At 65.7% G+C, this 113285-nt stretch carries 104 protein-coding genes and 1 tRNA gene (2 of these 105 only partly in view); 73 read left to right on the top strand and 32 right to left on the bottom strand.

Going from position 1 to position 113285, the window contains the following annotated elements:
- Positions 1-1108, top strand: the 3' portion of a protein-coding gene (locus ACFOOQ_RS07505) for a hemolysin family protein (RefSeq protein ID WP_379723856.1). 254 nt of this gene lie to the left of the window's left edge; only the last 1108 of its 1362 coding nucleotides appear in the window; its start codon lies beyond the left edge, outside the window; it ends in the stop codon at positions 1106-1108.
- A gap of 16 nt (positions 1109-1124) precedes the next feature.
- Here ACFOOQ_RS07505 and ACFOOQ_RS07500 read toward each other — a convergent pair whose 3' ends face one another.
- The 5 genes from ACFOOQ_RS07500 to fabI form a co-directional block, all read right to left on the bottom strand.
- Positions 1125-2627 (bottom strand): SulP family inorganic anion transporter, encoded by a 1503-nt coding sequence (locus ACFOOQ_RS07500; RefSeq protein WP_379723853.1) that lies wholly within the window; start codon positions 2625-2627, stop codon positions 1125-1127.
- A 572-nt stretch (positions 2628-3199) separates the two neighbouring features.
- Positions 3200-4420 (bottom strand): EAL domain-containing response regulator, encoded by a 1221-nt coding sequence (locus ACFOOQ_RS07495; RefSeq protein ID WP_379723850.1) that lies wholly within the window; start codon positions 4418-4420, stop codon positions 3200-3202.
- 188 nt (positions 4421-4608) lie between these two features.
- Complete coding sequence (locus ACFOOQ_RS07490) at positions 4609-5187, bottom strand: peroxidase-related enzyme (protein ID WP_379723847.1); 579 nt, start codon at positions 5185-5187, stop codon at positions 4609-4611.
- Positions 5188-5477: 290 nt separating this feature from the next.
- The gene (aroC, locus tag ACFOOQ_RS07485; RefSeq protein WP_379723844.1) at positions 5478-6590 is read right to left on the bottom strand and encodes a chorismate synthase; all 1113 of its coding nucleotides are present in this window, start codon (positions 6588-6590) and stop codon (positions 5478-5480) included.
- Positions 6591-6612: 22 nt separating this feature from the next.
- A complete protein-coding gene (gene fabI, locus ACFOOQ_RS07480) occupies positions 6613-7458 on the bottom strand; it encodes an enoyl-ACP reductase FabI (RefSeq protein ID WP_379723841.1) in 846 nt (281 codons plus the stop codon).
- 365 nt (positions 7459-7823) lie between these two features.
- Here fabI and ACFOOQ_RS07475 point away from each other — a divergent pair, with 365 nt between their 5' ends.
- Complete coding sequence (locus ACFOOQ_RS07475) at positions 7824-9341, top strand: sensor histidine kinase (protein ID WP_379723838.1); 1518 nt, start codon at positions 7824-7826, stop codon at positions 9339-9341.
- 12 nt (positions 9342-9353) lie between these two features.
- On the opposite strand, the gene ACFOOQ_RS07470 is transcribed toward ACFOOQ_RS07475, so the two are convergent.
- On the bottom strand, positions 9354-9644 hold the full coding sequence (locus ACFOOQ_RS07470) for an SCP2 sterol-binding domain-containing protein (protein ID WP_379723835.1): 291 nt from the start codon (positions 9642-9644) through the stop codon (positions 9354-9356).
- Positions 9645-9931: 287 nt separating this feature from the next.
- Here ACFOOQ_RS07470 and ACFOOQ_RS07465 point away from each other — a divergent pair, with 287 nt between their 5' ends.
- The 4 genes from ACFOOQ_RS07465 to ACFOOQ_RS07450 all read left to right on the top strand — a co-directional run bounded on the left by ACFOOQ_RS07465 (position 9932) and on the right by ACFOOQ_RS07450 (position 12639).
- Positions 9932-10480 carry a GNAT family N-acetyltransferase gene (locus ACFOOQ_RS07465; RefSeq protein WP_379723832.1) on the top strand — a complete coding sequence of 183 codons (549 nt, stop codon included), beginning with the start codon at positions 9932-9934 and terminating at the stop codon, positions 10478-10480.
- Between the two features lie 12 nt (positions 10481-10492).
- Positions 10493-10957: a DUF4149 domain-containing protein gene (locus ACFOOQ_RS07460; protein ID WP_379723829.1), complete on the top strand. Its 465-nt coding sequence runs from the start codon at positions 10493-10495 to the stop codon at positions 10955-10957.
- A gap of 106 nt (positions 10958-11063) precedes the next feature.
- Complete coding sequence (locus ACFOOQ_RS07455; RefSeq protein WP_379723826.1) at positions 11064-11393, top strand: DHCW motif cupin fold protein; 330 nt, start codon at positions 11064-11066, stop codon at positions 11391-11393.
- A gap of 10 nt (positions 11394-11403) precedes the next feature.
- Positions 11404-12639 (top strand): MFS transporter, encoded by a 1236-nt coding sequence (locus ACFOOQ_RS07450; protein WP_379723823.1) that lies wholly within the window; start codon positions 11404-11406, stop codon positions 12637-12639.
- Positions 12640-12774: 135 nt separating this feature from the next.
- On the opposite strand, the gene ACFOOQ_RS07445 is transcribed toward ACFOOQ_RS07450, so the two are convergent.
- From ACFOOQ_RS07445 to ACFOOQ_RS07435, 3 genes are all read right to left on the bottom strand, one after another.
- Complete coding sequence (locus ACFOOQ_RS07445; RefSeq protein ID WP_379723820.1) at positions 12775-13353, bottom strand: PAS domain-containing protein; 579 nt, start codon at positions 13351-13353, stop codon at positions 12775-12777.
- Between the two features lie 100 nt (positions 13354-13453).
- Positions 13454-15160: a Na/Pi cotransporter family protein gene (locus ACFOOQ_RS07440; RefSeq protein WP_379723817.1), complete on the bottom strand. Its 1707-nt coding sequence runs from the start codon at positions 15158-15160 to the stop codon at positions 13454-13456.
- Positions 15161-15712: 552 nt separating this feature from the next.
- Positions 15713-16597 carry a LysR family transcriptional regulator gene (locus ACFOOQ_RS07435; RefSeq protein WP_379723815.1) on the bottom strand — a complete coding sequence of 295 codons (885 nt, stop codon included), beginning with the start codon at positions 16595-16597 and terminating at the stop codon, positions 15713-15715.
- Between ACFOOQ_RS07435 and ACFOOQ_RS07430 the strand changes: the two genes are divergently transcribed.
- The 16 genes from ACFOOQ_RS07430 (at position 16491) to ACFOOQ_RS07360 (ending at position 37281) form a co-directional block, all read left to right on the top strand.
- On the top strand, positions 16491-17948 hold the full coding sequence (locus ACFOOQ_RS07430; RefSeq protein WP_379723812.1) for an NAD(P)/FAD-dependent oxidoreductase: 1458 nt from the start codon (positions 16491-16493) through the stop codon (positions 17946-17948). The genes ACFOOQ_RS07435 and ACFOOQ_RS07430 overlap by 107 nt on opposite strands.
- A gap of 11 nt (positions 17949-17959) precedes the next feature.
- Complete coding sequence (locus ACFOOQ_RS07425; RefSeq protein ID WP_379723809.1) at positions 17960-19927, top strand: hydantoinase/oxoprolinase family protein; 1968 nt, start codon at positions 17960-17962, stop codon at positions 19925-19927.
- The gene (locus tag ACFOOQ_RS07420; protein WP_379723806.1) at positions 19924-21564 is read left to right on the top strand and encodes a hydantoinase B/oxoprolinase family protein; all 1641 of its coding nucleotides are present in this window, start codon (positions 19924-19926) and stop codon (positions 21562-21564) included. The genes ACFOOQ_RS07425 and ACFOOQ_RS07420 overlap by 4 nt, the downstream gene beginning before the upstream one ends.
- Position 21565: 1 nt before the next feature.
- Positions 21566-22567: a Bug family tripartite tricarboxylate transporter substrate binding protein gene (locus ACFOOQ_RS07415; RefSeq protein WP_379723803.1), complete on the top strand. Its 1002-nt coding sequence runs from the start codon at positions 21566-21568 to the stop codon at positions 22565-22567.
- Positions 22564-22950: a RidA family protein gene (locus tag ACFOOQ_RS07410; protein ID WP_379723800.1), complete on the top strand. Its 387-nt coding sequence runs from the start codon at positions 22564-22566 to the stop codon at positions 22948-22950. Before ACFOOQ_RS07415 ends, ACFOOQ_RS07410 begins: the two co-directional genes overlap by 4 nt.
- A 32-nt stretch (positions 22951-22982) precedes the next feature.
- Positions 22983-23447 (top strand): tripartite tricarboxylate transporter TctB family protein, encoded by a 465-nt coding sequence (locus tag ACFOOQ_RS07405; RefSeq protein ID WP_379723797.1) that lies wholly within the window; start codon positions 22983-22985, stop codon positions 23445-23447.
- Positions 23447-24961, top strand: coding sequence for a tripartite tricarboxylate transporter permease (locus ACFOOQ_RS07400; protein ID WP_379723794.1), 1515 nt, complete (start codon positions 23447-23449; stop codon positions 24959-24961). Before ACFOOQ_RS07405 ends, ACFOOQ_RS07400 begins: the two co-directional genes overlap by 1 nt.
- A 17-nt stretch (positions 24962-24978) precedes the next feature.
- Positions 24979-25080 (top strand): hypothetical protein, encoded by a 102-nt coding sequence (locus ACFOOQ_RS23290; RefSeq protein WP_449265798.1) that lies wholly within the window; start codon positions 24979-24981, stop codon positions 25078-25080.
- A gap of 734 nt (positions 25081-25814) precedes the next feature.
- A complete protein-coding gene (locus ACFOOQ_RS07395; RefSeq protein WP_379723791.1) occupies positions 25815-26306 on the top strand; it encodes a chemotaxis protein CheW in 492 nt (163 codons plus the stop codon).
- Positions 26303-27763 (top strand): CheR family methyltransferase, encoded by a 1461-nt coding sequence (locus ACFOOQ_RS07390; protein WP_379723788.1) that lies wholly within the window; start codon positions 26303-26305, stop codon positions 27761-27763. The genes ACFOOQ_RS07395 and ACFOOQ_RS07390 overlap by 4 nt, the downstream gene beginning before the upstream one ends.
- Positions 27764-27766: 3 nt before the next feature.
- Positions 27767-28357 carry a chemotaxis protein CheW gene (locus tag ACFOOQ_RS07385; protein ID WP_379723785.1) on the top strand — a complete coding sequence of 197 codons (591 nt, stop codon included), beginning with the start codon at positions 27767-27769 and terminating at the stop codon, positions 28355-28357.
- The gene (locus ACFOOQ_RS07380) at positions 28354-30030 is read left to right on the top strand and encodes a methyl-accepting chemotaxis protein (RefSeq protein ID WP_379723782.1); all 1677 of its coding nucleotides are present in this window, start codon (positions 28354-28356) and stop codon (positions 30028-30030) included. The genes ACFOOQ_RS07385 and ACFOOQ_RS07380 overlap by 4 nt, the downstream gene beginning before the upstream one ends.
- Positions 30027-32207 (top strand): hybrid sensor histidine kinase/response regulator, encoded by a 2181-nt coding sequence (locus tag ACFOOQ_RS07375; RefSeq protein WP_379723779.1) that lies wholly within the window; start codon positions 30027-30029, stop codon positions 32205-32207. The genes ACFOOQ_RS07380 and ACFOOQ_RS07375 overlap by 4 nt, the downstream gene beginning before the upstream one ends.
- Entirely contained in the window at positions 32204-33310 is a 1107-nt protein-coding gene (locus ACFOOQ_RS07370; protein WP_379723776.1) for a chemotaxis protein CheB, read from the top strand. Before ACFOOQ_RS07375 ends, ACFOOQ_RS07370 begins: the two co-directional genes overlap by 4 nt.
- Complete coding sequence (locus ACFOOQ_RS07365; RefSeq protein WP_379723773.1) at positions 33300-35009, top strand: response regulator; 1710 nt, start codon at positions 33300-33302, stop codon at positions 35007-35009. Before ACFOOQ_RS07370 ends, ACFOOQ_RS07365 begins: the two co-directional genes overlap by 11 nt.
- Entirely contained in the window at positions 34990-37281 is a 2292-nt protein-coding gene (locus ACFOOQ_RS07360) for a response regulator (protein ID WP_379723770.1), read from the top strand. Before ACFOOQ_RS07365 ends, ACFOOQ_RS07360 begins: the two co-directional genes overlap by 20 nt.
- A gap of 20 nt (positions 37282-37301) precedes the next feature.
- Here ACFOOQ_RS07360 and ACFOOQ_RS07355 read toward each other — a convergent pair whose 3' ends face one another.
- The gene (locus ACFOOQ_RS07355; RefSeq protein WP_379723767.1) at positions 37302-38921 is read right to left on the bottom strand and encodes a hypothetical protein; all 1620 of its coding nucleotides are present in this window, start codon (positions 38919-38921) and stop codon (positions 37302-37304) included.
- A 33-nt stretch (positions 38922-38954) separates the two neighbouring features.
- On the opposite strand from ACFOOQ_RS07355, the gene ACFOOQ_RS07350 reads away from it, so the two are divergent.
- Positions 38955-40541, top strand: a complete 1587-nt coding sequence (locus ACFOOQ_RS07350) for a PAS domain-containing sensor histidine kinase (protein ID WP_379723764.1) — start codon at positions 38955-38957, stop codon at positions 40539-40541.
- Positions 40542-41067: 526 nt separating this feature from the next.
- On the opposite strand, the gene ACFOOQ_RS07345 is transcribed toward ACFOOQ_RS07350, so the two are convergent.
- From ACFOOQ_RS07345 to ACFOOQ_RS07335, 3 genes are read right to left on the bottom strand one after another with little or no spacing between them, the layout of a single operon-like run.
- On the bottom strand, positions 41068-41631 hold the full coding sequence (locus ACFOOQ_RS07345) for a DUF2478 domain-containing protein (protein WP_379723761.1): 564 nt from the start codon (positions 41629-41631) through the stop codon (positions 41068-41070).
- Between the two features lie 3 nt (positions 41632-41634).
- Positions 41635-42165, bottom strand: coding sequence for a hemerythrin domain-containing protein (locus tag ACFOOQ_RS07340; RefSeq protein WP_379723758.1), 531 nt, complete (start codon positions 42163-42165; stop codon positions 41635-41637).
- 30 nt (positions 42166-42195) lie between these two features.
- Positions 42196-43413 carry an NnrS family protein gene (locus tag ACFOOQ_RS07335; protein WP_379723755.1) on the bottom strand — a complete coding sequence of 406 codons (1218 nt, stop codon included), beginning with the start codon at positions 43411-43413 and terminating at the stop codon, positions 42196-42198.
- Between ACFOOQ_RS07335 and ACFOOQ_RS07330 the strand changes: the two genes are divergently transcribed.
- From ACFOOQ_RS07330 to ACFOOQ_RS07320, 3 genes are read left to right on the top strand one after another with little or no spacing between them, the layout of a single operon-like run.
- A complete protein-coding gene (locus ACFOOQ_RS07330; RefSeq protein WP_379723752.1) occupies positions 43412-44305 on the top strand; it encodes a cyclic nucleotide-binding domain-containing protein in 894 nt (297 codons plus the stop codon). The genes ACFOOQ_RS07335 and ACFOOQ_RS07330 overlap by 2 nt on opposite strands.
- On the top strand, positions 44302-44835 hold the full coding sequence (mog, locus tag ACFOOQ_RS07325; protein ID WP_379723749.1) for a molybdopterin adenylyltransferase: 534 nt from the start codon (positions 44302-44304) through the stop codon (positions 44833-44835). The genes ACFOOQ_RS07330 and mog overlap by 4 nt, the downstream gene beginning before the upstream one ends.
- Positions 44836-44888: 53 nt before the next feature.
- Positions 44889-45215 (top strand): DUF6455 family protein, encoded by a 327-nt coding sequence (locus tag ACFOOQ_RS07320; RefSeq protein WP_379723746.1) that lies wholly within the window; start codon positions 44889-44891, stop codon positions 45213-45215.
- Between the two features lie 7 nt (positions 45216-45222).
- Here ACFOOQ_RS07320 and ACFOOQ_RS07315 read toward each other — a convergent pair whose 3' ends face one another.
- The gene (locus tag ACFOOQ_RS07315) at positions 45223-45921 is read right to left on the bottom strand and encodes a cyclic nucleotide-binding domain-containing protein (protein WP_379723743.1); all 699 of its coding nucleotides are present in this window, start codon (positions 45919-45921) and stop codon (positions 45223-45225) included.
- A gap of 265 nt (positions 45922-46186) precedes the next feature.
- Here ACFOOQ_RS07315 and ACFOOQ_RS07310 point away from each other — a divergent pair, with 265 nt between their 5' ends.
- Genes ACFOOQ_RS07310 through ACFOOQ_RS07285 form a run of 6 tightly spaced genes read left to right on the top strand, consistent with a single transcriptional unit; the run spans position 46187 to position 56427 of the window.
- Positions 46187-48928 (top strand): nitrate/nitrite transporter, encoded by a 2742-nt coding sequence (locus ACFOOQ_RS07310; protein ID WP_379723740.1) that lies wholly within the window; start codon positions 46187-46189, stop codon positions 48926-48928.
- Between the two features lie 10 nt (positions 48929-48938).
- Complete coding sequence (locus tag ACFOOQ_RS07305) at positions 48939-52679, top strand: nitrate reductase subunit alpha (protein ID WP_379723737.1); 3741 nt, start codon at positions 48939-48941, stop codon at positions 52677-52679.
- Positions 52676-54202 (top strand): nitrate reductase subunit beta, encoded by a 1527-nt coding sequence (gene narH, locus ACFOOQ_RS07300; RefSeq protein WP_379723734.1) that lies wholly within the window; start codon positions 52676-52678, stop codon positions 54200-54202. Before ACFOOQ_RS07305 ends, narH begins: the two co-directional genes overlap by 4 nt.
- Complete coding sequence (gene narJ, locus ACFOOQ_RS07295; protein WP_379723731.1) at positions 54202-54918, top strand: nitrate reductase molybdenum cofactor assembly chaperone; 717 nt, start codon at positions 54202-54204, stop codon at positions 54916-54918. The genes narH and narJ overlap by 1 nt, the downstream gene beginning before the upstream one ends.
- Positions 54911-55627: a respiratory nitrate reductase subunit gamma gene (narI, locus tag ACFOOQ_RS07290; RefSeq protein ID WP_379723728.1), complete on the top strand. Its 717-nt coding sequence runs from the start codon at positions 54911-54913 to the stop codon at positions 55625-55627. Before narJ ends, narI begins: the two co-directional genes overlap by 8 nt.
- 5 nt (positions 55628-55632) lie before the next feature.
- A complete protein-coding gene (locus ACFOOQ_RS07285) occupies positions 55633-56427 on the top strand; it encodes a peptidylprolyl isomerase (RefSeq protein ID WP_379723726.1) in 795 nt (264 codons plus the stop codon).
- A 19-nt stretch (positions 56428-56446) separates the two neighbouring features.
- Here ACFOOQ_RS07285 and ACFOOQ_RS07280 read toward each other — a convergent pair whose 3' ends face one another.
- The 7 genes from ACFOOQ_RS07280 to ACFOOQ_RS07250 all read right to left on the bottom strand — a co-directional run bounded on the left by ACFOOQ_RS07280 (position 56447) and on the right by ACFOOQ_RS07250 (position 62811).
- A complete protein-coding gene (locus ACFOOQ_RS07280; protein WP_379723723.1) occupies positions 56447-57643 on the bottom strand; it encodes a BaiN/RdsA family NAD(P)/FAD-dependent oxidoreductase in 1197 nt (398 codons plus the stop codon).
- A gap of 69 nt (positions 57644-57712) precedes the next feature.
- Positions 57713-58141, bottom strand: coding sequence for a response regulator transcription factor (locus ACFOOQ_RS07275; protein ID WP_379723721.1), 429 nt, complete (start codon positions 58139-58141; stop codon positions 57713-57715).
- The gene (locus ACFOOQ_RS07270) at positions 58138-58557 is read right to left on the bottom strand and encodes a response regulator (RefSeq protein ID WP_379723718.1); all 420 of its coding nucleotides are present in this window, start codon (positions 58555-58557) and stop codon (positions 58138-58140) included. Before ACFOOQ_RS07270 ends, ACFOOQ_RS07275 begins: the two co-directional genes overlap by 4 nt.
- A 167-nt stretch (positions 58558-58724) precedes the next feature.
- The gene (locus tag ACFOOQ_RS07265; RefSeq protein WP_379723715.1) at positions 58725-60041 is read right to left on the bottom strand and encodes an amidase; all 1317 of its coding nucleotides are present in this window, start codon (positions 60039-60041) and stop codon (positions 58725-58727) included.
- A gap of 94 nt (positions 60042-60135) precedes the next feature.
- Positions 60136-61110 carry an ABC transporter substrate-binding protein gene (locus ACFOOQ_RS07260; RefSeq protein ID WP_379723712.1) on the bottom strand — a complete coding sequence of 325 codons (975 nt, stop codon included), beginning with the start codon at positions 61108-61110 and terminating at the stop codon, positions 60136-60138.
- Between the two features lie 34 nt (positions 61111-61144).
- The gene (locus ACFOOQ_RS07255; protein WP_379723709.1) at positions 61145-62008 is read right to left on the bottom strand and encodes an ABC transporter permease; all 864 of its coding nucleotides are present in this window, start codon (positions 62006-62008) and stop codon (positions 61145-61147) included.
- Positions 62008-62811, bottom strand: coding sequence for an ABC transporter ATP-binding protein (locus ACFOOQ_RS07250; RefSeq protein WP_379723706.1), 804 nt, complete (start codon positions 62809-62811; stop codon positions 62008-62010). Before ACFOOQ_RS07250 ends, ACFOOQ_RS07255 begins: the two co-directional genes overlap by 1 nt.
- Positions 62812-63154: 343 nt before the next feature.
- On the opposite strand from ACFOOQ_RS07250, the gene ACFOOQ_RS07245 reads away from it, so the two are divergent.
- From ACFOOQ_RS07245 to atzD, 8 genes are all read left to right on the top strand, one after another.
- A complete protein-coding gene (locus ACFOOQ_RS07245) occupies positions 63155-63904 on the top strand; it encodes a GntR family transcriptional regulator (RefSeq protein ID WP_379723703.1) in 750 nt (249 codons plus the stop codon).
- A 113-nt stretch (positions 63905-64017) separates the two neighbouring features.
- Entirely contained in the window at positions 64018-64899 is an 882-nt protein-coding gene (locus ACFOOQ_RS07240; RefSeq protein ID WP_379723700.1) for an SDR family oxidoreductase, read from the top strand.
- A gap of 9 nt (positions 64900-64908) precedes the next feature.
- Entirely contained in the window at positions 64909-66717 is a 1809-nt protein-coding gene (locus tag ACFOOQ_RS07235) for a glycoside hydrolase family 15 protein (protein ID WP_379723697.1), read from the top strand.
- Between the two features lie 121 nt (positions 66718-66838).
- The gene (locus ACFOOQ_RS07230) at positions 66839-67339 is read left to right on the top strand and encodes a DUF305 domain-containing protein (RefSeq protein ID WP_379723694.1); all 501 of its coding nucleotides are present in this window, start codon (positions 66839-66841) and stop codon (positions 67337-67339) included.
- Between the two features lie 16 nt (positions 67340-67355).
- On the top strand, positions 67356-68810 hold the full coding sequence (locus tag ACFOOQ_RS07225) for a YncE family protein (RefSeq protein WP_379723691.1): 1455 nt from the start codon (positions 67356-67358) through the stop codon (positions 68808-68810).
- A gap of 102 nt (positions 68811-68912) precedes the next feature.
- On the top strand, positions 68913-69443 hold the full coding sequence (locus ACFOOQ_RS07220) for a sigma-70 family RNA polymerase sigma factor (RefSeq protein ID WP_379723688.1): 531 nt from the start codon (positions 68913-68915) through the stop codon (positions 69441-69443).
- Complete coding sequence (locus ACFOOQ_RS07215; RefSeq protein ID WP_379723685.1) at positions 69440-70243, top strand: anti-sigma factor family protein; 804 nt, start codon at positions 69440-69442, stop codon at positions 70241-70243. Before ACFOOQ_RS07220 ends, ACFOOQ_RS07215 begins: the two co-directional genes overlap by 4 nt.
- A gap of 72 nt (positions 70244-70315) precedes the next feature.
- The gene (atzD, locus tag ACFOOQ_RS07210) at positions 70316-71410 is read left to right on the top strand and encodes a cyanuric acid amidohydrolase (protein ID WP_379723682.1); all 1095 of its coding nucleotides are present in this window, start codon (positions 70316-70318) and stop codon (positions 71408-71410) included.
- Here atzD and ACFOOQ_RS07205 read toward each other — a convergent pair.
- Together ACFOOQ_RS07205 and ACFOOQ_RS07200 are read right to left on the bottom strand one after the other, a co-directional pair.
- A complete protein-coding gene (locus ACFOOQ_RS07205; protein WP_379723679.1) occupies positions 71394-72554 on the bottom strand; it encodes an acyl-CoA dehydrogenase family protein in 1161 nt (386 codons plus the stop codon). The genes atzD and ACFOOQ_RS07205 overlap by 17 nt on opposite strands.
- 95 nt (positions 72555-72649) lie before the next feature.
- Positions 72650-73381, bottom strand: a complete 732-nt coding sequence (locus ACFOOQ_RS07200; RefSeq protein WP_379723676.1) for a GntR family transcriptional regulator — start codon at positions 73379-73381, stop codon at positions 72650-72652.
- A gap of 75 nt (positions 73382-73456) precedes the next feature.
- Between ACFOOQ_RS07200 and ACFOOQ_RS07195 the strand changes: the two genes are divergently transcribed.
- From ACFOOQ_RS07195 to pyrC, 4 genes are all read left to right on the top strand, one after another.
- Entirely contained in the window at positions 73457-75178 is a 1722-nt protein-coding gene (locus tag ACFOOQ_RS07195; protein WP_379723673.1) for an IlvD/Edd family dehydratase, read from the top strand.
- Positions 75179-75245: 67 nt separating this feature from the next.
- Positions 75246-76538: an MFS transporter gene (locus tag ACFOOQ_RS07190; protein ID WP_379723670.1), complete on the top strand. Its 1293-nt coding sequence runs from the start codon at positions 75246-75248 to the stop codon at positions 76536-76538.
- A gap of 76 nt (positions 76539-76614) precedes the next feature.
- Positions 76615-77421 carry an amidohydrolase family protein gene (locus tag ACFOOQ_RS07185; RefSeq protein ID WP_379723667.1) on the top strand — a complete coding sequence of 269 codons (807 nt, stop codon included), beginning with the start codon at positions 76615-76617 and terminating at the stop codon, positions 77419-77421.
- 75 nt (positions 77422-77496) lie between these two features.
- On the top strand, positions 77497-78546 hold the full coding sequence (gene pyrC, locus ACFOOQ_RS07180; protein ID WP_379723664.1) for a dihydroorotase: 1050 nt from the start codon (positions 77497-77499) through the stop codon (positions 78544-78546).
- 6 nt (positions 78547-78552) lie between these two features.
- Here pyrC and ACFOOQ_RS07175 read toward each other — a convergent pair whose 3' ends face one another.
- Positions 78553-79014, bottom strand: a complete 462-nt coding sequence (locus ACFOOQ_RS07175; protein WP_379723661.1) for an Lrp/AsnC family transcriptional regulator — start codon at positions 79012-79014, stop codon at positions 78553-78555.
- A gap of 137 nt (positions 79015-79151) precedes the next feature.
- On the opposite strand from ACFOOQ_RS07175, the gene ACFOOQ_RS07170 reads away from it, so the two are divergent.
- Positions 79152-81509: a transketolase gene (locus ACFOOQ_RS07170; RefSeq protein WP_379723658.1), complete on the top strand. Its 2358-nt coding sequence runs from the start codon at positions 79152-79154 to the stop codon at positions 81507-81509.
- A gap of 20 nt (positions 81510-81529) precedes the next feature.
- Here the strand turns inward: ACFOOQ_RS07170 and ACFOOQ_RS07165 are convergent, their stop codons facing one another.
- Complete coding sequence (locus ACFOOQ_RS07165; protein WP_379723655.1) at positions 81530-81934, bottom strand: PilZ domain-containing protein; 405 nt, start codon at positions 81932-81934, stop codon at positions 81530-81532.
- A 204-nt stretch (positions 81935-82138) separates the two neighbouring features.
- On the opposite strand from ACFOOQ_RS07165, the gene ACFOOQ_RS07160 reads away from it, so the two are divergent.
- The 3 genes from ACFOOQ_RS07160 to ACFOOQ_RS07150 all read left to right on the top strand — a co-directional run bounded on the left by ACFOOQ_RS07160 (position 82139) and on the right by ACFOOQ_RS07150 (position 86243).
- A complete protein-coding gene (locus tag ACFOOQ_RS07160; RefSeq protein ID WP_379723652.1) occupies positions 82139-83389 on the top strand; it encodes a pentapeptide repeat-containing protein in 1251 nt (416 codons plus the stop codon).
- A gap of 153 nt (positions 83390-83542) precedes the next feature.
- Positions 83543-84763: a pentapeptide repeat-containing protein gene (locus tag ACFOOQ_RS07155; protein WP_379723648.1), complete on the top strand. Its 1221-nt coding sequence runs from the start codon at positions 83543-83545 to the stop codon at positions 84761-84763.
- Between the two features lie 259 nt (positions 84764-85022).
- The gene (locus ACFOOQ_RS07150) at positions 85023-86243 is read left to right on the top strand and encodes a pentapeptide repeat-containing protein (protein ID WP_379723645.1); all 1221 of its coding nucleotides are present in this window, start codon (positions 85023-85025) and stop codon (positions 86241-86243) included.
- A gap of 117 nt (positions 86244-86360) precedes the next feature.
- On the opposite strand, the gene ACFOOQ_RS07145 is transcribed toward ACFOOQ_RS07150, so the two are convergent.
- Positions 86361-87845: a catalase gene (locus ACFOOQ_RS07145; RefSeq protein ID WP_379723642.1), complete on the bottom strand. Its 1485-nt coding sequence runs from the start codon at positions 87843-87845 to the stop codon at positions 86361-86363.
- Positions 87846-88073: 228 nt separating this feature from the next.
- On the opposite strand from ACFOOQ_RS07145, the gene ACFOOQ_RS07140 reads away from it, so the two are divergent.
- The gene (locus ACFOOQ_RS07140; protein ID WP_379723639.1) at positions 88074-88619 is read left to right on the top strand and encodes a PAS domain-containing protein; all 546 of its coding nucleotides are present in this window, start codon (positions 88074-88076) and stop codon (positions 88617-88619) included.
- A 37-nt stretch (positions 88620-88656) separates the two neighbouring features.
- Here the strand turns inward: ACFOOQ_RS07140 and ACFOOQ_RS07135 are convergent, their stop codons facing one another.
- Positions 88657-88920, bottom strand: a complete 264-nt coding sequence (locus tag ACFOOQ_RS07135) for a hypothetical protein (RefSeq protein ID WP_379723636.1) — start codon at positions 88918-88920, stop codon at positions 88657-88659.
- Between the two features lie 259 nt (positions 88921-89179).
- On the opposite strand from ACFOOQ_RS07135, the gene ACFOOQ_RS07130 reads away from it, so the two are divergent.
- Positions 89180-89533, top strand: a complete 354-nt coding sequence (locus tag ACFOOQ_RS07130) for a hypothetical protein (RefSeq protein ID WP_379723633.1) — start codon at positions 89180-89182, stop codon at positions 89531-89533.
- Between the two features lie 9 nt (positions 89534-89542).
- Here ACFOOQ_RS07130 and ACFOOQ_RS07125 read toward each other — a convergent pair whose 3' ends face one another.
- Both ACFOOQ_RS07125 and ACFOOQ_RS07120 read right to left on the bottom strand, forming a co-directional pair.
- Entirely contained in the window at positions 89543-90097 is a 555-nt protein-coding gene (locus ACFOOQ_RS07125) for a PAS domain-containing protein (protein ID WP_379723630.1), read from the bottom strand.
- A gap of 128 nt (positions 90098-90225) precedes the next feature.
- Positions 90226-90300 (bottom strand) — tRNA-Thr (locus ACFOOQ_RS07120).
- A 276-nt stretch (positions 90301-90576) separates the two neighbouring features.
- Here ACFOOQ_RS07120 and ACFOOQ_RS07115 point away from each other — a divergent pair.
- From ACFOOQ_RS07115 to ACFOOQ_RS07020, 20 genes are all read left to right on the top strand, one after another.
- Positions 90577-91290, top strand: coding sequence for a hypothetical protein (locus ACFOOQ_RS07115; RefSeq protein WP_379723627.1), 714 nt, complete (start codon positions 90577-90579; stop codon positions 91288-91290).
- Complete coding sequence (locus ACFOOQ_RS07110; protein ID WP_379723624.1) at positions 91283-91504, top strand: hypothetical protein; 222 nt, start codon at positions 91283-91285, stop codon at positions 91502-91504. Before ACFOOQ_RS07115 ends, ACFOOQ_RS07110 begins: the two co-directional genes overlap by 8 nt.
- A gap of 58 nt (positions 91505-91562) precedes the next feature.
- Positions 91563-92117: a dCTP deaminase gene (dcd, locus tag ACFOOQ_RS07105; RefSeq protein WP_379723621.1), complete on the top strand. Its 555-nt coding sequence runs from the start codon at positions 91563-91565 to the stop codon at positions 92115-92117.
- A gap of 174 nt (positions 92118-92291) precedes the next feature.
- Positions 92292-93572, top strand: coding sequence for a UDP-N-acetylglucosamine 1-carboxyvinyltransferase (gene murA / locus ACFOOQ_RS07100; RefSeq protein WP_379723618.1), 1281 nt, complete (start codon positions 92292-92294; stop codon positions 93570-93572).
- A gap of 2 nt (positions 93573-93574) precedes the next feature.
- Complete coding sequence (locus tag ACFOOQ_RS07095; RefSeq protein WP_379723615.1) at positions 93575-94078, top strand: DUF2948 family protein; 504 nt, start codon at positions 93575-93577, stop codon at positions 94076-94078.
- 12 nt (positions 94079-94090) lie between these two features.
- On the top strand, positions 94091-94762 hold the full coding sequence (gene hisG, locus ACFOOQ_RS07090; RefSeq protein WP_379723612.1) for an ATP phosphoribosyltransferase: 672 nt from the start codon (positions 94091-94093) through the stop codon (positions 94760-94762).
- Entirely contained in the window at positions 94752-96053 is a 1302-nt protein-coding gene (gene hisD / locus ACFOOQ_RS07085; RefSeq protein WP_379723609.1) for a histidinol dehydrogenase, read from the top strand. The genes hisG and hisD overlap by 11 nt, the downstream gene beginning before the upstream one ends.
- Entirely contained in the window at positions 96050-96541 is a 492-nt protein-coding gene (locus ACFOOQ_RS07080) for a UPF0262 family protein (RefSeq protein WP_379723606.1), read from the top strand. The genes hisD and ACFOOQ_RS07080 overlap by 4 nt, the downstream gene beginning before the upstream one ends.
- Before the next feature lie 6 nt (positions 96542-96547).
- The gene (locus ACFOOQ_RS07075; protein ID WP_379723603.1) at positions 96548-96997 is read left to right on the top strand and encodes an arsenate reductase ArsC; all 450 of its coding nucleotides are present in this window, start codon (positions 96548-96550) and stop codon (positions 96995-96997) included.
- A 79-nt stretch (positions 96998-97076) separates the two neighbouring features.
- Positions 97077-97472, top strand: coding sequence for a hypothetical protein (locus ACFOOQ_RS07070; protein WP_379723600.1), 396 nt, complete (start codon positions 97077-97079; stop codon positions 97470-97472).
- 102 nt (positions 97473-97574) lie between these two features.
- On the top strand, positions 97575-98333 hold the full coding sequence (locus ACFOOQ_RS07065) for an SIMPL domain-containing protein (RefSeq protein WP_379723598.1): 759 nt from the start codon (positions 97575-97577) through the stop codon (positions 98331-98333).
- Positions 98334-98588: 255 nt separating this feature from the next.
- Positions 98589-99821 carry a sensor histidine kinase gene (locus tag ACFOOQ_RS07060; protein ID WP_379723594.1) on the top strand — a complete coding sequence of 411 codons (1233 nt, stop codon included), beginning with the start codon at positions 98589-98591 and terminating at the stop codon, positions 99819-99821.
- Between the two features lie 116 nt (positions 99822-99937).
- Entirely contained in the window at positions 99938-100369 is a 432-nt protein-coding gene (locus ACFOOQ_RS07055) for a hypothetical protein (protein ID WP_379723591.1), read from the top strand.
- Positions 100362-101315, top strand: a complete 954-nt coding sequence (gene dapA / locus ACFOOQ_RS07050; RefSeq protein WP_379723588.1) for a 4-hydroxy-tetrahydrodipicolinate synthase — start codon at positions 100362-100364, stop codon at positions 101313-101315. The genes ACFOOQ_RS07055 and dapA overlap by 8 nt, the downstream gene beginning before the upstream one ends.
- A 179-nt stretch (positions 101316-101494) precedes the next feature.
- Entirely contained in the window at positions 101495-102091 is a 597-nt protein-coding gene (locus tag ACFOOQ_RS07045; protein WP_379723585.1) for a hypothetical protein, read from the top strand.
- A gap of 173 nt (positions 102092-102264) precedes the next feature.
- Complete coding sequence (gene infA, locus ACFOOQ_RS07040) at positions 102265-102483, top strand: translation initiation factor IF-1 (RefSeq protein ID WP_341705752.1); 219 nt, start codon at positions 102265-102267, stop codon at positions 102481-102483.
- 55 nt (positions 102484-102538) lie between these two features.
- Positions 102539-103129, top strand: a complete 591-nt coding sequence (locus tag ACFOOQ_RS07035) for a Maf family protein (RefSeq protein ID WP_379723581.1) — start codon at positions 102539-102541, stop codon at positions 103127-103129.
- 4 nt (positions 103130-103133) lie between these two features.
- A complete protein-coding gene (locus tag ACFOOQ_RS07030) occupies positions 103134-104699 on the top strand; it encodes a ribonuclease E/G (RefSeq protein ID WP_379723578.1) in 1566 nt (521 codons plus the stop codon).
- Positions 104700-104712: 13 nt separating this feature from the next.
- Complete coding sequence (yacG, locus tag ACFOOQ_RS07025; protein WP_379723575.1) at positions 104713-104913, top strand: DNA gyrase inhibitor YacG; 201 nt, start codon at positions 104713-104715, stop codon at positions 104911-104913.
- Between the two features lie 165 nt (positions 104914-105078).
- Entirely contained in the window at positions 105079-105921 is an 843-nt protein-coding gene (locus ACFOOQ_RS07020) for an MlaA family lipoprotein (protein WP_379723572.1), read from the top strand.
- A 109-nt stretch (positions 105922-106030) separates the two neighbouring features.
- On the opposite strand, the gene ACFOOQ_RS07015 is transcribed toward ACFOOQ_RS07020, so the two are convergent.
- The 3 genes from ACFOOQ_RS07015 to ACFOOQ_RS07005 all read right to left on the bottom strand — a co-directional run bounded on the left by ACFOOQ_RS07015 (position 106031) and on the right by ACFOOQ_RS07005 (position 109668).
- Complete coding sequence (locus ACFOOQ_RS07015; protein ID WP_379723569.1) at positions 106031-108124, bottom strand: sensor histidine kinase; 2094 nt, start codon at positions 108122-108124, stop codon at positions 106031-106033.
- Positions 108125-108197: 73 nt separating this feature from the next.
- Complete coding sequence (locus ACFOOQ_RS07010) at positions 108198-108716, bottom strand: GNAT family N-acetyltransferase (protein ID WP_379723566.1); 519 nt, start codon at positions 108714-108716, stop codon at positions 108198-108200.
- A gap of 4 nt (positions 108717-108720) precedes the next feature.
- Complete coding sequence (locus ACFOOQ_RS07005; protein ID WP_379723563.1) at positions 108721-109668, bottom strand: hydrogen peroxide-inducible genes activator; 948 nt, start codon at positions 109666-109668, stop codon at positions 108721-108723.
- 186 nt (positions 109669-109854) lie between these two features.
- Here ACFOOQ_RS07005 and ACFOOQ_RS07000 point away from each other — a divergent pair, with 186 nt between their 5' ends.
- The 3 genes from ACFOOQ_RS07000 to ACFOOQ_RS06990 all read left to right on the top strand — a co-directional run.
- Positions 109855-110394 (top strand): peroxiredoxin, encoded by a 540-nt coding sequence (locus ACFOOQ_RS07000; RefSeq protein ID WP_379723560.1) that lies wholly within the window; start codon positions 109855-109857, stop codon positions 110392-110394.
- An 81-nt stretch (positions 110395-110475) separates the two neighbouring features.
- Entirely contained in the window at positions 110476-111036 is a 561-nt protein-coding gene (locus ACFOOQ_RS06995) for a carboxymuconolactone decarboxylase family protein (protein ID WP_379723557.1), read from the top strand.
- A gap of 329 nt (positions 111037-111365) precedes the next feature.
- A protein-coding gene (locus tag ACFOOQ_RS06990) for a methyl-accepting chemotaxis protein (RefSeq protein ID WP_379723554.1) crosses the window boundary here: on the top strand, positions 111366-113285 show its 5' portion. Its footprint extends 570 nt past the window's final position; 1920 of the gene's 2490 nt are visible here — the first part of the coding sequence; the start codon lies at positions 111366-111368; the stop codon falls past the right edge of the window.

Here is a 113285-nt window from a genome sequence, read left to right as displayed (position 1 = left end):
CGCCTATTCCGGCGCCACGCTGGCCGATCCGCTGGCCGGCTGGCTCGTCGCGCGGTTTCCGCTGCTCGACGGCGTCGCCGGCAACCTCGCCTTCGGCATCGTCGTCGGCAGCGTCACGTATCTGTCCCTGATCGTCGGCGAGCTGGTGCCCAAGCAGCTTGCGCTGAAAGACCCCGAACGCATCGCCGCCTTCGTCGCGCCCGTGCTGCTGCTGCTGGCACAGGTCGCCGCGCCGCTGGTCTGGCTGCTCGACCGCTCGTCGGCCCTGCTGCTGCGCCTGCTCGGCGCCGGCCGCACCCTGCGCGAGGCGGTCAGCGAGGAAGAAATCCGCCACCTCGTCGCCGAGGCCGAGACCGCCGGCATCGTCGAACCCGAGGAGCGCCGCATGATCGCCGCGGTGATGAAGCTCGGCGACCGGCCGGTGCGCGCGGTGATGACGCCGCGCCATGAACTGGCCTGGCTCGATCTCGCCCAGCCCCATGACGTGCAGGTCCAGCGCCTGCGCGACACCGTGCACCTGCGGCTGCCGGCGGCGCAGGGCGGCATCGACGAACCGGTCGGCGTCGTCATTGTGAAAGACGTGCTGAACCTGCTGCTCGACCAGGGCCGCGACGCGCTGGCCGAACAGGGGCTGGGGTCGCTGGTGCAGCCGGTGCCGGCGGTGCATGAAAGCGCCGATGTGCTGGATGCGCTCGAGATGCTGAAGCAGTCGCCGGGCGGCATGATCTTCGTGGTCGACGAATTCGGCAGCCTCGAAGGCATCGTCACCCCGGGCGACATCCTCGAGAGCATCGCCGGCAGCTTCGCGCTGCCCGACGGCAGCGGCGAGCATGGCGCGGTGCGCCGCGCCGACGGCTCCTGGCTGCTCGACGGCCTGATGCCGCGCGGCGATGTCGCCGACCGCATCGGCCTCGCCCTGCCCGAAGAGGGCGAGCATCACACGCTGGCGGGTTTCCTGCTCGACCGCTTCGGCCGGCTGCCCGAGACCGGCGACAGCATCGACTGGAACGGCTGGCGCTTCGAGGTGCTCGACATGGACGGCCGCCGCATCGACAAGATCCTCGCGGTGCCGCCGCCGCCCGAGCTGGAACCGGCCAGCGATATCTGACCGGCGCCTGCCGGGGTCAGTGCCCGGGCTGTTCTTCCAGGGTGCCCGGCTTGTCGTGGCGGCCATGGCGGCCGACGATGGTGGCGCTGGCCGCGTTCAGGCCGATCACCTCGACGTCTGCGCCCTTGTGGCGGAAGCGCAGCACCACGCGGTCGAGCGCGGCCACCGCCGTGACATCCCAGAAATGCGCCTGGCTCACGTCGATGATCACGCGCTGCAGCGGTTCGAACAGGTCGAAGGCGCCGGCAAAGGCATCGGCCGAGGCAAAGAAGATCTGGCCCTGCACGCTGTAGCGCCGTTCCGTGTTGCCCTCCGAAAGGGTCGAGTCGACCTGCACCAGCTTCGCCACCTTGCGGGTGAAGAACACCGCGCTGAGCAGCACGCCGGTCAACACGCCCTTGGCCAGGTCATGGGTGGCGACGACGACGACCACGGTGGCCAGCATGACCAGGCTGGAACTTTTCGGATGGGTCAGCAGGTCACGCAGCGACGACCATTTGAAGGTCTTGACCGAGACGAAGATCATCACGGCGACCAGGGCGGCCATCGGGATCTGCCGCACATAGTCGCCCAGCACGACGATCAGGATCAGCAGGAAGACGCCGGCAGCCAGGCAGCTCAGCCGGCCGCGCGCGCCCGAGGTGACGTTGATCATCGACTGGCCGATCATGGCGCAGCCGGCCATGCCGCCGAACAGGCCGGCGACGATGTTGCCAAGCCCCTGGCCGACGCACTCGCGGTTCTTGTCGCTCTGGGTCTCGGTGTAGTCGTCGACGATGCGCGCGGTCATCAGCGATTCGAGCAGGCCGACGGCGGCGATGGCCGCGGCGGTGGGAAAGATGATGCCGAGGGTGCCGAGGCTGAGCGGCACCTGCGGCAGCAGGAACAGCGGCAGCGCATCGGGCAGCGCGCCCATGTCGCCGACATTGCGCAGGTCGAGGCCCCATATCATGGTCGCCGCGGTCAGCAGGATGATGCAGACCAGCGGCGCCGGCACCAGTGTGGTCAGTCGCGGCAGGCCGAAGATGATGACGAGGCCAATGGCGGTTGCCGCCCAGGTCAGCCAGCCATGGCCGATCAGCTCGGGCAGCTGGGCGAGAAAGATCAGGATGGCGAGCGCATTGACGAAGCCGGTCATCACCGAGCTGGAGACGAAGCGCATCAGCGTGCCCAGTCGCAGCAGCCCGGCGCCGATCTGCAACAGGCCGGCGAGGATCGTCGTCGCCAGCAGATACTGCAGGCCGTGGTCGCGCACCAGGGTGACCATCAGCACCGCCGTCGATGCCGTGGCGGCCGAGATCATCGCCGGGCGGCCGCCGGCAATCGCGGTGACCACGGCAATGCAGAAGGAGGCATAGAGTCCGACCTTGGGATCGACGCCGGCAATGATCGAAAAGGCAATCGCTTCCGGGATCAGCGCCAGCGCGACGACGAGGCCGGCCAGCAGTTCGCGCGGCACATTCGGGAACCACTCCTGGCGGATGCGGAGAAAGCGGTGGCTGGCGGTCTGGTCGGGCATGGGCGGCAATCCTTGCTGGGCCTTGCTGGGCGGTCGGGCTTTTGCCCGTCTGGCCGTCTCCTCCAGGTGCCGGGGGGACGACAGGAATTCCGGGAACCGCAGGGCCGGCAGTCGCGTTCAGAACCCTGTTATTATCTGTGGGCAGATTATAACAGGCGCCACACCGGGGAGGCCCCGGCCGGCATGCAAGGCAGCCTGCGGGCAAAAAAAGGGGCCGCACGGTGAAGCGCGGCCCAAGTCTAGGGAGGAAACGCCCGAGAAGGGCATGCAACAAACCGGAAGCTTGTTGCGCTGCAATATTTAGCGGGAAGCCGGGTGCAGCGCAAGAGGAAAAACATAATTTTTTGCTTAGTCCTGCAATTTCATAGGCTTGGCAATTTTATGAGTCGCCGGAACCGCTTCCGCGACAGATTGTTCGCCGACATACCATATTGCAGCCGCGAAGTTGGGCAGGGGTGTTGCGCCTGGAACACAGGCAATTGTCACAATGACTTATAATGAGGCACGGGCCGCAAACGGGCAATCGGCCGGGTCCGGACGAATCGCCGGGGCCTATCGCTGGGGCCTCCGCTTCAGGGCTGGCGGCGACTCCAGCCGGCCAGCCAGGCCCCGAGGTCGGCCGGCGGCAGCGGCTCGGCGATGAAATAGCCCTGGGCGACATCGCAGCCCAGCCCGGCGGCGCAATCCCAGGCGGCGCGGGTCTCGATGCCCTCGGCCACCGTGGTCATGCCGAGCTTGCGGGCCAGCCCGATGCTCGACGAGACGATGGCGCGCGCTGCCGGGTCATGGGCGGCGGGGCCGACGAAGCGGCGGTCGATCTTCATTTCCTCGAAGGGAATCCGCTGCAGCTGTTCCAGCGAGGAATAGCCGGTGCCGAAATCGTCGATGGCGAGCCGGAAGCCTTTCAGCCGCAGCCGGGTCAGCACCTCCAGCGCGGCGGCGAGATCATGGATCAGCCGGCTTTCGGTGACTTCCAGCACGATGGCATCGGGCGCGAGGCCCGCTTCCGCCACCGCCATGGCGATGCGCTGCGGCAGGTCGAGGCGCGACAGGTTGGCGGTCGACAGGTTGATCGCCATCTGCAGGTCGTGATGGTCCTGGCGCCATTGCGTGGCGATGCGCAGCGCCGCCGCCAGCGTGGCATCGAACAGCGGCTCGGCCGCCGCGCCATTTTCGGCCAGCGGCACGAACTGGCCGGCGCCGAGCAGGCCGCGCTCGGGATGGCGCCAGCGTGCCAGCGCCTCGGCGCCGACCGGCCGGCCGGTGGCGAGCGACACCTTCGGCTGCACCATCACCTCGATCTGGCCGCGGCGGATGCCGTCCAGCAGTTCCATTTCGCTCGGCGGCGCATCCTGCGGCGCGGGCGCCGGTGCGCCGCTGGCATTCAGCCGGTCGAGCAGTGTGTCGATGACCGCCGCGGTCAGCGGCTTGGGCACCACGCCGAGCAGGTTGAGGTTATGGGCGCGCGCCAGCGCTTCCGCGGTGCGCAGCACGCGGGCCGATTCGGCACTGAACAGGGCGACATGGCCGGTGAAGTTGCGGTCGGCGAGATGGCGCAGCACCTCGATACCGTCCATGCCGGGCATGTTGAGGTCGAGCAGGATCAGGTCGCAGCGGTCGTCACCGCCGGCGGCCGCCAGGGCATCGAGAAACGCCAGTGCCGGCGCGCCGTCGTCGCAGATCTCGACCCGGCCGAAGCCGCGGTCGAGCAGCATGGCGCGGGTCATCTCGCGCACGGTCTTCAGGTCATCGACGACCAGGACCTGCAGTTTGGCGATATCGAAAACGGGCACGCTTAAGGCTCCGCGACGGTATCGGCGCAGTCTCAGCTGCCGTTATCGCCGGGTCAAGCGGGTCGCGGCGCCTCCGTCTTCTCATCTTCGTCATGCCCGGGCTTGACCCGGGCATCCCATTTTTGTGGGGGTAAACAGAATGGGACCCTCGGGTCAGGCCCGAGGGTGACGAAAAAGGAGGAGAGGTGTCAGCGGAAGCTGCCGTGGTATTCCTCGTTCGGCATCATCTCGATGGCGGCGGCCATGCGGTTCGACATGTTGAAAAAGCTCGCCGTCGCCGCGATGTCCCAGATGTCGCGGTCGGTCCAGCCGGCATCGCGCAACGCCTGCCGATCGGCCTCGACGATCTTGTCGGGGTGTTCGGTCAGCTTGCTGGCGAACTCCAGCGCCGCTTTCATCTTCGGGCCGATCTCGGCGCTGCGCCAGTTCATCACCATCAGCTCGCCGAGCTTCGCATCGCCGGACAGCTGGCGCACCGCGGCGCCATGGGCGGTGAGGCAGTAGAAGCAGTGGTTGATGCTGCTGACCGCCACCGCGATCATCTCGCGCTCCAGCTTGCTCAAGCCTGAGGGCGCCAGCATCAGATCGTTGTACATGTCCGAGAAGCCGCGCAGCTTCTTGGCGTCGAAGGCGTAGGACAGCAGCACGTTCGGCACGAAGCCGATCTTCTCGTCGCATTTGGCGAAATAGGCCTGGGTATCCGGGTCGAGATCCTTGCGGGCCGGGATCGGGATGTCGAGCGCGTGGACGCGTTGCGGCTGGCTCATGGCGTTTCCTCCTGTTGGAGGCAAGCTTAAAGCGCCGACCGGCGGGAGGAAATGCTTATCACCAAAGAGTGTCACCCCGGCCAAGCGATGCTGTTGCATCGCGCGCGCCGGGGTCCCGTTTTGCAACGGGGCCGGCAGAAATGGGATCCCGGCTCTTCGCTGTCGCTACGGCCGGGATGACAAGATGACAATCAGAGGCGCGCCATTGCTCGACGCAGATCGAAGCCGCCAGCGCGCGTCAGCGCGGATCAAAGCCTGGGCGCGTCAGCGCGGATCAAAGCCTGGGCGCGTCAGCGCGGATCGAAACCGGACCGAAAGTCCCCGACCTGGCCGCGATGGCGCAGCAGGTGGTCGGCCAGCACGGCGGCCATCATCGCCTCGCCGACGGGAACGGCGCGGATGCCGACGCAGGGGTCGTGGCGGCCCTTGGTCTGGATCTCGGTTTCCGTGCCGAAGCGGTCGAGCGTGGCACGGGGCGACAGGATCGATGACGTCGGCTTCACCGCGAAGCGCACCACGATGTCCTGGCCGGTCGAGATGCCGCCGAGGATGCCGCCGGCATGGTTCGACGAAAACACCGGCTTGCCGTCAGGCCCGAGCCGCATCTCGTCGGCATTCGCCTCGCCGGTCAGCCGCGCGGCGGCAAAGCCCGAGCCGATCTCGACACCCTTCACGGCGTTTATGCTCATCATCGCCGCCGCAAGCTCGGTGTCGAGCTTGCCGTAGACCGGTGCGCCGAGGCCCGCCGGAAAGCCGCTCGCATGCACTTCGACCACGGCGCCGACCGACGAGCCCGCCTTGCGGATGCCGTCGAGATAGTCTTCCCAGTCCATCGCCATTGCCGGATCGGGACACCAGAAGGGATTCTGCTCGGTGCCGGCCCAGTTCCAGCGGCTGTAATCGATGCTCTTCTCGCCGATCTGCACCAGCGCGCCGCGGATCGAAACCTGCGGACCGAGCAAAGTCTTCAGCACCTGGCGCGCCACGGCGCCGGCGGCGACGCGCGACGCGGTTTCGCGTGCCGACGACCGGCCGCCGCCGCGATAGTCACGGATGCCGTATTTGGCCCAGTAGGTGTAATCGGCATGACCGGGGCGGAACTTGTCCCTGATCTCGCCGTAGTCCTTCGAACGCTGGTCGACATTCTCGATCAGCAGCGACACCGGCGTGCCGGTGGTGACGCCCTCGAAGACGCCGGACATGATCTTCACCGCATCGGGTTCGCGGCGCTGGGTGACGAAGCGCGACGAGCCCGGCTTGCGCTGGTCCATCCAGTGCTGGATGTCGGCTTCCGACAGCGGCACCTGCGGCGGCACGCCGTCGACGACGCAGCCGAGCGCCGGCCCGTGGCTTTCGCCCCAGGTGGTGACGCGGAACAGCTTGCCGTAGGCGTTGTCGGACACGGGTTGGTTTCCGGGGTCTGGCTTATTCGGGCTTCTTGCCGCCGAGCGACAGCAGCAGCTCGGCGACATTGGCGGCCTGGTCGGTCGCCACCATGCCGATGGTGTGATAGCCGCTGTCGACGTGATGGGTTTCGCCGGTGACGCCGGAGCCGAGATCGCTCAGCAGATAGAGGCCGGCGCCGCCGACCTGCTCGATGCTGACATTGCGGCGCAGCGGCGCGTTCAGCTCGTTCCATTTCAGGATATAGCGGAAATCGCCGATGCCGCTGGCGGCCAGGGTCTTGATCGGGCCGGCCGAGATGGCGTTGACGCGGATGCCCTGCTTGCCGAGATCGACGGCGAGATAGCGCACGGAGGCCTCAAGGGCGGCTTTCGCCACGCCCATCACGTTGTAATGCGGCATGACGCGCTCGGCGCCGTAATAGGTCAGGGTCAGTGCCGAACCGCCATCGCTCATCAGCTTCTCGGCGCGCTGCATCACCGCGGTGAAGCTGTAGCAGCTGACGTTCATGGTCAGCGCGAAGTTGTCCGGGCTGGTATCGAGATAGCGGCCCTTCAGCTCGTTCTTGTCGGAAAAGCCGATGGCATGGACAAGGAAGTCGAGCTTGCCCCAGTCCTTGGCCAGCACGTCGAACACCGCATCCATCGAGGCGGCATTGGTGACGTCGCATTCCAGCACGTGTTTCGAGCCGACCGCCTGGGCCAGCGGGCGCACGCGGCGCTCCAGCGCCTCGCCCTGATAGGTGAAGGCCAGCTCCGCCCCCTGGGCATGCACGGCCTGGGCAATGCCCCAGGCCAGCGAGCGGTCGTTGGCGACGCCCATGATCAGGCCACGCTTGCCGGCCATCAACGGTTGCGGATGCGACATGAATCCCTCGGAAAACAGCAATTTCACTCTTTTTGTCGGCGCGACGGCCGGCGCTGCCCGCATCGGTGGGGTCAGGCGCGCCAGGCACGAAACACAGGCCGGCGAGAGTAACCGAAAGCCGCGCGCGGGCCAAGCAGCCTAAGCCATTATGGAGAATAGAAAAACTCCCCCGGGGCGGAACCCGGACGCAATCCGGCGAAGTGCAGCCGCTCAAACGGCAGAAGCGGCCAGCAAGGATGCCCGGCGCTGCCGCAACCAGGGCCGCGGCAGGTTTCCATCCGGCCGCATTATCGAAAGATAACTGGCGGTTGTTTCGTATTCATATTTATTCACCGATAGAAACGTTGAAAAAGGACGTGCCGGCCATGCCGCTGACCAGGACTGACGGTCGCACCGCACTTGCCGCGATTATGGAATATTCGCCGATCGGCATGGTGCTGTTGTCGCTCGATGGCCGCTGCCTGCTGGCCAACCGGGCGGTTTGCGAACTGCTCGGCTATAGCCGGGAAGAGATGCTGGTCCGCAGTTTTCGCGACCTGACCCACCCGGAAGACGTCGGCGTCTCGGCCCGGGCCATTGCCACGCTGGCGTCGCAGCAGGCCACGCACCAGTATGCCGAAAAGCGCTACCTGCATCGCGACGGCCATGAAGTCTGGGGCTATGTCGGCTGGTCGCTGATCCCCGACGATGCGGGGCAGCCCGGCTATATTATCGCCCAGGTCGCCGACATCACCGACCGCAAGCGGCACGAAGCCGAACGCGAGGAAATGACGCAGATGCTGCAGCTGGCGATCGAGGCCAGCGGCATCGGTATCTGGTCCTACGACTTCGACACCGACAAAACCACCTTCGATGCGCGGATGAACGAGCTGTGGGGACGCACGGACGACAGCTCGCCGATCACGCGCGAGACCTGGCTGGCGTGCATCCATCCCGATGACCGGGCCATGATGGCGGCGCGGGCCGATGCGGTGCGCGACGGTAACAGCGATTTCGAACTGGAACACCGGATCGTGCTGCCCGATGGCCGCATTCGCCATCTGTATGTGCAGTCCGTGCTGCAGCGGTATCCGGACTGCCGGCCGCGCCGCCTGATCGGCACCAACTGGGACATGACCGACCAGATCGAGGCTGCGGAAGTCCTGCGCCGCGCCCGCGACGAGGCGGAGAGCGCCAGCAAGGCGAAGAGCCGGTTCCTCGCCAATATGAGCCACGAGCTGCGCACACCGCTGAATGCCATCATCGGCTTCTCCGAAGCGATGAAGTCGGGCATTGTCAACATCACCAATGCCGATCTGGTGCGCTCGTACTCGGCCGACATCCATGCCAGCGGCCGGCATCTGCTCAGCATCATCAACGACCTGCTCGACCTGTCCCGCATCGAGGCCGGGCGCTTTGCCATCGAGACGACGGACATCGATCTGCGCGATGTCATCAACGATGTCGCCAATGTCATGCGCCGGCAGGCGGAAGAGGCCGGCCTCACGCTGGTCTATGACATTGCCGGTGACGTGCCGGCCGCCCGGGCCGACGAGCGCGCCATGCGGCAGATCCTGCTCAACCTGCTGTCCAATGCCGTGAAATTCACGCCGGCCGGCGGCCAGATCACCTGCGGCCTGCACACCGACGGCGGGGGGCGGGTCCGCTGCTGGGTTGCCGATACCGGCATCGGCATCGCGGCAAAGGATATCCCGCGGCTGATGCAGCCTTTCGCCCAGGTGACCAGCGTCTACAGCCGGCAGCACCAGGGCGCCGGGCTCGGGCTGGCCATCGTGCGGGCCCTGGTCAGCATGCAGGGTGGCGAGGTCGCCCTGGCGAGCGAGCCGGGCAAGGGGACGGCCGTGACGGTTACCCTGCCGGAGAGTCGCCGGCTCGCGGCCTAGTCAGCGCGAAGTTCAGCCGAGGATCGACTGCAGCTTCATCGCCACGCCCATGTTCCCCTTCACCTTCAGCTTGCCCATCATGAAGGCGGTGGTGGGGTCGAGGTCGCCGGAGACCAGCGCCTTGAAGTTGTCCATCGACATGGTGATGGTGCAGTCGGCCTCGGCATCCTCGTTGCTGACGGTGCCGGCAGTGCCGTCGACGAAGACGATGCCGTCGTCGCCGAAATCGAATTTCACGGTGGCATCGAGGCTGCCCGGGCTGACGCGCTGGCTCATGGACTGGGTGATCTGTTCGAGCGACATCTGTGGGCCTCCCTGGCTCCGCTGACTGGCTGCCTGCCGCCTCTGGACATAACGTAACGTCAGGCACCATATGGCTTTCGCGGCACGCTATATTGACGCTTACGTAAGCGTCAAGTAGCGTCGGTCCAATACGCAAAAACATCGCACAGCCAGCCGTCTTTGCCTATCGCGCGCTATGGCAGGATGCTGCGGCAGGGAGAAAACATCCGGCGAGCCCGCCACCGGCCAGAATCGGAATGGGCCAGACCGGCAAGCGGCGCCAGGGCATGCAATGAGTGACGTGACCGATGAGTGAAGCGACAGTTCCCGACCAGGCGACGGCGATCCTGCGCGTGATCCGCGACGGCGATGCCGAAGGCTATCGCGCCTGCCTCGACCGCGTGGCGGCCGAGCGGCGCTATCTGGCATTTACCGCGGCGCCGGCATTGTCGGAGGTGAAATTCTACATCAAGGCGATGCTGCAGCGCGGCCTGCCGTTCATCGTCGCCGTCGACGCGCGGGACGCGGTGGTCGGCTGGTGCAACATCCATGTGGCACCGCCCAGCGAGCATCGCGGCGGCTTCGCCCATGTCGGCACCGTCGGCATGGGGCTCGATCTGCCGTATCGCGGCCGCGGCCTCGGCCGCCAGATGCTGCAGACGGTGTTCGACAGCGCCGGCCGCGTCGGCATCGAGCGCGTCGAGCTGCAGGTCTATGCCAGCAATGCCAATGCCGTGAAGCTGTACCGCAAGTTCGGCTTCGTCACCGAAGGCGTGAAAAGCCGCGCCCGCAAGCTCGACGGCCAGTATGACGACATCATCATGATGGCCCGCCTGCGCCCGCCGCAGAAGGATTGACGGCGGCGTGGCATGACCGATGACCTGCTGATCGCCCGCGCCGTGCATGTGCTGTCCATCGTGGTGTGGTTCGGCGGGGTGGCTTTTGTCACCTTCGTGGTGCTGCCGCTGGCACGCCGGCAGCCGACGGCGGAACAGAAGCTCGCCCTGTTCGAGGCGATGGAGGGCCGTTTCGGCACCATCGCGCGCTGGGCGGTGGCGCTGGCCGGCTTGAGCGGCCTGTGGATGCTGCGCAACAACGACCTGTGGTATCGCTTCGCCATGCCGGCCTTCTGGTGGATGTGGGCGATGGCCGGCCTGTGGCTCGTCTTCGCCTTCGTGCTGTTCGTCGCCGAACCCCTGTGGCTGCATGCCGCCTTTCGCCGCCGGGTGCGGACGGCGCCGGAGGCCACCTTCGCCTGGGCCTTCCGGCTGCATCTCCTGCTGCTGCTGGCGGGCGCCGTGACCATCGCCGGCGCGGTTTTCGGCGCGCATTAGCGCCGGCGGCAATTGTTGCGGGACAATTCCGCGCTGGCGCCGGCCGGCCCGGCGGGCGTACAAACGGACATCGCCACCCGGTCATAAAAAAACAGAGCCCTCCGCCATGCAGATGTCAGAGATTCCCTTCGGCACCACCGACTGGTCGCAGGTCGCGCCCACCTATCACAAGGGCGAGACCGGCGAGGCGGTCTGGCGCACCCGCAATTTCGGCCCGATCCGCGTGCGCCAGGTCGAATACACGCCGGGCTATCTGGCCGACCACTGGTGCGTGAAGGGCCATATCCTGCTGGTGCTCGACGGCGAGCTGGTCACCGAGCTTAAGGACGGCCGCGTCTTCACGCTGACCGCCGGCCAGTCCTACCAGGTGGCCGACAATGCCGAGCCGCACCGCTCGCGCACCGCCACCGGCGCCAGGCTCTTCATTGTCGACTGACGCATTGATCGTGGGCACGTCCGGCATCGAATCGCGCTACGCCTGGATCCGGCTGGCCGCCAGCGTGCTGCTCGGCACCATCGGCGGCGTCGGCATGTGGTCGATCGTCGTCGCCATGCCGGCGGTGCAGGCGGAATTCGCCGTCGACCGCGGCGCCGCCTCGCTGCCCTATACCGCGGCGATGATCGGCCTGATGACCGGCACGGTGGTGATCGGCCGGCTGTCCGACCGCTTCGGCCTGATGCGGCCTGCCATGGGCGCGGTGGTGCTGCTGGCCAGCGGCTATGTCGCCACCGCCTTTGCGCCCGGCATCACGTCGTATGCCGTGCTCTACGGCGCCCTGGTCGGCGTCGGCGGTGCGGCGATGTTCGCGCCGCTGATCGCCGATGTCTCGCTGTGGTTTTCCGGCCGGCGCGGTCTTGCCATCGGGCTGGCCGCTGCCGGCAATTATTTCGCCGGCACGCTCTGGCCGCCGGTGCTGGCGCATTTCATCGCGCTTGCCGGCTGGCGCGCCACCCATATCGGCGTCGCCGCCTTCTGCCTGGTCACCATGCTGCCGCTGCTGCTGGTGCTGCATCGCCGCGCGCCGGACCAGCCGGCGCCGCCGCTCGCCGCCGCCGGCCAGCCGGTGTTCGGCAGCCGGCCGCTCGGCCTGTCGCCGCGCCTGGTGCAGGGCCTACTGCTGGTTGCCGGCGTCTGCTGCTGCGTCGCCATGTCGATGCCGCAGGTGCATATCGTCGCCTATTGCGTCGATCTCGGGTTTGGTCCGGCGCGCGGTGCCGAGATGCTGTCGCTGATGCTCGGCTGCGGCATCGTCAGCCGGCTGGCGTCGGGCTGGATCCTTGACCGCATCGGCGGCCTGTCGACCCTGCTGCTCGGCTCGGTACTGCAGGCGATTGCGCTCGCCTGCTACCTGCCGTTCAACGGACTGGCGTCGCTCTATATCGTCTCGGCGCTGTTCGGCCTGATGCAGGGCGGCATCGTGCCGAGCTATGCCTTCATCATCCGCGAGCTGTTTCCCGCCCGCGAGGCCGGTTTCCGCGTCAGCATCACCATTTCCGCCACCATGGCCGGCATGGCGCTCGGCGGCTGGCTGTCGGGTGCCATCTATGATGCGACCGGCAGCTACCAGGCTGCCATCATCAACGGCGTGGCGTGGAACATCTGCAATGCCGCCATCGCCGTCTGGCTGCTGTGGCGCGAACTGCGGCGGCAGCCGCAGGCCGGGACCGCCGCGGCCATCTGATTCCTCTACCGGCTGCGATGGCGCAGCGCCTCGACCAGCAGGGCGAAGGCCGGTGACGATCTGGTGGGCCGGATCGACGCCCGCAAGCAGGCGACGCGCAATACGGACGACAGCCATGCTGCCGTTGCCGACGGATCAGTCGGCCGGCGTGCAGAGGTCCATCTGTCCGCTTTCCGGGTCGATCAGCCATTCGCGATGCCGGACCAGGCCGGTGCCGGCATCGCCGGGACCGCCGCGGATCATCGGAAAGAAATCGCGGCTGTCATAGGGGTAGGTGGGGAAGGTCTGGCCGGCCAGTGCCAGGCTGGCTTCGCCATCGCTGGTCAGCGGCAGGTAGAGGCGGCGGGTCTCGGCGGTGGTTTCCGGATCAAGACGGAACAGGCTTTCGACATAGACCGGCCGCTGCGTCTCGCGCATCAGCCGGTACAGCCGCTCCAGCAGGTCGCGGTAATTCACGCCGGCCAGCTCGTCGAGCCAGCGGCCGGTGAAATCCTCGCCGTACCGGCTGGCGATCGCGGTGCCGACCAGGCGGTAGTGGATGCGCGGCACCGGTCCCACCAGCTCGACCAGCAGCAGATGCGGCAGCACATGGCGCGGCATGTCCAGCGGATCGACATCCTGGCGCGATGGCGGAACCGGTCCGGCGCGGCGACTGTCCCAGTAGCGGTAAAGATCCGCCAGCACCGGATCGTGCTGTATTCTCTCGGGCAGCATCGGCGAAGGTCCCTCTCTCGGCGGAGGGTCATAACACACGGCTCGCTAGAATAACATATAGAAACTGTTCAAATAGCGGTTTTCCGCGACGGCGGCCGGCTCACGCCAGGCCGGTATTGCCCTTGCCCGGCAGCAGCGACCGCGCGGCCCGTTCGTCGGCGCGCAGCCGCGTCGCGGTCAGCTCGCCACACTGCTCGAGGATCGGGTAGGCCACCGCGGTCAGGTGGCTGTTGATGCGCTTGAGGTCGCGGATCACGTCGAGGTGGATCGCGCTGGTCTCGATGGTTTCGGTGCGGCCCTCGCGGATGCGCTGGTAATGGTTCTCGGCGGCCTGCTGCTCGGCCGCGCGCAAGGAGGCCTTCTCCTGCAGCAGCTGGCGCGCCAGCTTGACGTCGCCGGCCATGAACAGGTTGCAGGCCATCTGCAGGTTGGTGGCGACGCGGCGGTGGATGCCGGTCAGCTCGGCCAGGCCCTCGCTGCTGAAGGCGAGCTTGTTCTTGATCTTCTTCTGCGCCAGCTCCATCAGGTTCTTGTCGATGATGTCGCCGATGTGTTCGAGATTGGTGGTGAAGGTCAGCACGTCGACATAGCGGCGGCTCTCGCCCTCGTCGAGTTCATGCTTCGACAGCTCGGTCAGATACAGCTTGATCGCCTCGTGCAGGCGGTCGACGTCGTCGTCGCTGTGTTCGACCGCCTTGGCCAGCTTGGCGTCGTCACGGGTAAACACCGTCATCGTTTCGTCGAGCATGCGGCTGACGATATCGCTCATGCGCAAGGTCTCGCGCGCCGCCGCCGCCAGCGCCACTCCGGGCGTGTCCAGCGCCGCCTTGTCGAGATAGCGCGGCCGCGCGGCGAGATCGGTCACCGGCGGATCGGGCAGCAGGCGGCGGGTCAGCGCGTCGAGCGGACGCACCAGCGGCAGGAATACCGCGGCCAGCGCGATGTTGAAGGCGGTATGGGCATTGACCACGAGCCGTGCGCCGTCGTCGCCGAACACCGACAGCCAGCCGGGCAGCTGGTGCAGGAAAGGCAGTACGGCCAGCGTGCCGATCACCCGTGCGATCAGGTTGGCGAGCTGGGCGCGGCGCGCCGCCGGCGGCTGGCCGGAGGCTGCGACCAGCGGCGAGATCGCGGTGCCGATATTGGCGCCGACCACGAGTGCCACGGCGAGCGCGCCATCGATGGTGCCGGCACGCGCCAGCGAGGCGGCGATCAGCACGGTGGCGAGGCTCGCGTGGCTCAGCCAGGTCAGCAGCGCGAAGATCAGCACGGCGAGCAGGGGCGCGCGCTCCAGCGGCTGCAGCAGGGCGGCGAGTTCCGGCGCATCGCGCATCGGCGCCGAGGCATTGATGATCATCTCGAGCGCCAGCAGCATCAGGCCGAGCCCGATCAGCAGGCGGCCGCCATGGCGCGGCAGGCCGCCCTCGGCAGCGAAGAAGCCGGTCACGCCGAGGATGATGCAGGCCGGCCCGAGCCAGTGCAGGTCGAGCGACAGGTACTGCGCGCTGATCGAGGTGCCGATGCCGGCGCCGAGCAGCACGGCGATGGCGGCAGGACCGAAGATCAGGCCGCGGCCGGCGAACGAGGCGACGATCATGCCGGTCGCCGTGCTCGACTGCAGCAGGGCGGTCACCCCGATGCCGGCGGCGAAGGCGCGGAAACGGTTCTGCATGGCGCGGCCGAGCAGGCGGCGCAGCTGGGCGCCGAAGGCGCGGGTCATGCCGGTGCGCACCATGCGCACGCCCCACAGCAGCAGGGCGACGCCGGCGACGAGATTGAGCAGAAGGTCGGTCGCACCCTGGGTCATTCGGCGGCCCCCCGGCAGCGGTGCGCACGGGATGCGGGGGGCGCGCCTGCGTCGCGGATGTCGGGGTCGTCGTCGCAGAGGAGGAACAGCATGGCCGGAAGCCCCGGGATTCTGAATGTTACAGAATCATTACACCTATATGACAGTGGCCCCAAGTGTTTTATGGGTGATTTTCCGGCGCCTCTCTGAAATGGCCCATTACCTGCACAGACTGCCATAACGCTGCACAGCTTCTGCCGCATTAAATGAACACTTATCGGGAAAAGGGGTTCGGAATTCGGCTGTTAAGCCATGGCTGGTCAGCCAACGGCCCATCTCGCCGAGCGCTCATGGCGGTTCGGGATCAGCGGCCCTGTATCAAGTATGGGAGAGCACTCCGGCCTGGCAGCGCATCAGATGGGGGCCTTGGCCTGCTATCGGCCGTCCCCTTAAGCGTCCCAGATTTCCCGAAATGATGTCCCGAACGCATATCGACGCCCCGGATCGACATCCGGGGTATTGGGCTTTCAGTATTTTGGCGAACAGGCAATCCAACGCGTCCCCCCGTGTTGCCTACGCCCTGCTCTGTTCAGCCAGTTCGCGGAAGGCCTGGGCGGCCGGCGACAGGTCGTAGCCCTTCTTGGTGTAGAGCAGGAAGCTGCGCAGCATCACCGGGTTGGCGATATCGACAAAGACGGTGCCGAACAGCCGGCCGAAGGGCTCCGCATAACCTGGTGCCGCGGTGACGCCCATGCCCTGGCCGACCAGCGCCAGAGCGGTCGGCAGGTAGCGGACCTGGGTGGTGCGCGGCAGATGCACCGACATGCCGGCCCAGACCGTACGTTCGAGATGGCCGCTGAAGGTGTCGGAATAGAGGATCCAGTCGGCATCGGCGACATCGGCCCAGTCGATCTGCGCGCGCTGTGCCAGTGGACTGCTGGCCGGGCAGACGCACTGCATGCGCTCCTGCCACAGCAGGTCCGATTGCACGGTATCCGGTGCCGGCCGCTCCGGGCCGATGCCGATTTCCGCTTCGCCCTGGCGTACGGTTTCGACCACGCGGTCGGCGGTGGTGTCGGTCACCGTCACGGCGATCTGCGGATACAGGGATCGGTATCGCGCCAGCACCGGCGGCAGCCAGGAGCAGGCCAGCATCTGCGGCACGGCCAGCCGCAGGGTACCGCGGCGCAGGGCGCGCAGATCGGCAGCGCCATCCACCACCTCACGCAAATCCCCCAGCATGCGTTCGGCGATCGGCAGCAGCTGGCGCCCGGTTTCGGTGAGCTGTGCCCGGCGTTTCACCCGGTCGAACAGCGCCAGGCCGAATTCGGTTTCCAGCTGGCGCACCAGCATGCTGACCGCCGACTGGGTCAGGAGCATGCGGCGGGCGGCCAGGGTGAAGCTGCCGGTCTGGGCGACGTCGCAGAAGGCCCGCAGCTGCCGGAGGGTGATATTCATAAGATTACCTTATGAAAACAGAAGTAGAATTCATTTGTATGATACGTCTACCGCTCTGACAATGCCAGTCAGGATGGCGTCGACACGAGGCGACGCCGTGGCGGGGGATGGCATGCATATTGCTGTAATCGGTACCGGTATTGTGGGCGCCTGTGCGGCGGCCTGGTTACAGCGGGATGGCCATCAGGTGACATTCATTGATCCCCGCGAGGCGGGCGAGGCCTGCTCCTTCGGCAATGCCGGCTCGCTGTCGCCAAGTGCCTGCCTGCCGGTCGGCATGCCCGGGATGTGGAAGAAGGTGCCGAAGTGGCTGCTCGACCCCGAGGGGCCACTGACCATCCGGCCGGCGCATCTGCCGGCAGTACTGCCCTGGCTGGTGCGATTCCTGCGCGCGTCGACAAGAGAAGAGGTCACCCGTATTGCCACGGCGATGCGCGGACTGCTGCAGCCGGTCTTCGAGGCTTATGAGCCGCTGCTGCAGCGCGCCGGCGCCACCGGTCTCGTGCGGCGCAGCGGCTGTCTCTATGTCTATTCGTCGCGGCAGGCCGCCGACCAGTGGAAATGGGGCATGGACCTGCGCCGCAGTCTCGGCGTCGAGCTACGCGACGTCGACAGCGATGAACTCGCCGAGATGGAGCCGGACCTGAAGGGCCGTTTCCGCTTCGGCCATTATGCGCCCGACAACGGCTCGGCTGCCGATCCATCCGCGCTCGTGAAGGCGCTCTACGCCCAGGCTTTGCGCGATGGCGCCAGCCATCTGCGCCAGAGCGTGACGGGCTTTGACAAAAAGGGCGGCACGGTTTCCGCCCTGCGCCTCGACAATGGCGAGAGCCTGCCGGTGGATGGCGTGGTGATCGCCGCCGGCGCGTGGTCGGCTGCACTGGCCGCCAGGGTCGGCGCGCGCGTGCCGCTGGAATCGCAGCGCGGCTACCATGTCACCGTGGCCAGCTCGAATCTCCAGCTCGGCCGCACCGTGATGGCCACGGAATACAACATGATGGTCAATCCGATGGCGATGGGCCTGCGGCTTGCCGGCACCGTCGAGCTGGCCGGCCTGAAGGAGCCGCCCCGCTATGCCCGTGCCGAGGCGCTGCTGAAGAAGGGGCGGGAACTGTTTCCCCATCTCGATACCAGCAGCACCAGCCTGTGGATGGGCCATCGCCCCTGCCTGCCCGACAGCATGCCGGTGATCGGCCGTGCGCCGCGGGCGGAGAATGCCTGGCTCGGCTTCGGGCACGGCCATGTCGGCATGTGCGGCGGCGCCAGCACGGGCCGCGAGATCGCCAACCTGGTCGCCGGGCGGCCGCCGGAAATCGACCTGACGCCATTCCGGCCAGACCGGTTCAGCTAGGGGAGGGCGGATTGAACGGCACGGCATCCTGGTCGATCGGCATTGATGTGGGCGGCACCTATGTGGATGTCGTCGCCGTCGCCGACGCCGGCCATGCCCAGCGCCGCAAGATTCCCCGCAGCGATGCCGACCCCGCCATCTCGGTGCTGTCCGCCATCGACGAGGCCCTGAAGGCCTCGGGCATTGTGCCATCCTCAGTCGGCCGCATCATCCACGGCTCGACCCTGGTCACCAATCTGCTGCTTGAACAGACAGCGCCATCAGTGGCCGTCATCACCAATCGCGGTTTCGGCGATGTGCTGACGGTCGGCCGCCAGAATCGGGCAGCGCTCTATACCCTGACGCCGGAACCGCAGGTGCCGGCTGCACTGTTTCCGCGCGCCCTGCGCTTCGAGATCGGCGGCCGCCGCGATGCTGCCGGCCGGGAGACCGAGCCGCTTGATGCGGCCGAGCTGGCCGATGTCGCCCGCCGCATTGTCGCCAACGGTGCCGAGGCCGTGGCGGTCTGCCTGCTGCATGCTACCCGTGACCCGGCGCATGAGCTTGCGGTCGGGGCCGCCTTGACGGCGACCGGTCACGATCTTGCGGTTTCGCTGTCGCATCAGGTCGATGTGGCGCCGGGAGAATTCGAACGTTTCCTCGCCACGGCACTCGATGCCTATGCCAAACCGTCGACACGCCGCTACCTCGATGCGCTGGGTGCCGGTCTGCGCGACCGTGGCCTGCCTGAGCCGGCGATTGTCACATCCGATGCGTCGCTGCACCTGCCGGCCGATGCTGCTGCGGCGCCTTTGCGGCTGGCACTCGCCGGCCCGGCTGCGGCGATGAGCGGCTTCCGGCTGCACCGCATGACGGACGACGGAAGTGTGGCCTGCATCTCGGTGGAGACGGGCGGCACCAGCACGGATCTCGGCTTGATCGGACCCGACGGCATCATCTGTGGCCGGCAGGTTGCGATCGGCGGGCTGTCGGTCAGCCTGCGGGCGGCGGATATCCTGTCGGTGCCGGTGGGCGGCGGCAGCATTGTGCAGGTGAACCGTGCCGGCGCCCTGCGGCTGGGGCCGCAATCGATGGGCAGCCTGCCCGGACCGGCTGCCTATGGCCGCGGCGGCAGAGTGCCGACCCTGACGGATGCGCTGATGGTGCTTGGCCGCCTGCCGACGCAATTGGCCGGCGGCTTGTCGCTCGACATGGTCGCGGCGCGCGCGGTGATGGCCGGCGTTGCAGGGGAGCTGGGCTGCGACATCATCGCGGCGGCGCAGGCCGTGGTGGCGACCGCAGCGACGATGATCGCGGAAGGCATCAAGGCCCATGCCTATCATCATGGCGTTGATCCGACCGCTGCCCGGCTGATCGCCGGCGGCGGCGGCGGGGCGCAGCATGCCGCCGAGGTGGCGGATCTTCTGGGCAGCACGCAGGTGACGATCCTGCCCGATGCCGCGGTTGTTTCGGCGCTGGGCTGTCTTGCGGCCGCGCAGATGAATGCAGAAGAGCGCGCGCTCGACATTGCCATCAGCGCGACAGACTGGCCGGCGCTGATGGCCGTAGTGCAGGCGGTGGCCGGCCATGCCGGTGCAACGGCGGCCATCGAATGGTCGGTCGAGGCGGTCTATCAGGGCCAGTCGGCCGCGCTGGAGATTCCGTTCGATCCGCGGCGTGACGATGTCTCGGCGCTGGCCCAGAGGTTCGATCAGGCACATGCCCGTGTGCGCGGCCATGCCTTTGACCGACCCCGCCAGTTGCTGCGCCTGCGCGGCCAATGGGTAATCCAGGCTGCCATGCTGCAGTCGCCGCTGCCGGCCGGGGCTTCCCTGCCGGCCGGAGCGGCCGAACGGCCGGGACCGGATGCCGTCTTCACCGAGACGACCAGCATCTGGATCCCGGCCGGGTGGACCTGCCGTGAGACAAAGGACGGCCTTGAGCTGCAGCGTGAGGCGCGGGGCAGGGCAGCCATCCACCATCTGGAGGGCGCGGCATGACGGTAACGCGCCTGCAAGCCGCGCTGGTGCCACGGGTCGAGCCGCTGCGGCTGTCGCTGCAGGCGGCGTCCGACCGCATGCAGGACAGTCTGATCGGCGGCGCCTATTCGGCCATCGCGCGCGAGGCCGGCGACGGCGCCGCGGCGCTGTTCCTGCCCGATGGCCGGCTGCTGGCGCAGGCGCGCTCGCTGCCGCTGTTACTGGGATCGCTGATCCCGGCCGTCGCTGCGGTGCTGCAGCGGTTTCCGGCCGGCACCATGCAGGAGGGTGACGGTTATCTGCTGAACGATCCGTTCGCCGGCGGCACCCATCTGCCTGATCTGACGTTGATCCGCCCGATCTTTCTGGATGGCGAAATGATCGGTATTGCCGCGGCGAGCCTGCATCACCAGGACGTCGGCGGCATCACGCCGGGCTCGATTCCGCCGCATGCCACCTCGATCTTCCAGGAAGGGTTGCGCATCCCGCCGATGCGGTCGCATCGCAATGGCGTGCTCGATAGGCAGCTCGAGGCCCTGCTGGTGGCCAACAGCCGCACGCCGGACCTGCTGCTGGGCGACCTGTCCTCGCAATGGTCGGCGACATCGCTGGGCAGTCGCGAACTGCAGGCACTGGCCGCGCGCGAGGGCCGCAGTTTCGGCGCGCTCTGCGATGCCCTGATCATGCAGGCGGAAGCCCTGACCCGGCAGGCGCTGCTGGCCTGCCCGGATGGCACCGGCCAGTGGGAAGATGCCCTCGACAGCGATGGCGTCGGCGATGATCCGGTGCCGATCCGGGTGACGGTCGAGAAACGCGGCGACCGGCTGCGCATCGACTTCACCGGCTCCGCATCGCAGACCCGCGGGCCGGTCAATGCGGCGCCTGCCGCGGTGCTGTCGGCGGCATTGTATTTCATGCGTTCGCTGGCACCGGATGCACCGAACAATGCCGGCTGCCTGGCGCCGCTCGACCTGGTGCTGCCGGAGGGCAGCGTGGTCAATCCGCGCTGGCCGGCGGCGGTGAATGCCCGCACCGGTACGGTCAAGCTCGCCTGCAACGCCATCATCGGCGCCTGGAGCAGTATCGCTCCGGCCGCGGCGACGGCGGCCAATGCTGGCGTGGCGGCGGTGATCGCCTTTGCCGGCACCGGCGCCGACGGTCGCAGTTTTGCACTGACCGAAGTGATGGCCAGCGGTGCCGGCGGCCATTCTGGCGGCCCCGGCACATCCGGCATTTCCACCGATGTCAGCAATGCCCGCAACACGCCGGTCGAGATCATCGAGGCGCGTACGCCGATCCGTATCGAAAGCTATGGCCTCGCCGCCGGTTCGGGTGGCGCCGGCCGGCATCGCGGCGGTGACGGTCTGCGGCGAGTCTATTGCCTGACCGGCGGCAGCGGCATGGTGTCCTATCGCGGCGAGCGGCACTGCCATGCCGCCCGTGGCGCCGCCGGTGGCGCCCCGGGCGCGGTTTCGCGGGCCTGGATCGAACGGATGGACGGACGGATCGAAACACTGGGCGCCAAGGCCCAGTTCGAGTGGGCAGCCGGGGATCGACTGCATGTCGAAACCGCCGGTGCCGGTGGATGGGGACAACCGGAAGGCCAACAGGCGGAAGGCCAACAGGCAAACGCATCAAGCGAGAGAGAAGGAGACTGACATGACAGGGGTAATGCGACGCGACATGTTGAAGGGGGCAGCCGTCCTGCTGGGGGCTGCAGCCGTGGCCTTGGTATCATCGGCTGCGCCGGTGCTGGCCGAGGCCTATCCGTCCAAGCCAGTGACCATCGTGGTGCCGTTTCCACCGGGCGGCTCGACCGACCTGCTGGCCCGCCAGATCGCCGAGAAGATTTCCGGTCCGCTGGGCCAGCCGGTGGTGGTGGAGAACCGTGGCGGTGCCGGCGGTACCGTGGGCGCCTTCCACGTGGTGCAGGCGGCGCCGGACGGCTATACCCTGCTGATGGGTGTGACCGGATCGAATGCGATCAGTGCCGCCCTGCGCGACGACCTGCCATATGACCCGGTGAAGAACTTCGCACCGGTCAGCATCGTGGTCAGTTCTCCGCTGGTTCTGGTGGTCAACGCCGACAGCAAGTTCAAGACCGTCAAGGATGTGATCGACTACGCCAAGGCGAAGCCGGGCACCTTCACCCATGGCTCGCCTGGCGTCGGCACCTCGATGCATATGGCCGGTGAGCTGTTCGGCCTGCAGTCGGGCACCAAGCTGGTGCATGTGCCCTACAAGGGCAGCGCTGCGGCGCTGCAGGATCTGCTGGGTGGCCAGATCGACGGCATGTTCGGCGATCTGCTGGTGGTGTCGGAATATATCAAGACCGGCAAGCTGCGGGCGCTGGGCGTCACCTCGAAGAAACGGCATCCGATGCTGCCGGATACGCCGACCATCGCCGAGGCGGCCTTGCCGAATTACGAAGCGATCTCCTGGCAGGGCGTATTCGCCCCGGCCGGCACGCCCGAGCCGATTCTCGATCGGCTCTACAAGGAAATCTCCAAGGCGGTGTCCGCGCCCGACCTAAAGGACTTCTTTGCCCAGCGCGGCTTCATCGTCGAGGGGCGCACGCCGGCAGAATCCAAGGCGTTCATCGCGGCGGAGGTGCCGAAGTGGAAGGACGTGGTCAAAGCGGCCGGGATCAAGACCAAGTGATCGAACATATCGGCGGGCCTGTCCTCAGGGGGGGACAGGCCCAGCCCATCACCCCGGTGATCCGTGTCGATGCCCCGCTGGTCTTCGTGGCGGGGCAGGTGCCGATGGTGGATGGCAGGCCGGCAGCGCCGGATATTGCCGGCCAGACCCGCTGCGTGATCGGCATGATCGAGACCGAACTGAAGAAAGCCGGCTGTGGGCTGGGGGATGTCGTCAAGGTCACGGTCTGGCTGACCGACAAGGACGATTATCCGGCCTTCAATGCCACCTACGCCGAAATCTTCGGCACCCGGCAGCCGCCCACGCGCTCGACCGTGATATCCGGCCTGATCGCGCCGGTGCGGATCGAGATGGAGGTTATCGCCGCCGGCCGGCGTGCGTGAGAATTCTCTACCGTTTCCCCGGAGACACATGGATGAGTGACCAGCCCAGAGAGACAGCATTGGCACGCCGAAGTGAACAGATCGCTGCCGGCGTGGTGATCCTGTTCGGCGTCGTCGTCGGCGCCATTGCCTACGGCTACCCGATGGGATCGCTGGCCCGGCCCGGTCCGGGTTTCGGCCCGTTCCTGGTGGCCTGCCTGATCGTCGGGCTCGGTGCCGCGATCATGGTCGAGGTCCATACCGGCAGTTTCAAACCCTTCAGGATGCCCATGCGGCCATTGCTGGCGACCAGTGCTGGCATCCTGGCTTTCGCCCTGCTGGCGGAGCGGGTGGGTTTCATGCCGGCAACGGTCGCGCTGGTTCTGGTGAGTGGACTTGGCGAGCGCCGCCTGTCGTATTGGCCGTTGGTCGGGCTCGCAGTCTTCATGGCCGTCTTCGGGTCGGCGGTGTTCATCTGGGGACTGGGGGTCCCCCTCAAGTCGATAGGGTTGCAGTGATGATGGAGCTTCTGTCCAATCTGGCCATGGGGCTGCAGACGGCGCTCGGTCTGCAGAACCTTCTGTTCTGTTTCATCGGCGTCACGGTTGGCACCTTCGTCGGGGCCCTGCCGGGCCTTGGTCCGCTGGCGGCGATCTCGCTGGCCCTGCCGATCACCTACTATCTCGATCCGACGGCGGCACTGATCATGCTGGCCGGCATCTTCTACGGCACGCAGTACGGCGGCGCGATCGCGTCGATCCTGCTGAACCTGCCCGGCACGGCAACGGCGGCGGTGACCTGCATCGACGGCTATCCGCTGGCGCGGCAGGGCAAGCCCGGCCTGGCGCTGTTCATCACCGCCATCTCTTCTTTCTTCGGGTCGTCCTTCGCCATCCTGCTGGTGATGGGCTTCGCGCCGCTGATCGCATCCTTCGCGCTGGCCTTCGGCTCGGCGGAGTATTTCTCGGTGATGGTCCTCGGCCTGGTGGCGGCCTCGACTCTGACGGTGGGCTCGCCGCTCAAGGGGCTGGCCATGGTGGCCGTCGGTCTCGCCCTCGGCCTGGCCGGCACCGATGTCGATACCGGCATGTACCGCTTCACCTTCGGGATCCTCGAACTCTCCGACGGCTTCCATCTGGTGGCGGTGGCCATGGGCCTGTTCGGCGTGGCCGAAATTCTCTCCAACGTTGGCCTGCCGGCCGGAGAGAGGCTGACGCACAAGCGCATCTCGCTGCGGTCGATGCTGCCAAGCCGGCAGGAGTGGAAGGTGATCTGGAAGCCGGCGCTCCGTGGCGCCATGGTCGGCTCCTTCGTCGGCGCGCTGCCCGGCACCGGCCCGGGCATCGCCTCCTTCATGGCCTATGCGCTGGAGAAAAAAATCTCCAGGACACCGAAGCGTTTCGGCCACGGTGCCCTGGAAGGCATCGCGGCACCGGAATCTTCCAACAACGCCTCGGCCCAGGCCGCCTTCATCCCGACTCTCAGCCTCGGCATCCCCGGCGACGCCATCATGGCGGTGCTGCTGGGGGCGATGATGATCTATGGCATCACGCCGGGGCCGGCACTGATCACCGAGCATCCGACGATGTTCTGGGGCCTGATCATGAGTTTCTGGGTCGGCAACATCATGCTGCTGATCCTCAACATCCCGCTGATCGGCATCTGGGTGCGGATGCTGACCATCCCCTATCACCTGCTCTATCCGGCGGTGCTGGTGTTCATCTGCATCGGCGTCTACAGCGCGGATAACAGTGTCTTCGACGTCTATATCGTCCTGATCTTCGGGGTGGTGGGTTATTTCATGCGCCAGTTCAACTATCCGGCGGCACCTCTGCTGCTGGGTTTCATCCTCGGCCCGCTGCTGGAGGAGCATTTCCGGCGCGCCCTGTTGCTGGGGCGTGGCAATCCGATCGTCTTCCTCGACCGGCCGATCAGCCTGGTTTTCGTGATCCTGACGCTGCTGTTCCTGGTCGGCTCACTGTTGCCGGTGGTCAAGCGGGTGCTGGCCCGCAGCGAGGCCGGCGCGTCGTAGGGGTCACGGCCACGGCGATGGCGGAGATTACCCCCTACGCCTGGCGCGGGAATATCCGCGCGTTGCAGGGCTGCGTGGAGCGGGCGATCATCGTGACTTGGCAGAATCTCGTCGGATGACCGCGACCTGCCGGCGTATCTGTTCGATTGCGGGCGCGGTGCGGTCGGACCCTTCTCGCTGCCGGAAATTTCGGAACGCAGCCTCTGGCACAGGGTCAAGAGGCATCAGATCAACATTGCCAAGGTCAGAGACGACTGGCGATGCAGCTCATTACCGGTGCAGCCTGAAGGACTTGTTCCCCACCAACAGGGGCTGATTGCTGCGCGATGCGGTAACGATCTGCCTGCATTGCTGACGATTGGATTTTCTCAAAAACCACGCCGCCCGAGGGTGGGCTTATAAATGCGGGCAGACCCAGGTCCGGATTTGTGCAGACTTAAGTGCAATCCAGAAAAATCTGGGCAGAGTTAAGTGGAAACTCGAACCAAAACATGCTCTTGCCACTCTCAATAAACTCAATGACTTACTTTGCAAATCTGTGCATTAACTGAATCAGTTCAGAGCCTCTCTGATGGTCCGTGCCAAGTTGAATGATCATGTGCCATTATAGGTGGACACCTGTGACGCATTAAGTGGAACAGACCGTCCTGCCTCATGAGTCAAAAAATACATTTCATTATTGTAGTTATAAAATACTACTCCTCGGTAAGATGTAACAATGCCACACGGTTTATCCTTGCAGGATATGAATAGGCTGCCCTTTACTATCTGAAAAAGCTGCATCGCTTGGGCAGCGGCCGTCGGCAGCGTCACTTCGCCGGAAACTGGCGGGCGCGGAGGGAACTACTACCGGATGACCGGGAGCCATTGGGTCGTTTTCACAATATCGCCCAAGGGAAAATGCGCTCTGCCCGCGGCAGATGTGCGCAGGCTGATTCATATCCCGCACCTGACACGACCGCCCGGCATCCCATCGCTCGTCGAGGGATTCCTCAATCTGGCAGGCTCCGTCATTCCCGTTCTCCGCATCGACCGATTGTTTGGCGAGCCGGACATCGCCTTCGATCCTTATCTCTGCGTGATCGTACTCAAAAATGCATCGCCTCCGTTGTCTCTCCTGGTTGAGGGCGTGGACACGGTCATTAGGTTGCATGCGGACCATATCTCGCCGGTCGATCCAGGAGAGAGTTTCAATGCCTGCGTTACCGCTTCGGCAACGGTCGATGGCCAGGACATCGCCCTGCTGGATACCCGGCGTCTGCTGACGGTCCGGGAGGAGCGGACGCTGGCTGAATTGCTGACCATCCAGCAGCAGCGCCTGGCAGAAATCGGGGGTGCCGCATGATCGCGGCGTCGACGAGCCGGCATGACGGCATCACCGCGATCCTCGCGCATCCGGATTTCGCCCGGCTCAAGCGTCGGATCATCGATGTGACCGGCCTGCAGTATTATGACGAGCGCGATCAGGTTCTGGCCGACCGGATCGAGCAGCGTTGCAATCAATTGAACCGTCCGGTCGCTGCATATATGGCGGACATGCTCGCCTCTGCTGCCGGTGGCGAATTTTCCGCCCTGGTCGACGATCTGACCATCGGCGAAACATATTTCTTCCGCTACCCCGAACAATTCGAACTCCTGCGTCAGGTCGTGATCCCCGAGCGGCTTGCAGACCAGCAGGGCATGCGTCCCCTCCGGATCTGGAGCGCCGGTTGCGCCTCGGGCGCCGAGCCCTATTCGCTTGCCATTGTGCTGGCTGATCACTTCCAGCCGGCGCTCGCGAATGGACGCGCGTCGATCCTGGCGACCGACATCAACCGACATGCCCTGGCCCAGGCTCACGAAGGCCGGTTCACCGACTGGGAGTTGAGGACATCGGGAGATGATTTCAAGCGCCGCTGCTTCACGCGCGATGGCCGGCACTGGGTGTTGCGGCGGCATTTCAGGCAATCCGTTTCGTTTGAGCATCAGAATCTCGCGACCGATCTTGCCGCCTTTGCCCAGACCAATGCGGGCCATTTCGACATCATCCTCTGCCGCAATGTCATGATCTACTTCTCACCGGCGTTGACGCGACGGTTGACCCGGCTGTTTGCGCAATGCCTCGCCCCCGGCGGTTGGCTTCTGGTCGGGCATGCGGAACCCTATTTCGAGATCGCCAACATCCTCAGCCCCGTCGTGGCGGGCGGAACCATGGCCTATCGCAAGGCAGGCGGCATGCCTGACGATGCCATCGCCTTGCGTCCAGCCGAACCGCAGCGGAGAAGCCCGGCCGATGACTGGGTGAATCCGGCGCTCCACCCCGAACCGGAGCTGGAGATTCCCGTTTCGACTTTTGTCGCGCCAGCGGTTCCGGCACCGTCAATGACCGCACCTGCATCGACGGCGCCGGATGCGGCCCGATCGCTCGACGATGACATGGCGCGGATTCGTCATCTCGCCGATGCCGGGAACTGGTCCGAGGCTGCGACTGCTGCCGAGCAGGGACTGAAGCGGCATCCGCTCGAGCCGGCAGCATATTATATCTATGCCCTGATCGCCGAGCATGGCGGATCGATGGCGGAGGCTGAAGATGCTCTCGGCCGGGCCGTCTACCTGGATCGCAGCCAGGCGGTCGTGCATTACCACCTGGGACGCTGTCAACTGCGCCGGGGTGATCGCCGGGCCGCGCAGAAGTCATTCGACAATGCAATCCGCCTGCTTGCGCCGCGGCCGGTGGACTGGACAGTGCCGTTCGGCGACGGCCTGACCGCCGGTGAGTTGCGCGACCTGTTGCAAATTCACCTCGAACAGATGTCGAGGTGAGGCATGGCGAGCAGAATTGATCAGGGCGTGGGCAGCCAACGTGCGGGCGGCACGCTCGAGGATGGTCTGGTCGCGGGCGCAGAGCTTGACACGCTGCTGCGTCGTCGTGCGTCTGAGCTTGTGGCATCGCAGAATCGGTCGCGGCAACGAAATCTGATCCCGGAACAGTTGTCGGCCCGCATCGGGGAAGAGAGCTACGGGCTTCCGCTGACTTCTGTCACCCGGATCGTTCCCTATACCGGCTGCGCCGCCGCTCCCGGCGGACGCTGGCCGTTGCTGGGCATCATCGGCAGCCAAGGCGATAGCTGGGCGCTCTATGACCTCGGCGGATTGCTCGGGGGCTCGATCGCGGCGGGCGGAGCTGCTTCGGGCTATGCCGTCTTGCTGCGGCACGATCGCCGCCGGATCGCTCTGCGGGTCGACGCGGTTGCGGCGGCCGGCCGGATCGACCGCGCCGAGATACGCACGATCGAAGCATTGTCCGATCGCGGCGAACGGCTGCTGTACGGCGTCGCAACAAAGGCCGGGTTGCAGCTTATCGATATCAACGCTTTGTGGATGCTGGAACCGTTTTCTGCCGGGGGGAAGAAATGACGCTCAACATAGGCCACAGGATTGTCGCCGGGATCGGGATTATTCTCGCACTGATGATCGGCATCGGCTGGTACCAGTTAACGAACATGGAGCAGATGCGGCAGGCCGCATCCGAGATCGTTGAAGAGGATTTCGCCGCCTTGCAGCTGATCCGGAAGGTCGGCAATACCCGTCGAGACATGGAGGCGGCCTTCGAAAGCGCATGGGCGGCGCATTTCGCCAGAAAGGCCGGCTTGACGGCAAGAGACCCTGTCGCCTTTCAGAAGGAATGGGTCCTGCTCGGCGACCGCTACAAAACCGAACTGGCGCAGCTTGCAGCCATTTCCGAGCAGAGCATGAAGAGGGCAGAGTCGGACCGCAGCCGGCAATTGTGGAACCAGCTTCTGAACAACGCCAGAACCAGGGCGCAAATACACGATAACACCGTAACCGCCGCGGGATCGCTTTTCGACCTTTTTTCGAAGACGGACCTGAGCTCGTACTCAGGACTGCATGATGTCCTGCAGAAACTGCGTGACAGTGCCGTCGCGGAGGGAAACAAGGCCGAAGAGCTGACGATTCAATTGGCCGATATCGATCAGCAAAATATCGTCGATCTGCATGCCGCAATCCAGCAGACCTCGATCATTGTCCTGGTCGTTGCCCTGCTGCTTGCCGTCCTCGTGTCGTTTCTCCTGTATCGCTCGATCACCAATCCGCTCCGTGACTTCATGCGATTTGTAGAGCAGGTCGGTGGCGGAGATCTGACCAGGCAGATGGAGCGCCTGAGCGGCGACGAACTTGGAAAGCTGGGCAGGCATCTGAACGACATGGTGGCCGGCCTTAAAGAAGTTGCGACGCAGATTCGCGGTGCCACCGAGAATCTGAATGCATCGGCGGCAGAAATGCAGGCTTCGGTCCAGCAGCAAGCCGCCGGCACAAGCGAGCAGAGCGCCGCAATCCAGCAGATAACCTCCACGTTGAACGAGGTCAGCAGCTCCGGCGCGCAGATATCCGAACGGGCAAGGGGCGTGGCCACTGCGGCCGAAGCAGCGGCTTCGGCCAGCAAATCCGGATTGCAGGCGGTCAATGAGACGACCCGCGCCATGGACGCCATCCGCGAGCAGGCCGAGAAGGTGGCGGGAAATGTCGTCGCCCTGACCGAGAAGACCCAGTCGATTGGTGGCATCATCACGACGGTGAACGATATCGCAGAACGTTCAAGCCTGCTTGCACTCAATGCCGCGATCGAGGCGGCCGCCGCAGGAGAGCACGGCCTGAGCTTTGCCGTCGTCGCGGACGAGATGAAGAATCTGGCAGGCCAGGCGAAAGACGCTACCGTCGAAGTCCGTTCGATTCTGGGCGACATCCAGCGTGGGATCGGCACCGCAGTAATGCAGACAGAAGAGGCGGTGAAGCGCGTCGAATCCGGCAAGGAACAAGCCGCAGCCTCCGAACAGACGATCAACGAACTGGCGCACAGCGTGGAGCAGAGTGTCGTCACGTTCGAGCAGATCGTTGCCGCCATGGGGCAGCAGCAGGTCGGTATCGAGCAGGTCACGCAGTCGGTGCACAACATCCGCGAGGCCAGCGAGCAGATGGCAACCGGCAGCAAGGAGGTCGGCCGGGCCGCGTCGACGCTTGCGGCGCTGAGCAGCCAGCTGCAGAAGGCGGTGGAAAGGTATCGCGTGTGAGCGCCATCCAGGAGCGACTGATAGCGGCGTTCCGGATCGAATACCGGGATCATCTGCAGACCGTCAGAGCCTTGCTGGGCGAGCTGGCGGCCGCAGGCTACGATTCGTCGGGGTTCAACTTCGCCGAAGCGTATCGCCGGGTCCACAGTCTCAAGGGCGCGGCCCGGGCGGTCGGACTGGGCGCCATCGAGGCGTTGTCGCACCGGCTGGAAACACTGATGGCGCAATGCCAGTCGGGCGGCCGTCCGCTCGATCGCGCTACAGTTGCTGTGATCCATGCCGCGTTCGACGATATCGAAGATTCGGTGGCCCGCTGGTCCGGTGGCGCGGAAATCCCGCCCCTGCAGTCGCAGACCGGCGTCGAAGAACTGCTTGCCGGCAGCACTGCGGTTGCCCCCGCGCCGGCTCCCGTTGCGGCGCCGTACGAATCCATGATGTCTCGGGCCCCGGCCGGCGAGGCGGCGCGGGTCGATGCGGGCAGCCTCGACGTCCTTCTGAGAAGGGCCGGAGAACTGGTGGCGACAAGCCGCCAGTACGAACTGGAACAATCGGATCTGCGTGCGCTCGAACGCATTGTTGACCAGCTCGAACACAACCTGATCAAGCCCGATGCATTCAACCGGTCGGCCGTGGATGACGCTGCGGCTGCCAATGCCGTCCGCGCGTTGCTCGACAGGGCCAAGAATCAGGTGAAGGGCATGCGCTACCGGCAATGGAATGCCGGCTGGCGGCGCGACCGGCTGAGTCGCCAGCTATTCCGGGATGTCCGGGCCTTGCGTATCGTGCCGGCCGAAACCGTGCTCGGCGACATGGACAGAACCGCCCGCGATGCCGCGCGCCAGCTGGGCAAGCAGGTCTTCGTTACGATCCGCGGCGGCGATACCCGTGCCGACCGTGATGTTCTGCAGGCGCTGAAAGACCCGATCATGCATCTGCTGCGGAATGCTGTTGCGCATGGCATCGAACTGCCGGAGCAGCGGATGCGCAACGGCAAGGCCTCCGAAGGGCGCGTCACGATCCATATCTCCACGCAACGCAGTCATCTCCTTGTCAGTATCCGGGACGACGGCGCCGGTCTGGATCGTGAAAGAATCCGCCTGGCTGCCGAGCAGCACGGCCTGGTATCCGGAATTGGCGAATTCTCCGGTGAAGCAGCCGATCTGACCAGGGTGCTTGTTCGTCCCGGCTTCAGCACGGCCGAGACGATCTCCGAGATTTCGGGCCGCGGCGTCGGGCTGTCCGTGGTCGACGAGGCAGTCCGGCGCCTGCAGGGCACTTTCCGGCTCGCAACGGTCGCGCCCAGCGGAACCGAGGCGACGATTACGGTGCCGCTGGCGGCCATAGGCAGCCGGGTCCTGGAAGTCCGTTGCCAGGGTGAGGCCTTTGCCATTCCGATCCATGCGGTCCAGCGACTCCATCGCCTGCCGGTCGACGCTGCGCAGATGGCGGATGGTGCTCCAGCCGTGGCGCTGCCGGGATCGAAGGAGCTGGTGCCGCTCGTCAGTCTCGGTTACCTGCTTGGCCTGGACCGAGATCGAGTGTCCGCGACCGCCGGTGGCATGATGGCCGTCATCCTCATGCGATCGGGCGGTGCGGTTGCCGGCATTGTCGTCGACGAGCTTGTTTCGGTCGAAGATGCGGTCATCCACGGTACTGAGGACACGCTGCCCGGACATGAATTGCTGGCCGGCGTAGTCAGCCTGTCGGGCGGGAACATCATATCCGTCATCAACCCGTCAGCCATGCTGAAGGCAGCAGCCGAGGTTCCCCGTCATCTGTCTGCGGCGCCGGTTGCCGCGCCGCAGGAAAGCCATGCGCCACTTATCCTTGTGGTCGACGATTCGATCACCACACGCACCCTGGAGCGCAGCATCCTGGAAGCGATGGGTTACCGGGTGAAGCTCGGAGTCGACGGCCGCAACGCGCTCTCGCTGCTGGTGGAGGAGAGGCCGGATCTGGTCATCAGTGACATCGAGATGCCGCGCATGGATGGTTTCGAGCTGCTCTACGCCATGAAAAACGACGAACGGTTTTCTGGCATCCCCGTGATCCTGGTGACATCGCGTGACAGCGACAACGACCGCCGCAAAGGCCTGACCCTCGGGGCCTCCGCCTATATCGTCAAGCAGAGTTTCGATCAGCGGCAGCTGATCGAAGCCGTCGAGCAGATCCTATGACCATGGGGAGCGGAAAGCGCCCAATTCGTGTCCTTGTCGTCGAGGATTCGGCAGTCGCCCGCCTGTTGCTGGTCGATATCATCTCCCGCGATCCTCGTCTCGAGGTGGCTGCGGCAGTCGAGAGCGCAGAGGAGGCACTGCGGATTCTGGGAAGCGTGCGGCCCGACGTCATATCCCTCGACATCCGGCTGCCCGGCATGAACGGATTCGAGGCGACGCGCCGGGTCATGGCGGAGCGCCCGACACCGATTGTCGTCGTCTCCGCAAGTGTCGAATCGGAAGATCTGAAGATCTCGATGAATGCCCTGCGCGCGGGGGCACTTTCTGTCGTCGAGAAGCCGGTCAGTCCTGTCAGTGCCGGCTATGCGGCCATTGCGGAACGGCTGTGCCGGCAACTGGTCATCATGAGCGACGTCCCAGTCATTCGGCTGTCTGCCGGCCATCGCCAGCCCCGACCCTGGATATCGGTCCAGCACGCAAGTTCCCGGACGGGGAAGGCCCCGTCGTCATTGCCGGCGGGCAGCTATCGATGCCTGGGCATCGTCGCTTCCACGGGAGGACCCAATGCCGTCGCCACCGTGCTTCAGGGACTCGGCGCCGATTACTCCCTTCCTGTCTTCCTCGTGCAGCATATTACATCGTCGTTCCTGACGGGGTTCGTCTCGTGGCTCAAAGACACGGTGTCGATGCCGGTGGTCTTCGCTACCGAAGGTGAACGACCGCAGGCGGGGCACGTCTATGTCTCGCCGCCAGAGCATCATCTCGAACTGGTTGGCGACCGGCTGCATATTTCAAACGAAGCGCCGCTGGATGGTCAACGACCGTCCGGCACACGGCTGCTGCGGTCATTGGCGCTGAACCATGGCCCGCATGCGATGGCCGTGGTGTTGACTGGAATGGGAGACGATGGCGCAGCCGGGCTGAAGGCTGTACGTGACGAAGGCGGTTTCACGGTCGCGGAAGACGAGAGCACGGCCGTGATCTATGGCATGCCCGCGGCTGCGGCCCGCCTGGATGCAGTATGCGAGTTGTTACCGCTACCTGCCATCGGACCGAGGCTGCGGGACATGACGCGCCAGGAGCATTCGACTCATGTCCGATGAGCTCGCCTGGAAGCTGCTCGTTGTCGAGGATTCCGAGACCCAGGCGATCAAGCTGGTCGGCCTGTTGGAGGAAGCGGGGATTGGTGCCGCGCATGCCGCTTCCGCCAAGGATGCGCTGGATGCGTTGCGTGACAATCAATTCGACCTTGTTCTGGTCGATTATCATCTGCCCGACATGCAGGGAGACGATCTTTGCCGGCAAATCCGGCTGAGCCCCGGCACGGCCGACGTCCTGCTCCTGATGCTGACCGGTGACTCGCAGGCCGAAGTCGAGCGTCTGGGTCTCGACAGCGGAGCGGACGACTATATGCCGAAATCGGCAGACGACGATGCCCTGCTGGCCAGGATCAACGCCCTGCTTCGCACTCGAAACCGATCTTCGGCGGCGGCATTCCGGCCGGGAACCGGTCAGGGCCGGCGTCAGCTTGTGTTCGTCGTTGACGACAGCATGACATTCCTGGAGTTCCTTCGCCAGGAACTGATCGCAGACGGTTATGAGGTGGAGACGTTCGGATCCGGCGATCTGGCAATCGAGCGGCTGACCCATGGCGCTTGCGACTGTTTCCTGGTCGACCTGGTGATGCCGGGCATCGACGGCATGGAAATGTGTCGCCGGCTTGACCGTTTCCGCAATACCGGAGCGGCCTGGTTTCCACTGCTGATGATCACGGGACATGATACGAAGGAAGACATGATGCGCGCGCTGGAAGCCGGCGCCGATGATTTCGTCAGCAAGTCGAGCGACATATCGATCCTGAAGGCGCGCATCCGATCGCTGCTGCGGCGCAAGCTGCAGCGGGACGAGCACGAACGGATCAGCGGCCATTTCCGGGCGCAGGAACTGGAAATCGTGCGCGAACGTACCGAGCGGGAAGCGGCGGAACGACGGGCAGCCCTGGCAGATCAGCTTGAAGTGGCGAACCAGGAGCTCAAGAACACCCAGGCCCAACTGATCCAGGCTGCGAAAATGGCCTCATTGGGCGAACTGGTCGCCGGCATCGCGCATGAGATCAACAATCCGGTGGCCTATGTGAAAGGACATGCCGATACGGTTGCCCGCCTACTGGATCAGATTATGGCAGATGCCGACGTACATATGCCACCCCCGGCAATGGCTCGTATCGAGAAAGCACGCAATCGCACAGGCGATATTGCAGACGGCCTCGAGCGGGTGCGCCAGCTTGTCCTGAAATTGCGAACGTTCTCCCGGCTCGATGAGGGCGAGTTCAAGAAATGCGACATGCGGGAGAATATCGAAGCGGTGATCGCAATTCTGCATCACCGCCTGCAGGACGGAATTACGCTGTCGACGGACTTCTGCGACGACAACAGCATCTCGTGCTACCCGGCGCCGCTCAACCAGGTTGTCATGAACCTCGTGTCGAATGCGATGGATGCGGTCGACGGACATGGCGATGTTGCGATCGAGACCCGCAGGGAAGCCGGCAATTTCAAGATTCTGGTGGCCGACAACGGACCGGGCATCGACAAGGCAATAGCCGACCGAATCTACGAGCCCTTCTTTACCACCAAACCGGTCGGTGTGGGAGTGGGGCTGGGTCTCTCGATCAGCTACCGAATCATACAATCGCATCGTGGAAGTATAGAAGTCTGTAACCGCCCGGAGGGCGGTGCGCTGTTTACCGTGAGCATTCCGCTTGATTTGGAGGACCGTCCTCATGAACGCACGCCCCTCTAGACTTCTCGTCGTCGACGACGAGCCGCAAATCCTCAAGGCCCTCAAGGATCTTCTGGAAGACGAGTACGAAGTCCTGGACTGTCAGTCCGGCGAGGAGGCCATTCGGTTGCTTGAAGGCGGTGTGGCGACGTCTGTCATCCTGTCCGACCAGCGGATGCCGGGGATGGCCGGAGAGCAATTCCTGGCCCGGGCGCGACAAGTATCGGATGCGACGCGCGTTCTGATGACCGGCTATGCCGACCTGAAGGCTGTCATCAATGCCGTCAATGACGGACAGATCTTCGGGTACATCTCGAAGCCGTGGGATTCGGACCAACTGCGGCTCATGGTTCATCGGGCCTTCGAGTACTTCCGCCTGACTCATGATCTTTCGCATGAAAAGGCACTCCTGGGGAACCTGATGGAGGCAATCCCGGATCGGATATTCTTCAAGGATAGCCGGTGCCGCTATATCCGGGCAAACATGCCGGCCGCCCGTGATTTCGGACTATCGTCGCCTGGAGAAATTGTCGGAAGGACGATAATGCAGCTGGCGCCGTCGAGCATAGCCACGCGGGTTCAGCAGGAGGACGACGCGGTGCTGGGCTCTGCCAAGCCGCTCCTGGATCGCATCATCGAGCTGCCGCAGCCGGACGGGACCTCGAAGTGGATATCGACAACTAAAGCACCGGTCCTCGACGAACACGGGAAGGTTTCCGGACTGGTCGGGATCACGCGCGATATTACCCAGCGAAAGAGATCGGAGGAAGCGCTGCTCGAAAGCGAGAAGCGTTACAGGTCGCTCTATAACAGGGCGCCAGTCATGATGTGTACGACAACGGCTGCGGGAAAGATCGTGGCAGCCAATGGTCTCTGGCGCCGGTTCGCTGCCAAGGAAAAGGAAGACGACGCAGGAGATCTGGGCAACATTCTCGATTACATGTCTGCCGAGACGCGGGAGCTGTACGAAACGCAGGTCGTCCGACGGCTACAGAAGAAACGACATGTCGCAGATATAGAGGCGCAATTCGTCGACCATGGCGGACGGGATGCTGCGGTGCTGATATCGGTCATAAGGGACGGTGAGGGAGGCGCCGCGAATCTCCTTTGGGCCTGCATAGATGTTACTGAAAAGAGGAGCCTCGAGAAACAACTGTCCCATGCCCAGAAGATGGAAGCGATCGGGCAGTTAACCGGCGGTGTCGCACACGACTTCAACAATATCCTGGGCGTCATCATCGGCAATCTGGAACTGTTGCAGGACAATCCAGGCGAGATAGATACATCTCGGGAATACGCGGGAGCGGCCATGGGTGCGGCCGAAAAGGCCGCCGATCTCATACGAAGGCTGCTGGTATTCTCGCGGCGGCAGCAACTGTCGCCGGTCAGCATCGATCTGGGGAAAGCTGCCGAGAGTCTTTTGCGCATGCTGGAGCGCATCCTGGGAAAAGAGATCGATATCCGCACGAAGATTGGTTCCGACCTGTGGCCAGTACGGGTCGATCAGGCCCAGCTTGAGAGCGCCATCCTGAATCTGTGCATCAATGCGCGGGACGCGATGCCGAACGGCGGACTCCTGCATATCGAGATCGAGAATGTCAGTCTCGATGAAGTTTACGCAGACAGTTATATAGAAATGGCTGCGGGGGATTACGTTTCGGTCGTCGTTTCCGATACCGGTACCGGTATGACGCCGGCCGTGCTGGAGAAGGCGTTCGAGCCGTTCTTCACCACAAAGCTGATCGGCAAAGGCACGGGACTCGGTCTGAGCATGGTCTACGGTTTCATGAAGCAATCCGGCGGTCATGCGACCATATACAGCGAAGTGGGACACGGGACATCGGTAAAGCTGTACTTCCCGCGAGAAACGGGAGGGCAGAAGCTGGACCAGCAAGGTGGCGCGGAAGCCGGGATCGTTCTTGGGCGCGGCGAAACCATTTTGCTGGCGGAGGACGATGACGACGTCAGGGCCACGGCCACCGCTGCGCTCCGCAAACTCGGATACAACGTGCTGATTGCCCGCAACGGTGCCGAGGCGTTGGAGATCCTGGGGCGTACTGCAAAAATCGATTTGTTGTTCACCGACATCATCATGCCTGGGGGCATGACAGGCCTCGATCTGGCCAAGAGGGCGCTGTCTTTGCGGCCGGACATCAAGGTGCTCTATACATCGGGTTATGCCGACGGCGCATTCGGATCCACTCAGACCGAAGTGGGGGATCACAACTGGCTGACGAAGCCGTACACCAGGAGGAGGCTTGCGGCCAAGATCAGGCAGGCATTCGGGGAATAGCGGACTTGGGGGTGCGGATTCTATTGCAACTGAGCGACCGGGCGGAGGACCGGGCCTGAACTGGGGTGACCGTCGATGTCATCGCGGTGGCCTGGCGTGTCGATCAGGCCCGCGATGGCGGGACCTTCTACGAATGTGATTCCTGCGGCGACAGCGGCATTGACGTCGTCTTGATGCTCCACGCGCGTCAGGATCGATTCCCGCCGGTACCAGTCTGCACGTTTCGCAACGGCCGCTACGGTCTTGAAGCGACCTGCCATGTCGCCCTGATCATCCGGAGCGGGCAGCATAAAGGCGTGGCAATTGGTCCCGGCATACAGATCCACCAGGGTCGGGTCCGGCCGGATGCAGATAATGCGGCTTGAGCAGAATGGCTGGACATAGCTCAGCATCTCAGATACCCGGCTCGCGGGAGTACCGTCGGGAATGGTCGTGATCGCCATGGCAATCCGCTTTACGATCCCGGACGGCATTTCCTTAAGCCGGCTCAGATAGACATCCCGAAGAGTCCTGACGGACAGGGTTCGATACGAGACGCGGATGCTGACAATTCCCTTGTGTCCCGCGGACAGCATGCGGTGCAGGCCAAGCAGCCCTGTCGTGAGCGCATATCTGTCGATATAGAAGGAAAGGTCGTCTTTGTCCTCGATGAGAGGATCGTCGACCTGGTCGGCTTCTTTGCCTGTCGGCTGATGCTGAACCGACACATCGAACACGGGAAAGGAACGCCGCTTCACGCTGTATGCGGGATAGAAACCAGCCGTGCATTCCTTGAGGAACGCCGCGTTCGTCTTCTTCTGGAACAGGCCGGCCAGGGATTGATCAAGGTCGGCCAGATCCGGCCCTGCGCCAAGCGCAGTGGCCGGCTCGGCAGTTTGAGAGGTGGTCTCCGGGGCATCCGTGAACAGGGTGATGCTATCGCCTCCCGCCTCTGTCTCCTCGGTGCCACCGGCCCGCACATATGCCATGAGTTCACTCAAGGATCCGACGCGATCAAGGACCAGAGTACGATCCACTTCGGCGATACTGGAGGTCAGCGGCGCTGAAATATCGGCGTCCAGTTCGCCGAGCAGGAGATTCTCGATTTCCCGGGTTATGACCGCAGCCTTGTATTCGGCCTCCCGTCGGCCCAGCCTGGTAAACAGGACGAGATAGTTCTCGGGGTCCACTTTGTAATGGGCATCGGACGTGTCGAGGCGCCGGCGCAACGTGCTCTCCACAACGCGATAGATTCGTTCGACGGCCTTCTCCCATTGATCCCCGAGTGCCGTATGGATTCCGGCAAGGCCAATCACCTGAAGGGTCCCGGCGGGCAGTTTGGCCGGTAGAGAGATATCGGATGTTGTCGATACGGGCGCGGGTTTCGAAGCTGGGCTGCTGCGTCCGGAATTGCGCCGAACGGGCGGCGGAGAGGCGTCCGCGCCGAAGAAAAGGCTGCTCAATTGTTTGAGTACGGATTTTTCCTCAGCCATGCTCCAGCTCTTGAATCTGCAGGCTGGCCCCGCCACCTCGGCTCCCCAAAAATGGTTTTCATCGTAGGCCGTATTCCCGTAATCTGCACCACGATTTTGTTTGAATACACGAATTTCGGGTTTTCCGGCGCCGCAGAAGTGAATTATGGTGGTGCTGGCCTTCGGCATGAATGACACGAAAACCAAGCCCGGGAGGGGGACATGCCGCCTTTTACCGGCTTTCCGAATGCTCGGTTCTCGCGCTGGCGGAAGGCAGGAAGCGACAGGGACAAGATACATTCCCTCAATCAGCGAATTTTCGAGACTTCCCTGGATTTGATTCTGGTGGTCGACAGCCGGGGAAATTATCTCCGCATCAGCCCGAGTTCCGTTTCGATCATTGGCTACCGTCCGGAGGAGATGATCGGCCAAAGCGGAATCCGCTTTATTCTTCCGGACGATCTCGCGATGGCGCGCAGCGAAATGCGCCTGATGCGCGAGGGGCGCCAGCTGCGCAATTTCACATGCCGCTATCGGCACCAGAACGGTCAGGCAGTTACCCTGGCGTGGACTGGGCAGTGGTCAGAGCCGGACCGTCAGTATTTTTTCATCGGCCGAGACATCACGTCCCAGATCGAAGCGGAACAGCAGGCGCACGACATCCAGCAGCTGGAGGCGGTCAACCAGCTGACAGGAGGTCTGGCTCATGACTTCAACAATCTGCTCGCGGTCATCATGGGCAGTCTGGAGCTTCTGGATCCGTATGTCCGGCAGGATTTCGAGGCGGCCGAGCACCTCCTTGACGCACTGAATGCTGCTTCACGGGGCGCCGAGATTACGGTGCAGCTTCTCGCTTTTGCCCGGCGCCAGCCGCCGAACAGCCAGGCAGTCAATATCAACGCCTGTATCGCCGAAGTCCTCGAGTCCCAGAGAGAGAAACATGGCTCGCGTGTGACAATCGACGTGCAGCCCGCCCAGAATCTGTGGCGTGCCATCGCCGATGCCAGCCAGGTGAAAGCGGCTGTGGATGGACTGTGCCAGAACGCTGCGGATGCGGTAACCGATGACGGCATCATTCTGATCGAGACCGCGAACAAATCGCTCGGAAGCGATGATCTGCGCGGCAACCCCGACGCGACGGCTGGTGACTATGTCATGCTGGCCGTTCGGGACAATGGGAAGGGTATGACACCGCAAGAGCTGGAGCGGGTGTTCGAGCCTTTCTTCACGACGCGGCAAGAAGGCCCGTCTGCAGGCCTGGGGCTCAGCATCATCCGCAGCCTCCTCAAGCAGCAGCGCGGCCACATCGAGATCGAGAGCGAGCCGGGGAGGGGAACGGAAGTTCGTCTCTATCTTCCGCGTGCAAAGGCGCATGTCTCGATGCAGGACGAGGAACCGAAACGACAGCCTGCCAATCGGAAGGCCCGATCGAACAATGCCGAATCCCGCATTCTCGTTGTAGAGGACGACGACGATGTTCGCCGGATCGTGATGGCACAACTAGCGACTCTCGGCTATCGCTGCGATTCCTCCAGCAACGCCGAAGCGGCATTGGAAATCCTGAATAAGGACCGATCATTCGATCTGCTCTTCAGTGACGTGTTATTGCCGGGCGGGATGAGCGGAGTGGAACTTGCAAACGCCGCCAGGAAACTGCAGCCGGATCTGAAGATCCTGCTGACCTCCGGGTTTGTCGGTACAGCGGGGGTCGGAGAGGCCTCGGCTGACCCCTTTGTCAATTTCCTGGCGAAGCCATATCGCCGCGCTGATTTATCGGCCGCAATAACGGCGATTATGAGTGAGGATTGAGTCGCTCTCGCCATCGGTAACTGCGCATGCCTCGAACAAGCGTGATCAAATCGGCTAACCCTGCGGCTTTCTGACGCCGTTGGAGAGATGCTAACGGCCGGCCCCGTGCCAGTTGGAGTGCCATTATCGTTTAGGCATTATATTTAACTCATCTCACAGGGGTTTATCGACGAATCGATCGCGGCATCCGAGCCACGACCGAAAGCTTCGGGATTTGTGCAGACTTAAGTGCAATCTCGAAAAATTGGGCAGAGTTAAGTGGAAAATCCATCTGAAAAGGACGCTTCTCCGTTTCAACCGAATCAAGGGCTTACTTTGCAAATCCGTGCAGCTTCTGAATCAGTTCAGACCCATCTGATGGTGCGTGCCAAGTTCGGTGAGCCTGTGCCGTTTCAGGTGGACACTTGTGACACATTAAAATGGGCATGGGCAGACAGCACGCCAATGCAGCGGGTCAGCAGGCTATCTAAAAAAATACCTGTAATTTAATTGCTTACGACAAATTGGAACCAGAAGGCTCCTGCTCTCAGCCATTTGCCCGCTGATCGAGCCAATCCAGGAGACCGGACCCGTCGAGACGGAGCTGCCGGGCCATGTCCCCGGCGAATTCCTGCCAGCTCGCAAGATTGCGCTCCGGCACGCCGATCAGCACCGGTACCCCGGCCTCCAGCGCTTCGGCGATCAGGTCGCGCAGGCCGCCGCCCTCGGCTTCGATTTTGCCGAACTTGCTGATCACCACGAGATCGGTGTCCCCGGTGAGGCCGGCCCGTGCCGCCATATAGGCGGCGGCCAATCCGGCCGGATCAAGCCGGCAGCCGCGCGCCGCTGCACCGCGCTCTTCCGAGATGGCGATACGTTCGCCCGACGCGATATCTTCCAGTTCCATGTCGCAATGGGAGCGACCGGGCATCCGCGACTCATGCTGGATCAGGCCAACGACTTTCAAGTCACGTGCCAGCAGTGCATCGACAGCCGCGCGCAGGGCCACGGCCGGATAGACGCCGTTTTCGTACTGGAAATAGCCCAGCTGCTGCTGGGTGAAGCCGGAAGCCGGCGCCATTGTCTGTATGCCCACGGCGGTGCCATCCATGATTCAGGCCTCCTTCCGGTTCTCGAAGCGCGGGAACAGCACGTTGTTTTCCAGGGCGATATGCTGCCTCAGATCGGCAATCAGCTTGTCCACACCGGCGTAGAGGGTTGTCCAGGTGCCGCAGGCCTTTTCCGGCAGCGCGCAGGTCGCGATGAGATTTTCGAGCCGCCGCAGCAGGTCGCCGTGGTCATCATGGTCGGCCCGCATCATGTCGATCGGCTGGGCGATCAACGGATGACCGCCGGACAGCATCAGCGGGAACAGCACATGCTCCTCTTTGGCCATATGCGCCTCGAGCTCGAGCTGGATTTCCTTGAGCAGGAGGCCCAGGCCAGCCGGTACGGCTGGATCGGCGGAATGGGCATCCTCGACGATTCGCGCCAGCTGGATAAGTCCGGGCAGTTCCTCGCGATGCGCCTGGTGGTACCTGTGCAGGATATGGTCGATCAACGCCTCGTCCGGCAGAGTTTCTATCGCGCGCGATCCCGACCGGGCGCATCCGCATCCGGAGTTTTCAGTTGTATCTTGGAGCATGGTTGCCTCCATCATGCTGCTGAAACCGGCTTATCCGGGGCGGCCATCGATACGCGGGCCGGTCAGGATGCCGGCATAACCGGCGACAAAAACGAGGAATCCCGCACTCCAGGCGACGCCGGCGATCAGTTGCAGCAGCCATGCATCGGCGCCCGGCACCAGGACGGCGAGGACGCGGATCAACGCGCCGGCATTGACCAGCAGATAGGCGAGCGTTGCGGCGGCAGATGCTTCCAGCTTCCTGCCGGTATGGCCCAGCGCGGCGCGGGTCATGACCGCGAGCACCGTTGCGCCGACGCAGCCGGCGCCGAGCGCATGGATGGCGGCGGCCTGGGGCACATGGCCGGCGGCAGCAAGCGCTTTCAGGGTCAGCCCGGCGACCAGCCAGGCATAGCCGGCATGCAGCGACCAGAGCAGCGGGATGCGCCGGGTGAGCCAGAATTTCCAGCCAATGAAGCGCAAGCCATGCAGCAGCGCGGCAAGGAGGAATAATTCTGCCTGCATCTGCGTGCCGATGCCGGACAATTCAGCACCAAACGCCAGCATGATCGCAGCCAGCGCTGCGTGGTCGAGCCATGGATGCGGCTGTAGCGTGACGGGCCGACCGGCCATCCGCAGCCCGCCCGTCGTGAAGGCCGGCACGATGCGTCCGCCGATAATGCCGATCAAAACCACAAACAGGCCCAGCCCGGCATAGAGGGCCGGCTGGCCCGATCCGTCGATACGGCCGGCGAGGTCAAGATGGATAATGACATCAAGCGTGGCAAAGGCGGCGAGAATGACGACGAAAAAGCCGTTGCGCCTGGCGTTGCGCCGGATGATGCCGGGAAGTACCAGGAGCGCCAGCGCGGGCCAGAAGGCAATATCGACAAGGCCATAGACCCCCGCCTTGATCGCGGCCGGCCAGAACGCCAGCAGGCGCGCCGCCAACCACAACAGCCCGAGGGCGGCCAGCCGCCAGCCACGCACCGGCGTCAGGCCGGTCCAGCTTGGCACCGCCGTCAGCAGAAATCCGGCGAGAGCCGCGGCGCCGAAGCCGAAAACCAGGGCATGGCCGTGCCACAACACCGCATTGTCGGCAGCGGGGATCGGCAGACCGAACAGCCAGCCGGCAATCCACAGTGCGAGAAAGCCTGACGCCTGCAGGCCGGCCAGCAGGAAAAACAGCCGGAAGCCGCCCTGCAAGATGGCCGGAATCCGGGTCTGCAGGTGCGGCCGTCCATCCAGGATGTTGTCGGTTGTGCTCATGTCGACAGCATCGGGTCTCGCATCCGGCGACCGGTTGAGACAGATCAAGCCTCGGTCCAGGCTGCAATATTTGCATCGGAAAAACTTGAACTGCGTCAAGATTCCGCGACCCGGCACCCGGATGTTCCCGTTGATGTGGGTCAATGAAGGCGGTCTCCGTCGCCCTATCGTGGCCGGGATGCAGGATAAAGACAGAGCCATGTTCGAACGGACCGACCTGTTCCGGCAGGTCGAGCCGGCAGCCGTAACGCGGCTGACGCAGGACTGCGTCGTGCGTGCCTACAGGAAGGGCGCGATTCTGGCCCGGGAGGGGCAGGCGGCCGACAGTGTCTACCTGATCCTGTCCGGCCGCATCGCCCTCACGGCAGCCTGCGACGACGGGCCGGCGACGGTCATCGCCACGTTCGGCGATGGCGAGATGTTCGTCTGCGCGGCAACCATTCTCCAGCTTCCTTATCTGGTCGCGGCGCAGACCACGGCGGAATCGCGCATCCTGTGTATCCCCGGTGGTCGTTTCCGCGCGGCACTGGACGTCGAGCCGTCGCTGTCGCTGATGATGACACGGACGCTGGCCCTGCACTGGCGGTTGCTGGTCGATCATCTGCGGCAACTCAAGCTGCATTCGGCGGCAGAACGCCTGATTTATTACCTGCTGCGGCGCTGCCCGGAAGATGCTGGCCATGCCTCGATCCGGTTGGCCGACGAGCGGCGGACCATTGCTGCCGAACTTGGCATGAGCCCGGAACTGCTGTCGCGGCTGTTCGGCCAGCTGCGCGAGCATGGCGTCGAAGCGAAAGGGCGGGATGTCGACATCGGCGATGTCGCGGCACTGAGGGGGCTCTGCCGGGCATCCGATCGGGCCATGCGGGCGGACAACAGGATGGTCATATGACCGCAGTGCCAATCGGAATTCTGACAGTCTCTGACCGGGCCAGCCGCGGCATCTACGAAGACCGCAGCGGACCGGCCATCCATGCGGAACTTGCGCGTATCCTGTCGTCGTCCTGGCGGTCGGTCGCCCGGCTGGTCGAAGACGAGGCGGCCCTGATCTCGGCGGCTCTGATCGATCTTTGCGACACGGAAGGTTGCCCGCTGGTGGTCACCACCGGCGGTACCGGCCCGGCGCCGCGCGACATCACGCCGGAAGCCACCGCGGCCGTCTGCGACAAGATGATGCCGGGGTTCGGCGAACTGATGCGTCAGGTCAGCCTGCGCAGCGTGCCGACGGCGATCCTGTCGCGGCAAACCGCCGGTATCCGGGGGACCAGCCTGATCGTCAACCTGCCGGGCAAGCCGACCGCCCTCGCTGAATGCCTGCAGGCGGTCTTTCCAGCCATTCCCTATTGTATCGACCTGATCGGCGGGCCGCGGCTGGAGACCGATCCGGCGGAATGTGCCGCCTTCCGGCCGGCCACTGCCTGAAGAGATCGGCCGGTTTGATTTGGCGCAACCGGCCCTGCGGCTGAAGGTCTAGCATGGCCGTCATGCCCGGCCTACGGGCTGCTGCAATGGGAGGAAAGGATATGGGCCGGTTCCTGAATTACATCGACCATCACAGCGACCTCATGTGCAGGATGATGGAGCGGCTGGGGATCGACATTGCCGCCAGTGCCGGAATCGCGCGGGGCACGGTCCTCGCCGGGGCGGCGCGCCGCTGCTTTTTCTGCCGGAATGCCGGCCGTTGCCAGGCCTGGCTCGACAGTGACGCGCAAGATGCCGGCTACCGCGCCTTCTGCCCGAATGCGGGCCGCTTCGACGGCCTGCCGCGCCTGGTCGCAGACGGAAGAACCCGTCAGCATTGACGGTGGGTCAACAGTCTGGATCGTCGATATGCGCGACCGGCTTGGCCAGTATCGTCAGGGCCTTGATATCGCTGAATGTGATATCGCGGCCGTCGACAGTGACACCGTATTCCTGCAGCGTGCCGAAAGCCCGCGACAGATTTTCCGGTGTCATGCCGAGGCGCTGCGCCAGCGTTTTCTTGTCGACCTGCAGCAGCAGGCCGTCATGTCTGTCCTGATGGCGGCTTTCGCGTAACAGGAAATTTGCCAGCCGCTCGATCGACGAACGGAGCTTGTTATCTTTCAGGCTCTTGACGACAGCGCGGTAGCGGCAGCTCAGTTCATGGACGATGGACCGGGCGAAGGCCGGGTCGCGATCCATCATCGAGCGGATCAGCTCGGCTGGCACCATCAGCAGGCGGGATTTCTCCAGTGTCCGCGCCGACATCAGATATTCGGCATCCCTGAGAACGGCGGCCAGGATGAATGTCGCCACCGGATAGACGAATTCCAGCGTTGTTTCGCGGCCGTTCCAGGTGCCGAAAAGTTCAACGCCGCCCTCGATGACGATGTAGAGGAAGTCGGCCGGATCGCCTTCGTGGATCAGGTCGACCTGCGGCGGGAACCGCTGCAGAAATGACCCCTGCATCAGTTCGGCGAAATTGGCCTCGTCCATGTCGGAAAAAAGGCTGAGCTGCCGTACCTCGGGTAGATCGGCGGTGCGCATAATTTTGTATCCCTGCTGCTGCAGTCGCTGGTGAATGCGCGGCTATTTTGACATTTATCAAGAAGGTAATTGATCGCCAATTGTCGAATGAGCAGCATTTTTCAGCCTCGTAAACGGCATTTAGTCTACAGCCAATTGTTTGTCGAATCGTATGTTTTTCGGTTGATTCAGGTCAACCGGCCAACGTGATTCCTCCGCAATCGTCCTCGGGCGCATGACTGCAGGTACAGACCATGCGCCGCAGAAAACGAAGAGGACGTGGATCATGCAGCAGTCCATCGGGGAGATCCCGGGCCAGCAGAACAAGATACTCGGGATGAGCACACTGGCATTCACGGTATGCTTCGCGGTCTGGACGATCTTCTCGATCATTGGCATTCGCATCAAACAGGAACTCGGCCTGTCGGATGCGGAATTCGGTCTTCTGGTCGGTACGCCGATCCTGACCGGCTCGCTCAGCCGCATCATCCTCGGCATCTGGTCCGACCAGTATGGCGGCCGCATCGTTAACGTCTTCACGATGATCTTCGCGGCCATCGCCACCTTCCTGCTGTCCTATGCCCGCAGCTACGAGATGATGCTGCTGGCGGCGCTTGGCGTCGGCCTGGCCGGCGGCTCCTTCTCGGTCGGCGTTGCCTATGTCTCGAAATGGTTTCCAAAGGAGAAGCAGGGCACCGCGCTGGGCATTTTCGGCGCCGGCAATGTCGGTGCCGCGGTCACCAAGTTCTGCGCGCCCTTCGTGCTGGTCGCGTTCGGCTGGCCTGCTGTGGCGCAGATCTGGGCGGTCGTTCTGGCCGTCACTGCCGTGGTGTTCTGGCTGGTCACCGACGATGATCCCGATCTGAAGCGGCGTCGGGCCGAAGGGCGCAAGCCGGCCAGCATCCGCGAGCAGCTCGAGCCGCTGAAGAACCAGCAGGTCTGGCGCTTCTCACTCTACTATTTCTTCGTCTTCGGCGGATTCGTCGCGCTGGCTCTGTGGCTGCCGCGCTACCTGATCGGCGTCTACGATCTCGATATCGAAAGCGCCGGCATGCTGGCGGCCCTCTATTCAATCCCGGCCAGCCTGTTCCGCGCCTATGGTGGCCACCTGTCCGACCGCTATGGCGCGCGCTGGGTGATGTACCTGACCTTTGGCGTGTCGATGGTCTGCCTGTTCATGTTGTCGTATCCGAATACTGAATACGTCATCCACGGCATCAGGGGCGATATTGTTTTCTCCACGCGAATGGGCCTGATCCCCTTTGTGCTGACGACCTTCGTGCTCGGCTTCTTCATGTCTCTGGGCAAGGCGGCGGTCTACAAGCACATTCCGGTCTACTATCCCGGCAATGTCGGCGCGGTCGGTGGCCTGGTCGGCCTGATCGGTGGCCTTGGTGGCTTCGTCCTGCCGATCACCTTCGGCGTGATGAACGACCTGGTCGGCATCTGGACGAGCTGCTTCATGCTGCTGTTCGTGATCGTTGCGGTGTCCTTCCTGTGGATGCATCTGGCAGTCCGACAGATGGAGCGCAATGCGGCCGGGGGGAAGCTGGCCGACCTGCCGCAATTTGCCGAGCTGGAAGGCATCCATGACGCCGCCAAGCATGGCCGCGGCACCGGCGCGGCGATCAGCGACTGGCGGCCGGAAGATCCGGATTTCTGGGCCAGGACCGGCAACCGCATCGCCCAGCGCAATCTGTGGATCTCAATCCCCTGCCTGTTGCTGGCCTTCGCGGTGTGGATGGTGTGGAGCGTCGTCGTCGCCAAGCTGCCGGCGGTCGGCTTCAAATACACCACCGACCAGTTGTTCTGGCTGGCGGCCTTGCCCGGCCTGTCGGGCGCCACCCTGCGTATCTTCTATTCCTTCATGGTGCCAATCTTCGGCGGCCGGCTGTGGACGACCCTGTCGACCGCGTCGCTGCTGGTCCCGGCCTTTGGTATCGGCTATGCCGTCCAGAATCCGGATACGCCGTACCTGATCTTCCTGGTGCTGGCGTTGCTGTGCGGTTTCGGCGGCGGCAACTTCGCCTCCTCGATGGCCAATATCAGTTTCTTCTTTCCGAAGGCGCAGAAGGGTAATGCACTCGCGCTGAATGCCGGTCTCGGCAATCTCGGCGTCAGCGTCGTGCAGTTCGTCATCCCGATCGTCATCACCACTGGTGTGTTCGGCGTCGTGGGGGGTGATGCACAGGCGGTAGGTACGACCGGGCATCTCTGGCTGCAGAATGCCGGCTTCGTCTGGATACCCTTCATCGCCGTTTCGGCCGTGCTGGCCTGGTTCGGCATGAACGATCTCGACGCAGCCAAGGCGTCGTTTGCCGAGCAGTCAGTGATCTTCCAGCGCCGCCATAACTGGATCATGTGCTGGCTGTATACCGGCACCTTTGGGTCCTTCATCGGCTATTCGGCGGGTTTTCCGCTGCTGGCCAAGACCCAGTTCCCGATGGTCGACTCACTTCAGTATGTTTTCCTCGGGCCGCTCGTCGGCGCGCTCAGCCGCGCCGCCACCGGCTGGATATCCGACCGCTTTGGCGGCGGCCGTGTCACCTTCTGGACTTTCGTTCTGATGATCGCGGCGGTCGGTGGCGTGCTGTACTTCCTCGGCATCAAGGACCAGCCCGGCGCCTTCTGGGGTTTCTTCGCCATGTTCGTCATCTTGTTCCTGGCGACCGGCATCGGCAATGCGTCGACCTTCCAAATGATCCCGATCATCATGCGCAGCGAAATGGCGCGGCTGATGCCGTCGCTGGGCGCCGCCGACCGGTTGCGCCACGCAGAGAAGGAATCGGCGGCGATCATCGGCTTCACCTCGGCGATTGCTGCCTACGGCGCCTTCTTCATCCCCAAGGCCTATGGCAGCTCGATTGCGCTGACCGGCGGCCCGGCCGCGGCTTTGTGGGGCTTCATGATCTTCTATGTCACCTGCGCGGCGCTGACCTGGTTCGTCTACACGCGGCGCGGCGGCCTGCTGCATGACATCGAACGCGGCGGCGGCGCAGCCCGCCTGTCGGTCACCCCTGCCGAATGAGGAGCAAGAGATGAGCCATCTTCTCGATCGTCTGAACTTCCTGGCCCCGAAGACCACCTTCTCCGGAGGGCACGGCGTCACCACCCGCGAAGATCGCGGCTGGGAAGACAGTTACCGCAAGCGCTGGCAGCATGACAAGATCGTCCGCTCCACTCATGGTGCCAATTGCACGGGCTCCTGCTCGTGGAAGATCTATGTCAAGGGCGGCATCGTCACCTGGGAAACCCAGCAGACCGATTACCCGCGGACCCGACCGGACCTGCCGAACCATGAACCGCGCGGTTGCTCGCGTGGCGCCAGCTACAGCTGGTATCTGTATTCGGGCAACCGGGTGAAATATCCGCTGATCCGCTCGCGCCTGGTCAAGCTGTGGCGTGCGGCGCGCGCCATAATGACCCCGGTGGCGGCCTGGAAGTCGATCGTCGAGGATCCAGAGAAGCGGAAATCCTATACCTCGAAGCGCGGCCTGGGCGGCTTCGTCCGCTCCACCTGGGATGAAGTCAACGAGATCATCGCCGCCGCCAATGCCTATACGGCGAAGACCTATGGCCCCGATCGCATCATCGGCTTTTCGCCGATCCCGGCGATGTCGATGGTCTCCTACGCGGCCGGCTCGCGCTACCTGTCGCTGCTCGGCGGCGTCTGTATGTCGTTCTATGACTGGTATTGCGACCTGCCGCCGGCCAGCCCGCAGACCTGGGGCGAGCAGACCGACGTGCCGGAATCGGCCGACTGGTACAATGCCGGTTTTCTGATCCTCTGGGGCTCGAACGTGCCGCAGACGCGCACGCCGGACGCGCATTTCTATACCGAGGCCCGCTACAAAGGCGCCAAGTCCGTCGTCGTCTCGCCGGACTATTCCGAAGCTGCGAAATTCTCCGACCTCTGGCTGCACCCCAAGCAGGGCACAGATTCGGCGCTCGCGATGGCGCTCGGTCATGTGGTGCTGCGCGAGTTCCATCTCGACCGCCAGACAGCCTATTTCGACAGTTACTGCCGTCAATATACCGACATGCCGATGCTGGTCCGCCTCGAATGGAAGGACGGCTACCTGATTCCGGCGCGGTTGCTGCGGGCCTCCGAGTTCGCCGGCGCTCTCGGCGAGAGCAACAATCCGGACTGGAAAACCGTGGCGGTCGACGAGGCCTCGAACCGCATCGTGGTGCCGCAGGGTTCAGTCGGCTTTCGCTGGGGCGAGCAGGGCAAATGGAACCTCGAGCAAAAGGATGCCGCGGGCGCCGAGATTCACCCGAAGCTGACCTTCATCATGGACCAGGACCATGACGATGTGGTCGAGGTTGGCTTTCCGTATTTCGGTAACCGCGAACATGACCATTTCAAGGGGACCGACCATCCGGACGTGCTGAAGCGGCGTGTGCCGGTACGGCGCGTGAAACTGGCCGAGGGCGAGGTGATGGTGGCAACGGTCTTCGACCTGTTCGTCGCCAATTACGGCCTCGACCGCGGCCTCGGCGGCGGCAACGTCGCCCGCAACTATGATGAGAACGAGCCCTATACGCCGGCCTGGGCCGAGAAGATCACCGGCGTCCCCGCCAATTCCATCGTCACCGTGGCGCGCGAATTCGCCCGCAATGCCGAGAAGACCAAAGGCAGGTCCATGGTCATCCTCGGTGCTGGTCTCAATCATTGGTACCACATGGACATGAGCTACCGTGGCATCATCAACCTTCTGGTGATGTGCGGCTGCATCGGCCAGTCGGGCGGTGGTTGGTCGCATTATGTCGGCCAGGAGAAGCTGCGGCCACAGACCGGCTGGCTCCCGCTGGCCTTCGGTCTCGACTGGTCGCGGCCGCCGCGGCAGATGAATGCCACGTCCTTCTGGTACGCTCATACCAACCAGTGGCGATACGAGACGATCGCCGTGAAGGAAATCCTGTCGCCGACCGCGCCCGACGGGCTATGGGACGGCTCGATGATCGATTACAACGTACGCGCCGAGCGGATGGGCTGGCTGCCATCCGCGCCCCAGCTCAAAAGCAATCCGCTCGGTATCGCCAAGGCGGCGGCGACAGCCGGGAAGGCGCCGAAGGATTACATCATCGACGGGTTGAAAGACGGCAGCCTGCAGATGTCCTGCGATGACCCGGACGATCCTGCCAACTGGCCACGCAACCTGTTCGTCTGGCGGTCGAACCTGCTGGGCTCCTCCGGCAAGGGTCACGAATATTTCCTCAAGCATCTGCTCGGCACCTCCCATGGCGTTCTCGGCAAGGATCTCGGCGCCACTGGCGGCCAGAAGCCGCTTGAGGTGGCCTGGCACGAGGACGCGCCGGAGGGCAAGCTCGACCTTCTGGTCACGCTCGACTTCCGCATGTCGACGACCTGCGTCTATTCCGACATCGTTCTGCCGACCGCGACTTGGTACGAGAAGAACGATCTCAATACTTCGGACATGCATCCTTTCATCCATCCGCTCACCGCGGCAGTTGATCCGGCCTGGGAGAGCCGCAGCGACTGGGAGATCTACAAGGGCATCGCCAAGACATTCTCCGAGGTGGCGCCCGAGGTGCTCGGCGTCGAGCAGGATGTCGTGCTGGTGCCGATCCAGCATGACACGCCGGCCGAGATCGCCCAGGCGTTCGATGTCAAGGACTGGAAGCGCGGCGAGACTGCGGCCATCCCCGGCAAGACGATGCCGCAGATCGCCGTGGTGGAGCGCGACTATCCCAACCTTTACCAGCGCTTCACCGCGCTGGGCCCGATGCTGGACAAGCTTGGCAACGGCGGTAAGGGCATCAGCTGGAACACCGAGCATGAGGTCGAAGCGCTGCGCAAGCTCAACGGCGTGGTGGCGGAGGACGGTCCGGCCAAGGGCCAGCCGCGGATCAACTCCGACATCGACGCAACCGAAGTGATCCTGATGCTGGCGCCGGAGACCAACGGCGAGGTTGCGGTAAAGGCCTGGAAGGCGCTGTCCAAATTCACCGGTCGTGAACATGCCCATCTGGCGCTTCCGAAGGAAGACGAAAAAATCCGCTTCCGCGATATCGTCGCCCAGCCGCGCAAGATCATCTCGTCGCCGACCTGGTCTGGCATCGAATCAGACAAGGTCTGTTACAATGCCGGCTACACCAATGTCCACGAGCTGATCCCGTGGCGCACGCTGACCGGCCGCCAGCAGCTCTACCAGGACCATCTGTGGATGCGGGCCTTCGGCGAAGGCTTCTGTGTCTACCGGCCACCGGTCGACACCAAGACCATCAAGCCGGTGGTCGACAGCAAGCCGAACGGCAACCTTCAGGTGATCCTAAACTTCATCACGCCGCACCAGAAATGGGGCATCCATTCCACCTACACCGACAACCTGATGATGCTGACGCTGAATCGCGGCGGTCCGGTTGTGTGGATCAGCGAGACCGACGCGAAGAAGGTCGGCATCGAGGATAATGACTGGGTCGAAGCCTACAACGTCAATGGCGCGCTGACCGCCCGCGCCGTCGTTTCCCAGCGCATAAAGGAAGGTACGCTGTTCATGTACCATGCGCAGGAGAAGATCGTGAATACGCCCGGTGCAGAAACCACGCAACAGCGTGGCGGTATCCATAATTCGGTCACCCGCACGCTGCTCAAGCCGACCCATATGATCGGCGGCTATGCGCAGCAATCCTATGGCTTCAACTATTACGGCACTGTCGGCGCCAACCGCGACGAATTCGTCATTGTCCGCAAGATGGACAAGGTCGACTGGCTCGATCGGCCGATAGCCGACGACAAGGAGGCAGCAGAATGAAAGTCCGCGCGCAAATCGGCATGGTGCTGAATCTCGACAAATGCATCGGATGCCATACCTGCTCGGTCACTTGCAAGAATGTGTGGACCAACCGAGAAGGCGTCGAATACGCCTGGTTCAACAACGTCGAGACCAAGCCTGGTATTGGCTATCCCAAGGAGTGGGAAAACCAGAAGCGCTGGAACGGTGGCTGGAAACGCACGTCGGGCGGCAAACTGCAGCCGCGGATAGGCGCGAAATGGCGGGTGCTGGCCAAGATTTTCGCCAACCCGGACCTGCCGGAGATCGACGACTACTACGAGCCCTTCACCTTCGATTATGGCCATCTGCAGTCCGCTCCGGAGCTGCAGGCCTCGCCGACTGCCCGGCCGCGGTCGCAGATCACCGGCGACCGCATGGAAAAGATCGAGTGGGGCCCGAACTGGGAGGAGATTCTCGGCGGCGAATTCGCCAAGCGTTCGAAGGACTACAATTTCGAGGGTATCGAGAAGGAAATCTACGGCCAGTTCGAGAACACTTTCATGATGTATCTGCCGCGGCTGTGCGAGCATTGCCTCAATCCGACCTGCGTTGCAGCCTGCCCGTCGGGCGCCATCTACAAGCGTGAAGAGGATGGCATCGTCCTGATCGACCAGGAGAAATGCCGCGGCTGGCGCATGTGCGTCTCGGGCTGTCCGTACAAGAAGATCTATTACAACTGGTCGTCGGGCAAATCCGAGAAATGCACCTTTTGCTATCCGCGCATCGAGGCCGGCCAGCCGACAGTCTGCTCGGAAACCTGCGTCGGTCGCATCCGCTATCTCGGCGTGCTGCTCTATGATGCCGATCGTATCGAGCAGGCGGCGGCGACGCCGGACGAGAAGGACCTTTACGAGGCGCAATTGTCGATCTTCCTCGATCCGAACGATCCGGCGGTGATCGAGCAGGCCCGCGCCGACGGCGTCCCCGAGGCCTGGCTGGAATCGGCCCGCCGCTCGCCGGTCTGGAAGATGGCGATGGACTGGAAGGTGGCCTTCCCGCTGCATCCGGAATACCGCACCCTGCCGATGGTCTGGTATGTGCCGCCGCTGTCGCCGATCCAGTCGGCCGCCGAGGCCGGCAAGATCGGCATCGACGGCGAGATGCCCGATGTCCGCTCGCTGCGCATCCCGCTGCGCTATCTCGCCAACCTGCTGACCGCCGGCAAGGAAGAACCGGTCGCGCTGGCGCTGGAGCGCATGCTGGCCATGCGGGGCTACATGCGTGCCAAGACGGTCGATGGCGCCATCAATCAGGCGATCGCCACCCGGGTCGGCCTGACCGGGGCGCAGATCGAGGACATGTACCATGTCATGGCGATTGCCAATTACGAGGATCGCTTCGTGATTCCGACCGCCCATCGCGAAGTCAGCGAAGACGCCTACGACATCCGCGGTTCCTGCGGCTTCAGCTTCGGCAATGGCTGCTCCGGCGGCAGCAGCGAGGCCAACCTGTTCGGCAAGCATAAGCGCAAAAGCGTCCAGACGCCGACGGAGGTGTTCTGATGGCCCGGCTGTTCAAGGCACTGTCGCTGCTGCTGGCCTATCCGACCGCCGAGATCGCCGAGGCCGGTCCGGCCCTGATCGAGGTAATCGGCGGCGACCGGTCTTTGCCCGACAACATCCGTACCGGCCTGCGCAGGCTGGTGACGGCTATGTCCACCGGCGACCTGATGGAGGCACAGGAACGCTATGTGCAGCTGTTCGATCGCAGCCGGTCCTTGTCCCTGCACCTGTTCGAACATGTCCATGGCGAAAGCCGCGACCGCGGCCAGGCCATGGCGGACCTGCAGGACGTCTATGAGCGGCACGGGATGATGGTGAATGCCCGGGAACTGCCGGACTATCTGCCGATGTTCCTGGAATTCCTGTCGACCCTGCCGGCGGATGAGGCGCGGCAGATGCTGGGGGAGCCGATCCATGTTCTGGCGGCGATCCGTATCCGGCTGGAAAAAAAGGCCGAGCAGGATTACGCCGCAGTCTTCGCCGCCCTCGAGCATCTGGCGACCGCAACCGTCGACGCGACGGAACTGCAGGCGGTGCTGGCTGAACCGGAGGACGATCCGAACGACCTGCAGGCCCTTGACCGCATCTGGGAGGAGGAGGTGGTAACCTTTGGTCCCGGTGCTGCCGGCACCGTCGCACCGGACGGCCAATGCCCGTCAGTGCGCGACATCCTCAACCGCATGTCTCCAGTACCTGAGGAGAGAACCCATGGCTGATTTCCTGCACACGCTGATCTATGGCATCTATCCCTATATCGCGCTGTCCGTCCTCGCCGTCGGGTCGGTGATCCGCTATGACCGCGAGCCCTATACCTGGCGGTCCGGATCGAGCCAGCTGCTGCGCCGGCGCCAGCTGATGATCGGATCGGTGTTGTTCCATCTCGGCGTGCTGGTGATCTTCGCCGGCCATTTCGTCGGCCTGCTGACGCCGATCTGGGTGTTCGACATGCTCGGGGTCAGCCACAGCTTCAAGCAGGGCCTGGCCATCGTGGCCGGTGGTATTGCGGGCATTTCCGCCTTCATCGGCGCCACCCTGCTGGTGCACCGCCGGCTGTTTGATGCCCGCGTCCGCAAGACTTCGACTTTTTCCGATAACCTGGTGATCCTGCTGTTATGGGTTCAGCTGGCGCTCGGTCTTGGCACCATTCCGATTTCGCTTGAACATATCGATGGGCACGAGATGGTCAGATTCATGACCTGGGCCCAGGGCATCTTCAGCTTCGACCTCTCGGCGTCCACTTACATTCGAGACGCCGCTCCGGTCTTCAAGCTGCATCTCTTCCTCGGCATGACGATCCTGCTGATTTTTCCGTTCACCCGGCTGGTGCACATGCTGAGCGCGCCAGTGCGGTATATCTGGCGTCCCGGCTACCAGATTGTCCGCAGCCGCAGGCCGCAGCCGACCCGCCGCCTGCGCGCGAGGTGATCGCTATGGAACCGCTCCGCATCAATGGTACCGAAATCCCGGAGGCGGTGATCCGCCTTGAGGCACAGAACCACCCGGCCGGGTCGCCGGATGACGCTATCGTGGAAGCGCGACAGGCGCTGGCCGTGCGCGAGCTATTGCTGCAGCGGGCACGCACGGCCGGGCTGATAGCCACACCGGCCCCGCTGGAGGATGGCCGGCTTGAAACTGACGAAGAGGCGTTGATCCGGCAGCTGCTGGACCATGAGATCGTGGTTCCTTCGCCAGATGAAGCTTCCTGCAAACGATATTACGAGAATAACCGCCGCCGTTTCCGCAGCCCGGACTTGTTCGAGGCATCGCATATCCTGTTTTCGGCCCACCCCGACGACAAACCGGCCTATGCAGCAGCGGCGGAACAGGCCGATGGCCTGATCGCCGAGCTGCAGCAGCGCCCGGCCCGTTTCGCCGAGCTGGCACGGCAGCATTCCGACTGCCCCTCGGCGCAGCAGGGCGGCAATCTGGGCCAGCTGGCGAAAGGCCAGACGGTGCCGGAATTCGAGACTTTCCTGTTCAACATCGAAGAGGGGCAGATCTGTCCCGTACCGGTCAGGACCCGCTACGGCGTCCATGTCCTGTGGCTGCAGCGGAAGATCGCAGGCCGTGATTTGCCCTTCGAGATGGTGCGCGAGCGGATCGCCGAATACCTGGGCGAAGCGGTCTATCGCCGCGCCGCATCGCAATACATTGCCATCGTCGCCGGTGAGGCAGAGGTCGACGGCGTGCAGCTGAACAGCACGGACAGCCCATTGGTCCAGTGAAGCAAATCCGTTATCCGGTCTATAGCCACTCCAGTACGCCCCGCCCGGCCGCCGCACCCGTCGCCAGGCAGCCCTGCAGCAGGTAGCCGCCGGTCGGCGCTTCCCAGTCGAGCATCTCGCCGGCGGCAAAGACGCCCGGGCGACGGCGCAGCATCAGATGCGGGTCGAGTTCGTCGCGGGCGATGCCGCCGGCGGTCGAGATCGCCCGCGCCAGCCCGAAGGGTGCCGTCAGCGTCAGCGGCAGCGCCTTGACCAGCACCGGCAGCGGTGTCGTATCGCCGGCATGCAGCGCCTCCTGCACCAGGCCGATGGCGACCGGCGACAGGCCGAGCTGGCGGCGCAGGAAATTCGCCAGCGAGGCACCGCGGCGCGGTTCGGCCAGTCGCGCCGCCACCGTCGCGGCATCGCGGTCCGGGCAGAGATCGAGGTGCAAGACCGCCGTGCCATCGCGGGCGATGGCTTCGCGCAAGGCTGCCGACAGCGCATAGATCGCGCCGCCCTCGATGCCGGCCGTCGTGATCATCGCCTCGCCGCGGATGCGGTCGCCGGCAAACGACAGTGCCACCGGTTTCAGCGGCTGGCCGGCATGACGGTCACGGAACACCGCCGACCAGGCGACACTGAAGCCGCAATTGGCCGGCTGCAGCGGCGCGATGCGGATATCGGGGAGTAACGCAGTCCAGCCGCCATCGGCACCGAGCCGCGGCCAGGAGGCACCGCCGAGCGCCAGCACCGTGGCATCGGCGGCAAAGCTGCGGCCATCGGCGAAGCGCAAGGCACCATCGGCATTCCAGCCGGTCCACTCGGTGCGGGTCTCGAATTGCACGCCCAGCGCGCCAAGCCGTGCCAGCCAGGCGCGCAGCAGCGGACTTGCCTTCATGGCGCGGGGAAACACCCGGCCGCTGCTGCCCATGAAAGTCGGCTGACCGAGCGACTCGCACCATTCGATCAGCGCCGCAGGCGGGAAGGCATCGAGATACGGCTCCATCCAGGAGGCCGCCGTGCCGTAGCGCGCGCGGAAACGATCGAGTGGTTCCGAATGGGTGATGTTCAGCCCACCGCGCCCGGCCATCAGCAGCTTGCGGCCGAGGCTCGGCATGCGGTCGAACACGGTGACCGCGATACCGGCGCGGGCGACGGTCTCGGCGGCCATCAGGCCGGCCGGGCCGCCGCCGATGACGGCGACCTGCGGAGAAGGGGAGCGGGGAAGGGTCATGATGGTCGGGCGCCACCATAGCCGAAGCGCGCCGGCAGGCAATGCTGCCAGACGTTCAGGGCCCGATGCTCAGCGCCGGCTGCGGCTGGCCAGCAGGCGGCGGATGCGGTCGATCACGACCTGCGGGTGATAGGGCTTGGGCAGGGGGCCGTCGTCGCAGAGGTCGGATGCCGTATCGGTCGCCTTCGCCGGACTGCCGACCAGGATCACCTCGACCTCGGGCCGGTTCGCGCGCAGCCAGCGGGCCAGCGCGAAGCCATCGATGCGGCCGGGCATCTCGGTATCGGTGAACACCAGGTCGATCTTCAGTTCGCCCTGCTGCAGCAGGATCATCGCCTCGTCGCCGCTGCTCGCCTCGTAGACCTTGTAGCCGCAGCCGCGCAGGTAATCGGCAATCACCAGGCGGATCAGGATTTCGTCCTCGACGACCAGAATGGTGCCGCCGCCTGCCGTGTCCGTCCTGTCTTTCGATATCTCGTCCGTCGGGGTATCCGTCACGCCGTCTCCGTATGCGTTTCATTCCCGTCCCGCTCGGCGAGCAGGCGGGTCGCATAGGTCACAACGGTTTCGACGGGATAAGGTTTCTCGAACAGGCCATCAACTTTCCGCCGGATCGCCGGATCTTTGGCCGGCCCGGCGGCGACGATGACCCGCACCTGCGGAAAATCCGCCCGCAGCAGATGGATCAGGTCGACGCCATCCAGCCGGCCCGGCGTTTCCAGATCGGTGATCACCAGGTCGACGCGCTGGGCGCTGTGCAGCACGGCGGCGGCTTCGTCGGCGGAATTCGCCTCGATTACCGCATGGCCGGCCTGCCGCAGGAACTGCGCCAGTGTCGAGCGGGTGATGATTTCATCTTCGGCGACGAGGATGGTTCCCCGGTCACGCGCGTGACTGATGGTCGGCACGGTCACTGTCCCTGATCCTGCTGCCGGCAGACGGACACGCCGGCGATCCTCTTCTACGTCCTGAACAGACCATAGGATCATGCGCGCCGGGATTCTGTGACAAATGCCCGGTCGTGGCCGGGCCGGTCTGAAAACCGCGAAAAAGCTGACCGGATTACGCTCCGCCCCCCATCTCAGGCGGACAGCATCAGGGCCGGTGCCGTCAGCTGCGCCTCGGCCCAGGCAGCCGTGCGCAGCAGATGCGCATCCTGCCGATAGCCGGCCAGCAGCTGCAGGCCGAGCGGCAGGCCATTTGCCGCTTGCGCCACCGGCAGGGTGATCGCCGGCACGCCGAGGAAGGTCCACAGCGAACAGCAGACCGCGTCGCCGGTGTAGCCGAGCCCCTCCGGCGCCGGGCCGGTGGCCGGCGCGGTGACGATGGCATCGAAACCTGCCATATGGCCGGCTATGTCGTGGCGCAACCGGGCCTGCAGCCGGCAGGCGGCGATATAGTCGGGCGCCGAAATGCCGGTTCCGGCGGCGACCAGATCCTTCAGCGGCGTGCTGGTGCGGTCGGGAAAGCGCGCGACGAGGTCGCCGAAGATCACCGCGGCCTCGGCGGCAAGCAGCGTCTCGGCGCCCTGGGTGCCATGCCAGTAGGTGCCGGGCAGTTCCAGCGGCTCGACGCGGGCGCCGGCCTTGCGCAGGGTGGCCAGCGCCGCTTCGAAGGCGGCATTCTGCTCGGCGTCGACGCGGCTCCAGTAGGGCGGCCGCACGATACCCAGCCGCGGCGCGGCCAGCGGCGCGATGCCGCCGTCGATGTCGACGGGAATGCGCGGCAGCAGGGTATCCACCGTGCCGCCATGGCTGCCGGCCAGCAGGCTGAGCGCATAGGCGGCATCTTCCACATGGCGGGTGAAAAAGCCGACATGGTCGAGCGAGCCGGCCAGCGGATGCACGCCGTCGCGCGGCACCGCACCGAAGCTGGGCTTGTAGCCGACCACGCCGCAATAGGCGGCCGGGCGGATTACCGAGCCGATGGTCTGGCTGCCGAGCGCCAGCGGTGCGATGCCGGCGGCGACCGCGGCGGCCGAGCCGCTCGACGAGCCACCGGGCGTATGCGCCGGATTCCACGGATTGACGGTCGGGCCGGGATGGCGCCAGGCGAATTCGGTGGTCACCGTCTTGCCGAGCACGGTGCCGCCGAGGTTGCGGATGCGGGCGACCACGGCGGCATCGGCATCGGGCAGGTGGTCGGCATAGACCGGCGAGCCGTTGGTGGTCGGCATGTCGGCGGTGGCGAAGATGTCCTTGACCGCGACCGGAATGCCGGCGAGCGGGCCGCTGTCGGCGACCGGCAGCGCAGCGGCGGCCGGCCGGTAGGTGAAGGCATGCAGCCAGCCCTCAAGGGCCTCGGCGCGCGTGGCACAGGCCTGCACATAGGCCTTGCGATCAAGAGTGCCGGCGCGGAACGCGCGCAAAGCCTGCAGCATACCCAGCGGAGCGGACATGGACGGAAATCCCGGACAGAAAAGGAGATGGAAAGGCGGACAGGCAGATGGGGACGGACCGGCGGCTGACGCTGCCGCCGGTCCGCAGATTGCGTCAGTGCGGCAGCGCCAACGCCTTCTTCACATAATCGCGCACGACGAACTTGTCGTAAACCGGCTGTTCCTTCAGGTTGCCGAGCGCGATCTGGGTATCCATCGACACCTTCAGCGCCTCCGGCGTGGTATCCACGTTCTTCGGATAGACGCCCTCGGCGATCATGCGGCGGACCGCGGCCTCGACGATCTTGCCGTCCAGCGTGGGGAATTCCTGTTTGGCGATGGCGACGGTGTCGTCGACATTGGTCTGCATGTAGCGCAGCGCCAGTTCCATGCCGTTGACGACGCCCTGGGCGGCCTTGGGGTCGACGCCCTTGCGCGCGGTGACCGACGAGAAGGCATAGGGGCCATAGGCCTTCGGGAAGCCGAGCACTACCTTCATGCCCTGGGCGACCACCTGGTCGAGGCCCGGTTCATACAGCACGGCCACCTTGCCCTGGCCGCCGATGAACGGGCCGGGCTCGGAGCCGATCTGCACCTGCAGCATGTCGACATCGGACTTGGCGTCCATGCCGTTTTCCTTCAGCAGCTTGATGAACAGCGAGGTGCTGGTGGTCGGCATCAGGCCGGTGACGATCTTCTGGCCCTTGACGTCCTTGATGCTGTTGAACTTGAAGTCGGGCGTGGTGGCGATCCACACGGCGGCGCCGTTCACCACGTTGCAGATGATGTCGACATCGGCACCCTTCGCGGCAGCAATCGCCGTCCATTCCGGGCCATGGATCGAGAACTGCGCGCTGCCCGAGAGGACGGCCGACAGGGCGGCGGTCGGCGAGCCGGCGGTCTCCTTGTCGACGTCGATGCCTTCCTTCTTGAAGAAGCCCTTGTCGATGGCGACGTAGAACGGCAGGTACAGCATCGACTGGAAGGCCTGCGAGATGGTGACCTTGGTCTGTGCCATGGATGGCGCCGAAGCGGTCGCCAGGGCGGCCGTCACGGCCAGGATCCCGGCGGCTTTACCGATCAATCGCATTTTTTGTTTTCCTTCGTGGCTGGGGTTGGAGAGGTCAGACCTGGACATGGGCACGGCCGACATCCTGCTTCCAGGGCAGCAGGAGGCGTTCCAGGGCATCGATCCCGTGGTAGAGCAGGAAGCCCATGAACATCAGGACGAACAGCCCGACCCAGACGGTGTTGAGGTCATAGAGGCTGGACGCCGTGTAGACGATGTGGCCGAGGCCGCGCTTCGACGAGATGAATTCGCCGACCACGGCGCCGACCAGGCCGAAGCCGATGTTGATGCGGAAGGTGGCGATGATCGCCGGCAGCGACGACGGCACGATCACCTGATAGAAGATCTGGTGCTTGGTGCCGCCCATCGACAGCATCAGCGACTGCAGGTCGCGGTCGGCATCCTTCGCCGCCTGGTAGGCCGCGATCAGCGCCACCAGCGCCGTCATCGAGATGACCAGCACGACTTTCGAGATCAGCCCGGTGCCGAACCACAGCAGCACCACCGGCGCCAGCGCGATCTTCGGCACGCTGTTCATGGCGACGATGAAGGGCTCGACGACGCGGGCGACGAAGACCGAATACCACATGGCGAGGCCCATCACCGAGCCGAGCGCGGTGCCGACGACGAAGCCGAGCATCGCCTCGTAGAGCGTGTAGCCGCTGTCGACCAGCAGCGAGCCGTCGCTCATCATCATCACGAAGATCTTCCAGATGCCGGACGGCCGGCCGATCAGGAATTCCGAGATCCAGCCGGCCCAGGAGCCGAGCTCCCACAGCAGGAAGAACAGCACGACGCTGAGGACCTGCAGCCCGGTGCGACCCATGAAGGTGTCGAAGCGGTTGGACAGCCGCCGGCGCTTTGCGGCCGGCGTGGCGGGGGTGGCCGCCGGGGCGGAGGTCGAGGTTTCCGAAACCATCAGTTCGTCCTCGCTTTGTCGGTCTGGGTTTTGCGGGTCTGGATGTCGAGTTCGGCGCAGAGTGTGTGGAAGTAGTCCGAGAAGCGATGGTCGCTGCGCGCCTCGACCGGGGTCGAGCGCTCGATCTCGATGCTGTGCACGTTCTTCACGCTGGTCGGCCGGCCCGACAGGGCGACGACGCGCTTGGACAGCGCGACCGCCTCGTCGATGTCGTGGGTGACCAGGATCACCGTCTTACTGAAGGTCTCGACGGCTTCCATCAGCACGCCCTCGAGATACAGCCGGGTCTGGTAGTCGAGCGCCGAAAAGGGCTCGTCGAGCAGCAGGATGTCGGGGTCCATGATCAGCGTGCGGATCAGCGCGACGCGCTGGCGCATGCCGCCCGACAGGGTTTTCGGATAGGCGTTCTCGAAGCCGGACAGGCCGAAGGTGGAGAGATATTCGCGCGCCGTGTCGATCGCCTCGCGCTCGTTGACGCCGCGCACCTTCAGGCCGAGCAGCACGTTCTGCAGCACCGTGCGCCAGGGGAACAGCAGGTCCTTCTGCATCATGTAGCCGATGCGGCCGCGCAGGCTGGCGACCGGCTCGCCGCGATAGATCAGGCTGCCGCTGTCGGCATCCAGCAGGCCGGCGATGACATTGAAGATGGTCGTCTTGCCGCAGCCGCTGGGGCCGATGATGCTGACGAAATCCTTCTCGTAGATGTCGAAATTCAGTCCGTTGAGGACCGGGATATCGCCGCCCTTGCCGGGGAAGCTTTTCCGGATGTCGCGGACGCTCAACTGTACCTGCGGCTCTGCCATGCTGGACTCCTTCTCCCGGGGCAGGGAGCAAGAGCCGTGCCAGAGGTTTCCCAAGCGGCAAGCCGACACCCGGACAGAATATTTTCTCATCCGGAACAGTAAGTTACGGGTGTATTCGGGGGCTCCGGCAGGGCGCCGGCGGGGCTATTCCGCATGATTCCGGTGGAATTATGTATTATGCATAGTGCATAAAACTGCAGCACAAGGTATGCATTGAGGGCGGCAAACAGGCAGTCCGCAGCCTGCGGGCTGCCGTGCTTTCGCCCCCGGGATTTCTGTCGTATTCCCGAAGGCAGGGCCCGGCGGCACGACAGCCGCAGCGAAACAGGGCAAGAGGACGACGATGGTGACAGGGGAGCGGCCGCGGACAGCACGCCAGTATGTGCTGGGAATCCTGCGCACGGAGATTCTGCAGGGTCGGCATCCGCCCGGCTCGCGGCTGCGCCAGGAAGAGGTCGCCGGCCGGCTCAATGTCAGCACCACGCCGGTGCGCGAGGCGTTTCGCGATCTGCTGGCCGAGGGGCTGATTTCGCTCGACGCCCATCGCGGTGCCGTGGTGCGCGGCCTCAATCTCGACGACCTGCGCGAGATCTACCAGATGCGCATCCGGCTTGAGCCGCTGCTTGCCGAACGCACGCTGGGCGCCGTCACCGACGAGAGCATCGCGCGTGCCGAGGCCTGCCACCGCCGCATGTGCACCACCAGCTCGCCCGAGCAATGGGCCCATCTCAACGAGGAATTTCATGCCGCGCTGACCGTCGGTCGCGACGACAGCCGGCTGGCCAGTGTGGTCTACAGCCTGGCCCATGCCGCTTCGCCCTATGTGGTGCTGTCGCTGTTCGCGCAGCCCGGCCTGATGGCGACCAACAACAGCGACCACGAGGAAATGCTCGCGCTCTACAAGGCGCGCGACCGCGCCGGCGTCTACCGCAAGACCGAACATCATCTGGTGCAGACCCTGGAGGCCATCGAGCAGGAAGCCGAGGCAAAGGCCGATCCCGGCTACTGGCAGGGCCAGGGTAGTCAGAGTCAGGGCGGCCAGGCTGAGAGCGGACTGGTGGCGGCCACGCCGGAAGACTCAACCGCGCGCTGAACACTGCACCGAATTGTCGCAGGCCACGCTGCACGGGTTGTAACGCCGCCATCCGACATTACCTTACCTGTTGATCCTGACGATCTGGCTCCACCAGCAGCAGGAGGACAGGCATGGCCCGTTCCGGCTCCGCCACTGTATCCACCACTGATCCGACAGCTACTGATCCGACATCCCGATCCCCTGACCCGCAGTCCCATGTGCTGGCCGGGCAGAAGGCCCTCGTCACCGGTGCGAATTCCGGCATCGGCCGCGCCGTGGCGCTTGCGCTCGGCCGCGCCGGCGCCGATGTCGCGGTGAATTATGTCGATGGCGATGACGCGGCCGAAGCCGTGGCCGCCGAAATCCGCGCCACCGGCGGGCGCGCCATGACCTGCAAGGCCGATGTCTCGTCCGAAGACGCCGTGGCAGTCATGTTCGCCGCCGTGATCGAGACCTTCGGCACCCTCGACATCCTGGTCAGCAACGCCGGCCTGCAGCGCGATGCCGCCATCGGCGCGATGACCCTGGCGCAATGGCGCAAGGTGATCGACGTCAACCTGACCGGACAGTTCCTCTGCGCCCGCGCGGCGGCGGCCGAATTCATCCGCCGCGGCGTGGTGCCGGAGGTCTCGCGCGCCGCCGGCAAGATCATCTGCATGAGTTCGGTGCACCAGCGCATCCCCTGGGCCGGCCATGTCAATTACGCCGCCTCCAAGGGCGGCATCCACATGATGATGGAAAGCCTGGCGCAGGAGCTGGCGCCGCAGCGCATCCGCGTCAACGCCATCGCGCCGGGCGCCATCCGCACGCCGATCAACACCGCCGCCTGGGACACCCCCGAAGCCTACGAAAAACTGATGACGCTGGTGCCCTATGGCCGCATCGGCGAGCCCGAGGATATCGCCCGGGCCGCGGTCTGGCTCGCCTCCGACCTGTCCGACTATGTGGTCGGCACGACCTTGTTCGTCGACGGCGGCATGGCGCTTTATCCCGGCTTCGCCTCGGGCGGCTGAGTACGATCCATGAGCAGCCGCATCGAGGATTATGCCGTCATCGGCAACTGCGAAACCATGGCGCTGGTCGGGCGCGACGGGTCCATCGACTGGCTCGGCCTGCCACGCTTCGACAGCCCGGCCTGCTTCGCCGCCCTGCTGGGTGAGCCGGAACATGGCCGCTGGCTGATTGCGCCCGAGGACAGGAAGGCGACGGTGACGCGGCGCTATCGCGGCAGCACCATGCTTCTTGAAACGACGTTCGAGACCGCGACCGGCGCCGTCTGCGTCATCGACTGCATGACCCATCGCGACGGCATCTCGGATGTCGTGCGGCTGGTGCGCGGCCTGCGCGGCACGGTGGCCATGCACACCGAGCTGGTGGTGCGCTTCGGCTACGGCTCGATCGTACCCTGGGCGACCCGGCGCCACGACGGCCGCCGGCAGTTCGTCGCCGGGCCGGACCGGCTGGTGCTCGCTGCCGATGTGCCGTTGCGCGGCCGCGACATGAAGACTGTCGGCCGCTTCGAGGTGAGTGAGGGCGAGGAAGTCGGCTTCGTATTAAGCTGGACGCCGTCCTTCCAGCCCGATCCGCCGAAGCTGCCGGCGGCCGAGGCCATCGCCGCAGTGGAAGCCTTCTGGACCGACTGGGCCGCGGCATTCACGCCCGGCGCCGAATGGTCCGATGCCATCCTGCGCTCGCTGCTGACGCTGAAGGCGCTGACCCACCGGCAGACCGGCGGCATCGTGGCCGCCGGCACCACCTCGCTGCCCGAACAGCCGGGCGGCAGCCGCAACTGGGACTACCGGCTGTGCTGGCTGCGCGACTCGACCTTCACGCTCTATGCGCTGATCGGCGGCGGCTTCCTCGGCGAGGCGCAGGCGTGGCGCGAATGGCTGCTGCGCGCGGTGGCCGGCGATCCCGCCGACCTGCAGATCATGTATGGCATCGCCGGCGAACGCCGGCTGGTGGAATACGAGGTGCCATGGCTGCCGGGCTATGGTGGCGCATCACCGGTGCGCGTCGGCAATGCCGCGGCCGGGCAGCTGCAGCTCGATGTCTATGGCGAGGTGATGGACACGCTGTATGTGGCGCGCAAGGCCGGACTGCCGCCCGAGCCGGCCGCCTGGGCGCTGGAGACTGCACTGGTCGAGCATCTCGAAACCATCTGGGACCAGCCCGATGACGGCATCTGGGAAGTGCGCGGCGGCCGCCGGCATTTCACCCATTCCAAGGTGATGGCTTGGGTCGCCTTCGACCGCGCAGTGCGTTCGGCCGAGGAATTCGGTCTGCATGCGCCGCTGGAGCGCTGGCGTGCCGTGCGCGACGCCATCCATGCCCAGGTCTGCGACAAGGGCTTCGACGCAGCGCAGAACAGCTTCGTGCAGTCCTATGGCAGCACGGCGCTGGATGCCAGCCTGCTGCTGATCGCCATGGTCGGTTTCCTGCCGGCCGACGATCCGCGCATCATCGGTACCGTGACGGCGATCGAACGCGGTCTGCTGCGCAACGGCCTGGTGTTGCGCTACGACACCGGCGAAGTCGCCGACGGCCTGCCGCCCGGCGAGGGCGCCTTTCTCGCCTGCAGTTTCTGGCTCGCCGACAATTACATCCTGCTCGGCCGGCACGCAGAAGCCCGCGCCCTGTTCGAACGGCTGCTGGGCCTGTGCAATGACGTCGGCCTGCTGGCCGAGGAATACGACCCGGTCAACCGGCGCCAGCTCGGCAATTTCCCGCAGGCGTTCTCGCATCTGGCGCTGATCAACACCGCCCGCAACCTGCTCGATGCTGCCGGCCCGGCGCAGCAGCGCGCCGAGGGCGGCAAGCCGGGCGAATAAAACAGCGCCGGAAACCGCGATTTCCGGTGCCGCGGCGGAAATCTTTCGCCGCGATGGAATAAACTCCACCCGCCGCCTGTCTGTCTCCATAACGGCGCTTTGCCGTTCATGGAGCCCCGACATGCAGTCCCGATCCCGAATTCCCCGTCCCCTTGCCGCACTGGCGGCTGCCCTCGTGCTGGGCACCGCGTCGCTGGCACTGGCGCAGGACGCCATGCCGCATCACCACGGCGCCAGTGCGTCGGGTACATCGATGCCCGGCATGGCGATGCCGCCGACCGATTATGCCGCCGCGCCGGCCGCGGAGCGCCCCTTCCTGCAGGGCAACGACGCCGCCATGGCGAAGATGATGGCCGACATGACGGTCAAACCAACCGGCGACATCGACCGCGATTTCGTCGACATGATGGTGCCGCATCACCAGGGCGCCATCGACATGGCGGAACTGCTGCTGCGCTACGGCCATAACGAACAGCTAAAGCGGCTGGCCCAGGAAATCATCGTCACCCAGCAGCAGGAGATCGCCGCCATGCGGCTGGCGGTCGGCGAGCCGCTGCCGCCCTCCGTTCCGTCGCCCACCCAGTCCCCCGCCCAATCCCCCGCCCAATCCCCCGCAAAGTAGAAACAGGAGTCTTCCCATGAAACACCATCTGCTCAGGATGGCGCTGCTGGCCGGCACCATGCTCGCCGCCGTCCCGGCCTTCGCCGGACAGGCACCCGGCGCCGCTTCCGATCCGGATGTGCCGATCAGCCACCGCGACCGCGTCTATGCGGCCGAGCAGTTCTCCAATACCGTTTCGGTCACCGATCCGGCCGACAACAAGCTGCTCGGCGTGATCCGGCTTGGTGATTCGCAGCCCAGCAACCTCAGCCCGCTCTATCGCGGCCAGGTGCTGGTGCATGGCATGGGCTTCTCGCCCGATCACCGGACGCTGGCCGTCGTCTCGATCGGCAGCAACTCGGTTTCTTTCATCGACACCGCGACCAATGCCGTGAAGCACATCACCTATGTCGGCCGCTCGCCGCATGAGGCCTTCTTTACGCCGGACGGTAGCGAGGTCTGGGTCACCGTGCGCGGCGAGGATTACGTCGACGTGCTCGACGGCAAGACCTTTGCCGAGAAGACGCGCATCAAGGTGCCGGCCGGTCCCGGCATGCAGATTTTCTCGCCCGACGGCAAATACGGCTATGTCTGTTCGTCGTTCAATCCGGAGACCGACGTGATCTCGGTGGCCGATCACCAGATCGTCGCCCGGGTGAAGCAGGAGAGCCCGTTCTGCCCCAACATCGCCGCTACCCCGGACGGCAGCCAGGTCTGGTTCACCCTGAAGGATGTCGGCAAGACCCAGGTGTTCAACGCCAAGTCGCCGTTCAACGTGCTCAAGGTGCTGGATACCGGGCCGATCACCAATCACGTCAACATCGTGCACAACGCCAAAGGCACGTTCGCCTATGTCACCATCGGCGGGCTGAACGAGGTGAAGGTGTTCCGCACCGACGACTTCTCGCAGGTCGCCACCATCCCGGTCGGCAAGCTGCCCCATGGCCTGTGGCCGTCGGGCGACGGCACCCGGGTCTATGTCGGCCTCGAGAATGCCGACGGCCTTGCCGTGATCGACACCTTGACCAACAAGCTGGTCACCACCGTCGCCATCGGCCAGGCGCCGCAGGCGCTGACCTATGTGTCGAACGCGGTGCCCGAGGGCAGCGGCCTCGACAACCTGCAGCCGCTCGGTATGGCCGGCGCGGCGGCGCATTTCACCCTGGCCGCGGCCGGTGACAAGACTGCGGCCGCGCCGACCAGCGTCACCCTGTTCGACCAGGGCCTGTCGCAGGTGCTGCAGGCCTCGGTGACCGGTCTCGAGCCGAAGCAGCCCTATGTCCTGGCGCTGGCGAGCCGCGCGGATGGCGGCGGTGCGCTGCAGCCGGTGTCGGCCTTCATGACCAATCCGGCCGGCTCCGCCATCGTCAATGCGGTCGGTCCGATCCGCCAGCTGGTGCGCGGCGAGGACCAGGTGCCGAAGCGCTATCTGGTGATCGCGCCGTCCGAGGCCGGCAAGCCCGGCAGGCCGGTTCAGTTGCAGACGCGGTAGGGGCGACCGCGACACCGCCCGCAGCGCGCCAGTCGTCGGGTGCCTGCGGGCGGTGTTTTTTACGCTGCGGCGCTGCCGCAAAACTGGAAGAATGCTGCCGCCATGTCCGACATGCTGCATCTGATCGAACCGCTGATCCCCGCCCTGCGGCGTTACGCCCGGGCGCTGCTGCGCGAGCGGGCGGCGGCCGACGACCTGGTGCAGGACTGCCTGGAGCGCGCCATCGGCCGCTGGCACCTGCGCCGGGCGGACGGCAATGTGCAGGGCTGGCTGTTCGCCATCCTGCACAATCTCGCCATCAACCGGCTGCGCCAGAGCCAGAGCCGCGGCCGGCATATCGCCATCGAGGATGCCGGCGAGGCGGTGCTGTCGCAGCCGCCGGCGCAGGAGGATGGCCTGCACCACGGCGATGTGCTGCGGGCGCTCGACCTGCTGCCGGAAGACCAGCGCAGCGTGCTGCTGCTGGTCTCGGTGGAGGATCTGTCCTATGCCGAGGCGGCGGCGGTGCTGGGGGTTCCGGTCGGCACCGTGATGTCGCGGCTGGCGCGTGGCCGCGAACGGCTGCGCGGCATTCTTGAAGACGGAACGGATATTGCCGCCCGGCGCGGCGCGCATCTGCGGAGGGTGAAATGAACGGCCGGCCGATCGGGGAAGACGACCTGCAGGCATTTGTCGACGGCCGGCTCGATGCCGAACGCCAGGTCGAGGTGGCTGCCTATCTGGAGCGCCATGCCGATGTGGCGCGCCGCGTCGACGGCTATCGCCGGCAGCGCGACGCCCTGCGCGCGGCGCTGGCACCGGTCGCCGAAGAACCGGTGCCGCCGGAACTCAATCTCGCCCGCATGATCGAGGCCCGCCGGCGGGTGACGGCCGGACGTGCCCGCTGGCGCATGGCCGCCGCGGCCGTGCTGCTGGTCTGCCTCGGCGGCGCCGGCGGCTGGGGCCTGCACAGCGTGATGCCGGTGCCGGCTGCGCAGCTGGCTTCTGCTGCCGGTGTGGCCGCGCTGGCGCAGGAAGCCGCCGACAGCTATGCCGTCTATGCCTCCGACCATCTGCGACCGGTCGAACTGCGGTCGGCCGAACGTGCCGAACTGGTCGACTGGGCGGCCGAACGCCTGCACCGCCGCGTGCCGGTGCCTGATCTGTCGGCGGCGGGCTACCGCTTCATGGGCGGGCGCATGGTGGCGACGCCTCATGGTGCCGCCGTGCTGTTCATGTATGACGACGACCACGGCACGCGGCTCGTGGTGCTCAGCCGGCCGATGGCGGAACAGGACCGCACGGCGGCGATGGCGCCCTATGCGCGCGGCAAGGTCGCCGGCTTTTCCTGGGCCGACAAGGGCGTCGGCTTCAGCCTGGTCGGCCCGGTGGAACCGGACCGGTTGCATCCGCTGGCCGACGAGATCCGCCGCCAGGTCGGTCGCGACATCTGACGCCTCACGCGCAACGGGATTGCCCGGCCGCGCGTTATCGGGCAGAACCGGAGGAGCAGAGGAGAGCCGTTCATGCCGGTTGCGCGGGTGCACAGGATTTCGGCCGACAGTCCGGACGATACGGCCGGTCTGCGGCAGGTCATCGCCGCCGGGCAACTCGATCCCGCCGGCATCACCGCCATCTTCGGCAAGACCGAGGGCAACGGCCTGGTCAACGATTTCTCGCGCGGCCTGGCGGTGCGGGCGCTGACGGGCCTGCTGGAAGAAACCCTCGGGTACGAGCGTGCGGCACAGGTCTGCCTCGTCATGTCGGGCGGCACCGAGGGCGGCATGGCACCGCACTGGACGGTGTTCGAGCGGCAGGAGGGTGCGGCCGGTGCATCGCCGGCGCTGGCCATCGGCAAGGCGCATACCCCGGCGCTGGCGCCCGAACAACTCGGTCGCCGCGCCCAGGTCGAACTGGTGGCCGAAGGCGTGCGCGCCGCCATGCGGGACGCTGCCATCGACGATCCGGCCGATGTGCATTTCGTGCAGATCAAATGCCCGCTGCTGACCGCCCAGCGCATTGCCGCGGCGGACGCGCGTGGGGCGACGGTTGCGACGCGCGACACGCTGAAATCCATGGGCCTGTCGCGGGCGGCCAGTGCGCTCGGCATCGGGCTCGCGCTCGGCGAGATCGACGGCAGTCGCATCACCGATGCCGCCATCGGCAGCGACTGGTCGCTGTGGTCGGGCCGCGCCAGCACGTCTGCTGGCATCGAGCTGATGGGGCACGAGATCGTCGTGCTCGGCGTGTCGGCGGCCTGGAGCGGGCCGCTCGCCATCGATCATGCGGTGATGGCAGACGGCCTCGATATCGAGCCGGTGCGCGCCGCGCTCGCCCGGCTCGGCCTGGATGTGCCGGGGCAGCTGCCGCCGAGCCAGCGCGATCGCATCGTCGCCGTGCTGGCCAAGGCGGAGGCGAGCCATGACGGCCGCCTGCGCGGCCACCGTCATACCATGACGGATGATTCCGACATTTCCGCGACCCGTCATGCGCGGGCCTTCGTCGCCGGCAGTCTCGGCGGCCTGATCGGCCATGCCGAGATCTATGTCTCCGGCGGTGCCGAGCATCAGGGTCCCGATGGCGGCGGCCCGGTTGCGGTTATCGTCAGCCGCGCTGGCTGAAGCGGCGGCCGACCAGGGCGGCGGCGATGTTGGTTTTCTGCACGTCGATGGCGCCGCCGGCGATGCCCCAGCCGAAGCCGTCGCGCAGGCGCTGTTCCATGCGGTATTCGGTGGAATAGCCATAGCCGCCCATCACCTGGATGCCCATGGCGGCGACCTCGCGCACCATCTCGTTGGCGAAGCATTTGGCGATGCTGGCATCGGCGATCGACGGCAGGCCGTCGGCGGCATTCTGCGCCGCGCGCCAGATCAGCAGCCGCGCCGCCTCCACCCGCATTGCCATGTCGGCCAGCTTGAGCTGCACCGCCTGGAATTCGACCAGCGGCTTGCCGAACTGGCGGCGCTCCTGCACATAGGCGAGTGCCTCTTCCAGCGCGGCGGCGGCGATGCCGAGCGACATGGTGGCATTGCCGCAGCGTTCGAGGTCGAAGGCCTCCATCAGCTTGCGGAAGCCGCCGGCCGGCACGATCAGGTTGTCGCGCGGCACCCGCACGCCATCGAGGAAGATGTCGCAGGAGGGAATCCCGCGGAAGCCCATCAGTTTTTCCGGCTTGCCGAAGCGCAGTCCGGGGCGGTCCTTCTCGACCAGCACCGCGCCGATGCCGGCGGCGCCCGGCGCATCCGACAGCCGGCAGTAGACCACATAGGCATCGGCATGGCCGCCGCCGCTGCTCCAGCGCTTCTGGCCGTCCAGCACGATGGCGTCGCCGTCGATGCGGGCCTTCGTCGTCAGGTCGGTCAGCGCGGTGCCGGCATGGGGCTCCGACATCGAGACGGCGACTACCATCTCGCCGCGGATCACCGGCGGCAGGATGCGCTGGCGCAGGCTTTCGCTGGCGAAATGCAGCACGGTGCGCACCGGGCCGGTGGCGCTTTCGAAAACCGGGAAGGCGACGGCCGGTGACACTTGCGCGAATTGCTCCAGCACCAGCAGGGCCTCGATATGCCCGAGCCCGAGCCCGCCATAGGCTTCCGGCATGTTGATGCCGAGGAAACCAAGTTCGGCATAACGGCGGCGCATCGCGGCTGGCACCGGCTCGTTTTTCTCTTCCAGGTCGCGGGCGAGTACCGGCAGTTCGCCGCGGGCAAAGCTGCGCGCGGCCTCCTGCAGGGCGCGCTGATCGTCGTTGAGCCGGAAATCCATGGCAACCTCCCTCGGCCGGCCGCTTTTTCATGCCGGTCCGCCCTGAAAGGTGCCCGCCGGCGGCGCGGCCGTCCAGCCTTCAACGATATGGAGTGTCAGCGCCGCTGCTGGCGCCGGCGGATCACGTCGAGATAGGCATCGCGCGAGGGGCCGAGATGGCTGCGGCACAGGTCGACCAGCGCGGCGCGGTCGCCGTTGCGCAGCGCCTCGATCATCGCCTGGTGTTCCTCGCGCGACCGCGCCAGATACTCCGGATCGGCCGCCGTGAACGAGCGTGCGGCATGCACCTTCTGGGCAAAGCCGCGGATCGCCTCGGCGAGATAGGGATTGCCGCAGCCGCCGAACAGGGTCTCGTGGAAATGCATGTTGGCGCGAAAGGCGGCGCGCGGGTCGCCGGCTGCGACGGCGGCCGAATGGCGGGCCTGGATCTCGCTCAGCGCCGCGAGCAGCGCCGGATCGGCGGGCAGGGGGATCTGCTCGGCCGCCAGCCCCTCGATCACTTCGCGGACGGAATAGATCTGCGCGACCTCGGTGGCCTGCAGCATGCGCACCACGGCGCCCTTGTGCGGGATGCGTTCGACCAGGCCGATACGCTCCAGCTCGAAGATCGCCTCGCGCACGATATGGCGCTTCACCTCGAAGCGGGCGGCCAGGTCCTCCTCGACGAGGCGCTCGCGCGGCTGCAGCCAGCCCAGCACGATCTCTTCCTCGATCAGGTCGGCCAGCCGGCGCGTCCGGTCGACCGCGCCTGCGGGGTCCCGGGCCTGCTGCCGTGCGGTATTCTGATGCTCCCGGGCATGCTGCCGCGGCATGTCCTGCAAGCTCATGATAATCTCCTTAACAATATTGTTGACAATCTTGTTAAGGATTGTCAATGCTCTCCTTCAAGGAGCGCCCAGTCTATGTCCAAATCCCATCCCGGCGGAATGCGCCGGAACCTCGCCAACTATGGCGATGCCGGTTTTTCCGTCTTTCTGCGCAAGGCCTTCATCAAGGCGCTCGGTTATACCGACGATGCGCTCGACCGGCCGATCATCGGCATCGTCGACACGGCGTCCGGCTACAATGCCTGCCACCGCAATGTCCCCGACCTGATCGAGGCGGCGTCCCGCGGCGTCATGCTGTCGGGCGGCATCCCCGTACCGTTCCCGGTGATCTCGATCCAGGAAAGCTTTTCCAACCCGACCAGCATGTATCTGCGCAACCTGATGGCCATGGACGCGGAAGAGATGATCCGCGCCCAGCCGATGGATGCCGTGATCCTGCTCGGCGGCTGCGACAAGACAGTGCCGGCCCTGCTGATGGGCGCCGCCAGCGCCAATGTGCCGGCCATCATGCTGGTGACCGGTCCCATGCTGGCGGGGTCATGGCGCGGCGAGAAGCTCGGCGCCTGCACCGACTGCCGCCGCTTCTGGGCGCGCTATCGTGCCGGCGAGGTCAGCGACGACGAGATCAACGAGGTCAACGGCGAGCTGGCGCCGACCATCGGCACCTGCGGCGTGATGGGCACCGCCAGCACCATGGCGCTGACCGTCGAGGCCATGGGCATGATGCTGCCGGGCGGCGCCGCGGTACCCGCCGTGCATGCCGAACGCCGCCGGCTGGCCGAACGCACCGGTGCGCGCGCCGTCGCCATGGCGGCCGAGGGCCTGACGCCCGACAAGATCATGACCCCGGCGGCCTTCCGCAATGCGCTGCGCGTGCTGCTTGCCGTCGGCGGCAGCACCAACGCGCTGATCCATCTGACCGCCATGGCCGGCCGGCTCGGCATCGGCATCGACCTCGAAGGGTTCGATGAACTCGGCCGCGAGACCCCGGTGCTGGTCGACCTGAAGCCGACCGGCCAGCATTACATGGAAGACCTCTACAAGGCCGGCGGCCTGACGCCGATCCTGCGCGAACTGGGCGCCCTGCTGGAACGCGACTGCCTCACGGTGACGGGAAAGACGCTCGGCGAGAATATCGATGCCGCGCCGGCGGGCTGGCCGCAGGATGTGGTCCGCACCATGGCGGCGCCGGTCTACAGGAACGGCGCCATGGCGGTGCTGCGCGGCAACCTCGCGCCGGACGGCGCCATCATCAAGCAGGCCGCCGCCACGCAAAGCCTGCTGCAGCATGAGGGGCGTGCCGTGGTGTTCGACAGCCTGCCCGACATGGCGGCGCGGCTCGACAGTCCGGATCTCGACGTGAAGCCCGACGACATCCTGGTGCTGCGCAACGCCGGACCGAAAGGCGCGCCGGGCATGCCGGAGGCCGGCTATATCCCGATCCCGAAGAAACTGGCGCAGGCCGGCGTCAAGGACATGGTCCGCATCTCCGATGCGCGCATGAGCGGCACGGCCTATGGCACCATCGTGCTGCATATCGCGCCGGAATCCGCCGCCGGCGGCCCGCTGGCGCTGGTGCGCACCGGCGACCGCATCCGGCTCGACACCGCCGGGCGGCGCATCGACCTGCTGGTCGACGATGCCGCGCTGGCGAAACGTCGCGCCGCGCTGCCGCCGCTGCCCACCGGCGAGGGGCGGCGTGGCTATGAACGGCTGTATTTCGATACGGTGACCCAGGCCGAGCGCGGCTGCGACTTCGATTTCGCGGTGCCCGCGATCACGACGAAGGTGCCGTAACCCTTTCACGACCCCGGACTGCACAACAAAGGATGCCGGCATCGCCCGGCAGACAAGGGAGAGACGCATGAGCAGCATAAAAACCACCGCCGCCCCGGTCACTGGCGGCGATACCAGCCTGGGTGCATTTTTCCGCGACATGAATGCCTCCGAGCGACGCACCTTCTGGGCCTGCTTTGTCGGCTGGACGCTGGATGCGATGGATTTCATGATCTATCCGCTGGTGATCGGCACGCTGATCGCGCTGTGGCAGGTCGACCGCGGCACGGCGGGCCTTGCCGTCACCATCACGCTGCTGGCGTCGGCCGTCGGCGGCTGGCTGGTCGGCTACATGTCCGACCGCGTCGGCCGCGTGCGCGCCTTGCAGTTCACCATCCTGTGGTTCTCGTTCTTCACCCTGCTCTGCGCCTTCGCGCAGAATTACGAGCAGCTGTTCGTCGCTCGCGCCCTGCTGGGTCTCGGCTTCGGCGGCGAATGGGCCGCCGGCGCCGTGCTGATGGGCGAGACGATCCGCGCCGAATACCGCGGCCGGGCCGTCGGCACCGTGCAGTCGGGCTGGGCGGTCGGCTGGGGCGTCGCCGTGCTGCTGCAGTTCGTCTGCTACAGCCTGCTGCCGCCGGAGATGGCGTGGCGCTGGATGTTCGGCCTCGGCGCGATCCCCGCCGTGCTGATCTTCTTCCTGCGCCGCTATGTCGACGAACCGGTGATCGCGGCGAAAACCCGCAGCGCCGATGCCGCCCATCGCGCCAAGCCGTCGATCTGGGAAATCTTCGCCCCCAATATCCTGAAGACCACCCTGCTGGCCGCGCTGCTCGGCACCGGTGCCCAGGGCGGCTATTACGCCGTCACCTCCTGGCTGCCGACCTTCCTGCGCAGCGAACGACATCTCACCGTGGTCGGCTCGACCGGCTATCTTGCCATGCTGATCGCCGGCAGCTTCGTCGGCTATGTCGCCGGCGCCTGGCTCGCTGACCGCATCGGCCGCCGCAAGCTGTTCATCACCTTCGCCATCCTCGCCTCGGTGCTGGTGATCGCCTATACGCGGCTGCCACTGTCGAACGAGGTCATGCTGTTCCTCGGCTTTCCGCTCGGCTTCTGCGCCTCGGCCTATTTCTCCGGCGTCGGCGCCTTCCTGACCGAACTGTTCCCGACCCGCCTGCGCGGTTCGGGCCAGGGCTTTGCCTATAACTTCGGCCGCGGCCTGGGCGCGCTATTCCCCACCCTGGTCGGCTATCTGTCGGCGACCATACCGCTGTCGGAAGCCATCGCGATCTTCGCGGTGCTGGCTTACGGCCTGCTGTTCATCGCCGCCGTGCTGTTGCCGGAAACCCGCGGCAAGGTGCTGGAAGCCGATGACTGAGCCCCAAAACCCACAGGGTCGGATCCCGGATTGCCCGGGGCCCGACCCGAAGCCCCATGGCCCGACGCGCTTCGCCATGCCGGCGGGTGCTGTCGACACCCATGCCCATGTGATCGGGTCGCCGCCTGCCTGGCCGCTGGAGCCGGTGCGCAACTACACCGCGCCGGATGCCACGGCCGCCATGTATACCGGCATGCTCGACGCCATCGGTGCCGCTTACGGCGTACTGGTGCAGGTCAGCGTGCATGGCACCGACAACCGCCTGATGCTGGAGACCCTGCGGGCGCATCCGCAGCGCCTGCGCGGGGTCGCTGTCGTCGATCCCGGGCTGCCGGAACGCGATTACGCCGCCCTGCGCGAGCAGGGCGTGCGGGGCCTGCGCATCAACGCGCTGTTCGCCGGCGGGCCGACCCTGCAGGCGCTCGAGGAATACGACGCGATCTGCCGCTCGATGGACTGGCATCTGCAGCTGCTGCTCGATGCCCGCGAGCTTCCGACGCTGGCGCCGCGGCTGTCGCGGCTGCGCACGCCGCTGGTGGTCGACCATATGGGCCATCTGCCGGCCGACGAAGGCGTCGCCCATCCGGGCTTCCAGCATCTGCTCGGGCTGGTGCGCGACGGCGCCTGGGTCAAGCTGTCGGGCGCCTATCGGCTCAGCACGGCGGGGTTCCCCTACCACGACACCATCCCGCTGGCCCGCGCGCTGATCGAGGCGGCCTCGGACCGCTGCATCTGGGGCTCCGACTGGCCGCATGTCGCCACCTGGGGCCATATGCCCAATGTCGGCGACCTGCTCGACCTGCTGGCCGACTGGGTGCCCGACGCGGCCACCCGCAATCGCGTGCTGTCGGATAACGCGCGCCGGCTGTACGGGTTTCCGTAACCACCTGACGCTGGACCGGAGCCGGGCGGACGTCCTATGTAGGGACCGTCCGCCCTTCACCGGAATTCCCGCGCCATGAGCCCTGCCAGCACCGCCGTCACCATCCGCCGCCCCGACGACTGGCATGCGCACTTACGCGACGGCGCGGTGATGGCGGCCGTGCTGCCGCATACCGCCGCCCAGTTCGCCCGCGCCATCGTGATGCCGAACCTGAAGCCGCCGGTGACCACCGTGGCGCTGGCCTCTGCCTATCGCGACCGCATCCTGGCGGCGCTGCCGGCCGGCAGCGATTTCCGGCCGCTGATGACGGCGTATCTCACCGACAGCATCGACAAGGCCGAGATCGAACGCGGCTTCGCCGACCACGTCTGGGTCGCCGCCAAGCTCTATCCGGCCGGCGCCACCACCAACTCGCAGCATGGCGTGACCGATATCCGCCACATCTATCCGGTGCTGGAGGTCATGCAGCGGATCGGCATGCCCTTGCTGGTGCATGGCGAGGTGACCGACCATACCGTCGACATCTTCGACCGCGAGCAGGTCTTCATCGAGCGCATCCTGCTGCCGCTGCTGAAGGATTTCCCCGCGCTGAAGGTCGTGCTGGAGCATATCACCACGGCGGAAGCGGCAGAGGTGGTGCGCGAGGGCGGTCCGCGCCTCGGCGCGACGATCACGCCGCATCACCTGATGATCAACCGCTCGTCGCTGTTCGAGGGCGGCATCCGGCCGCATCTCTACTGCCTGCCGATCGCCAAGCGCGAACGCCATCGCCTGGCGCTGCGCAAGGCCGCCACCTCGGGCGCGGCCTGCTATTTCCTCGGCACCGACACGGCGCCGCATCTGGCCCATACCAAGGAAGCCGCCTGCGGCTGCGCCGGCATCTTCAATGCGCCGACCGCCATGCAGGCCTATGCCCAGGTCTTCCACGAGGAAGCCGCGCTCGACAGGCTGGAGGCCTTCGCGTCGCTGAACGGTCCGCGCTTCTACGGCCTGCCGCTCAACGAGGGGAAAATCCGTCTCGCGCTGGCGGCGGCGGAAGCGCCGCAGGATGTCGAGATCGAGGGCGACCGCGTCGTCGTCTTCGCGCCGGAATGCGGCGCGGCCTGGACCCTGTCGGCCGCCTGATACGCTCTAGACCGGCAACGCAATCGAATATTTCACCTGGGTGAGCGCGAAGCTCGATTCGATCGAGGCAACGCCGTCGAGCCGGGTCAGTTTGTTTTTCAGAAAGGCTTCATAGGAGGCGAGGTCGGCGGCGACCACGCGCAGCAGGTAATCGCGCGGTCCCGTCATCAGGTAGCATTCCAGCACCTCTTCCCAGGCCGAGATCGCGGCGGCGAAGCGGTCGAGATCTTCCTCCTTCTGGCGCGCCAGCTTGATCGAGATGAACACGCTGACCGGCAGGCCGAGCGCCTTCTGGTCGACCCGGGCGATATAGCCCGAGATCACGCCGCGCTCTTCCAGCAGCTTGACCCGGCGGTGGCAGGGCGACACTGACAGGCCGACCCGGTCGGCCAGTTCCTGCATGGTCAGCCGGCTGTCGGCCTGCAGCGCCCGGAGGATCTTGCGGTCGATGGTGTCGATGGTGGTCATTGGAATAGTTTTCCATGATTTATCAAAATACTGGTGAATTATACTATGAAACGTGCCATTGGCGATAACGGTTTGGGAATTTCCGTTGCCGGGCTGCTGCTAGACTCGGGGCCTCATCCCAGCTTCCGGTGGCCGCCATGCCCGTCGATCCCGCCCGCCTCGAAATCCTCTCCGCCCTGTCCCGCAAGGTGCTGTGGCTGTCGTCCTGGACCATCCATCACGCCAACCACCTGCGCGCCAATCGCGACGGCCTCAAGGTCGGCGGCCACCAGGCCTCCTCGGCCTCGCTGGCGACCATCATGGCGGCGCTGTATTTCGCCGTGCTGAAGCCGGAAGACCGCGTCGCCGTGAAGCCGCATGCGAGTCCGGTCTTCCATGCCATCCAGTATCTGTTCGGCCTGCAGACCCGCGACAAGCTGGAGAATTTCCGCGGCTTCGGCGGCGCGCAATCCTATCCGTCGCGCACCAAGGATATCGACGATGTCGATTTCTCCACCGGCTCGGTCGGCCTCGGCGTGGCGCAGACCCTGTTCTCGTCGCTGGCGCAGGATTATGTCACGGCGCATGGCTGGATGCAGGACCGCCGCGCGGGCCGCATGATCGCCCTGATCGGCGATGCCGAGATGGACGAGGGCAATATCTTCGAGGCGTTGCTCGAAGGCTGGAAGCATGGCCTGCGCAACACCTGGTGGGTGGTCGACTACAACCGCCAGAGCCTCGACGCCGTGGTGCGTGAAGGGCTGTGGGAAAAATTCGAGTCGATGTTCCGCAACTTCGGCTGGGAGGTGGTGATCGTCAAATACGGCCGGCTGATGCAGGCGGCCTTTGCCGAGCCCGGCGGCGCGGCGCTGAAAGCCTGGATCGATGCCTGCCCGAACCAGGTCTATGCCGCCTTGTGCTTCCAGGGCGGCGCCGCGTTTCGCAAGCGGCTGGAGGACGAGATCGGCGACCAGGGGCCGGTGTCAGCGCTGATCGGCCGGCGCAGCGACGCCGAGCTGCTGGCGCTGATGTCCAACCTTGGCGGCCACGACATGGCCAGCATGGTCGAGGCCTTTGAGGCCATCGACCATGACCGGCCGGTCTGCTTCATCGCCTATACCATCAAGGGCGTCGGCCTGCCGTTCCAGGGCCACAAGGACAACCATGCCGGCCTGATGACGGTGGCCCAGATGGAAAGCTGGCGCGCGACGCAGGCGATCCGCCCAGGCCATGAATGGGACCGGTTCGAGGGTCTCGATCATGACCCCGCCATGCTGCAGGCATTTCTCGATGCCGTGCCGTTTGCGCAGGCCGGCCGCCGTCGGCTGCAGGCGCCGGTCATCGACGTGCCGGCCGAACTGGCTTTCCCCGCAACGGCGCAGCTGTCGACCCAGCAGGGCTTCGGCCTGATCCTGCAGGAACTGGCACGCAGCGACAGCGAACTGGCGCGACGCTTGGTCACCACGTCGCCGGATGTCACCGTCTCGACCAATCTCGGTCCCTGGGTCAACCGCCGTGGCCTGTTCGCACGGGCCGAGATGGCCGACCAGTTCAGGAAAGAGAAAATCCCGTCGATGTTCGCCTGGGATTTCTCGCCGCGCGGCCAGCATGTCGAACTCGGCATCGCCGAGATGAACCTGTTCATCATGCTGTCGGCGCTTGGCCTGTCGCACGAGATCAACGGCGAACGCCTGCTGCCGGTCGGCACGCTGTATGATCCGTTCATCCAGCGCGGCCTCGATGCGCTCAACTACGCCTGCTACCAGAATGCGCGCTTCATGGTGGCGGCGACGCCGTCGGGCATCACCCTGGCGCCCGAAGGTGGCGCGCATCAATCCATTGCCACGCCGCTGATCGGCATGGCGCAGGATGGCCTGGCGTCTTTCGAACCGGCTTTCGTCGACGAACTCGCCACCGTGATGCGCTGGGGCTTCGACCACATGCAGCGCGACGATGGCGGCGCGGTCTACCTGCGCCTGTCGACCCGCGCGCTGGAACAGCCGAAGCGCCAGATCACGCCCGACCTCGCGCGCGACATCGCCGCCGGGGCCTACTGGCTGCGCCGGCCGGGGCCGAATGCCGAGCTGGTGATCGCCTACAGCGGCGCGGTGGCGCCGGAAGCCATCGCGGCGGCCGGCCTGCTCGGCGAGGCCCGCCGCGATATCGGCCTGCTGGCGGTGACCTCGGCCGACCGGCTGCATGTCGGCTGGCAGGCATCACGGCGTGCGCGGCGCGATGGCCGCGATGCAGCGCCGAGCCATGTGGAAATTTTGCTGTCAGGCCTGCCGCGCAACTGCGGCATCGTCAGCGTACTCGACGGTCATCCGGCGACGCTGGCCTGGCTCGGCGGCGTGGCCGGGCATCGCATCGAGGCGCTCGGCGTCGACCGTTTCGGCCAGACCGGCGATATCGACGACCTTTATGCCTATTACGGGCTGGATGCCAACGCGATCATCGCGGCGGCGGAAACGCTCACACCGGGTGCGCCGGCACGCCGACGCAAGCAGGCGGTCTGAAGGACGCGCGGGCCAGAATCCTAGTCTTCGGTGTCGGTTTTCTTCTTGCCCGGCTGATGTGGCCGGCCGGCGCTCAGCATCAGCAGCGCCATGTCATCGAGATCGGCCGACAGCCGGCCCAGAGTGACGCCGCCGGCATGCAGCAGGCAATGCACGCCGCGTTCGCTGACGCCTTTCACCGTGGCCGACACCGGCTTTTCGCCGGCCAGCCGCAGCTTGACGCGGCTGCCGACCGGCAGGTCGATGACCGGGGAAAACAGGCAGCCTTCCAGCGACAGGTTGGTCACCGTGCCCTCGATCTGGCCGCCCGGATGGTCGAGCCGGGCCGTGATTTTGGTATCGCGCCGGTCGAAGCGGCGGCGATTGCGGCCATCCTGTTCGGTTTCGGCAGCGGTGTCGGCGGTTGTCGTCTTGGCGGTGGCCATAGGCCCTCGTCTCCCCTGGTTGGGCACAGACTAGCCGGCCGGCCCGATGCAGGGAAGGGGAATTGCCATGGTATTCCCGTGGCAGTTCCGCGACGGCAGACTGACGGCATTCGGTGTGACAAAAGCATGGCGAAGCGGAGTCGGTTTATCTAAAGTGGCAGTCGAATCCGTCACATATCGTCCGCCCTCAGCACGAAGTTCGCCATGACCGCGCGCCTGCCGCCAGAGTCCATCATCTGGGCCCTGTCGCGCCACAATGCTTACCTGACCAGTCGGCCCGGCGGCGAGCGCCTGCAGCGCCGCGGGGGGGATTTTGCCGATCTCAAGCTCGATGGTGCGAACCTCGACGATGCCATCCTGCCGGGCTGCAGCTTTGCCGGGGCCTCGCTGAAATCGGCGCAATTCGCCCGCGCCGATCTGTTCAGCGCCGATTTCACCCGCGCCGATCTGACCCACACGCAATTCGACCGCGCCGATCTGCGTGGCGCCAATTTCCTGATGGCGATGCTCAAGCAGACCTCGTTCCGCCAGGCTGACCTGCGGCCGGGCCAGATCGTCCGTCATGAAAAGGAAGGCAGCCCCGGCGATGTCGGCGCCGGCCAGGACGTGCCGGTCAACATGTCGGGCGCCAATCTCGACGAGGCCAACCTGCGCCATGCCAACATGGACCAGGCCAACCTGACCAATGTCAGCGCGGTCGGTGCCAGCTTCGGCGGCGCCTCGCTGTTTGCGGTGAATCTCACCGGCGCCAACCTGCAAGGCGCCGATTTTTCCGGCGCCCGGCTGAAGGAAACCACCTTCGTCGGTGCCGATCTGGCCGGCGCCAAGCTGGCCGGCTGCGACCTGCGCGGCGCCAACCTGCGCAGCGTCGATCTCTCCGATGTCGATCTGACCGGCGCCAACCTGCAGGGTGCCGTCTATCGCGAGGGCAAGGCCCAGCTGCCGCCGGAGATCGAGGCCAAGCTGTCGGCGCATGGCAAATGGATCGCCTCGAACGGCGAGGCCGGCGAACGTGCGGTGTTCAGCAACATGAAGCTGCCGGGCATCGATTTCTCGAGCTGCGATCTGCGCGCCGCGGTGTTCCAGGACACCAATCTCGCCGGCGCTTTTTTCTCGCGTTCGCAGCTGCTGTTCACCAGCTTCAGCGGTGCCGATCTGCGCAAGGCGAATTTCGACCAGGCCAGCATGGGCGGCGCCAACATGTCGGGCGCCCTGCTCGCCGGCGCCGCGCTGCGCGGAGCACAGCTGGTCGGCGTCGAGATCTACAACGCGCTGAACCAGCGCACCGGCAAGATCATCTTTCCGCGGTTCGACAATGCCGACCTCACCGGCTGCGATCTGCGCGGCGCCGTCATCGAGGGCGTCGATTTCGCCAGCACTGTGTTCGACAAGGTGAATATCGCCGGCACGGAACTGCGCCAGTGCACCGGGATGCGCAGCGGGCGGCGCGCCTGAAGCAGGCCTGAACCGCAGCCGGCCAGGCTGCGAGTGGCTGTCACAAAACCGTCGATTCTCACGCAATTGCTATTTCACGCTGTGTGAAAGCATGGTTGTATGCTCGCGTGTAAGAAACAATCTTCGTTAGAATCTGCAAGAATTGCAACATTCATGGTCGAACGTCTGATCCCCCCCAATGACGTGCAGGTGGTGCTGTCGCGCCATGCTGCCTTTCTGGCCGGTCGGCCGGGCGGCGTGCGTCTGCAGCAGCCGGGCGGCCAGTATGCCAGGCTGCGCCTCGATGGCGCGATGCTCGATGACGCCATCCTGTCGCGGGCGGACTTCGGCGATTCCTCGATGGCCGGGGCGCAGATGCGCCGGGCCGACCTGTTCTGCGCCGACTTCCAGAATGCCGATCTGACCCGCGTGGTGCTGGACCGCGCCGATCTGCGCGGCGCCAATCTGTGCCGGACCGTGCTGCGCCATGCCTCGCTCAACCAGGTCGACCTGCGGCCGGGCCAGGTGATGATCGCGGAGACCAACGAAAGCAAACAGGTCAACGCCAATCTCGACGGCGCCAAGCTCGACGGCGCCGATCTGAAGAATGCCCAGCTCGACCAGGCCAGCATGGCGGTCTCCTCGGCCAAGGGTGCATCCTTTGCCAATGCCAGCCTGTTTGCCGTCAACCTGGCCGGCGCCGACCTGGCCGGTGCCAACCTGACCGGCGCCCGCATGAAGGACGCCAATCTGGTCGGGGCCAATCTGGCCGGTGCGCAGATGAAAGGCTGCGATCTGCGCGGTGCCAACCTGCGCAATGTCGATCTCAGCGTGGTCAATATCGAGGGGGTCTCCCTGCAGGGTGCGGTGTATCGCACGGGCGAGGCGCTGCCGCCGGAAATCGAGGACATCCTGAAGCTGCACAGCCTGTGGATCGCCACCGGCGGTGCCGAGGGCAGCCGCGCCGATCTCAGCGGTCGCAATCTCGATGGCTGCAGTTTTGCCAGCTGCGACCTGCGGGCGGCCGAACTGCACGAGGCCTCGCTGAAGGGTGCCGATTTCAGCAATGCCCAGCTGATGTTTACCAGTTTTCTCAAGGCCGAGCTGCAGGAGGCGGTGTTCGATCTGGCCGATGCCGGCGGCTCCAATTTTTCCGGCGCCAATCTGACCAAGAGCCGTTGGCGCGGCAGCCGGGTGTTCGGCGTCGATATCTACAACGCCCTGAACCAGCGGACCGGCAAGATGGTGTTCCCGCGCTTCGATGGTGCCGACCTGACCGGTGCCGACCTGCGCGGCGCCGGCCTCGAGGGCATCGATTTCACCGGTGTCACCCTCACCGGCGCCAACCTGTCGGGCGCCGATTTGCGCAACTGCACCGGCCTGCGACGCGGCTGAACCGGCGCCGGCCCCCCGTCCGGCCCCCGGATTTTCCTGTCATTACCGGATTTCAACGGGCCGGCCCGCAGCCAGCAGAGTAGGTTGGCGCGCCCGGCGGGGGACCCGGTCTGCCGGAGCTCCAGGGTTCCCGGGATGATTATAAACGGCCGGCGAGGAATGCCAGGTGGCGAACTCTCTTGATACGAGTGTCACCGGCGGACTAATCTGGTTACCAGAACGTTAACTTAACCTTTGCGCGTCAGGAGAGTGTGCGCGGATGGTCGACCTCCGTTTCCCGTCGCAGCAGATCACCGTTGCGCTGTCACGCCATGCCGCCTGGGCTGGCGGACGCGGCGACGGCGAGCGGCTGCAGCGCAAGGGCGAGGATTTCACCTGGCTGCGGCTCGACAGCGCCAAGCTGAACGACGCCGTATTGTCGCGCTGCCAGTTCACCGGGGCCTCGCTGGTGAAGGCGGAACTGCGCCGCGCCGACCTGTTCGCCGCCGATTTCATGCGCGCCGATCTGTCGGGTGCCATCCTCGATCGCGCCGATCTGCGCGGCGGCAACATGATGCGCGCCATCCTGCGCGGCGCGTCGCTTAACCAGGCCGACCTGCGGCCGGGCCAGATCGTCCTCGACAGCGGTGCCAGCCGCTCCCAGGCGGCGAACCTGAGCGAAGCCAAGCTCGACGGTGCCGACCTGCGCTCGGCGCAGCTCGACGAGGCCAATCTCTCGGTCTCGTCGGCGACCGGCGCCAATTTCGCCAATGCCAGCCTGTTCTCGGTCAACCTGGCCGGCGCCGATCTGTCGGGCGCCAACCTGACCATGGCGCGGCTCAAGGACGTCAACCTGATCGGCGCGCGGCTCGAAGGTGCATTGCTGCAGGGGGCCGACCTGCGCGGGGCCAACCTGCGCAATGTCGATCTCAGCAAGGTCAACCTGAAAGGCGTCGACCTTTCCAATTCGGTGTACCGCAAGGCCGCCAACCTGCCGGCCGAGGTCGATGTGATCCTGCAGGCGCACAGCCGCTGGATCGCCACCGGCGGTGCCGACGGCCAGCGCGCCATCCTCAGCGGCATGAAGCTGCCCGGCTGCGACTTTTCGAGCTGCGACCTGCGGGGCGCCGAGCTGCATGGCTGCGACCTCAAGGGCGCCGATTTCAGTTCGGCGCAATTGCTGTTCGCCAGCTTCATCGGTGCCGACCTGCCGCATTCCAATTTCGACCAGGCCGATCTCGGCGGGGTGAATTTCACCAACAGCAACCTGGCCGGCGCCACCTTCCGTGGCGCCAAGCTGGTCGGCGCACCGCTCTACAGTGCCGGCAACGGCAAGACCGGCCGCACCGTCTATCCGCTGATGATCGCCACCGACCTGACCGGCGCCGACCTGCGCGGCGCCGTACTCGATCATATCGACCTGACCCAGGCCAAGCTGGCCCGCGTCAACATGGCCGGCGCCGACCTGCGCGACTGCCTCGGCCTCAGCGGCGCCGCCTGAACGGCCGGCGCTTCTCACGAACAGAAAACGGCCGGTCCCTTGCGGGGCCGGCCCCCAGAACAGAAAACGGCCGGTCCCTTGCGGGGCCGGCCGGTGTCTTTCGGGCGCGCGGTGCGGTTATTCCGCGGCCAGCGCGGGTTTGATGCCCAGCCGCTTGGCGACGCCTGCACCATAGGCCGGGTCGGCCTTGGCGAAATGCGCGATCTGGCGGCGCTGGATCGCTTCCGGCACGCCGTTCATGGCGGCGGCGATATTGTCCATCAGGCGGCCCTGCTGGTCGGCCGTCATCAGGCGGAACAGCGCGCCGGGCTGGCTGTAATCGTCATTGCCGGCGCGGTGGTCGTAGCGGTCGGCGGCGCCGTCGATCTTCAGCGGCGGTTCGGCCACGGAAGGATCCTGCTGCGGGCCGTTCATCGAATTCGGCTCGTAATAGGCATCCGGGTTGCCGGTGTCGTTGCGGAAGAACCGCATGGCGCCGTCCTTGTGGTAGTGATGCACCGGGCATTTCGGCTGGTTGACCGGCAGCGCCTCGTAATGGGTGCCGAGGCGATAGCGATGCGCATCGGCGTAGGAGAAGATGCGGGCCTGCAGCATCTTGTCCGGCGAATGGCCGATGCCGGGCACCACGTTCGACGGCGAGAAGGCGGCCTGCTCGATCTCGGCGAAGTAATTGTCCGGGTTGCGGTTCAGTTCCATCACGCCGACCTCGATCAGCGGATAGTCGCCATGCGGCCAGACCTTGGTCAGGTCGAAGGGATTGTAGGGCGTCTTCGTCGCCTCGGCTTCCGGCATCACCTGGACGAACAGCGTCCATTGCGGATAGTCACCCTTCTCGATCGAACCGAACAGGTCTTCCTGATAGCTCTCGCGGGTCTTGCCGATCACGGTCTCGGATTCCGCGTTGGTCAGGAACTTGTGGCCCTGCCGGGTCTTGAAGTGGAATTTCACCCAGAAGCGTTCGCCGCTGTCGTTCCAGAAGCTGTAGGTGTGGCTGCCGTAGCCGTTCATGAAGCGCGGGCTGGGCGGCAGGCCGCGGTCGGAGAACAGGATGGTGACCTGGTGCAGGCTCTCCGGGCTGAGCGACCAGAAATCCCACATCGCCGTCGGCGAGCGCAGGTTGGTTTTCGGATGACGCTTCTGGGTATGAATGAAGTCGGGGAATTTCAGCGGGTCGCGCACGAAGAAGACCGGCGTGTTGTTGCCGACCAGATCCCAGTTGCCGTCTTCCGTGTAGAATTTCAGCGCGAAGCCGCGCACGTCGCGCTCGGCATCGGCGGCGCCCTGCTCGCCGGCCACGGTGGAGAAGCGCGCCAGCATCTCGATGGTCTTGCCGACCGCGCCGAACAGTTTGGCACGGGTGTATCTGCTGATGTCATGGGTCACGGTGAGGGTGCCGAAGGCGCCCCAGCCCTTGGCATGCACCACGCGCTCGGGGATGCGCTCGCGGTTCTGGTGCGCCAGCTTCTCGAGCAGCTGGTAGTCCTGCATCAGCACCGGGCCGCGCGGACCGGCGGTGATCGAATTCTGGTTGTCGGCGACAGGGGCGCCTGCCGTGGTGGTCATGACCGGGGGCTGGCCGGGGGTCTGCTTGGAGTTGGTCATGGGGGCTCTCCCTCTGGGTTGCGCTGCTGCCGGGGGGAAACTGCGCCGTCTCTGTGACCCGACAATGCTGGACAGGCTAGACCGGCCAGAACCACAGGGGAAATTCATAATTCTGGCTTTTGTAATCGTCCCATCCGATCATAAGGCATGGGCATGTGACAGCCCCTTGTCGGTCCGCCATCCGCCTTCCAGTATACGGATCACTGACGAACGGAATGGAAGAAATCCATGCGGTTTGCCGAGAAGATCGACGACGAGGACCTGCGCGGCCTCTATCTCTACTGGCTGTCGAAAAAGACCAGCCGGTTCCCGCCGCCGCGCGCCGCCATCGATCCCACCGAACTGCGCAGCCTGCTGCCGTCGCTGTTCGTCATCGAAGTCGACCATGACGAGCAGCGCTTCCGCTATCGCCTAGCCGGGCAGGAGGTCGAGAATCTGGTGCAGGCGCGGCTGCATGGCCTGTGGCTCGACGAGGCCCTGCGCTCGCCGTTGCGGGAATTCTTCGACGAGGGATTCTGCATCGCCGCTTTCGGCGCCAAGGTGCATTACCGCAGCAACACCCTGCATCTCGCCAGCCGGCCGTATATCCGCTATTCGCGCCTGCTGCTGCCGCTGTCGGATGACGGCCTGCGCATGGATCATCTGCTCGGCTGCATCAAGGTCGATGGCGCCATCAACACGCGCAGCCCCAGCGTGGTCGAAGAGCACGAGATCACGATCAGTGATATCGCCGCCTTCGAGCGGGATGCCTATGAAACGCCTGAAACGCCGTAAATCGTAACGCCGTAAGTCGGGCCGGCAACGGCCGCGACTACATCTCGACCTGGCCCCATTGCACGCCGCCAAGCTGCATGTTCTTCAGCTTGTCGACATAGCCGGGCGCGCCGATGAAGGTCGGCGACAGGCTGACGCCCTGGGCCACGAGGACGATGTCGTCCTTTTTCAGCCGCTGCTTGAAGGCGGTCATCGATCGCTGCGCCATCTCCGGTGTCGCAACACCGGATTCTGCAACCATGATGACGGTGACCACCTTGCCGTCGATGGAAAAATTGGCGAACGGAAATCGCTGACCCATGTCTTCCCCCTGTGTCGAGCGATAAAAGCAATCGTATGACAGGACACGGGAATTGCCTAACACTTTATGACACTTGGGTTTTTTACTATGCGGGCGAGAATGTCACCACGTGATGAACAACACATGGTGGCGGTTTTCCCCACAGAGCCGCATGCGGAGGGCCTTGGCGAACGGCCGCCCCGCGCCAGATTGGTGTCGGCAACGCCGGACCGCGACCCGGAACCGGGCCCCGCTGGCCGGCCTGAAAGGCAGACGACAGATGACGACGACATGGCGTGCACATGCAACCCGTGGCCTGCTGCTGATCGCGCTGGCTGCGGCGACACCGCTGGCGGCGGCGCAGGCGGGGCAGACCAATCTCAAGCCGGGCGCCAGCGACGTGGTGGATACCGGCGAGCGCGGCAACTACACCACGATGACCATCCACAATCTCGGCAGCCAGCCCGGCCGTGTCGAATTCGGCGCACCGATCGGGCGCAGTGTCGATGTGCCGGCCGGCGGCGAGGTCGAACTTTATGGCTCTTACGGTCGCCCGGCCGTCAAGGCGACCAACAGCGGCCCGACGCCGCTGCGTATCATCACGCGGTATATGGAAACCTTCCACGGGCCGTGACGCCGGCCGTCAGGCTTCGCTGCGCGGCTGGAAACTGTCGCGGTCGAGCACGACGTAATCGCCGTCCTTGAAGGCGCCGGTGCCGCTGAGGTCGGAGATCGAACGCGGCAGGTAGGGCAGTTCGCTCGGCCAGACCTGCACCGAGAAGATCATGCCATGCTCGCCATGCTGCAGCGGCAGCATCAGCCGGCGGGTGAAGGCATAGCCGCGCGCATCCCAGCGGAACACGCTTTCCGAATAGACCGGCAGGCCTTCCTGCAGCGACGTGTTGTAGATCGCCTCCATATAGGTGCGATAGCTGCCCTGCATGATCTCGGTGGTGGTGCGGCCGGTGAAGTCGAAGGTATAGCGCTCGACATGGGCGGAGCCGACCAGGCGGTAGCGCATGGCGCTCGTGCCGGCGACCGGCTCGGCGAGCAGCAGGTTCGGCCATACCGATGCCGGCAGGTGCAGCGGGTCGATGTCGGTCCGCTGCGGCATCGGCCGGCCGCGCCGTTGCGCCGTCCAGTAGCGCGCCACGGTCGACAGCATCGGATCATCGGCAAAAATCGGCTGGTCTGACATGTCGTTCATCGGCTGTGCCAGGTGATTCCCCAACGGTCCGGTTGGCCATGGGGCTTCCGGGACGCCTTCGGAGCCAGCCGGAACACCGCTGCCGCCGATTCTGTCATGAAAGTATAGAGGAAAAGAGCTGGTGCTGCCGGACAGGATTGAACTGTCGACCTCCTCATTACCAATGAGGTGCTCTACCACTGAGCTACGGCAGCCCGGTTCGGCCGGACCTGACCGGACGGATCCGGTCGCCTGAGTCAGGCCGAAATGACACGCCGGCAGCGGGTCTGGAACCATCCCGGCCGGCGTCGGGCGCGGAAACTGCCACAGGCCGGCGGCTGAAGCAAGCCGGACGCAGGGGTTTTCGCCGGGTAACCTGCCGGCTGCGGAAATCGGCGCTTTTCGCCGCAGCAGGGCCCATCCTGCGGGGCCGCGCTTGACTCGGCCGGGGCGGCTTCGCTATCGCTGGTCCGTCCTTCCCCGGAGCCCGCATGACCGGCATTCCCCCGCGCGACACCCGACCGGCCGCCACCGGCCAGCCCTCCATGGGCACCGAGATCGAGCGCAAGTTCCTGCTGCGCGACACCGGGGTGGTCGCCGGCCTGGCTGGCCGGCCGCTGGTGCAGGGGTATTTCGCCGATGTCGATGGCTGGTCGGTGCGGCTGCGCACGGCCATGCACCGCGACGGCCGGTCCCAGGCCTGGCTGACCCTGAAAAGCCAGGATGCCGGGGCCGCCCGTCGCGAGATCGAGGCCGAGGTGGAGTATGACTTCGCCGCCCGCATGCTGGCCGACCTGCCGCCGGAGCATCTGATCAGCAAGATCCGCTACCGGCTGCCCTATACCGAAGTCGCCATCGACAACGCCCTGGCCGGCACGGCGCTCGCCGGCAAGGCCCTGGTCTGGGAGATCGACCGCTTCCTCGAACGCCATCACGGCCTGTGGCTGGCCGAGATCGAGCTGCCGCGCGCGGATTACCCGCTCGTGCTGCCGGCCTGGCTCGGGCCCGAAGTCACCGCCGATCCGCGCTACCGCAACACCGCGCTGGCGCGTGCCGCCGGCCCCTCGCCGCAGAGCGGCGGCGGCTTGCCTCTGCCGCCGCAGCCGGCCGCGACCGAACTGGCCGCTGCCGTGCACCGCCTGCTGGCCGAGACCGTCGGTGGCGGCACCGGTACGGCAGCCGGCGGGACCGCGGCCCATGCCTGAGCGCGGACCCTCCGGCCGTACCGACTGGGCTGGGCTTGATGCCGCCGCGCGCGAGGCGCGGCTGGCGCAGAAGCTGCGCGCCAATCTCGGCCGCCGCAAACAGCAGGGCCGGGCCCGCGATGCCGGTGAGGCGCCGGACACTGCGGCAGACCGCGACGCGCCGGCCCATGCTCCTTCGGGGCCGGCCCTTGACCGCGATGGCGGCGACGCGTAACCGGGATCGTCCTGTTGTTTCGCTGCGCAGCCAATCCGTTTCCCGGGGGGAAGACCGCATGAGCGTGATGTCCGATATCTGGATCCGCCAGATGGCCAGGGATCACGGCATGATCGAGCCCTTCGTCGAGGCGCAGAAGCGTGAGGGCACCATCTCCTACGGTCTGTCCTCCTACGGCTACGACGCGCGGGTCGCCCGCGAGTTCAAGATCTTCACCAATGTCGACAGCGCGGTGGTCGATCCGAAGGAATTCTCGCCGGCCAGCTTCGTCGACCGCGAGACCGATGTCTGCGTGATTCCGCCGAACTCGTTTGCGCTGGCCCGCACGGTGGAATATTTCCGCATCCCGCGCGACGTGCTGGTGATCTGCCTTGGCAAGAGCACCTACGCGCGCTGCGGCATCATCGTCAACGTCACGCCGCTGGAACCCGAATGGGAAGGCCATGTGACGCTGGAATTCTCCAACACCACGCCGTTGCCCGCGAAGATCTATGCCAACGAGGGCGCCTGCCAGTTCCTGTTCCTGCACGGCGACCAGCCTTGCGAGACCAGCTATGCTGACCGCGCCGGCAAATACATGGGCCAGCGCGGCGTCACCCTGCCGAAGCTGTAGGTTCGGGTTGGATTCCGTCGGGCGCCGGTCTTACCGACGCGTTCGGCCGCCCTTATATGGCTGCCCTGTGCGCCGACGCCCACTGGCGATTCGGCCGCGCTTGGGCTAGACAGGCGGTCACGGTTTTTCACGGTGCCGGCCCTCGGGACGGCGCCCTTTACGGATCAATGGGTTATGGATCGAATTCGCTTGCGTGGCGGACGCCCGCTGGACGGCAGCATCGCCATCGGCGGCGCCAAGAATGCCGCCCTGCCGTTGATGGCGGCCAGCCTGCTGACGCCGCAGACGCTGACGCTCGGCAATGTGCCGCATCTGGCCGATATCGCCACCATGGCGCATCTGCTGCAGCAGCATGGCGTCGATGTCTCGATGGACGGCGGCAATGGTACGCCGGAAGGCCGCACCATCCACCTGAACGCCGGGACCATCACCTCGACGGTGGCGCCCTATGATCTCGTGCGCAAGATGCGCGCGTCCGTCCTGGTGCTCGGGCCGCTGCTTGCCCGCTTCGGCGAGGCGGAAGTCTCCCTGCCCGGCGGCTGCGCCATCGGTACGCGGCCGGTCGACCTGCACATCATGGGCCTGAAGGCGCTCGGTGCCGAGATCGCGGTCGAGGGCGGCTACATCAAGGCGACGGCCAAGAAGGGGCTGAAAGGCGCGGTGATCCGCTTCCCGATGGTCTCGGTCGGCGCCACCGAGAATCTGCTGATGGCCGCCGCGCTGGCCGAAGGCACCACGGTGCTGGAGAATGCCGCGCGCGAACCCGAGATCACCGACCTCTGCGACTGCCTGATCGCCATGGGCGCCGAGATCGAGGGCGTCGGCAGCGAGCATATCACCGTGCATGGCAAGCCGTCGCTGCAGGGCGCCAGGCACCAGATCGTGCCCGACCGCATCGAGACCGGCACATACGCTGCCGCCGTGGCGATCTGCGGCGGCCGGGTCGAGCTGACCGGCACGCGCATCGACCTGATCGAATCCGTGGTCGACAAGCTGCGCGAGGCGGGTTGCAGCGTGGACGAGACCCCGCGCGGCATGACCATCGCGCGCAACGGCAGCCGCCTGCGCGGCGTCGATTTTCTGACCCAGCCCTATCCCGGTTTCCCGACCGACATGCAGGCCCAGGCCATGGTGCTGATGACGGTGGCCGATGGCGCGGCGATGATCACCGAGACGATCTTCGAGAACCGTTTCATGCATGTGCCGGAACTGGCCCGCATGGGCGCCAACATCGTGGTGCACGGGTCCTCGGCGCTGGTGCGCGGCGTGCCGAAGCTGACCGGCGCGCCGGTGATGGCGACCGACCTGCGGGCCTCGGTATCGCTGGTGCTGGCCGGCCTGGCGGCCGAAGGCGAAACCACCGTCAATCGCGTCTATCATCTCGACCGCGGCTACGAGCGGCTGGAAGAAAAGCTTGCCGCCTGCGGCGCCGTGATCGAACGGCTGAAGGACTGAGCATGCCCGGCGGCCCCGCACAGAACGCCCGCTTCCAACCCCTGCGCCTGCGTGCCGAGGATGCGGAAGACGTGATCGTGCTGTCGGCCTGCCTGCAGGATGCGACGATCCGCTGTGCCGACATGACCTGGCAGCCGCAGCAGCGCCGCTTCGCGCTGGTGCTCAACCGCTTCCGCTGGGAAGACGAGGGCCAGGCCGACGCGAGACGCGGCCTGATCCGCATCGAGCCACATATCCGGGTGGCGGCCGGCCTGCATTTCGACGGCGTGCTGAAGGTGCAGACCAGCGGTTTCGACCGCGGTGACGACAGGGCGGTGCTGGAACTGCTGTCGATCATGGCGGAGCCGGCCGGCGACGACGTGGAAGACCCGGCCGCGATCCTGACGCTGGTGTTTGCCGGCGGCGGTGCCGTGCGGCTCGAGGTCGAATGCATCGAGGCGCAGATGCAGGATATCGGTGCGCCGTTTCCCGTGCGCCGCGCGCCGCAACACAAGGTTCAGGATTAGGGTGATCGTGCGATGAGTCCGGCAGTCAGTGACAGCAAGCTGGTGATGGCGCTGCCCAAGGGGCGGATCCTCAAGGAGGTGATGCCGCTGATGCATGCGGCCGGCATCGAGCCCGAACCCGATTTCTCCGACGAGAACAGCCGCAAGTTGCGCTTTGCCACCAACCATCCGGACCTCGAACTGATCCGCGTGCGCAGCTTCGATGTCGCCACCTTCGTCGCTTTCGGCGCCGCCCAGCTTGGCGTCGCCGGCAACGATGTGCTGATGGAATTCGACTATCCGGAAATCTATGCGCCGCTCGATCTCGATATCGGTCATTGCCGGCTGTCGGTCGCCGAGCCGGTCGAACTGTCGGCCGGCGACGACCCGAAGCGCTGGAGCCATGTGCGGGTGGCGACCAAATATCCGCACGTGACGCAGAAGTATTTCGCCGACCGCGGCGTGCAGGCCGAATGCATCAAGCTGAACGGTGCCATGGAGCTGGCGCCGACGCTCGGCCTGTGCCGGCGCATCGTCGATCTGGTCTCGACCGGCGCGACCTTGAAGGCCAACGGTCTGGTCGAAGTGGAAGTGATCGCCAAGGTGACGTCGCGGCTGGTGGTCAACCGGGCCGCGCTCAAGACCCGGCCGGACCAGGTCGGTGGCTGGCTCGAGAAATTCAGGAAGGCCGTCGATGCCCGTTGAGCTGAATGCTACCGCGCCGGATTTCGCCCGGCGCTTCGAGGCCATGGTCAGGGCCAAGCGCGATGCCGAGGCCGATGTCTCGGCCGTGGTGGCCGGCATCATCGCCGATGTGCGCAAGCGCGGCGATGCGGTGCTGCACGAGCTGAACCAGAAATACGACCAGGTCGACAGCACAAGGCTCGGCCTGCGCATCAGCCAGGCCGAGATCGATGCCGCCGCCGCCCAGGTCGATGCCGCGACGATGGCCGCGCTGGAAACCGCCGCCGAGCGCATCCGCCTGTTCCATGCCCGGCAGAAGCCGGCCGATGATTTCTATACCGATGCCGAGGGCGTGAAGCTCGGTCACCGCTGGACGCCGCTCGATGCCGTCGGCCTCTATGTGCCGGGCGGCAAGGCGGCCTATCCGTCCTCGGTGCTGATGAATGCCGTGCCGGCCGTGGTCGCCGGGGTGCGCCGCGTCGTCGTCGCGGTCCCCACCCCGGGCGGCGAGCTCAACCCGCTGGTGATGGCGGCGCTGAAACTCGCCGGTGTGACCGAAGCCTATCGCATGGGCGGGGCACAGGCCGTCGCCGCGCTCGCCTATGGCACCGAGACGATCAGGCCGGTCGACAAGATCACCGGCCCGGGCAACAGCTTCGTCGTTACCGCCAAGCGCATGGTGTTCGGCCAGGTCGGCATCGACAATCCGGCCGGCCCGTCGGAAATCCTCGTCGTCGCCGATGCAAAGAACGATCCGGCCTGGATCGCCGCCGATCTTCTCTCTCAGGCCGAGCATGACGAGGTGGCGCAGTCGGTGCTGATCACCGACGATGCCGCGTTTGCCGGCAGGGTCGGCGCCGCGGTGCGCCAGCAGCTGTCGACCATGCCGCGCAGTGCGATCGCCACTGCCTCGTGGGAACGCTTCGGTGCGCTGATTACCGTGCCGCAGCTTGCCGATGCCGTGCCGCTGGTCGACGCCATCGCACCCGAACATCTCGAACTCGCCATCGATGACCCGCAGGTGCTGGCGGCCCGGGTGCGTCATGCCGGCGCCATTTTCCTCGGCCGCCATACGCCGGAAGCGGTCGGCGATTATGTCGCCGGGCCGAACCACGTGCTGCCGACCGCCGGTGCGGCGCGCTTCGCCTCGGGCCTCAACCTGCTCGACTTCATGAAGCGCACGACGCTGGTCCAGTGTGACCAGGCCTCGCTCGACCGGATCGGCCCCGCCGCGGTGCGGCTGGCCGAGGCCGAGGGGCTGCATGGCCACGCGCTGTCGGTGTCGATTCGCCTCAATAAGGGAGCTTCATGACCGAACGGGCACCGCCGGCCAACCACCATCTCGTCGGGGTCGAACTCGACGAGCGCAGCGTGGTGCGCCGTTCGCCCGATATCGAGCATGAACAGCGGGTGGCGATCTTCGACCTGCTGGAACAGAACGTCTTCTCGCCGGTCGGCGCCCATGACGCGCAGGGCCCGTTCCAGCTGGTGCTGGCGATCGAGGAGAACCGGCTGGTCTTCGACATCCGCGACGACGGCACCGCGCCGCTCGGCAAGATCATCCTGGCGCTGTCGCCGTTCCGCCGCATCATCCGCGACTATTTCGAGATCTGCGACAGCTATTTCCAGGCCATCAAGCGCTCCAGCCCGTCGCAGATCGAGACCATCGACATGGCCCGGCGCGGCATCCACAACGAAGGCTCCGAACTGCTGCGCGAACGGCTGAAGGGCAAGATCGACACCGATTTCGATACCGCCCGCCGCCTGTTTACCCTCATCTGCGTCCTGCATATCCGGTAAGCCGGCATGGATGAACGGCTCCCCGGCAGCGTGCTGTTCTGTTGCACCATGAACAGCGTGCGGTCTCCCATGGCCGAGGGCATCCTCAAGGCACTTTATCCGAAACAGGTCTTCGTCGATTCGGTGGGCGTGCGGCAGGAGGCGGTCGATCCACTGGCGGTCGAGGTGATGGACGAGATCGGCATCGACATCTCGAAGCACCGCTCCAAGACCTTCGACGACCTTGAGGACAGCTCCTTCGACCTGATCGTCTCGCTGTCGCCCGAGGCGCAGCACACCGCAGTCGACATGACCCGCACCATGGCCTGCGACGTCGAGTTCTGGAATACCTTCGATCCCACCATCATCGAGGGCAGCCGCGAACAAAGGCTGGCCGCCTATCGCGAGGTGCGCGATTTTCTCAGCCGGCGCATCCGTGACCGCTTTGCCCGCCGGCCGGCCATCGCGCCGGGCTGACCGGCTTGACCTGAATCAACGCCCGCCGCGGCAGGGCGGTCTAGCCTCGCGGCATGATCGCAATCCGGAGACAGCACCGATGACCCATTTCCATGCCGTGGTGTGGCTTGACCACCAGGAGGCCCGCGTCTTCCAGTTCGGCGAGGGCGATCTTGAGAAGACCGTCGTGCACGGCCACAAGCAGAACCTGCATCATCGCAGCGGCTGCATTGGTGACGGCAGGGCGCCGGCCGATATCGCCTTCTTCGACGATATCGAGGGTGCGCTGTCCGGTGCCGGCGAGGTGCTGGTGCTCGGCCCCGGTGCCGCCAAGCTGGAATTCGTGCGGCATGCCACCAAGTTCCGGCCCGCGCTGGAACACCGCATCATCGGCGTCGAGACGGTCGACCATCCGAGCGATGGCCAGCTGGTCGCCTATGCACGGAAATACTTTCACGCCAAGGACCGCATGCGGCCGCTGCTGCAGCCGGCCTGAGCCGCACCCGGCCCGACCGGTCGCTGTTTTTTGCCGCAAAGTCGCCATGGTTCTCCGGCTATGATCAGGCTCGTCACACCGACAGAAGCCGGAGACCATCCCATGGCATCGCGCCGCATACCCGCCACCGCCCTGTTCCTCGCCATCCTTCTTGCCGGCGGCCTGGCGCTGTCGCAAGCCGCCGTCGCCCAGAACCGGGCCGCCGATCCGCTGGCCGATGCCACCCTGCTGAGCTTAAGTGAATCGGCCGAGCGCGATGTCACGCCGGATACCATGCGGGCACGACTGATGGCGCAGGCCAGCGCGGAAGAAGCGGCGGCGGCGCAGAACACCGTGAACGCGGCGATGACCAAGGCGCTGGCGATGGTGCGCACGGTCGGCCTCGAGGTCGAAACCGGCGGCTACAACACCTTCCAGGACACCCCGCCGCGGCCGGCCAGCCTGCCGGCCGGCACCAAGCCGCCGGTCCCGGTCTGGCGTGCCCAGCAGAGCCTGACCATCACTGCCACCGACAACGACAAGCTGCTGGCGGCGGTCGGCGAACTGCAGAAGGAGGGCCTGCTGTTGCAGGAGCTTGGCTTCGCCGTCTCGCGTGCCCAGCAGCGCAGCCTGCAGGACGAGATGATGGCCGAGGCGCTGCAGCGGCTGACCGCGCGGGCGGAAAAGGCCGCTGCCGCGCTCGGCCTGCATTTCGACGGCTGGCACCGGGTCGGGCTGAACGGCGGCGTCGCGCCGCGGCCCATGATGAAGGCCGCCATGGCCACAACCATGCGGCAGGATTTCGCGCCGCCGGCGGCAGCCGCCGGCGAGCAGACGCTCAGCGTCAACGTCGATGGCGAGGCGATTCTGCGCCGGCGCTAAAACAGGTCTTTTACACCGTGCAGCCTCCACCGGCCGGTGTGGTGGCTGCAACCCTGGGCCTGCACTGCGACGGCCGGTACCGGGTGGGGTTGAATGGCAGTGCGTTGCCGCGACCGATGAGCGAAGCGGGCCGTGCCCGCGCGAGGATCAGGCGGCACTGCCCGGAAACCGGGCTGCCCATGCAGGCGGCACGGCAGGGGTTGCCCCGGCGCCGGCCGGCGTCTATCTAGAGGGCGGATTCAAGAGGACTTTTCCTTGCTCTCTGCGCCTCTGCCGCCTGACGAAGCCGCCCGCCTCGGGGCGCTGCGCCGCTTCGACATTCTTGATACGCCGCATGACGGTCGTTTCGACCGTCTGGCGTCGCTGGCGGCGCGCATCTTCCGCACCCAGTCCGCCGTGGTCACCCTGATCGACGCCGACCGGCAATGGTTCAAGGCGCATATCGGCATCGATACCCGCGAGACGCCGCGCGACCAGGCCTTCTGCGCCTGGACGATTCTCGGCGACGACGTCTTCGTCGTCGAGGATGCCAGCCGCGATGAACGCTTCCAGGACAATCCGCTGGTGCTGGGCGCGCCCGGCATCCGCTTCTACGCGGCGGCGCCGATCACCGTGCAGGGCGGCTATCGCATCGGCACCCTGGCGGTGTTCGACTCGGTGCCGCGCCGCTTCGACACGCTGGCGCGCGGCCAGCTCAAGGAAATCGCCACGCTGGTCACCGATGCGCTGGAACTGCATCGCGCGCTGGCCGAAACCGAGGCGGCCCGCGAAGAGGCGATCCTGGCTTCGCGCTCGAAGGGCGAGTTCCTCGCCTTCATGAGCCACGAGCTGCGCACGCCGCTGAATGCCATCATCGGTTTTTCGGAAATGCTGCAGAGCGAATCCTTCGGGCCGCTCGGCGATCCGCATTACCACGAGTATGCCGGCCTGATCCGCCAAGCCGGCGCGCATCTGCTGGAAGTGATCACCAGCATCCTCGATCTCAGCCGCATCGAGGCCGGCAAGCTGGTGCTGCAGCCCGACCGCCTGACCGTGGTCGGCGAGGCCGATGCGGTGATCTCGCTGCTGCTGGCCCAGGCGCGGCAGAAGGACCTGTCGCTGGTGATGGATGCCTCGCTGCACGGCCTGCCGGTGCTGATGGCCGACCGCAGCGCCTTCCGCCAGGTGCTGCTCAACCTGATTTCCAATGCGATCAAGTTCACCCCGGCCGAGGGCCGCATCGTGGTGCGCGGCGATGCCGGCAACGGCGAAATCCGCATTGCCGTCGCCGACGACGGCCCGGGCATCGCGCCGGCCGATCTGGCGCGGCTCGGCGAGGCCTTCTACCAGGCCGGCCCGAAGAACGACCGCGGCCAGGGCACCGGTCTCGGCCTCGCCATCTCGCGCCGCCTGATGGGCCTGCATGGCGGCCGGCTCGCCATCGACAGCACGCTGGGCGAGGGCACGACGGCGACCATGGTATTTCCCCGCGAATCGCCGAACACCTGATCCCAATCGCGCCGGTCTTTATGCGGGCTTGATACGCGGCACGGCTTTTCCGCATGGCATCTTGAGCAGCGGCGGGCCTATTCCTGTCGGCGGCCGCACCGCCACAGGAGACCGCCGTGTCCAACTCTGCCAGTCCCGTCCTGCCCGTTCTGACCGAGCGGCTGACCGCCAGCCTGATCGATGTCACGCCCGTCAAAGCCACCGACCGCGTGGTGGTCATCGGCCATGGCACGCTGCCAATGCTGCTTGCCTTTCTGCGCCGGGGCTGCCGCATGGCGGCCGAATTGCGGCCCGACGTGGTCGCTCCGGATGCCGAGCCCGCCGACCTCGCCTGGATCACCGGCGTGATGAAAACCGGCGAATACGACAATGCGCTGCGCGCCGCCCTGCGCCGCATCGGCCGTCATGGCCGGCTTGCCGTCGACGTCACCGCCATGGCGGCGCGGCGCGGCCTGCGCCGGGTCCTGCGCTGGCTGCGCGGCAATGGTCTCACCGTCGATGCCACCCATTGCATCGGCAGCCGCATCGTCGTGCTGGCCCATGGCTGACGCCGTGAGCAGCCGCTGGAAAAAGCTGCGCGGTTCGATTCCGGCGCTGATCACGCCGTTCCGCGACGGCATGGTCGATCATGAGGCGCTGGTTACCCTGGCCGACCGGCAGATCCGCCGCGGCAGTGCCGGCCTCGTCGCGGCTGGCAGCACTGGTGAGGCGCTGTCGCTGACCGAGACGGAATACCGTGCCGTGCTGACGACCGTGGTGACAGCGGCGCGGCGCCGGGTGCCGGTAATTGCCGGCGTCAGTGCTGCCAGCACCGAACTGGCGATTGCCACGGCACGCGCCGCCGAACGTGCCGATGTCGACCTGCTGTTGTGCAGCATGCCGTATTACCTGCGGCCGACCCAGGAGGGCCTGTTTCGCCATGTCCGCGCGGTTCACGATGCCGTTGGCATTCCGCTTGTGCTCTACGATGTGCCGGCGCGCACCGGTTGCGCCCTGTCCGACGAGACGGTGGCGCGACTGTACGAACTGCCGCGCGTGATCGGTCTCAAGGATGCGACCGGCGACCTGGCGCGCCCGCATCGTCTGCGCCGTCTGGCTGGCGACGGCCTGCTGCAATTCTCCGGCGACGATGCCACTGCAGTGGAGCACCGCATTGCCGGCGGGCAGGGCTGCATCTCGGTGACGGCCAATGTCGTTCCCGGACTCTGTGCCGCCCTGCAGGCGCAGTTCGATGCGGGCAATCTCGATGCGCTGCGCCTGCTGCAGCGCCGGCTGCGGCCGCTGACCGAGGCATTGTTCCTGGAAAGCAATCCGATCCCGGTCAAGCGGGCCCTGCACCGGCTCGGCTTCTGCGCCGATGAACTGCGCCTGCCGCTGATGCCGCTGTCGACGGCCGCCGATGCCGTCCTCGCCGCGGAACTCGAAGTCGTCTGGGCGGCCGAGGAATGCCTGGCGCGCGGCGCGGCGCGAGTGGCCGGAACGCAGCGACGGTAATATGCAAACGACGGCGCGGCAGTCCCGGCGCATGGGCTGCCCGCGGTCGGGCCGGCCGGCAGTACCGGCGGGGATGCCGGCCGGCACTTCATGTCATTTCCACCTTTGCCTTTTCGCTGGACAGGCGATCGCCGGCAGGCATAACAGGGACGTCCGGAACAGGCCGAGAGGATGGAATCATGAATCTGTGTCGCACTGTCGGTCGCATGACCGCTCTGGTTCTGGCCGCTCTGGTTCTGGTCGGCCTGCTGGCCACCGCGCTGCCGGCACTCGCCGCCGGCAAGCTGGCGACGCCGACCGGTCCGGTCATCCTCACCGTGCACGGCAAGATCGCCAATACCAACCGTGGCGCGCTCGATGCCTTCGACGATGCCTTCTTCAAGTCGTCTGGTGCCGAATTCGACCGGGCGGCGGTGTTCGACCGCGCCATGCTGCAGAAGCTCGGCATGCACAGCGTCACCGTGCAGTACAGCACCTGGCCCAGGGCCCACCGGCTGGAAGGGCCGCTGCTGCGCGACGTGCTCAAGGCCGTGGGCGCCACCGGCAAAACGGCGACGGTCTATGCGCTGGACGGCTATGGCGCCAAGATCCCGATGACCGATCTGGCGGCTTATCCGGTGGTGCTGGCGCTCAAATCCGACGGCCAGTGGCTTGGCATCGGCGGTCGCGGCCCGGCCTGGGTGGTGTACCCGCCGCACGACAAATACCCGGCCCTGAAAGACCAGGACGACAGCAAGTGGGTCTGGTCGGCGATCCGGATCGACGTCGAGGAGTAGGCGCTCCGCCGCGCGTTCTTCCTGTGTTCCGGATTTCGGACCCGGTTCGCGGGAAACCCACGCTTGATTTTCGGCACCTGCGCGCGCATGTTCTGGCCCGCGCCGGTTACGGCGCAGCATTATGCCCGGCGCCGCTGTCAGGCGCCCGGTATCCCGTTCAAATCAGAGGCGGAATGGCGAAGGAAGAATTGCTGGAATTCCCCGGCGTGGTGGAGGAGTTGCTCCCCAACGCGATGTTCCGGGTCAAGCTCGACAACGACCACGAGGTGCTCGCGCATACCTCGGGCAAGATGCGCAAGAACCGCATCCGCGTGCTGGCAGGCGACAAGGTCATGGTGGAAATGACCCCCTACGACCTGACCAAGGGCCGCATCACCTTCCGCTTCAAGTAAGCCGGCCGGGGCTGCCATGGCCGGGACTCCGTCCATTCCGGCGCCCCCTGCAGCCATGCCGCTCGTGCTGGCCTCGGCCTCGCCGCGCCGCCGCGACCTGCTGGCGCAGATCGGCGTGACGCCGGCGGAAATCCTGCCCGCAGACCTCGACGAAACCCCCCGCAAGGACGAGCTGCCGCGCCAGCTCGCCGCCCGGCTGGCCGCCGACAAGGCTGCCGCAGTGGCCGCGCTGCGTCCGGACGCCCTCGTGCTGGCCGCCGATACCGTGGTGGCGCTCGGCCGCCGCATCCTGCCCAAGGCGGAGGATGCCGCCGCGGTCCGCCGCTGCCTTGCCCTGCTGTCCGGCCGCCGCCACCGCGTGCTGACCGGCCTGGTGCTGCAGCATCCCGACGGCCGCCGCCAGTCCCGCGTGGCGGAGACCGTCGTGCGCTTCAAGCGGCTGTCAGAGGCCGAAATCGCCGGCTATGTCACCGGCGGCGAGGGCATCGGCAAGGCCGGCGGCTATGCCATCCAGGGCCGGGCGGCCGCCTTCGTGCCGTGGATCGGCGGTTCGTATTCCAATGTGGTCGGCCTGCCGCTGGCCGAAACGGCGCAGCTGCTCGGCGGCTTCGGCTACCCGCTGTGGCCGGAAAACGGCTATAACTGATTCGATGGCGAACGAGCTTCTGATCGATGTCGGACTGACCGAGACGCGGGTCGCGCTGGTCGAGGAGGACCGTCTGGTCCATCTCGACCTCGAGCGGCCCGAACGCGATTCGGCGCTGGGCGCAGTGTTTCTCGGCCGCGTGCGGCGCATCGAGAAGGGCCTGCAGGCCGCCTATGTCGACATCGGGCTCAGCCGCGACGGCTTCCTCGGCCGCACCGACCTGAAGGACGCCGGCGACAAGCCGATCGAACAATGCCTGCATGAAGGCGAAACCATCCTCGTGCAGGTGATCCGCGATCCGGTCGGCGAGAAGGGCGTCAAGCTGACCTGCCATATCGCGCTGCCCGGCCGCTTCCTGTCGCTGACCCCCTTCGATTCGTCCGTCCGCGTCACCCGCCGCATCGCCCAGGATGCCGAACGCATGCGGCTCGCCGCGGTGATGCAGAGCCTGCTGGCGCTGGCCGACCAGACGCCGCTGGAAGTCGCCGCCCGCCTGCAGCGCCGCGCCGGCGACCGCCGGGTCAGCCAGGTGAAGATGGCGCCGGGCGCCGACCGGCGCGAGGGCGAGCGGCGCAAGGCCATGGGCTGCGTGGTCAATGCCAACGCCGATGGCATCGGCAAGGCGGAACTCTCGGCCGATCTCGAACGGCTGTACGCGCGCTGGCTGGCCATCGAGGAGCGCCGCACCAAGGCCGCCGCCGCTTCTGCCGTACCGGCCGAATTGTGGCGCGAGATGGGGCCGGTCGGCCGCGCCCTGCGCGACTTTGTCGGCGCCAAGCTCGACCGGATTCGTGTGAATGCCGCCGCCGGCTTCGCCGAGGCGCGCGCCTGGCTGTTCGAACATGCGCCCGACCATGTCAGCCGGCTGGAACGCTTCGACGATCCGGCCGGGCTGTTCGCGCTGTTCGACATCGAGGACGACATTGCCCATGCGAGTTCCCGCCGGGTCGAGCTGCCGTCCGGCGGCGCGATTATCTTCGGCGAGACCGAGGCGCTGACCGCCATCGACGTCGATTCCGGCCGCAGTTCCGCCCGCGGCGGCGATTTCGACGAGATGGCGCTGAAGGTCAATCTGGAGGCGGCGGCCGAGGTCGCCCGCCAGCTGCGGCTGCGCGGCATCGGCGGCATCATCGTGATCGACTTCCTGCATATGGACAGCGCTGCCTTCCGGGCCCGGACGGTCAATGCCCTGCGCCAGGCGCTGGCGCGCGACCCGGCGCCGACCAAGGTGCTGGGCATGTCGGCGCTCGGCCTGGTCGAGATGACCCGCAAGCGGATCGGCGAGCCGCTGGCGACCCGGCTGTATGAATCCTGCCCGGCCTGTCACGGCGACGGTCACCTGCCGTCGCTGCCCGCCGTGCTGGCCGACCTGCTGCGCCAGGCCGGGCGCGAGGCGGCCTCCGCCCCGCCGGGCACCCGGCTCGACATCCGCTGCGCACCTGATCTTGCCGCCCTGGTCGATGACGAGCTGAAGACACGGCTGGAACGCCAGATCGGCACCACGGTGGCCGTCACCCCCGAGGCAGGCCGCCGGCGCGACGGCTTTTCGGTCGGCCGGGCCGACCGCTGATCCCGGAGGCACCATGACCCACCGGACCTGTCCGATCTGCGGCAAACCCGCCGTGGTTAACCATCTGCCTTTCTGCTCGGCGCGCTGTGCCGACGTCGATCTGAACCGCTGGCTGAAAGGGACCTATGCCATACCGGCGGTTGAGGTGGATGACGAGAACTCCGGGGAAGACGTACCGGAAGACGAAGGTGACCTGTCCGCGCGCATGCATTGATCCCGCCGAACCGGCAGCCTGTTGCAGTTCCGCATCACTGCCCGGAATAACGCCAGCGCTGTGATCGAGGCCATATTTGACACCGGGATTCGCCTTGCCAGCGCATCCGGGATGCCCGATAACCGTATGGCACAGAAGTATAAAAAATCTCGAGGTCATAAAACCATGGTCGCTGGCTTGCGTTTGCCGCGCGTTGCGGGCGGTGCCGAGTGGAAAACCGTCGCCCTCGCGGCCGTGCTGTCTGCCGGTCTGCTCTCGGGCTGCGCCACGGCCCCCGATGACCCGCAGGGCAAGGCGGATTTCGAGGCGGTCAATGATCCGCTCGAGCCCGTCAACCGTGCGCTGTTCGAATTCAATCAGGTGCTCGACAACCTGCTGCTCAAGCCGGTGGCTTTCGCCTACAGCATCTTCGTGCCGGTGCCGCTGCAGACCGGCATCCACAATGCGCTGGTCAACCTCAAGAGCCCGGTGATTCTCGCCAACGACCTGCTGCAGGGCGAGACCGACCGCGCCGGCCAGACCGTCGAGCGCTTCGCCATCAACAGCACCGTCGGCCTGCTCGGCACCTACGATGCCGCCGACAAGTGGTTCGGCATCGCCCCGCATACCGAGGATTTCGGCCAGACCCTCGCCGTCTGGGGCTCGGGCGAGGGCCCGTATCTGTTCATCCCGATCATCGGCCCGTCGAATCCGCGTGATCTTGCCGGCCTTGCCGTCGACTCGGCCGCCGATCCACTGAACTGGTATCTGCACAATACCAATCAGGATGAGTGGATCTGGATCCGTGCCGGTGTGACCGGCGTCGACAGCCGCGCTGCCCTGCTCGACACGTTGGATAACCTCGAGAAGACCTCGCTGGACTATTACGTCACCCTGCGCAGCGTCTATCGCCAGCGTCGTGCCGACGAGATCAACAACCGCCGGCCGCGCCAGCAGCCGGTGGCGCCGTCGCTCAGCCTGTCGGCCAATGCCGGCAGTGATATCGAGACGGCCCCCGTCAACAAGTAGGGCGGCCAGGCAGTAAGCTTCCGTCCGTCAGGACAGACGAATGGCGCGCCTTTCAGGCGCGCCGTTTTCGTTTGTGGGGCAGGATCGATACGGGTGCGGTCTGTCGCCGTCAGCCGGCGGCAGCCAGCAGGGTGCCGGGCGGAAAGCGGACGATCACGGTGGTGCCGGCACCGGGCTGCGACTCGATGGCGATGCTGCCGCCATGCAACTCGATCAGCTTGCGGCAGATGCTGAGGCCGAGGCCGCTGCCCTCGCTGCGCCGGATGCCGGCATTGGCCTGCCAGAACGGCTCGAACAGTCGCGACAGGTGGTCGGCGGCAATGCCGGGGCCGGAATCGCTGACCTGGAGCAGGATGCTGCCGTCGGCGCCGGCCGCACCGCTGATGGTGACATGGCCGCCCGGCGGCGTGAACTTTACCGCATTGGCCAGCAGGTTGATCAGGATCTGCTTGACCGCACGGGCATCGACCCTGGCGGGCGGCCAGTTTGCCGGCAGCGTATTGCGCAGCGCGATGCTGTTTTCCCGGGCCCGGCCCTGCACCAGCCGCAGGCTGTCCTCGGCCAGGTCGTGCAGCACATGGGCGGCCGGCTCGATCTTCAGTTTGCCGCTTTCGATGCGTGAGACATCGAGGATGTCGTTGATCACGCCAAGCAGGTGATGGGCGCTGCGGCTGATATCTTCGGCATACTCGAAGTATTTCGGCGACGACAGGCCCAGCAGACGGCCGGCGATCATGTCGGCGAAACCGATGATGGCATTCAGCGGCGTGCGCAGTTCATGGCTCATGTGGGCGAGGAATTCGCTCTTGGCGCGGTTCGCGGTCTCTGCCAGTTCGCGCTGCTGCGCATAGTTTTCGGCAAGCTGCTCGCGTTCGGCGGCCTGGTCACGCAGGGCGGCCTCGAGCTGCTTGCGTTCGCTGATGTCGATGCCGATCCCGCCGACCGCCAGCAGCTTGCCGCGGTCGTCGTAGATCGGGAAGCGGGTCAGCATGAAGTGGCGGATTTCGCCGCTGCGCTGGCGGGCCGCAGTGTCGAAGACCAGCGGCCGGCGTGCGGCGATGGCATCGTCGATCTGCTGTTCGTACACCGCGGAGATCCGCGCGGGGTAGATGTCGCGCGATCGCAGGCCGACGATATCAGTCTCGTCGCGGCCGAGCAGGCCGCAGTAATAGGAATTGACCATCAGATAGCGGCCACTGCTGTCCTGCAGGGCCATGATGATCGGCGGATTGTCCATCAGGCCGCGCAGCAGGGCGTCCGAAGCGGCGCGGCGGCGCAACTGGCGCCAGGCACCCCACAGGGCTGCGGCGGCAGCCAGCGCCACCAGGCCGAACACCATGCCATAGCCGGCCGCGGTGCTGTACCAGTCCGGCGCGCCGCTGCCGGCCGGCGTCTGCACCAGCACGGTCAGCGGCATGCCCGCTACCCTGGCCCAGTACATCTCGCTGTCGCCGACGGTGACATGGCCGTTGTCGGTGGTGCCGATGAAATTGGTCAGGCCCGACAGGCGTACGGCCGCATCATAGGGCTGGCCGAATACCATCGGGCCGCCGGTGTTGACCACGGCCAGCGCCTGCACGGCGACCGGCAGGCTGCGGTGGTCGAGCGCATCGAATGAGGTGAGATCGATCGTGGCGACAACGACGCCGGCGAAGCTGCCGTCGGGCAGCACCATGCGGCGCGCCAGGCGCACCAGTGCCGACTGCCCGGGGCTGCCCTGGATCTGCAGGGCGGTGCGCTGGCCGTCGCGCAGGTGGCGGAACGTGTCGTTGCCGGCAACATCCAGCGGCATCGCGTCGCTGCCGGTGGCCAGCCACAGATAGCCTTTCTGGTCGTAGGCATGCAGGGCACTGACCTGTGGCAGCTCGCTGACGCGGCGGCTGAGCGCGTTGATCAGGGTTTCGCTCGGCAGGATGGCGGCCCGCAGATGCTCGGCGATTTCGGCGCCGGTCAGATCGGCAAGGACATCGGCGACATCGAGCTGGCGGCGTACATAATCGGCGGCGTTGCGCGTGATGTAGCGCATCTGCAATTCGGCCTGCAGCCGGCCGGCCTGGTAGGAATTGGCGACCAGCAGAGCGGTCAGGCCGGTCATCGCGCAGAGCAGCAGCACGACGACGGCAACGATGGTCATGAAGCCGCGCGGCATATGCCCCCGGGTGCGACCGGACGGCAGGGGGCGCGGCATGGCGGGGTCGGTCATCACTGCCCGCAGTCTGGCATACTGTCGCCTCGGGGAAAAAGGCTGATCAGCAGACGCCGCAAAGGCCGGCGCGTCAGAGGCTGTCGCGGGCCGGAAACCAGGCCGGGTCGGCGGCGGCGGCAAGCTGCGCCAGCGCCGGCTGTGTCATGCGGTAGGGCAGCCATGCCGTCATGTGACCGATGCCGAGCCGGTGATAGAAGTCGCGGGTCGGATTCCAGTCCAGCACATTGAGGTCGAGGCGGCGGCAGCCACGAGCATCGGCAATGGCAGCCAGTGCCGTGATCAGCTGGCGGCCGAGGCCGTGACCGCGGGCCGCCTCCAGCACGAACAGATCCTCGACGAACAGGCCGGCGCGGCCTTCCCAGGTCGAGTAATTGTGGAAGAACAGCGCGAAACCGACCGGTCGGCCGTCCAGCTCGGCAATCAGCGCCTCGAAGCGGCGCGGTGTACCAAAGCCGTCGCGCAGGATATCGGCCGCGGTCAGCTTCACGCTGCTGAGCGGCTCGTTCTCGTAAATGGCCAGCGCCTGCACGAGCGTGACGATGGTTTCGGCATCGGCCGGTGCGGCCGGCCGGATCAGGGTTCGCGACATCGGGTTATGCTTTCTCGGTCTTGTCTGATGCACTGGCGGTCTGCTGCACGGCGGCGAGCAGGGCATCGCCGAACAGGCGGAATTCACCGGCCCGCTGGGTACCGCGCCGCCAGGCCAGTCCGATCTGCCGCGCCGCACCGGCGCCGCCGGCGGCACCGGCCAGTGGCCGGGTGATCACATCGGTGCCGCGCAGGATGCCGGCATCGAGCGCGAGTTTCGGCAGCAGGGTGACGCCGAGTCCGTTGTCGACCATCTGCACCAGGGTGTGCAGCGAGGTGGCGGCGAAACCGTCGCGGCGCGGCGAGGGCGGCAGCTGGCAGGCGGCGAGCGCATGGTCGCGCAAACAATGGCCGTCTTCCAGCAGCAGCAGGTTGCTCTCGGCCAGGTCGGCCAGCCGGATGCTGCCGCGTCCGGCCAGCGCATGGTCACTGCGGCAGGCCAGCAGGAAGGCATCGTCGAACAGCGGCATGGTGTCGATGGCGCCGGTCTCGAAGGGCAGGGCGATCAGCAGCAGGTCGAGCTTGCCGGCCTGCAGCTGGTCGACCAGCCGCCCGGTCAGGTCCTCGCGCAGGAACAGCCGCAGATCGGGGAACTTGCGCCGCAGGCTGGGCAGCACGCCGGGCAGCAGGAAGGGCGAGATGGTGGGGATGACGCCGAGCCGGAGCGGCCCGGTCAGCGGCGCGCCGGCCGCCTGGGCCAGCAGCACCATCTCCTCGGCCTCGCGCAGCAGCTCGCGGGCGCGGCCGGCCAGCGTCTCGCCCAGCGGGGTCAGCACCACCTTGCGCTTGGTACGGTCGACCAGCGCGGCATTGAGCTGGGTTTCCAGCTCCTGGATGCCGGCCGACAGGGTCGACTGGGTGACGAAACAGGCCTCGGCAGCGCGGCCAAAGTGGCGGATTTCCGCCAGAGTAACCAGATACCGCCATTGGCGCAGGGTCGGGACGTTCAGCATGTGGCCAGTTTAATCGATCATATCGATTAGTTTCAATGGAATTATCCATTGGAACGATAATTAGAAAGCGTCTAACTTGCAACTCGAGCGGGACATCCGGGAGCGCAGCGCTGATGCTGTGCCTCTGACCAGCCCCGTCGCCCCGGACCGAGCCAACTGCAACCCATCAAGCGAGGAGCATCTGTAATGCTGACCATCGGCGACAAGTTCCCGGCCTTCAATCTCAAGGCCGTGGTTTCCATCGACCCGAAAAACGCCTTCACCGACATCACCAGCGACAGCGACAAGGGCAAGTGGAAGGTCGTGTTCTTCTGGCCGAAGGACTTCACCTTCGTCTGCCCGACCGAGATCGCTGCCTTCGGCAAGATCAACGGCGACTTCAACGACCGCGATGCCGTCGTCTATGGCGTGTCGATCGACAGCGAGTTCGTCCATCTGGCCTGGCGCAACAACCATGCCGATCTGAAGGACCTGCCGTTCGCCATGCTTGCCGACATCAAGCGCGAGCTGAGCCAGGCGCTTGGCGTGCTCGACAAGAACGAGGGCGTCGCGATGCGCGCCACCTTCATCGTCGACCCGGAGGGCATCATCCGCTTCGTGTCGGTGAACGACCTCAGCGTCGGCCGCAACCCGCAGGAAGTGCTGCGCGTGCTCGACGCCCTGCAGACCGACGAACTCTGCCCCTGCAACTGGCAGAAGGGCGAGGACGTCCTGAAGGCCGCGTAAGCAGCCTTTGCAACGGGTTTCCGCCGCGCCCTCTCCGGCGCGGCGGATTTCCCCGACCCAGACGACAGAAGGAGTTTCGCCATGAGCCTCGAAAGCCTGAAGACCGCCCTGCCGGAGTATGCCCGCGACCTCAAGCTCAACCTGGGCTCGCTGGCCACCGAACCGGGCCTGACCGAACAGCAGCGCGCCGGCTGTTTCATCGCCGCCGCCTATGCGTCGCGCAATGCCGACGTGATCCGTGCCCTGTATGCCGAATTCGAAAGCAAGCTGTCGCCCGAAGCGCTGACCGCCGCCAAGGCCGCCGCGGCCATCATGGGCATGAACAACATCTACTACCGCTTCGTCCACATGATGGGCGGGGCCAGCGACTACAAGACGCTGCCGGCCAAGCTGCGCATGAACGTGATCGGCAAGCCCGGCGTCGAGAAGGTCGATTTCGAACTGTGGTCGCTCGCCGTCTCGGCGGTGAATGGCTGCGGCATGTGCGTCGAGGCGCACGAGCATGAACTGCGCAAGGGCGGGCTGACGGCTGAGCAGATCCAGCAGGCCGTGCGCATCGCCGCCGTCGTCCATGCGGTGGCCGCCACCATCGAGGGCGAGGCCGCCATGAGCGGTAGCAGCCTCGCCGAAGCGGCCGAATAGCCCTTCACCGATCGTTTCCGGACGCCGAGTGTATCCGGACCGGGCCTCCGCCCCTCCGCCCGGACCGGTCGGGGCCGCCATGCCATCGTTTCCCCGTCTCGCAGGCATGGCGGCCCCCTATGGGCGGCCAATCACAACCTGAGATTATTTATCATACCGTCCAGCCCATCTGCCAAGATGTAGTTCACAAGGACTAGGCGCGACTTACTGTTCTCCCAGAACGACTTGCAGTAGATTACCGCCGCAATGCCTGGGTCAGAACCGGTCGGCACGCATGGGCGTGCCAGTTCCGAGAACGGAACCGGTGGCTGGCAGGCGGAGGACATCCAATGCGGATCCGTTCGAGTTTTCTGCTCTTCGTTGCCGTCATCGGCGTCATCGTGCTGGGCCTTGCCTGGCGGGTCATCAGCACCGGCTATGCCGATCGCCAATCCGCGCTGTCGGCCAGGGGCCTTGCCGCCACCCAGGGCGAGCTGCTGCGCTTTGTCGAACTGATCGGCATCGAGCGCGGCGCCTACAATGCCGCCCTGCATGAAGAGAAGATCACCGATCCGAAGGGCGACTTCCTCGCTAAGCCGGCCGCCGTCAGCGACAAGACCATCGCCGCCGCGCTGGCCGATGCCCGTGCCTCCGGCGATCCCGCCATCAATCTGCGCGCCATCGAAAAGGCCGAAAGCGATCTGCATGACTGGCGCAAGCGCGCCGATGGTGCCGTGGCCAAGCTGCTGGCCGACCGCCCCAAGGATGTACTCAACGGCTATGTGCCGGGCCTCGGCCGTATCCTCAGCGACCTGATCCCGGTGCTGAACGCCATCGATGCGGCGATTGCCCGTGCCGACAGCGATGTGGCGACGCCGATGACCATCGCCCGGCTCGCCGCCGACCTGCGCGCCACCGGCAGCATCCGCGGCACCACCACGGTCAATGTCGTCGCCTCGGGCAAGCCGATCCCGCCGGCCACCCAGCAGCGCCTGTCGGAACTGAACGGTGCCGTGGACGCGATCTGGGCCCGGATCGAGATCGCGCTGGGCATGATGGATCCGTCGGCCAACCTGAAGACGAAGGTGGACGACACCAAAAAGGCCTTCTTCACCGACCTGACCGGCATCTATGCGCAGATCCGCGCCGCCAGCGACAAGAGTGAGGCCTATCCGTTCAGCATGGCCGATTTCCGCGCCAAGCAGAATCCGCTGCTGTATACCGCCGGTTACATGCGCGACGCCGCCATCGACGACGCCCTGATGGTCGCCGACCGGCTGGTATCTATGCGCAGCCGCCAGTTGATGATCGAAAGCGGCATTACCGTCGTTGCCATCATCCTGCTGATCGGCGGCGGTGTGTTCTTCCTGCTGCGGGTGGTCAGCCCGCTCGGGTCGATGACCGGGACGATGACGCGGATCGCCGAGGGCGAGGCGGCCGAGATCGGCTATACCGGGCGCAAGGATGAGATCGGTGACATGGCCCAGGCGCTGACCGTGTTCCAGCGCAATGCCGAGGAGAAGGCGCGGCTGGAAGGCGAGCAGCGCGGCCAGGCCGAGGCCGAGGCCCGGCGCATGACGGCGCAGCGCGACAGCGAGGCGGCGATCAGCCGCGAGATCGCTGATTTCTGCGGTGCCATGGGCGACGGCGATTTTTCGCGCCGCATCGATCTGGCCGGCAAGGACGGCGTGTTCCGCGACCTGTCGCAGCAGCTCAACACGCTGGCCGATACCATGCAGGGGATGATGAGCGATCTCGGCCATGTGCTGGGCGGTCTCGCCGCCGGCGACCTCGCGCGCAAGACCAGCGGCAGCTACAAGGGCGCTTTCGCCACCCTGGCCGATGCGGCGCGCGAGACCATCGCGCGGCTGCGCGACTTCGCCGGCCGGCTGACCGAGACCACCGAAACGGTGCGGACTGCCTCGGCCGAAATCTCGTCGGGCAGCCAGGACCTGGCCCAGCGCACGGAATCGCAGGCCGCCTCGATTGAGGAAACCGCCGCGTCGATGCATGAGATCACGACAACCGTGAAGCAGAATGCCGACAATGCCCAGGCCGCCAACCAGCTGGCCGTCACGGCGCGCGACACGGCGCAGAAGGGCGGCGCCGTGGTGCGCGATGCGGTGACGGCGGTGACGCAGATCGAGGAAAGCGCGCGCAAGATCGCCGACATCGTCGGCCTGATCGACGAGATCGCCTTCCAGACCAACCTGCTGGCACTGAACGCGAGTGTCGAGGCGGCCCGCGCCGGCGAGGCCGGCAAGGGCTTT

The organism is Ferrovibrio xuzhouensis, assembly GCF_042648965.1.
GTDB classification, from domain to species: domain Bacteria; phylum Pseudomonadota; class Alphaproteobacteria; order Ferrovibrionales; family Ferrovibrionaceae; genus Ferrovibrio; species Ferrovibrio xuzhouensis.
The sequence above is the reverse complement of the archived record's forward strand: the minus strand, read 5'-3'. Positions and strand labels throughout refer to the sequence as shown.

Bases quoted from the DNA above. Each gene is read 5' to 3' on its own strand.
- ACFOOQ_RS07160 (WP_379723652.1), top strand. From the start codon at position 82,139: ATGACCGCGCGCCTGCCGCCAGAGTCCATCATCTGGGCCCTGTCGCGC.
- ACFOOQ_RS07170 (WP_379723658.1), top strand. From the start codon at position 79,152: ATGCCCGTCGATCCCGCCCGCCTCGAAATCCTCTCCGCCCTGTCCCGC.
- ACFOOQ_RS07470 (WP_379723835.1), bottom strand. From the start codon at position 9,644: ATGTCGCTCGAACAGATCACCCAGTCCATGAGCCAGCGCGTCAGCCCG.
- ACFOOQ_RS07340 (WP_379723758.1), bottom strand. From the start codon at position 42,165: ATGCTCCAAGATACAACTGAAAACTCCGGATGCGGATGCGCCCGGTCG.
- narH (WP_379723734.1), top strand. From the start codon at position 52,676: ATGAAAGTCCGCGCGCAAATCGGCATGGTGCTGAATCTCGACAAATGC.
- ACFOOQ_RS07155 (WP_379723648.1), top strand. From the start codon at position 83,543: ATGGTCGAACGTCTGATCCCCCCCAATGACGTGCAGGTGGTGCTGTCG.
- ACFOOQ_RS07415 (WP_379723803.1), top strand. From the start codon at position 21,566: ATGACAGGGGTAATGCGACGCGACATGTTGAAGGGGGCAGCCGTCCTG.
- ACFOOQ_RS07260 (WP_379723712.1), bottom strand. From the start codon at position 61,110: ATGCGATTGATCGGTAAAGCCGCCGGGATCCTGGCCGTGACGGCCGCC.
- hisD (WP_379723609.1), top strand. From the start codon at position 94,752: ATGCCCGTTGAGCTGAATGCTACCGCGCCGGATTTCGCCCGGCGCTTC.
- ACFOOQ_RS07420 (WP_379723806.1), top strand. From the start codon at position 19,924: ATGACGGTAACGCGCCTGCAAGCCGCGCTGGTGCCACGGGTCGAGCCG.
- ACFOOQ_RS23290 (WP_449265798.1), top strand. From the start codon at position 24,979: ATGGCGGAGATTACCCCCTACGCCTGGCGCGGGAATATCCGCGCGTTG.
- ACFOOQ_RS07380 (WP_379723782.1), top strand. From the start codon at position 28,354: ATGACGCTCAACATAGGCCACAGGATTGTCGCCGGGATCGGGATTATT.
- ACFOOQ_RS07225 (WP_379723691.1), top strand. From the start codon at position 67,356: ATGAAACACCATCTGCTCAGGATGGCGCTGCTGGCCGGCACCATGCTC.
- pyrC (WP_379723664.1), top strand. From the start codon at position 77,497: ATGAGCCCTGCCAGCACCGCCGTCACCATCCGCCGCCCCGACGACTGG.
- ACFOOQ_RS07370 (WP_379723776.1), top strand. From the start codon at position 32,204: ATGACCATGGGGAGCGGAAAGCGCCCAATTCGTGTCCTTGTCGTCGAG.
- ACFOOQ_RS07065 (WP_379723598.1), top strand. From the start codon at position 97,575: ATGGCATCGCGCCGCATACCCGCCACCGCCCTGTTCCTCGCCATCCTT.
- ACFOOQ_RS07475 (WP_379723838.1), top strand. From the start codon at position 7,824: ATGCCGCTGACCAGGACTGACGGTCGCACCGCACTTGCCGCGATTATG.
- ACFOOQ_RS07150 (WP_379723645.1), top strand. From the start codon at position 85,023: ATGGTCGACCTCCGTTTCCCGTCGCAGCAGATCACCGTTGCGCTGTCA.
- ACFOOQ_RS07110 (WP_379723624.1), top strand. From the start codon at position 91,283: ATGCCTGAGCGCGGACCCTCCGGCCGTACCGACTGGGCTGGGCTTGAT.
- ACFOOQ_RS07015 (WP_379723569.1), bottom strand. From the start codon at position 108,124: ATGACCGACCCCGCCATGCCGCGCCCCCTGCCGTCCGGTCGCACCCGG.
- ACFOOQ_RS07075 (WP_379723603.1), top strand. From the start codon at position 96,548: ATGGATGAACGGCTCCCCGGCAGCGTGCTGTTCTGTTGCACCATGAAC.
- ACFOOQ_RS07435 (WP_379723815.1), bottom strand. From the start codon at position 16,597: ATGAATATCACCCTCCGGCAGCTGCGGGCCTTCTGCGACGTCGCCCAG.
- ACFOOQ_RS07035 (WP_379723581.1), top strand. From the start codon at position 102,539: ATGCCGCTCGTGCTGGCCTCGGCCTCGCCGCGCCGCCGCGACCTGCTG.
- ACFOOQ_RS07335 (WP_379723755.1), bottom strand. From the start codon at position 43,413: ATGAGCACAACCGACAACATCCTGGATGGACGGCCGCACCTGCAGACC.
- ACFOOQ_RS07030 (WP_379723578.1), top strand. From the start codon at position 103,134: ATGGCGAACGAGCTTCTGATCGATGTCGGACTGACCGAGACGCGGGTC.
- ACFOOQ_RS07130 (WP_379723633.1), top strand. From the start codon at position 89,180: ATGACGACGACATGGCGTGCACATGCAACCCGTGGCCTGCTGCTGATC.
- ACFOOQ_RS07145 (WP_379723642.1), bottom strand. From the start codon at position 87,845: ATGACCAACTCCAAGCAGACCCCCGGCCAGCCCCCGGTCATGACCACC.
- ACFOOQ_RS07345 (WP_379723761.1), bottom strand. From the start codon at position 41,631: ATGGATGGCACCGCCGTGGGCATACAGACAATGGCGCCGGCTTCCGGC.
- ACFOOQ_RS07240 (WP_379723700.1), top strand. From the start codon at position 64,018: ATGGCCCGTTCCGGCTCCGCCACTGTATCCACCACTGATCCGACAGCT.
- ACFOOQ_RS07175 (WP_379723661.1), bottom strand. From the start codon at position 79,014: ATGACCACCATCGACACCATCGACCGCAAGATCCTCCGGGCGCTGCAG.
- ACFOOQ_RS07385 (WP_379723785.1), top strand. From the start codon at position 27,767: ATGGCGAGCAGAATTGATCAGGGCGTGGGCAGCCAACGTGCGGGCGGC.
- ACFOOQ_RS07285 (WP_379723726.1), top strand. From the start codon at position 55,633: ATGGAACCGCTCCGCATCAATGGTACCGAAATCCCGGAGGCGGTGATC.
- ACFOOQ_RS07200 (WP_379723676.1), bottom strand. From the start codon at position 73,381: ATGAGCTTGCAGGACATGCCGCGGCAGCATGCCCGGGAGCATCAGAAT.
- ACFOOQ_RS07455 (WP_379723826.1), top strand. From the start codon at position 11,064: ATGCAGATGTCAGAGATTCCCTTCGGCACCACCGACTGGTCGCAGGTC.
- ACFOOQ_RS07010 (WP_379723566.1), bottom strand. From the start codon at position 108,716: ATGTCGCGAACCCTGATCCGGCCGGCCGCACCGGCCGATGCCGAAACC.
- ACFOOQ_RS07080 (WP_379723606.1), top strand. From the start codon at position 96,050: ATGACCGAACGGGCACCGCCGGCCAACCACCATCTCGTCGGGGTCGAA.
- ACFOOQ_RS07310 (WP_379723740.1), top strand. From the start codon at position 46,187: ATGCAGCAGTCCATCGGGGAGATCCCGGGCCAGCAGAACAAGATACTC.
- ACFOOQ_RS07255 (WP_379723709.1), bottom strand. From the start codon at position 62,008: ATGGTTTCGGAAACCTCGACCTCCGCCCCGGCGGCCACCCCCGCCACG.
- ACFOOQ_RS07350 (WP_379723764.1), top strand. From the start codon at position 38,955: ATGCCGCCTTTTACCGGCTTTCCGAATGCTCGGTTCTCGCGCTGGCGG.
- ACFOOQ_RS07315 (WP_379723743.1), bottom strand. From the start codon at position 45,921: ATGCGCACCGCCGATCTACCCGAGGTACGGCAGCTCAGCCTTTTTTCC.
- narJ (WP_379723731.1), top strand. From the start codon at position 54,202: ATGGCCCGGCTGTTCAAGGCACTGTCGCTGCTGCTGGCCTATCCGACC.
- ACFOOQ_RS07320 (WP_379723746.1), top strand. From the start codon at position 44,889: ATGGCCGTCATGCCCGGCCTACGGGCTGCTGCAATGGGAGGAAAGGAT.
- ACFOOQ_RS07490 (WP_379723847.1), bottom strand. From the start codon at position 5,187: ATGAGCCAGCCGCAACGCGTCCACGCGCTCGACATCCCGATCCCGGCC.
- ACFOOQ_RS07430 (WP_379723812.1), top strand. From the start codon at position 16,491: ATGCTGACCGCCGACTGGGTCAGGAGCATGCGGCGGGCGGCCAGGGTG.
- ACFOOQ_RS07125 (WP_379723630.1), bottom strand. From the start codon at position 90,097: ATGTCAGACCAGCCGATTTTTGCCGATGATCCGATGCTGTCGACCGTG.
- ACFOOQ_RS07045 (WP_379723585.1), top strand. From the start codon at position 101,495: ATGAATCTGTGTCGCACTGTCGGTCGCATGACCGCTCTGGTTCTGGCC.
- infA (WP_341705752.1), top strand. From the start codon at position 102,265: ATGGCGAAGGAAGAATTGCTGGAATTCCCCGGCGTGGTGGAGGAGTTG.
- ACFOOQ_RS07355 (WP_379723767.1), bottom strand. From the start codon at position 38,921: ATGCCGAAGGCCAGCACCACCATAATTCACTTCTGCGGCGCCGGAAAA.
- ACFOOQ_RS06995 (WP_379723557.1), top strand. From the start codon at position 110,476: ATGAGCCTCGAAAGCCTGAAGACCGCCCTGCCGGAGTATGCCCGCGAC.
- ACFOOQ_RS07460 (WP_379723829.1), top strand. From the start codon at position 10,493: ATGACCGATGACCTGCTGATCGCCCGCGCCGTGCATGTGCTGTCCATC.
- ACFOOQ_RS07190 (WP_379723670.1), top strand. From the start codon at position 75,246: ATGAGCAGCATAAAAACCACCGCCGCCCCGGTCACTGGCGGCGATACC.
- ACFOOQ_RS07390 (WP_379723788.1), top strand. From the start codon at position 26,303: ATGATCGCGGCGTCGACGAGCCGGCATGACGGCATCACCGCGATCCTC.
- ACFOOQ_RS07405 (WP_379723797.1), top strand. From the start codon at position 22,983: ATGAGTGACCAGCCCAGAGAGACAGCATTGGCACGCCGAAGTGAACAG.
- narI (WP_379723728.1), top strand. From the start codon at position 54,911: ATGGCTGATTTCCTGCACACGCTGATCTATGGCATCTATCCCTATATC.
- ACFOOQ_RS07205 (WP_379723679.1), bottom strand. From the start codon at position 72,554: ATGGATTTCCGGCTCAACGACGATCAGCGCGCCCTGCAGGAGGCCGCG.
- ACFOOQ_RS07185 (WP_379723667.1), top strand. From the start codon at position 76,615: ATGCCGGCGGGTGCTGTCGACACCCATGCCCATGTGATCGGGTCGCCG.
- ACFOOQ_RS07305 (WP_379723737.1), top strand. From the start codon at position 48,939: ATGAGCCATCTTCTCGATCGTCTGAACTTCCTGGCCCCGAAGACCACC.
- murA (WP_379723618.1), top strand. From the start codon at position 92,292: ATGGATCGAATTCGCTTGCGTGGCGGACGCCCGCTGGACGGCAGCATC.
- yacG (WP_379723575.1), top strand. From the start codon at position 104,713: ATGACCCACCGGACCTGTCCGATCTGCGGCAAACCCGCCGTGGTTAAC.
- ACFOOQ_RS07220 (WP_379723688.1), top strand. From the start codon at position 68,913: ATGTCCGACATGCTGCATCTGATCGAACCGCTGATCCCCGCCCTGCGG.
- ACFOOQ_RS07165 (WP_379723655.1), bottom strand. From the start codon at position 81,934: ATGGCCACCGCCAAGACGACAACCGCCGACACCGCTGCCGAAACCGAA.
- ACFOOQ_RS07440 (WP_379723817.1), bottom strand. From the start codon at position 15,160: ATGACCCAGGGTGCGACCGACCTTCTGCTCAATCTCGTCGCCGGCGTC.
- ACFOOQ_RS07070 (WP_379723600.1), top strand. From the start codon at position 97,077: ATGACCCATTTCCATGCCGTGGTGTGGCTTGACCACCAGGAGGCCCGC.
- ACFOOQ_RS07135 (WP_379723636.1), bottom strand. From the start codon at position 88,920: ATGGGTCAGCGATTTCCGTTCGCCAATTTTTCCATCGACGGCAAGGTG.
- fabI (WP_379723841.1), bottom strand. From the start codon at position 7,458: ATGTCGCATCCGCAACCGTTGATGGCCGGCAAGCGTGGCCTGATCATG.
- ACFOOQ_RS07500 (WP_379723853.1), bottom strand. From the start codon at position 2,627: ATGCCCGACCAGACCGCCAGCCACCGCTTTCTCCGCATCCGCCAGGAG.
- ACFOOQ_RS07330 (WP_379723752.1), top strand. From the start codon at position 43,412: ATGTCGACAGCATCGGGTCTCGCATCCGGCGACCGGTTGAGACAGATC.
- ACFOOQ_RS07005 (WP_379723563.1), bottom strand. From the start codon at position 109,668: ATGCTGAACGTCCCGACCCTGCGCCAATGGCGGTATCTGGTTACTCTG.
- ACFOOQ_RS07250 (WP_379723706.1), bottom strand. From the start codon at position 62,811: ATGGCAGAGCCGCAGGTACAGTTGAGCGTCCGCGACATCCGGAAAAGC.
- ACFOOQ_RS07465 (WP_379723832.1), top strand. From the start codon at position 9,932: ATGAGTGAAGCGACAGTTCCCGACCAGGCGACGGCGATCCTGCGCGTG.
- ACFOOQ_RS07235 (WP_379723697.1), top strand. From the start codon at position 64,909: ATGAGCAGCCGCATCGAGGATTATGCCGTCATCGGCAACTGCGAAACC.
- ACFOOQ_RS07195 (WP_379723673.1), top strand. From the start codon at position 73,457: ATGTCCAAATCCCATCCCGGCGGAATGCGCCGGAACCTCGCCAACTAT.
- ACFOOQ_RS07115 (WP_379723627.1), top strand. From the start codon at position 90,577: ATGACCGGCATTCCCCCGCGCGACACCCGACCGGCCGCCACCGGCCAG.
- dcd (WP_379723621.1), top strand. From the start codon at position 91,563: ATGAGCGTGATGTCCGATATCTGGATCCGCCAGATGGCCAGGGATCAC.
- ACFOOQ_RS07095 (WP_379723615.1), top strand. From the start codon at position 93,575: ATGCCCGGCGGCCCCGCACAGAACGCCCGCTTCCAACCCCTGCGCCTG.
- ACFOOQ_RS07360 (WP_379723770.1), top strand. From the start codon at position 34,990: ATGAACGCACGCCCCTCTAGACTTCTCGTCGTCGACGACGAGCCGCAA.
- ACFOOQ_RS07020 (WP_379723572.1), top strand. From the start codon at position 105,079: ATGGTCGCTGGCTTGCGTTTGCCGCGCGTTGCGGGCGGTGCCGAGTGG.
- hisG (WP_379723612.1), top strand. From the start codon at position 94,091: ATGAGTCCGGCAGTCAGTGACAGCAAGCTGGTGATGGCGCTGCCCAAG.
- atzD (WP_379723682.1), top strand. From the start codon at position 70,316: ATGCCGGTTGCGCGGGTGCACAGGATTTCGGCCGACAGTCCGGACGAT.
- ACFOOQ_RS07400 (WP_379723794.1), top strand. From the start codon at position 23,447: ATGATGGAGCTTCTGTCCAATCTGGCCATGGGGCTGCAGACGGCGCTC.
- ACFOOQ_RS07395 (WP_379723791.1), top strand. From the start codon at position 25,815: ATGACCGGGAGCCATTGGGTCGTTTTCACAATATCGCCCAAGGGAAAA.
- ACFOOQ_RS07230 (WP_379723694.1), top strand. From the start codon at position 66,839: ATGCAGTCCCGATCCCGAATTCCCCGTCCCCTTGCCGCACTGGCGGCT.
- ACFOOQ_RS07365 (WP_379723773.1), top strand. From the start codon at position 33,300: ATGTCCGATGAGCTCGCCTGGAAGCTGCTCGTTGTCGAGGATTCCGAG.
- mog (WP_379723749.1), top strand. From the start codon at position 44,302: ATGACCGCAGTGCCAATCGGAATTCTGACAGTCTCTGACCGGGCCAGC.
- ACFOOQ_RS07215 (WP_379723685.1), top strand. From the start codon at position 69,440: ATGAACGGCCGGCCGATCGGGGAAGACGACCTGCAGGCATTTGTCGAC.
- ACFOOQ_RS07140 (WP_379723639.1), top strand. From the start codon at position 88,074: ATGCGGTTTGCCGAGAAGATCGACGACGAGGACCTGCGCGGCCTCTAT.
- ACFOOQ_RS07245 (WP_379723703.1), top strand. From the start codon at position 63,155: ATGGTGACAGGGGAGCGGCCGCGGACAGCACGCCAGTATGTGCTGGGA.
- dapA (WP_379723588.1), top strand. From the start codon at position 100,362: ATGGCTGACGCCGTGAGCAGCCGCTGGAAAAAGCTGCGCGGTTCGATT.
- ACFOOQ_RS07265 (WP_379723715.1), bottom strand. From the start codon at position 60,041: ATGTCCGCTCCGCTGGGTATGCTGCAGGCTTTGCGCGCGTTCCGCGCC.
- ACFOOQ_RS07000 (WP_379723560.1), top strand. From the start codon at position 109,855: ATGCTGACCATCGGCGACAAGTTCCCGGCCTTCAATCTCAAGGCCGTG.
- ACFOOQ_RS07280 (WP_379723723.1), bottom strand. From the start codon at position 57,643: ATGACCCTTCCCCGCTCCCCTTCTCCGCAGGTCGCCGTCATCGGCGGC.
- ACFOOQ_RS07445 (WP_379723820.1), bottom strand. From the start codon at position 13,353: ATGCTGCCCGAGAGAATACAGCACGATCCGGTGCTGGCGGATCTTTAC.